This is a genomic window from Bacillus sp. FSL R5-0447 (genome assembly GCF_038606125.1).
GTDB lineage: Bacteria > Bacillota > Bacilli > Bacillales > Bacillaceae > Bacillus > Bacillus velezensis.
Window position 1 is genome coordinate 3,320,937 of sequence record NZ_CP152012.1, and the last position, 115,343, is coordinate 3,436,279.

At 47.5% G+C, this 115,343-nt stretch carries 115 protein-coding genes (2 of these 115 cut by a window edge); 36 read left to right on the plus strand and 79 right to left on the minus strand.

Annotation, left to right across the window (positions count from 1 at the left end; translation table 11 throughout):
* Positions 1 to 325, minus strand: the 5' portion of a protein-coding gene (locus NYE68_RS16800) for an Lrp/AsnC family transcriptional regulator (protein WP_003152098.1). 176 nt of this gene lie to the left of the window's left edge; 325 of the gene's 501 nt are visible here — the first part of the coding sequence; its start codon is at positions 323 to 325; its stop codon lies off the left edge, out of view.
* Positions 326 to 477: 152 nt separating this feature from the next.
* On the opposite strand from NYE68_RS16800, the gene NYE68_RS16805 reads away from it, so the two are divergent.
* Positions 478 to 1,299 carry an alpha/beta hydrolase gene (locus NYE68_RS16805; RefSeq protein WP_324636439.1) on the plus strand — a complete coding sequence of 274 codons (822 nt, stop codon included), beginning with the start codon at positions 478 to 480 and terminating at the stop codon, positions 1,297 to 1,299.
* A 24-nt stretch (positions 1,300 to 1,323) separates the two neighbouring features.
* Here NYE68_RS16805 and NYE68_RS16810 read toward each other — a convergent pair whose 3' ends face one another.
* Entirely contained in the window at positions 1,324 to 1,584 is a 261-nt protein-coding gene (locus tag NYE68_RS16810; protein WP_015418093.1) for a DUF1871 family protein, read from the minus strand.
* A gap of 86 nt (positions 1,585 to 1,670) precedes the next feature.
* Here NYE68_RS16810 and NYE68_RS16815 point away from each other — a divergent pair, with 86 nt between their 5' ends.
* The 3 genes from NYE68_RS16815 (at position 1,671) to NYE68_RS16825 (ending at position 4,674) form a co-directional block, all read left to right on the plus strand.
* Positions 1,671 to 2,834 carry a MalY/PatB family protein gene (locus NYE68_RS16815; RefSeq protein ID WP_324636438.1) on the plus strand — a complete coding sequence of 388 codons (1,164 nt, stop codon included), beginning with the start codon at positions 1,671 to 1,673 and terminating at the stop codon, positions 2,832 to 2,834.
* A 122-nt stretch (positions 2,835 to 2,956) separates the two neighbouring features.
* Positions 2,957 to 4,240, plus strand: coding sequence for a HAMP domain-containing sensor histidine kinase (locus NYE68_RS16820; protein ID WP_040238948.1), 1,284 nt, complete (start codon positions 2,957 to 2,959; stop codon positions 4,238 to 4,240).
* A gap of 47 nt (positions 4,241 to 4,287) precedes the next feature.
* Positions 4,288 to 4,674, plus strand: a complete 387-nt coding sequence (locus NYE68_RS16825; RefSeq protein ID WP_015418096.1) for a kinase-associated lipoprotein B — start codon at positions 4,288 to 4,290, stop codon at positions 4,672 to 4,674.
* 24 nt (positions 4,675 to 4,698) lie between these two features.
* On the opposite strand, the gene kapD is transcribed toward NYE68_RS16825, so the two are convergent.
* The gene (gene kapD, locus NYE68_RS16830) at positions 4,699 to 5,316 is read right to left on the minus strand and encodes a 3'-5' exonuclease KapD (RefSeq protein ID WP_003152084.1); all 618 of its coding nucleotides are present in this window, start codon (positions 5,314 to 5,316) and stop codon (positions 4,699 to 4,701) included.
* 151 nt (positions 5,317 to 5,467) lie between these two features.
* Here kapD and NYE68_RS16835 point away from each other — a divergent pair, with 151 nt between their 5' ends.
* The 3 genes from NYE68_RS16835 to NYE68_RS16845 all read left to right on the plus strand — a co-directional run bounded on the left by NYE68_RS16835 (position 5,468) and on the right by NYE68_RS16845 (position 9,111).
* On the plus strand, positions 5,468 to 6,712 hold the full coding sequence (locus NYE68_RS16835; RefSeq protein ID WP_015418098.1) for a multidrug efflux MFS transporter: 1,245 nt from the start codon (positions 5,468 to 5,470) through the stop codon (positions 6,710 to 6,712).
* 89 nt (positions 6,713 to 6,801) lie between these two features.
* The gene (locus NYE68_RS16840; RefSeq protein ID WP_012118304.1) at positions 6,802 to 8,676 is read left to right on the plus strand and encodes a transglycosylase domain-containing protein; all 1,875 of its coding nucleotides are present in this window, start codon (positions 6,802 to 6,804) and stop codon (positions 8,674 to 8,676) included.
* Between the two features lie 21 nt (positions 8,677 to 8,697).
* Positions 8,698 to 9,111 (plus strand): thiol-disulfide oxidoreductase DCC family protein, encoded by a 414-nt coding sequence (locus NYE68_RS16845; RefSeq protein WP_014305710.1) that lies wholly within the window; start codon positions 8,698 to 8,700, stop codon positions 9,109 to 9,111.
* A gap of 14 nt (positions 9,112 to 9,125) precedes the next feature.
* Here the strand turns inward: NYE68_RS16845 and NYE68_RS16850 are convergent, their stop codons facing one another.
* Positions 9,126 to 9,683 (minus strand): YufK family protein, encoded by a 558-nt coding sequence (locus tag NYE68_RS16850; protein ID WP_007408662.1) that lies wholly within the window; start codon positions 9,681 to 9,683, stop codon positions 9,126 to 9,128.
* A gap of 174 nt (positions 9,684 to 9,857) precedes the next feature.
* On the opposite strand from NYE68_RS16850, the gene malK reads away from it, so the two are divergent.
* From malK to nupQ, 6 genes are all read left to right on the plus strand, one after another.
* On the plus strand, positions 9,858 to 11,459 hold the full coding sequence (gene malK / locus NYE68_RS16855) for a malate sensor histidine kinase MalK (RefSeq protein WP_033574918.1): 1,602 nt from the start codon (positions 9,858 to 9,860) through the stop codon (positions 11,457 to 11,459).
* Positions 11,452 to 12,159, plus strand: coding sequence for a response regulator (locus NYE68_RS16860; RefSeq protein ID WP_003152077.1), 708 nt, complete (start codon positions 11,452 to 11,454; stop codon positions 12,157 to 12,159). The genes malK and NYE68_RS16860 overlap by 8 nt, the downstream gene beginning before the upstream one ends.
* Before the next feature lie 401 nt (positions 12,160 to 12,560).
* A complete protein-coding gene (locus NYE68_RS16865) occupies positions 12,561 to 13,634 on the plus strand; it encodes a BMP family protein (protein ID WP_007408665.1) in 1,074 nt (357 codons plus the stop codon).
* Positions 13,635 to 13,775: 141 nt separating this feature from the next.
* A complete protein-coding gene (locus NYE68_RS16870; protein WP_060675425.1) occupies positions 13,776 to 15,308 on the plus strand; it encodes an ABC transporter ATP-binding protein in 1,533 nt (510 codons plus the stop codon).
* Positions 15,301 to 16,347: an ABC transporter permease gene (locus NYE68_RS16875; protein WP_012118308.1), complete on the plus strand. Its 1,047-nt coding sequence runs from the start codon at positions 15,301 to 15,303 to the stop codon at positions 16,345 to 16,347. Before NYE68_RS16870 ends, NYE68_RS16875 begins: the two co-directional genes overlap by 8 nt.
* Positions 16,348 to 17,307, plus strand: a complete 960-nt coding sequence (nupQ, locus tag NYE68_RS16880) for a guanosine ABC transporter permease NupQ (protein ID WP_003152071.1) — start codon at positions 16,348 to 16,350, stop codon at positions 17,305 to 17,307.
* A gap of 44 nt (positions 17,308 to 17,351) precedes the next feature.
* Here nupQ and NYE68_RS16885 read toward each other — a convergent pair whose 3' ends face one another.
* Positions 17,352 to 17,570 (minus strand): hypothetical protein, encoded by a 219-nt coding sequence (locus NYE68_RS16885; RefSeq protein WP_160182979.1) that lies wholly within the window; start codon positions 17,568 to 17,570, stop codon positions 17,352 to 17,354.
* Between the two features lie 242 nt (positions 17,571 to 17,812).
* Here NYE68_RS16885 and NYE68_RS16890 point away from each other — a divergent pair, with 242 nt between their 5' ends.
* Genes NYE68_RS16890 through mnhG form a run of 7 tightly spaced genes read left to right on the plus strand, consistent with a single transcriptional unit; the run spans position 17,813 to position 23,582 of the window.
* The gene (locus NYE68_RS16890) at positions 17,813 to 20,215 is read left to right on the plus strand and encodes a Na+/H+ antiporter subunit A (protein WP_063094330.1); all 2,403 of its coding nucleotides are present in this window, start codon (positions 17,813 to 17,815) and stop codon (positions 20,213 to 20,215) included.
* The gene (locus NYE68_RS16895; RefSeq protein ID WP_007613424.1) at positions 20,212 to 20,643 is read left to right on the plus strand and encodes a Na(+)/H(+) antiporter subunit B; all 432 of its coding nucleotides are present in this window, start codon (positions 20,212 to 20,214) and stop codon (positions 20,641 to 20,643) included. The genes NYE68_RS16890 and NYE68_RS16895 overlap by 4 nt, the downstream gene beginning before the upstream one ends.
* Positions 20,643 to 20,984, plus strand: coding sequence for a Na(+)/H(+) antiporter subunit C (locus NYE68_RS16900; protein ID WP_003152063.1), 342 nt, complete (start codon positions 20,643 to 20,645; stop codon positions 20,982 to 20,984). The genes NYE68_RS16895 and NYE68_RS16900 overlap by 1 nt, the downstream gene beginning before the upstream one ends.
* Complete coding sequence (locus NYE68_RS16905; protein WP_072176756.1) at positions 20,977 to 22,458, plus strand: Na+/H+ antiporter subunit D; 1,482 nt, start codon at positions 20,977 to 20,979, stop codon at positions 22,456 to 22,458. Before NYE68_RS16900 ends, NYE68_RS16905 begins: the two co-directional genes overlap by 8 nt.
* A gap of 5 nt (positions 22,459 to 22,463) precedes the next feature.
* Complete coding sequence (locus NYE68_RS16910) at positions 22,464 to 22,940, plus strand: Na+/H+ antiporter subunit E (protein ID WP_017419419.1); 477 nt, start codon at positions 22,464 to 22,466, stop codon at positions 22,938 to 22,940.
* On the plus strand, positions 22,940 to 23,224 hold the full coding sequence (locus NYE68_RS16915) for a Na(+)/H(+) antiporter subunit F1 (RefSeq protein WP_012118311.1): 285 nt from the start codon (positions 22,940 to 22,942) through the stop codon (positions 23,222 to 23,224). Before NYE68_RS16910 ends, NYE68_RS16915 begins: the two co-directional genes overlap by 1 nt.
* Complete coding sequence (mnhG, locus tag NYE68_RS16920) at positions 23,208 to 23,582, plus strand: monovalent cation/H(+) antiporter subunit G (RefSeq protein WP_003152056.1); 375 nt, start codon at positions 23,208 to 23,210, stop codon at positions 23,580 to 23,582. The genes NYE68_RS16915 and mnhG overlap by 17 nt, the downstream gene beginning before the upstream one ends.
* 39 nt (positions 23,583 to 23,621) lie before the next feature.
* On the opposite strand, the gene NYE68_RS16925 is transcribed toward mnhG, so the two are convergent.
* From NYE68_RS16925 to degQ, 6 genes are all read right to left on the minus strand, one after another.
* Positions 23,622 to 24,005 carry a hotdog fold thioesterase gene (locus NYE68_RS16925; protein ID WP_014418761.1) on the minus strand — a complete coding sequence of 128 codons (384 nt, stop codon included), beginning with the start codon at positions 24,003 to 24,005 and terminating at the stop codon, positions 23,622 to 23,624.
* A 21-nt stretch (positions 24,006 to 24,026) separates the two neighbouring features.
* On the minus strand, positions 24,027 to 24,671 hold the full coding sequence (locus tag NYE68_RS16930; RefSeq protein ID WP_003152052.1) for a response regulator transcription factor: 645 nt from the start codon (positions 24,669 to 24,671) through the stop codon (positions 24,027 to 24,029).
* Positions 24,672 to 24,751: 80 nt separating this feature from the next.
* Positions 24,752 to 27,058: a sensor histidine kinase gene (locus NYE68_RS16935; RefSeq protein WP_324636435.1), complete on the minus strand. Its 2,307-nt coding sequence runs from the start codon at positions 27,056 to 27,058 to the stop codon at positions 24,752 to 24,754.
* An 18-nt stretch (positions 27,059 to 27,076) separates the two neighbouring features.
* On the minus strand, positions 27,077 to 27,253 hold the full coding sequence (comX, locus tag NYE68_RS16940) for a competence pheromone ComX (protein WP_015240484.1): 177 nt from the start codon (positions 27,251 to 27,253) through the stop codon (positions 27,077 to 27,079).
* Between the two features lie 14 nt (positions 27,254 to 27,267).
* On the minus strand, positions 27,268 to 28,143 hold the full coding sequence (locus NYE68_RS16945) for a polyprenyl synthetase family protein (RefSeq protein WP_122504180.1): 876 nt from the start codon (positions 28,141 to 28,143) through the stop codon (positions 27,268 to 27,270).
* Positions 28,144 to 28,294: 151 nt separating this feature from the next.
* On the minus strand, positions 28,295 to 28,435 hold the full coding sequence (gene degQ, locus NYE68_RS16950) for a degradation enzyme regulation protein DegQ (protein WP_003152043.1): 141 nt from the start codon (positions 28,433 to 28,435) through the stop codon (positions 28,295 to 28,297).
* 462 nt (positions 28,436 to 28,897) lie between these two features.
* Between degQ and NYE68_RS16955 the strand changes: the two genes are divergently transcribed.
* On the plus strand, positions 28,898 to 29,239 hold the full coding sequence (locus NYE68_RS16955; protein ID WP_007408677.1) for a hypothetical protein: 342 nt from the start codon (positions 28,898 to 28,900) through the stop codon (positions 29,237 to 29,239).
* Between the two features lie 6 nt (positions 29,240 to 29,245).
* Here NYE68_RS16955 and NYE68_RS16960 read toward each other — a convergent pair whose 3' ends face one another.
* From NYE68_RS16960 to NYE68_RS17035, 16 genes are all read right to left on the minus strand, one after another.
* Entirely contained in the window at positions 29,246 to 30,469 is a 1,224-nt protein-coding gene (locus NYE68_RS16960; protein ID WP_007408678.1) for an EAL and HDOD domain-containing protein, read from the minus strand.
* A gap of 129 nt (positions 30,470 to 30,598) precedes the next feature.
* Complete coding sequence (locus NYE68_RS16965) at positions 30,599 to 32,065, minus strand: nicotinate phosphoribosyltransferase (RefSeq protein ID WP_015418109.1); 1,467 nt, start codon at positions 32,063 to 32,065, stop codon at positions 30,599 to 30,601.
* A 17-nt stretch (positions 32,066 to 32,082) separates the two neighbouring features.
* A complete protein-coding gene (locus tag NYE68_RS16970; protein WP_324636434.1) occupies positions 32,083 to 32,634 on the minus strand; it encodes an isochorismatase family cysteine hydrolase in 552 nt (183 codons plus the stop codon).
* Between the two features lie 96 nt (positions 32,635 to 32,730).
* Positions 32,731 to 33,129, minus strand: coding sequence for a DUF1694 domain-containing protein (locus NYE68_RS16975; protein ID WP_003152031.1), 399 nt, complete (start codon positions 33,127 to 33,129; stop codon positions 32,731 to 32,733).
* A 65-nt stretch (positions 33,130 to 33,194) separates the two neighbouring features.
* Positions 33,195 to 33,443 carry a YueH family protein gene (locus NYE68_RS16980; protein ID WP_003152028.1) on the minus strand — a complete coding sequence of 83 codons (249 nt, stop codon included), beginning with the start codon at positions 33,441 to 33,443 and terminating at the stop codon, positions 33,195 to 33,197.
* A 72-nt stretch (positions 33,444 to 33,515) separates the two neighbouring features.
* Positions 33,516 to 33,737, minus strand: coding sequence for a spore germination protein (locus NYE68_RS16985; protein ID WP_007408682.1), 222 nt, complete (start codon positions 33,735 to 33,737; stop codon positions 33,516 to 33,518).
* A gap of 61 nt (positions 33,738 to 33,798) precedes the next feature.
* Complete coding sequence (locus NYE68_RS16990; RefSeq protein WP_015418110.1) at positions 33,799 to 34,905, minus strand: AI-2E family transporter; 1,107 nt, start codon at positions 34,903 to 34,905, stop codon at positions 33,799 to 33,801.
* A 136-nt stretch (positions 34,906 to 35,041) separates the two neighbouring features.
* The gene (locus NYE68_RS16995; RefSeq protein WP_003152023.1) at positions 35,042 to 35,278 is read right to left on the minus strand and encodes a DUF2642 domain-containing protein; all 237 of its coding nucleotides are present in this window, start codon (positions 35,276 to 35,278) and stop codon (positions 35,042 to 35,044) included.
* A gap of 137 nt (positions 35,279 to 35,415) precedes the next feature.
* Entirely contained in the window at positions 35,416 to 35,946 is a 531-nt protein-coding gene (locus tag NYE68_RS17000; RefSeq protein ID WP_007613450.1) for an HD domain-containing protein, read from the minus strand.
* A 164-nt stretch (positions 35,947 to 36,110) separates the two neighbouring features.
* Positions 36,111 to 36,842 carry a (S)-benzoin forming benzil reductase gene (locus tag NYE68_RS17005; protein WP_015418111.1) on the minus strand — a complete coding sequence of 244 codons (732 nt, stop codon included), beginning with the start codon at positions 36,840 to 36,842 and terminating at the stop codon, positions 36,111 to 36,113.
* A gap of 60 nt (positions 36,843 to 36,902) precedes the next feature.
* Positions 36,903 to 37,376 carry a type VII secretion protein EssA gene (gene essA / locus NYE68_RS17010; protein WP_015418112.1) on the minus strand — a complete coding sequence of 158 codons (474 nt, stop codon included), beginning with the start codon at positions 37,374 to 37,376 and terminating at the stop codon, positions 36,903 to 36,905.
* A gap of 7 nt (positions 37,377 to 37,383) precedes the next feature.
* Entirely contained in the window at positions 37,384 to 40,509 is a 3,126-nt protein-coding gene (gene esaA / locus NYE68_RS17015; protein WP_324636433.1) for a type VII secretion protein EsaA, read from the minus strand.
* Entirely contained in the window at positions 40,506 to 44,981 is a 4,476-nt protein-coding gene (gene essC, locus NYE68_RS17020; RefSeq protein WP_324636432.1) for a type VII secretion protein EssC, read from the minus strand. The genes esaA and essC overlap by 4 nt, the downstream gene beginning before the upstream one ends.
* 54 nt (positions 44,982 to 45,035) lie before the next feature.
* Positions 45,036 to 46,322, minus strand: a complete 1,287-nt coding sequence (gene essB, locus NYE68_RS17025) for a type VII secretion protein EssB (protein WP_061861493.1) — start codon at positions 46,320 to 46,322, stop codon at positions 45,036 to 45,038.
* A gap of 14 nt (positions 46,323 to 46,336) precedes the next feature.
* Positions 46,337 to 46,576 (minus strand): EsaB/YukD family protein, encoded by a 240-nt coding sequence (locus NYE68_RS17030; RefSeq protein ID WP_007408690.1) that lies wholly within the window; start codon positions 46,574 to 46,576, stop codon positions 46,337 to 46,339.
* A gap of 75 nt (positions 46,577 to 46,651) precedes the next feature.
* A complete protein-coding gene (locus tag NYE68_RS17035; RefSeq protein WP_015418116.1) occupies positions 46,652 to 46,945 on the minus strand; it encodes a WXG100 family type VII secretion target in 294 nt (97 codons plus the stop codon).
* A 315-nt stretch (positions 46,946 to 47,260) separates the two neighbouring features.
* Here NYE68_RS17035 and NYE68_RS17040 point away from each other — a divergent pair, with 315 nt between their 5' ends.
* From NYE68_RS17040 to NYE68_RS17050, 3 genes are all read left to right on the plus strand, one after another.
* A complete protein-coding gene (locus tag NYE68_RS17040; protein WP_064107450.1) occupies positions 47,261 to 48,490 on the plus strand; it encodes a PucR family transcriptional regulator in 1,230 nt (409 codons plus the stop codon).
* A gap of 103 nt (positions 48,491 to 48,593) precedes the next feature.
* Entirely contained in the window at positions 48,594 to 49,724 is a 1,131-nt protein-coding gene (gene ald / locus NYE68_RS17045) for an alanine dehydrogenase (protein ID WP_003152011.1), read from the plus strand.
* Between the two features lie 117 nt (positions 49,725 to 49,841).
* A complete protein-coding gene (locus NYE68_RS17050; RefSeq protein WP_007613467.1) occupies positions 49,842 to 50,519 on the plus strand; it encodes a YukJ family protein in 678 nt (225 codons plus the stop codon).
* A gap of 44 nt (positions 50,520 to 50,563) precedes the next feature.
* Here NYE68_RS17050 and NYE68_RS17055 read toward each other — a convergent pair whose 3' ends face one another.
* From NYE68_RS17055 to NYE68_RS17090, 8 genes are all read right to left on the minus strand, one after another.
* The gene (locus NYE68_RS17055) at positions 50,564 to 50,779 is read right to left on the minus strand and encodes an MbtH family protein (RefSeq protein ID WP_007408694.1); all 216 of its coding nucleotides are present in this window, start codon (positions 50,777 to 50,779) and stop codon (positions 50,564 to 50,566) included.
* 18 nt (positions 50,780 to 50,797) lie between these two features.
* The gene (locus tag NYE68_RS17060; protein ID WP_324636430.1) at positions 50,798 to 57,925 is read right to left on the minus strand and encodes a non-ribosomal peptide synthetase; all 7,128 of its coding nucleotides are present in this window, start codon (positions 57,923 to 57,925) and stop codon (positions 50,798 to 50,800) included.
* 14 nt (positions 57,926 to 57,939) lie between these two features.
* A complete protein-coding gene (locus NYE68_RS17065) occupies positions 57,940 to 58,866 on the minus strand; it encodes an isochorismatase (protein WP_225046369.1) in 927 nt (308 codons plus the stop codon).
* A gap of 17 nt (positions 58,867 to 58,883) precedes the next feature.
* On the minus strand, positions 58,884 to 60,509 hold the full coding sequence (locus tag NYE68_RS17070; RefSeq protein ID WP_012118329.1) for a (2,3-dihydroxybenzoyl)adenylate synthase: 1,626 nt from the start codon (positions 60,507 to 60,509) through the stop codon (positions 58,884 to 58,886).
* Between the two features lie 18 nt (positions 60,510 to 60,527).
* Entirely contained in the window at positions 60,528 to 61,724 is a 1,197-nt protein-coding gene (gene dhbC / locus NYE68_RS17075) for an isochorismate synthase DhbC (protein WP_225046368.1), read from the minus strand.
* Between the two features lie 23 nt (positions 61,725 to 61,747).
* The gene (locus NYE68_RS17080; protein WP_324636429.1) at positions 61,748 to 62,533 is read right to left on the minus strand and encodes a 2,3-dihydro-2,3-dihydroxybenzoate dehydrogenase; all 786 of its coding nucleotides are present in this window, start codon (positions 62,531 to 62,533) and stop codon (positions 61,748 to 61,750) included.
* 135 nt (positions 62,534 to 62,668) lie between these two features.
* A complete protein-coding gene (locus NYE68_RS17085) occupies positions 62,669 to 63,538 on the minus strand; it encodes an alpha/beta hydrolase (RefSeq protein WP_225046366.1) in 870 nt (289 codons plus the stop codon).
* A gap of 175 nt (positions 63,539 to 63,713) precedes the next feature.
* Positions 63,714 to 64,310: a sulfite oxidase-like oxidoreductase gene (locus NYE68_RS17090; RefSeq protein ID WP_064107443.1), complete on the minus strand. Its 597-nt coding sequence runs from the start codon at positions 64,308 to 64,310 to the stop codon at positions 63,714 to 63,716.
* A gap of 99 nt (positions 64,311 to 64,409) precedes the next feature.
* On the opposite strand from NYE68_RS17090, the gene NYE68_RS17095 reads away from it, so the two are divergent.
* The gene (locus NYE68_RS17095; RefSeq protein WP_007408702.1) at positions 64,410 to 65,003 is read left to right on the plus strand and encodes a biotin transporter BioY; all 594 of its coding nucleotides are present in this window, start codon (positions 64,410 to 64,412) and stop codon (positions 65,001 to 65,003) included.
* A gap of 46 nt (positions 65,004 to 65,049) precedes the next feature.
* Here NYE68_RS17095 and NYE68_RS17100 read toward each other — a convergent pair whose 3' ends face one another.
* Both NYE68_RS17100 and NYE68_RS17105 read right to left on the minus strand, forming a co-directional pair.
* A complete protein-coding gene (locus NYE68_RS17100; protein WP_012118334.1) occupies positions 65,050 to 66,378 on the minus strand; it encodes a Na+/H+ antiporter NhaC family protein in 1,329 nt (442 codons plus the stop codon).
* A gap of 132 nt (positions 66,379 to 66,510) precedes the next feature.
* Positions 66,511 to 68,001: a leucyl aminopeptidase gene (locus tag NYE68_RS17105; protein ID WP_007408704.1), complete on the minus strand. Its 1,491-nt coding sequence runs from the start codon at positions 67,999 to 68,001 to the stop codon at positions 66,511 to 66,513.
* A gap of 147 nt (positions 68,002 to 68,148) precedes the next feature.
* On the opposite strand from NYE68_RS17105, the gene NYE68_RS17110 reads away from it, so the two are divergent.
* On the plus strand, positions 68,149 to 68,625 hold the full coding sequence (locus tag NYE68_RS17110) for a divergent PAP2 family protein (RefSeq protein WP_021495380.1): 477 nt from the start codon (positions 68,149 to 68,151) through the stop codon (positions 68,623 to 68,625).
* Positions 68,626 to 68,654: 29 nt separating this feature from the next.
* Here NYE68_RS17110 and NYE68_RS17115 read toward each other — a convergent pair whose 3' ends face one another.
* The 4 genes from NYE68_RS17115 to NYE68_RS17130 all read right to left on the minus strand — a co-directional run bounded on the left by NYE68_RS17115 (position 68,655) and on the right by NYE68_RS17130 (position 71,305).
* Positions 68,655 to 69,296: a 3D domain-containing protein gene (locus tag NYE68_RS17115; RefSeq protein WP_324636428.1), complete on the minus strand. Its 642-nt coding sequence runs from the start codon at positions 69,294 to 69,296 to the stop codon at positions 68,655 to 68,657.
* A gap of 100 nt (positions 69,297 to 69,396) precedes the next feature.
* Positions 69,397 to 69,717, minus strand: coding sequence for a YuiB family protein (locus NYE68_RS17120; protein ID WP_003151989.1), 321 nt, complete (start codon positions 69,715 to 69,717; stop codon positions 69,397 to 69,399).
* A gap of 68 nt (positions 69,718 to 69,785) precedes the next feature.
* A complete protein-coding gene (locus tag NYE68_RS17125) occupies positions 69,786 to 69,911 on the minus strand; it encodes a YuiA family protein (RefSeq protein WP_007408708.1) in 126 nt (41 codons plus the stop codon).
* Between the two features lie 173 nt (positions 69,912 to 70,084).
* Positions 70,085 to 71,305, minus strand: coding sequence for an NAD(P)/FAD-dependent oxidoreductase (locus NYE68_RS17130; protein WP_033574903.1), 1,221 nt, complete (start codon positions 71,303 to 71,305; stop codon positions 70,085 to 70,087).
* A gap of 311 nt (positions 71,306 to 71,616) precedes the next feature.
* Here NYE68_RS17130 and yumC point away from each other — a divergent pair, with 311 nt between their 5' ends.
* Positions 71,617 to 72,612: a ferredoxin--NADP reductase 2 gene (gene yumC / locus NYE68_RS17135; RefSeq protein WP_003151984.1), complete on the plus strand. Its 996-nt coding sequence runs from the start codon at positions 71,617 to 71,619 to the stop codon at positions 72,610 to 72,612.
* A 40-nt stretch (positions 72,613 to 72,652) separates the two neighbouring features.
* Here yumC and NYE68_RS17140 read toward each other — a convergent pair whose 3' ends face one another.
* Complete coding sequence (locus tag NYE68_RS17140) at positions 72,653 to 72,796, minus strand: hypothetical protein (RefSeq protein ID WP_003151982.1); 144 nt, start codon at positions 72,794 to 72,796, stop codon at positions 72,653 to 72,655.
* 216 nt (positions 72,797 to 73,012) lie between these two features.
* Here NYE68_RS17140 and guaC point away from each other — a divergent pair, with 216 nt between their 5' ends.
* Positions 73,013 to 73,993 (plus strand): GMP reductase, encoded by a 981-nt coding sequence (gene guaC / locus NYE68_RS17145; protein WP_064115949.1) that lies wholly within the window; start codon positions 73,013 to 73,015, stop codon positions 73,991 to 73,993.
* Positions 73,994 to 74,053: 60 nt separating this feature from the next.
* Here the strand turns inward: guaC and NYE68_RS17150 are convergent, their stop codons facing one another.
* The 7 genes from NYE68_RS17150 to NYE68_RS17180 form a co-directional block, all read right to left on the minus strand.
* Positions 74,054 to 74,275: a DUF5970 family protein gene (locus NYE68_RS17150; protein WP_003151978.1), complete on the minus strand. Its 222-nt coding sequence runs from the start codon at positions 74,273 to 74,275 to the stop codon at positions 74,054 to 74,056.
* 16 nt (positions 74,276 to 74,291) lie between these two features.
* Entirely contained in the window at positions 74,292 to 74,819 is a 528-nt protein-coding gene (locus tag NYE68_RS17155; protein ID WP_015418130.1) for a stage II sporulation protein M, read from the minus strand.
* Positions 74,816 to 75,520: an ABC transporter ATP-binding protein gene (locus tag NYE68_RS17160; protein ID WP_015418131.1), complete on the minus strand. Its 705-nt coding sequence runs from the start codon at positions 75,518 to 75,520 to the stop codon at positions 74,816 to 74,818. The genes NYE68_RS17155 and NYE68_RS17160 overlap by 4 nt, the downstream gene beginning before the upstream one ends.
* Positions 75,513 to 77,168, minus strand: a complete 1,656-nt coding sequence (locus tag NYE68_RS17165) for a hypothetical protein (protein WP_324636427.1) — start codon at positions 77,166 to 77,168, stop codon at positions 75,513 to 75,515. The genes NYE68_RS17160 and NYE68_RS17165 overlap by 8 nt, the downstream gene beginning before the upstream one ends.
* 82 nt (positions 77,169 to 77,250) lie before the next feature.
* A complete protein-coding gene (locus tag NYE68_RS17170) occupies positions 77,251 to 77,586 on the minus strand; it encodes an uberolysin/carnocyclin family circular bacteriocin (protein ID WP_003151973.1) in 336 nt (111 codons plus the stop codon).
* 67 nt (positions 77,587 to 77,653) lie between these two features.
* Entirely contained in the window at positions 77,654 to 78,226 is a 573-nt protein-coding gene (locus NYE68_RS17175; protein ID WP_007613520.1) for a hypothetical protein, read from the minus strand.
* Positions 78,227 to 78,489: 263 nt separating this feature from the next.
* Positions 78,490 to 79,017, minus strand: coding sequence for a GNAT family protein (locus NYE68_RS17180; protein WP_324636426.1), 528 nt, complete (start codon positions 79,015 to 79,017; stop codon positions 78,490 to 78,492).
* Positions 79,018 to 79,391: 374 nt separating this feature from the next.
* Between NYE68_RS17180 and NYE68_RS17185 the strand changes: the two genes are divergently transcribed.
* A complete protein-coding gene (locus tag NYE68_RS17185) occupies positions 79,392 to 80,153 on the plus strand; it encodes an SDR family NAD(P)-dependent oxidoreductase (protein ID WP_015418134.1) in 762 nt (253 codons plus the stop codon).
* Between the two features lie 142 nt (positions 80,154 to 80,295).
* On the opposite strand, the gene NYE68_RS17190 is transcribed toward NYE68_RS17185, so the two are convergent.
* From NYE68_RS17190 to NYE68_RS17205, 4 genes are all read right to left on the minus strand, one after another.
* Positions 80,296 to 80,658 carry an iron-sulfur cluster assembly accessory protein gene (locus NYE68_RS17190; protein ID WP_003151967.1) on the minus strand — a complete coding sequence of 121 codons (363 nt, stop codon included), beginning with the start codon at positions 80,656 to 80,658 and terminating at the stop codon, positions 80,296 to 80,298.
* A gap of 78 nt (positions 80,659 to 80,736) precedes the next feature.
* The gene (gene dapF / locus NYE68_RS17195) at positions 80,737 to 81,591 is read right to left on the minus strand and encodes a diaminopimelate epimerase (protein WP_324636424.1); all 855 of its coding nucleotides are present in this window, start codon (positions 81,589 to 81,591) and stop codon (positions 80,737 to 80,739) included.
* 123 nt (positions 81,592 to 81,714) lie between these two features.
* A complete protein-coding gene (locus tag NYE68_RS17200) occupies positions 81,715 to 82,932 on the minus strand; it encodes a NupC/NupG family nucleoside CNT transporter (protein ID WP_053574118.1) in 1,218 nt (405 codons plus the stop codon).
* A 133-nt stretch (positions 82,933 to 83,065) separates the two neighbouring features.
* Positions 83,066 to 83,302, minus strand: coding sequence for a YuzB family protein (locus tag NYE68_RS17205; RefSeq protein ID WP_007408721.1), 237 nt, complete (start codon positions 83,300 to 83,302; stop codon positions 83,066 to 83,068).
* 266 nt (positions 83,303 to 83,568) lie between these two features.
* Between NYE68_RS17205 and NYE68_RS17210 the strand changes: the two genes are divergently transcribed.
* Positions 83,569 to 84,636, plus strand: coding sequence for an NAD(P)/FAD-dependent oxidoreductase (locus NYE68_RS17210; RefSeq protein WP_324636423.1), 1,068 nt, complete (start codon positions 83,569 to 83,571; stop codon positions 84,634 to 84,636).
* A gap of 37 nt (positions 84,637 to 84,673) precedes the next feature.
* Here NYE68_RS17210 and NYE68_RS17215 read toward each other — a convergent pair whose 3' ends face one another.
* A complete protein-coding gene (locus NYE68_RS17215; protein ID WP_015240509.1) occupies positions 84,674 to 85,000 on the minus strand; it encodes a YuzD family protein in 327 nt (108 codons plus the stop codon).
* Between the two features lie 79 nt (positions 85,001 to 85,079).
* On the opposite strand from NYE68_RS17215, the gene NYE68_RS17220 reads away from it, so the two are divergent.
* Positions 85,080 to 85,415, plus strand: coding sequence for a NifU family protein (locus tag NYE68_RS17220; protein WP_169510385.1), 336 nt, complete (start codon positions 85,080 to 85,082; stop codon positions 85,413 to 85,415).
* Positions 85,416 to 85,455: 40 nt separating this feature from the next.
* Here the strand turns inward: NYE68_RS17220 and NYE68_RS17225 are convergent, their stop codons facing one another.
* The 5 genes from NYE68_RS17225 to yutH form a co-directional block, all read right to left on the minus strand.
* Positions 85,456 to 87,432, minus strand: coding sequence for a S9 family peptidase (locus NYE68_RS17225; protein WP_324636422.1), 1,977 nt, complete (start codon positions 87,430 to 87,432; stop codon positions 85,456 to 85,458).
* Between the two features lie 102 nt (positions 87,433 to 87,534).
* Positions 87,535 to 88,464, minus strand: a complete 930-nt coding sequence (gene thrB / locus NYE68_RS17230; protein ID WP_324636420.1) for a homoserine kinase — start codon at positions 88,462 to 88,464, stop codon at positions 87,535 to 87,537.
* On the minus strand, positions 88,461 to 89,519 hold the full coding sequence (gene thrC, locus NYE68_RS17235) for a threonine synthase (protein ID WP_227051428.1): 1,059 nt from the start codon (positions 89,517 to 89,519) through the stop codon (positions 88,461 to 88,463). The genes thrB and thrC overlap by 4 nt, the downstream gene beginning before the upstream one ends.
* On the minus strand, positions 89,519 to 90,820 hold the full coding sequence (locus tag NYE68_RS17240) for a homoserine dehydrogenase (RefSeq protein WP_003151938.1): 1,302 nt from the start codon (positions 90,818 to 90,820) through the stop codon (positions 89,519 to 89,521). The genes thrC and NYE68_RS17240 overlap by 1 nt, the downstream gene beginning before the upstream one ends.
* A 201-nt stretch (positions 90,821 to 91,021) precedes the next feature.
* Positions 91,022 to 92,038: a spore coat putative kinase YutH gene (gene yutH, locus NYE68_RS17245; protein ID WP_007613555.1), complete on the minus strand. Its 1,017-nt coding sequence runs from the start codon at positions 92,036 to 92,038 to the stop codon at positions 91,022 to 91,024.
* 154 nt (positions 92,039 to 92,192) lie between these two features.
* Here yutH and NYE68_RS17250 point away from each other — a divergent pair, with 154 nt between their 5' ends.
* Positions 92,193 to 92,693, plus strand: a complete 501-nt coding sequence (locus NYE68_RS17250; protein ID WP_003151934.1) for a phosphatidylglycerophosphatase A — start codon at positions 92,193 to 92,195, stop codon at positions 92,691 to 92,693.
* Positions 92,694 to 92,720: 27 nt separating this feature from the next.
* Here NYE68_RS17250 and NYE68_RS17255 read toward each other — a convergent pair whose 3' ends face one another.
* The 4 genes from NYE68_RS17255 to lipA form a co-directional block, all read right to left on the minus strand.
* On the minus strand, positions 92,721 to 93,491 hold the full coding sequence (locus NYE68_RS17255; RefSeq protein ID WP_007408728.1) for a TIGR01457 family HAD-type hydrolase: 771 nt from the start codon (positions 93,489 to 93,491) through the stop codon (positions 92,721 to 92,723).
* 33 nt (positions 93,492 to 93,524) lie between these two features.
* Positions 93,525 to 93,959 (minus strand): DUF86 domain-containing protein, encoded by a 435-nt coding sequence (locus NYE68_RS17260; RefSeq protein WP_015418141.1) that lies wholly within the window; start codon positions 93,957 to 93,959, stop codon positions 93,525 to 93,527.
* Between the two features lie 25 nt (positions 93,960 to 93,984).
* Positions 93,985 to 94,260 (minus strand): YutD family protein, encoded by a 276-nt coding sequence (locus tag NYE68_RS17265; RefSeq protein WP_003151928.1) that lies wholly within the window; start codon positions 94,258 to 94,260, stop codon positions 93,985 to 93,987.
* Positions 94,261 to 94,477: 217 nt separating this feature from the next.
* Positions 94,478 to 95,374, minus strand: coding sequence for a lipoyl synthase (gene lipA / locus NYE68_RS17270; protein WP_003151923.1), 897 nt, complete (start codon positions 95,372 to 95,374; stop codon positions 94,478 to 94,480).
* Between the two features lie 202 nt (positions 95,375 to 95,576).
* Between lipA and lytH the strand changes: the two genes are divergently transcribed.
* Entirely contained in the window at positions 95,577 to 96,554 is a 978-nt protein-coding gene (gene lytH / locus NYE68_RS17275) for an L-Ala--D-Glu endopeptidase (protein ID WP_015418142.1), read from the plus strand.
* 37 nt (positions 96,555 to 96,591) lie between these two features.
* Here the strand turns inward: lytH and yunB are convergent, their stop codons facing one another.
* From yunB to NYE68_RS17305, 6 genes are all read right to left on the minus strand, one after another.
* Positions 96,592 to 97,350, minus strand: coding sequence for a sporulation protein YunB (yunB, locus tag NYE68_RS17280; RefSeq protein WP_015418143.1), 759 nt, complete (start codon positions 97,348 to 97,350; stop codon positions 96,592 to 96,594).
* Between the two features lie 125 nt (positions 97,351 to 97,475).
* Positions 97,476 to 98,870 carry a bifunctional UDP-sugar hydrolase/5'-nucleotidase gene (locus tag NYE68_RS17285; protein WP_324636419.1) on the minus strand — a complete coding sequence of 465 codons (1,395 nt, stop codon included), beginning with the start codon at positions 98,868 to 98,870 and terminating at the stop codon, positions 97,476 to 97,478.
* A 17-nt stretch (positions 98,871 to 98,887) separates the two neighbouring features.
* Positions 98,888 to 99,709 carry a sulfite exporter TauE/SafE family protein gene (locus NYE68_RS17290; RefSeq protein WP_007613562.1) on the minus strand — a complete coding sequence of 274 codons (822 nt, stop codon included), beginning with the start codon at positions 99,707 to 99,709 and terminating at the stop codon, positions 98,888 to 98,890.
* Positions 99,710 to 99,728: 19 nt separating this feature from the next.
* Positions 99,729 to 100,580, minus strand: a complete 852-nt coding sequence (locus NYE68_RS17295; protein WP_014305754.1) for a DUF72 domain-containing protein — start codon at positions 100,578 to 100,580, stop codon at positions 99,729 to 99,731.
* 26 nt (positions 100,581 to 100,606) lie between these two features.
* A complete protein-coding gene (locus NYE68_RS17300) occupies positions 100,607 to 100,960 on the minus strand; it encodes a hypothetical protein (protein WP_031378393.1) in 354 nt (117 codons plus the stop codon).
* Positions 100,961 to 101,032: 72 nt separating this feature from the next.
* Positions 101,033 to 102,397 carry an allantoinase gene (locus NYE68_RS17305; RefSeq protein WP_324636418.1) on the minus strand — a complete coding sequence of 455 codons (1,365 nt, stop codon included), beginning with the start codon at positions 102,395 to 102,397 and terminating at the stop codon, positions 101,033 to 101,035.
* A gap of 179 nt (positions 102,398 to 102,576) precedes the next feature.
* Between NYE68_RS17305 and NYE68_RS17310 the strand changes: the two genes are divergently transcribed.
* The gene (locus tag NYE68_RS17310; RefSeq protein WP_342493982.1) at positions 102,577 to 104,172 is read left to right on the plus strand and encodes a PucR family transcriptional regulator; all 1,596 of its coding nucleotides are present in this window, start codon (positions 102,577 to 102,579) and stop codon (positions 104,170 to 104,172) included.
* A 337-nt stretch (positions 104,173 to 104,509) separates the two neighbouring features.
* On the opposite strand, the gene NYE68_RS17315 is transcribed toward NYE68_RS17310, so the two are convergent.
* The 7 genes from NYE68_RS17315 to allC form a co-directional block, all read right to left on the minus strand.
* A complete protein-coding gene (locus tag NYE68_RS17315; RefSeq protein WP_257008605.1) occupies positions 104,510 to 104,638 on the minus strand; it encodes a hypothetical protein in 129 nt (42 codons plus the stop codon).
* Positions 104,628 to 105,758, minus strand: coding sequence for a Rap family tetratricopeptide repeat protein (locus NYE68_RS17320; RefSeq protein ID WP_025853938.1), 1,131 nt, complete (start codon positions 105,756 to 105,758; stop codon positions 104,628 to 104,630). The genes NYE68_RS17315 and NYE68_RS17320 overlap by 11 nt, the downstream gene beginning before the upstream one ends.
* Before the next feature lie 128 nt (positions 105,759 to 105,886).
* Positions 105,887 to 106,066: a hypothetical protein gene (locus tag NYE68_RS17325; RefSeq protein WP_007410112.1), complete on the minus strand. Its 180-nt coding sequence runs from the start codon at positions 106,064 to 106,066 to the stop codon at positions 105,887 to 105,889.
* Positions 106,067 to 106,191: 125 nt separating this feature from the next.
* Complete coding sequence (locus NYE68_RS17330; RefSeq protein ID WP_015418150.1) at positions 106,192 to 107,325, minus strand: hypothetical protein; 1,134 nt, start codon at positions 107,323 to 107,325, stop codon at positions 106,192 to 106,194.
* 56 nt (positions 107,326 to 107,381) lie between these two features.
* Positions 107,382 to 108,578 (minus strand): tetracycline resistance MFS efflux pump, encoded by a 1,197-nt coding sequence (locus NYE68_RS17335; protein ID WP_015418151.1) that lies wholly within the window; start codon positions 108,576 to 108,578, stop codon positions 107,382 to 107,384.
* Between the two features lie 121 nt (positions 108,579 to 108,699).
* The gene (locus tag NYE68_RS17340) at positions 108,700 to 109,953 is read right to left on the minus strand and encodes an alanine--glyoxylate aminotransferase family protein (RefSeq protein ID WP_324636417.1); all 1,254 of its coding nucleotides are present in this window, start codon (positions 109,951 to 109,953) and stop codon (positions 108,700 to 108,702) included.
* 18 nt (positions 109,954 to 109,971) lie between these two features.
* Complete coding sequence (gene allC, locus NYE68_RS17345; protein ID WP_061890803.1) at positions 109,972 to 111,213, minus strand: allantoate deiminase; 1,242 nt, start codon at positions 111,211 to 111,213, stop codon at positions 109,972 to 109,974.
* Between the two features lie 199 nt (positions 111,214 to 111,412).
* Here allC and NYE68_RS17350 point away from each other — a divergent pair, with 199 nt between their 5' ends.
* Positions 111,413 to 112,282 carry an endonuclease gene (locus NYE68_RS17350; RefSeq protein ID WP_032876691.1) on the plus strand — a complete coding sequence of 290 codons (870 nt, stop codon included), beginning with the start codon at positions 111,413 to 111,415 and terminating at the stop codon, positions 112,280 to 112,282.
* Positions 112,283 to 112,331: 49 nt separating this feature from the next.
* Here the strand turns inward: NYE68_RS17350 and ugpC are convergent, their stop codons facing one another.
* Positions 112,332 to 113,438, minus strand: a complete 1,107-nt coding sequence (gene ugpC / locus NYE68_RS17355; protein WP_039253968.1) for a sn-glycerol-3-phosphate ABC transporter ATP-binding protein UgpC — start codon at positions 113,436 to 113,438, stop codon at positions 112,332 to 112,334.
* A gap of 155 nt (positions 113,439 to 113,593) precedes the next feature.
* On the opposite strand from ugpC, the gene NYE68_RS17360 reads away from it, so the two are divergent.
* Positions 113,594 to 114,322 (plus strand): GntR family transcriptional regulator, encoded by a 729-nt coding sequence (locus tag NYE68_RS17360; RefSeq protein WP_012118372.1) that lies wholly within the window; start codon positions 113,594 to 113,596, stop codon positions 114,320 to 114,322.
* A 24-nt stretch (positions 114,323 to 114,346) separates the two neighbouring features.
* Here the strand turns inward: NYE68_RS17360 and NYE68_RS17365 are convergent, their stop codons facing one another.
* Together NYE68_RS17365 and NYE68_RS17370 are read right to left on the minus strand one after the other, a co-directional pair.
* On the minus strand, positions 114,347 to 115,201 hold the full coding sequence (locus NYE68_RS17365) for a PfkB family carbohydrate kinase (protein ID WP_039253965.1): 855 nt from the start codon (positions 115,199 to 115,201) through the stop codon (positions 114,347 to 114,349).
* Between the two features lie 13 nt (positions 115,202 to 115,214).
* Positions 115,215 to 115,343: the final stretch of a carbohydrate ABC transporter permease gene (locus tag NYE68_RS17370; RefSeq protein ID WP_033574891.1), read on the minus strand. Its footprint extends 756 nt past the window's final position; 129 of the gene's 885 nt are visible here — the last part of the coding sequence; its start codon lies beyond the right edge, outside the window — the gene reads right to left on this strand; the stop codon is at positions 115,215 to 115,217.

Genomic DNA, 115,343 nt, shown 5'->3' on the forward strand with positions numbered 1-115,343 from the left:
ATAAGTCATACACCCCTGACATCAGGTACACTGATTCAACTTCCTGGAATCTGTATATCCGCTCAGCGACTTCATCAAAGCCGACATTTCGTTTCGGAGTGACTTTTACGTCAATCATCGCCGTGACGCCTTCCAAACCGTCGACTTTGCGCCAGTCGATCATCGCCGCATAATCAATGATGACTTTTTCTTTTTCAAGCTTTTCAATGATGCTTTTGACTTCTTCGGCGGGAATGTTTGCCATTTTCGCAATCGTTTCCGCATCAACGCGGCTGTTTTCGTCTAAAATTTCTAATATTTCTGTTTCTTTTTCGGTCAGCTTCATACGTTTCACACCTTTGCATTATCAAAAATCTTCATGACATTATATCACGATTTTCGACAAATGCTAAGAAAAACCCGAAAGAAACCAGAGCTAAAATCTGACAATCAAAAAAGCCTTTACATTACAACAAAGAAAGGACGGCGAAGGCTCTCATGGAAGCTGTTTCACCGATTAAACGGGCCGCGATAGACGGAGTTGAGCTGTATTACGAGCATTATGAAAATCCCGGCAGACAGACACTCGTCTGTGTACACGGTTTTTTATCTTCGGCATTCAGCTTCAGAAAACTGATCCCGCTGCTCAGAAACCATTATGATATTATCGCCGTTGACCTGCCTCCTTTCGGGCAATCGGAAAAGTCACGGACATTCGTATATACTTACGCAAACCTCGCCAAGCTTCTGGTCGGACTTCTCGAAAAGCTCGGTATCAGCCGGGCCGCACTCATCGGCCATTCGATGGGCGGCCAGATTTCCTTATCCGCGTCTCTTCTCAGACCCGAGCTTTTTTCTAAAATCGTCCTGCTGTGCAGCTCGGGGTATTTAAAGCGCTCGCACCCGTCGATTATATTCGGGACGCATCTCCCTTGTTTTGACCTGTATCTTAAGTATTGGCTTTCAAAAGACGGCGTGCTGAACAACCTGTTAAATGTCGTTCACGACCGGACGCTTATCGATCAGGAAATGATTGACGGTTACGAAAAACCATTTACAGACCGCCAGATTTTCAAAGCGATGACAAGGTTTATCAGACACAGGGAGGGTGATTTAGAGCCCGAGGATTTGAAGAAAGTGCAAAACCCCGCTCTTTTAATCTGGGGAGAAGAAGACCGTGTCGTTCCGGTCTCAGTCGGAAAACGGCTTCATGACGACCTGCCGGATTCCATTCTGTATTCACTCAAGGATACGGGGCACCTCGTACCCGAAGAGCGCCCGGAGTTTGTTTCGGAGCGGATTTTTGAATTTATTCAATAAAAAAACCGGCGGAACCGCCGGTTTTTAAGGGGTGCAGGAGCTGCTTTCTTTTATGAACAGAAGCTGCTCGGCGGCCTTTTGGCAGCCTTCGATCGGAAGCTTTCGCTCAAATGAAGCTTCAAAGATATCCTGAATGGCTGCTGCCAGCTTGTCGGCACGGTCTTCACTGTAGACGGCCTGAACGATATCGACGGCTTCTGTCTCATAAAAATCTTCTCCATATTTAAACGGGTCCCACTTGGCAATGATTTTCATCATTTCCATGACCGCTTGGCTTTCTTCCATTTTCATCACCGCTTATAATAAAGTTTGCAATTCTATTTTATCATAGATACGCTGTGCAAAATAATGATACTACAGGAGTGACATACATGAACTTTGATCTTCGAGAAAACCGTCTTGGTACACAATCGGTGAAATGGGACAAGGCGGAAGCGTTATTCGGCGTATCGGATGCGCTTCCGATGTGGGTTGCCGATATGGATTTCCGCGCTCCCGAAGCGGTCACTGACGCCTTAAAAGCCCGCCTTGACCACGGCATATTCGGTTATACGTCTCCTGACGAAAACACAAGAGAAGCCGTCGCTTCATGGCTTGAGACGCGGCACGGCTACCGGCCCGATCCCGCAAGCATCGCGTTCAGTCCCGGTGTTGTCACGGCAATCAGCATGGCCGTACAAGCCTTTACCGAACCGGGCGATCCGGTGTTGATTCAATCACCGGTGTATACGCCTTTTTATCAGATGATCAAGGAAAACAAACGGCAGGTTTTACATAACCCGTTACGGGAAGAAAACGGCGTCTACTGTATGGATTTTGAGGATCTTGAGAAAAAGCTGACCGATTCTGAGGTCAAGCTGATGATTCTTTGTAATCCCCACAATCCGTCCGGCAGAGCGTGGAGCCGGGATGAGCTTATGAAGCTCGGATCGCTGTGCGCCGCCCATAACGTTACCGTCGTTTCTGACGAGATACATTCCGACTTGATGCTGTACGGAAAGCCGCATACGCCTTTCGCTTCTCTGTCTGAGGAGTTTGCGCGGATTTCCGTTACTTGTGTCGCGCCGAGCAAGACGTTTAATATTGCCGGCATTCAGGCATCCGCCATTATCATTCCCGATCGGTATAAGCGGGCGAAATTCTCCGCCGCATTGCATCAGAACGGAATTTCCAGCCTCAACACATTTGCGGTTGCAGCAATCGAAGCGGCCTATACAAAGGGAGGCCCTTGGCTTGACGCGCTGATTCCTTACATTGAAGGGAATATGAAATTGGCTGAGGACTTTTTAAGAAAAGAATTGCCGAAAGTCCGCATGATGAAGCCTGACGCTTCCTATTTGATCTGGATGGATTTCAGCGAATACGGATTTTCGGATGCCGAGCTCAAAGAAAGAATGCTCAAAAAAGGGAAAATCATATTAGAGCCGGGAACAAAATACGGACCGGGCGGCGAAGGATTTATGAGACTTAATGTCGGCTGTTCAGCCGCCGCCGTAAAAGAAGGGCTTGAGAGAATGAAAGCAGCGTTCGCTTAGCAGCGGAAAGAACGCCTTTATCAGATGAGATAAGGGCGTTCGCTTTAGAGAAATATATACTTTTTTTTCCGGTAAAGATGTTATAATAGATTCATATTTACATAGGAAAGGATTTCGCATAAATGGAGATTGTAAAGGATTACCTGCTTCACTTCTCTTTTATTTTATTCCCTATTTTTCTTTATCAAGTCTTCTGGCTCAGCAAGCCCGATTTGCTTGTGCCGAGAGCGAACCGCCTGCTGGTCGCCGTATTTGCAGCGTCATCTTCCTTATTATGTACGGCTTTTCCCATCCAGGAGCTTCATTCCGTCCGTTACGGTTTGCAGCTGATTCCCATTATCGTCTGCCTGCTTTATTCCGGTACCGCCGCAGGACTTGCCGCAGGGGCGGCATCCGTTTTTTTTCAGCTCATATGGTTTGAACCTTCCGCTCTTTTTTTCTTATCCTTAATTCCTTTTTTAATCATCATCCCTATCCAGCTCCAAACGAAATGGCCTTTTTTTTCAAAGCGGAAGAAACTGCTTTTCGCTCTTCTCATCGGCTGCACTGAAACCGCCTTATTAACCGCATCTGTCTTCATCTATTCCGCGACCAATATTTTCAATTTTCAAAATCTATCTTCCGTTTATTATGAGGCGGCAGTATCTGTTTTTTTTCAAGTCAGCGCCCTTTTGCTGTGCATTTATTTGATTGAGATCATTGATGAGAATGCGTCCATGCGGGCAAGGCTGATTCACTCAGAAAAAATGGCCGTCGTCAGCGAGCTTGCGGCAAGCGTCGCCCATGAAGTCCGCAATCCGCTTACGGTCGTCAGAGGTTTTGTGCAGCTGCTGTTCAGCGGCGAGCAGCTTCAGGACAAATCCCACTCCGGATATCAGAAACTTGTGCTGTCCGAACTCGACCGGGCTCAGACGATCATTACGAATTATCTCGATATGGCGAAGCAGGATGACTATGAAAAAGAAAAGTTTGATATTTCTCTGCTCGTAAAGGAAACAGGTTCCTTAATGGAGTCTTATGCCAATTTTAAATCGGTGACCGTGACTGTTCAAAGCGAGCCTGATTTATATGTGTTCGGCGATGTAAAAAAACTGAAACAGGCCTTCATTAATCTGATTAAAAACAGTATTGAAGCCGTGCCCTCTGAAAACGGCCGAATCGAGGTCTCTGTCCAAAAACAGGAAGAGATGATTCTCATTCAGATTACGGATAACGGAATCGGCATGTCCGATGAAGAACTGCAGAAACTCGGCAAGCCGTATTATACGCTGAAAACGAACGGCACCGGGCTCGGGCTTACCGTGACATTCTCGATTATTCAGCATCATGAAGGCTCCGTCTGTTTCACCAGCGGCGAGCACTCGGGCACAACGGCCTCAGTCAGGCTTCCGGCAGCTGTTCACTAGCCAACCGCGTTGATCTTTTATAGAATAACTAGAGAGAGGTGAACGCTATGAATACGTTTGACATCGGCACAATCGTAAAAGGGTTTTATAAAACAGGAGCATACATAGGGGAAGTGACAGACGTCAGGCCCAATCACTATTTAGTGAAAATTAAAGCCGTTCTGACGCATCCCGCTCAAGGAGATCTTCATCATCCGAAGCAGGCGGATGTTCCGTTTTTTCATGAAAGAAGAGCGCTTGCATTCGGGGAACAGACAAACATACCGCATCAGATGGTCAAACCGTTTGATGGCGAGGTGCCTGATTATACGGCTTCCTTACAAGCGGCGTCTGCCCGGCTGAAAGATCAGCTTACAGCGGACGGCTCAGAATGGGCGGAACGTTCGCTTGCCAACTTGGCCGCGTTAGAGCGTGACTATTTTAAAAGAACTTGACCCAGTCGGCATGATTGGGTTTTTTTATGTGGCCCGGCGAAACAGTTCAGTCAGATCGACGCGATCACCGATCGTCGGAGGTTTCGGTTTTTCAAGATATTGTTTATCCCGCTCGACAAGCTTGAATAATTTGTATGTCGTCCGCGCATCATCCAGCGCTTTATGATGCGTGCCCGTCCCTTTATCGCCATACTCTTCTGCCGCTTTCCAAAGGCCGGTCAATGTTCTGTCGCCGAAGAAGTTTTTGTATTCAAGGGACAGATCCCGAAGTTCTCCTTTGAACGGAAAAGGGATGTGGTTAAACATGCAATTTTGCTTTAACACTTTCATATCCATATTGCCCCAGGTGACGATCGTGCAGTTTTTATCAGGATCAAGCTCATTTAATTTGCGGATGAATTCATTAAACGTGATTCCGCCGTCCACGTCTTTTTGGGTGATGTTCAGAAAGGTTTTGCATCGTTTCGTCAGCTTCGGAAATTTTTTCGGTTTGATATAACTCGAAAACGTTTCAGTCACTTCATCATTCACTGTCTTGACAATCCCCGCTTCAATAATCTCGGGAAAGAAATTTTGCGGGCTGTATTTTCCGTCAGGCATTGTAAATTCAAAATCAATAATGAGCAGACTGCGCTGATCCACTTTTTTTACACCTGCCTTTCCTCCGTTCAAAAATGATATTTTATGATAGTATATCAGTTTCCCCTCTGAAACTTTCTTCATTTTCTAAAAATAATGAATTTTCCTATATCCGCATCGAAAATACAAATACCGGATTCATTCCTATATACTAATGATTAGATACACGAAAAGTAAAGAAGGTGATGTTATTTCTGTCCGTAAGAAGAACTTCGTCGTCATTTGGATTACAAATTTCTTTATTTCCGCCAGCATGACCATGATTGTTCCGTTTCTTTCGTTATATATCGAAACGATCAGCCCCCATTCGGGCGGGTATGTGCAGAGATGGAGCGGGTATGTGTTCGGCGTCACGTTTTTAATGGCGTTTGTGATTTCCCCGTTTTGGGGCAGATTCGGCGATAAGCGCGGCTACAAAAATATTCTCTTGATTACAGGAACCGGCATTGCCGTCAGCATTTTATTGATGGGGTTTGTGACATCCGTTTATCAGCTGTTTGTCCTGCGGCTGCTTATGGGTCTAGTAACAGGCTTTGTTCCGACGTCGCTTGCCATGATTTCGGCGCAGACGCCGAAAGAGACTGCCGGGAAGACGCTCGGCACGCTGCAGATGGGTCAGGTGTCAGGCACTTTATTCGGACCGATGCTGGGCGGGATGCTCGCTGACAGCTTCGGGTTTACGTACACGTTTTTTATTACGTCTTTTGTTATTTTCGCATCCGTGCTTCTCGTTTTATTTCAGGTCAATGAGCAGCCGCTCGGCGAGAAACAAAACAAGCGGAAAACCTATTCCAGAAAACAGGTGCTCTCTTATATTTTTCACCAGCCCGCGCTTTGGGCGATGATGGTGCTTACTATGATCGTGCAGACCGGCAATTTCAGCATCCAGCCGCTGCTCGCTTTATATGTCAATGAGCTGCACGGACCTGTTAATTTAGCCTTTTTCTCCGGAATGGCGTTTTCAGCGACCGGACTCGGAAGCTTACTGCTTGCCCGGAAATGGGGGGACTTCGGCGACCGCTTCGGCCACAGCCGGATCTTAATCGTGCTTTTGATTGCCTCAGCGGTGTTTTTCATTCCGCAGGCGCTCGCCTCCTCCCTCTCCATTCTGTTAGTCTTCAGATTTCTGTTCGGCATGGTCATGGGCGGCACGCTCCCCTGCATTACGGCCGCAATCCGCGTCAGGGCGCCGGGCAGCATCCAGGGAGAGGTGCTCGGCTATAACGTCAGCTTTCGTTTTCTCGGAAATGTGCTCGGCCCTCTGCTCGGAGGTGCGGTCTCAAGCGGTTTTTCCATTTCGGCTGCTTTCTACGTCACCGCCTTTCTCTTTTTAATAGGCGCGGGGCTCTTATGGATGGCGGGACATCTGCAAAAGGATACAGCGTCAAATGCGGGCTGACCGGCAGCGATCACGATTTCTTCTAAATTTAACCTTCTCGTATTCTTAAAAGAATGATACGATATGGCTAGAAATCAGGAGAAAAGAGAGTGACCATGGTACGTAAAATAATCGGATGGATTTTGCTGCTCGGCATTATCCCGTTGTGTGCATTTACAGTTATTGCTTCCGGCAAAGAGGTAAAACAAATCAAGCCTTTTGATCAGGTGCTCGATAAACATATTGATTTAAAAGCGATCAACCTGGTTCAAAACAGTTACATGTATGACAGGGACGGAAGCCTTGTTTCTGAGATTGTCAGCGATCATGAGAACCGCGTGATCGTGCCCTTTAATAAAATACCGAATGAGGTAAAACAACTGTTTTTAACCTCTGAAGACCGTCATTTTTATGAGCATAAAGGGTTTGACTTTATGGGGATGGTCAGGGCGGCCGCCTCCAATTTCAAAGATCATAAAATTGATCAGGGCGCCAGCACCATCACCCAGCAGCTGGCAAGGAATGTGTATTTAAGCCATGAACGCACCTTCAGCCGAAAACTGACGGAGCTGGCCTATTCCTATCAGCTTGAGAAAAAATACAGCAAAGATGAGATTTTAGAAGGCTACTTAAATACGATTTATTTTAATAACGGCGTATACGGTGTCGGTTCGGCGGCACAATTTTATTTCAGCAAGCCGCTGAAATCTCTCACTTTGGGAGAAATGGCCTTTATCTGCGCCATCCCTAATAACCCTACATTATATGATCCTCTCAAGCATTTTGATTATACGAAAAAGCGACAAGTCAGATTGCTTAACGGATTAAAAAAAGCAGGCGTTATATCCGGGAAACAGCTGAAAAAAGCCGAAAAGGAAAAGATCAAGCTTGATATAAACGAAAAAACAAATAAATATCCTGACTATGTTTCCTATGTAAATGATGAATTCACACAGCTTGTTTCATCATCCGAAGGCTATGACAAACGTCTTGAAAAAGCTTCCGGAAAGGCGAAACAAAAAATACAGAGTGAGCTTTCAGACAGAGTCAGCACATTGTTAAAAGACGGCGTGAAGATTTATACGGCGCTGAATCCGTATATGCAAAACCAGGTCGTCGCCCAAGTGAATCAAAATCTGCCGTATGCAGGTGTCCAAGGCGGAGCGGCCGTGATTAATCATCAGACACATCAGATTATCGCGCTTTCAGGCGGGAAAGATTATCATAAATATGATTTCAACCGCGCCTATCAGGCATACAGACAGCCCGGTTCATCCATTAAGCCGCTGCTTGATTACGGACCTTACATTGAAAAGACCGGCGCAACGCCACACAGCAAGATTGACGCAAGCAAATTCTGCAGTGCGGATTACTGCCCGCAAAACTACAATAACCGCACGTACGGTACGGTCACGCTGGAAACGGCGTTTAAATACTCGTACAACACACCGGCCATCAGAATCATGGACCGCGTCGGCGTCAATAAGGCGTTCAGCTACCTTGAACCGTTTCATTTCGCGAAGCTGGTCAGCGCGGATTACCGTCTGCCTGCGGCGCTTGGCGGTTTTACAAACGGCATGACTCCGCTTGAAATGACCAATGCGTACACCACGTTCGGCAACAACGGCGTTTATACGCCGAGTCACGCGATTACAAAAGTGACTGATTTAAAAGGAAAAACGATATTAAAATGGAAAGATGAGCCGACGCAGGTATTCAGCGTGCGGACCAACATGCAGATCAAAGAAATGATGAAAGCCGTCGTCAAAAGCGGAACAGGAAAAAAAGCGAACTTTAAAGCTCCGTACGTCGGCGGAAAATCAGGAACGTCAAATGACTATCACGATATGTGGTTTGTCGGCCTGACGGACGCTTATACGATGGGGGTATGGGTCGGCAAGGATACACCGTCAAGCGTCGAATACCTTCATGACGCAAGCCCTCAGCTTTCGATCTGGAAAAACACGCTGCAGGCAGCTTATTAAAGATAACGGAGGGGATCCGCTTTGAAACCAGCTCAGCTTCCGGACCGCGTACTTTTGTTTGACGGCGTCTGCAACTTATGCAGCGGCGCCGTTCAATTCATCATTAAACGCGATCCGGCCGGCAAAATCTCATTTGCTTCATTGCAATCAGATACCGCCCGGGAGCTTTTGGCATCAGAAGGACTTCCGACAGAACAATTTGACAGCATGATTTTTATCGAAAACGGGCGGATATACAAAAAATCCGCAGCCGTGTTAAAGGTTTCCCGTCATCTCCGCGGAGCCTGGCGGCTGTCAGCGGTTTTTTTCGCAGTGCCCCGCCCCCTCAGGGACAGAGCCTACTCTTTCATCGCCCGGCGCCGTTACAAATGGTTCGGAAAAAGGGAAGCATGCATGCTCCCCTCCCCTGAGATCAAAAACAGATTTCTGTCTTAACAAAAATGGCTAGCTTACACAGGTAAGCTAGCCATTATGCTATTATAAAGCTTGATAAAGATGTACAAAATACCGATAACAAAAGTAAACCAAAACAGAATCTCAAGCAATATAAAACCGATCAGCGAAACGATCGAGAGTGTCGAATAGATTCTGTACACCATGAAAATCAAATAAACGAGCGTAACAACGGCAAATAACGCCGCAATCCAAAAACCATTCTGCACGAGCGCAAAGGAAAGAATTCCTCCGCCTACATAAATTAAAGAGCCTAATCTGATTTTTTTCAGATTGTCCCCTTCAGGGTCATTTGTGAAAAACAAAAGAGACAGCTCTGTCACTGTGTTTGCAATCAGCTTCAAAGCCGAAAATAGCATAAAATACACAAGGGCGAACGCTGCAAAAAGCGCCAGTCTGATCCCTTTCTCAGAGAAATAATCCAGCATCCCCTGATACATGCCGAGCGTCTGAAGTATCTTCATGACATAAAGCGAGGTAGAAATGGATAATGACGAACTAAAAAGCAGAATCGCAACGAGCGGAAAATAACCCGTCCAATAAGTATTTTTCATATAAAAAGTCCCTTTCTGTAATCTACCTCACTTATTATGGAGGACTTAAAACACATTGACAAGATAAAAAATACCATTTTTCCTCACTTTTACGAAATAAGGGCCTGATCTTCACAAACCGGCTTTTTCGGAGTAAAGTAGAACGCGGGAATGATAAACGTAAGGAAGGCTGTTATGAAAAAAACATTAAAATTGCAAACCCGATTAACGATATTCGTCTGTATTGTCGTCCTTATCGCACTTTGTATCACCTTTTTCACGATCAGCGTCCAAACAGCAGACCGCGTGAAAGAAGAAGAACGGACGACCGCGCTGCGCACCGCAAAGCTGGTCGCGGAAACACCGAGTGTCGCGCAGGCATTGCAAACAAAAAAAGGGCTGAAAGAGCTCCGGGATTATACATTAGACGTCCAGCATACGACAGGAACCGAATTTGTCGTGGTGATGGATATGAACAGCATCCGCCTCACCCACCCCGACGCAAATAAAATCGGGAAGAAATTCACCGGCGGAGATGAACAGCCGGCGATGCACGGGCATATCAAAACGAGCACATCAGCGGGAACTCTCGGAAAATCCATGAGAGCCTTCGTACCGATCTATGGAAAAGATAAAAAACAAGTGGGCGTCGTTTCGGTCGGAATTTCGCTTAACAAAATACAGGATGTCGTCAGCCACAGTTTGAGACCGCTTTATTTCATCATCTGCGTAAGTATTTTTGTCGGCGTCATCGGAGCCGTCATTGTCGCCCGCACCGTCAAAAACATTATGTACGGTCTTGAGCCTTATGAAATCGCCACCCTCCTCGAAGAGCGGAGCGCCATGCTCGAATCAACGAAGGAAGGCATCCTGGCGGTTGACGCGCGGGGAAAAATCAAGCTCGCCAATGCGGAAGCGAAACGGCTTTTTATTAAAATGGGTATTCCGACTAATCCGGTCGATCAAGATGTGAACGATATTCTCCCGAAAAGCCGGCTGAAACAAGTGATTGAAACGAAAAAACCGCTTCAGGACAGGGATATCCGCATTAACGGGCTTGAGCTGGTCTTTAATGAGGTTCCGATTCATCTGAAAGGACAAACCGTCGGAGCGATCGCCACGTTCAGGGACAAAACGGAGGTCAAACATTTAGCAGAACAGCTGTCCGGTGTTAAAATGTATGCAAACGCATTAAGAGCCCAGTCTCATGAATTCATGAATAAGCTTCATGTCATTTTAGGGCTTGTCCAGTTAAAAGAATACGATGATCTCGGCACTTATATTAAAGACATTGCCATTCAGCAGAAGACGGAAACAAGCGAGATTATAAGTGATGTCAAAAGTCCGGTTCTCGCAGGGTTTCTTCTAGGAAAACAAAGCTACATACGCGAACAGGGCGCTGATCTGGACATTCAGCTCGGCAGCCTGATCCCGAATGCGGCAGATCCGGCCGTCATCCATGAGCTCATTACGATTATCGGAAACCTGTTAAACAACGCGCTCGACGCGGTGGCGCAGATGCCGAAAAAAAACATTACGTGCTCAATGCGGTTTCAGGATCGCCAGCTTGATATAGAGATTACGGACACAGGAGCCGGAATGTCTGCGGCAGACCAAGCCCGTATTTTTGAACAAGGTTATTCCACGAAAGGGACAAACCGGGGGTTCGGCCTCTATTTCACCCAGCAGGCAACAGAAAATTTAAAAGGCCATATGATTGTGACAAGTGAAAAGAATGAAGGAACGACTTTCAGTCTTCGCATTCCGTATGAACCGAAGGAGGAAAATGATGATTAATGTACTCATAGTTGAAGACGACCCCATGGTGGGTGAATTAAATAAACGCTATCTCAGCCAGATTGAAGGATTTCAGCTGAAAGGGATCGCATCATCCTTTCAAAGCGCGCTGCACGTGCTGAGCGAGCATCATATCGATCTCATCCTTCTTGACATTTACATGCCGGGAAAAAACGGGCTTGAGCTATTAACGGAAATCCGCAAGCAGAATGAATCGGTTGATGTCATCGTCATTTCGGCCGCAAGCGAGCTGGACGTCATCAAAAAAACGCTTCGGTACGGCGCCGTCGATTATTTAATCAAACCATTTGAATTTGACCGCTTTCAAACCGCTCTTTCCGACTACAGACGCAAGCAGAAAGTTTATCAATCACACAGAAGCATGACACAGAAAGAATTGGATGCCGAGCTTTTTCAAAAGAAAGAAGCGGCGGAAAAGGTTCACCTTCCGAAGGGATTGACAAAAAGCACGCTTAAACTCATCTGGGCGAGCATTGAGTCTTTCGGTGACGGCTCTTTTACCACGGAAGATCTCGCCAAGCATACTGAAATCTCGCAAGTCTCCATCCGGAAATACCTTAAATTTCTGGAAGACATACAAGTGCTGAATGTAGAGATGGCGTACGGCACGATCGGCAGACCCGTCTTCCAATATCATATCAACACCGGTAATGTCAGCAGCATCAAACAATATTTATAATGTCAAAAAGCGCCGTTCCGCTGTGAACGGTGCTTTTTTACTGTCATATCCCGTGACAAAAGGCTTGAGATTCTTTTTTTGTATGCTATATAAGGATAATGACCCGGATGATCCTCCTCTGTTTTATCCAGATGAGGAAGCCGATTCTTAAAATTGATATTTTTTAAAAAATAAGCAAATTTCTATTTATTTATGGCGGGTAAAATGATAAATTATGATTGGTTAGCAGCTCTTTTCAGATAAGTCATAAGTCCCGAACACGGAAGAGACAGCCGCTCAAGGCGGGAAAAAGAGAGACGTCTCATCATTATTATCAGAAAGTTTTTTCGATTCTGCATCCGGTACGGGGACTCAAGTCTGAATTGAACGGCACAGCCATATTTTACAGGGGGGTTATATCTTTGAAAAAACGCAAAATCGGAATGGCGATGGCGCTCATCGCGGCGGCCGGAACCATATTAAGCGCATGCGGTTCAAGTGACAAAGCAAACGGCTCCGGCAGTAAAAACTTTACCGTCGGCATGGTAACGGACATCGGCGGTGTCGATGACAAATCATTTAACCAGTCCGCCTGGGAAGGTATTCAGGCATTCGGAAAAGACAACGGGCTTACAAAAGGCAAAAGCGGTTTTGACTATCTTCAATCAAAATCAGATGCAGATTATACAACGAACTTAAATAAATTAGCGCGGGAACACTTTGACCTGATTTACGGCGTCGGGTATCTGATGCAGGATTCCATCAGCGAAATCGCCGATCAGCGCAAAGACACAAATTTTGCGATCATTGACGCCGTTGTCAAAAAAGACAACGTGGCGAGCCTTACATTTAAAGAGCAGGAAGGTTCATTCCTCGTGGGAGCGGCCGCTGCGCTATCGAGCAAAACGGGAAAAGTCGGATTCGTGGGCGGAATGGAGTCTGAATTGATCAAAAAATTCGAAATCGGCTTCCGCGCGGGTGTACAAGCCGCAAATCCGAAAGCGACCGTCGAAGTGAAATATGCGGGCGGATTTGACAAAGCCGATGTCGGCAAGGCGACGGCTGAAAGCATGTACAAATCAGGCGTTGACGTCATTTATCACGCGGCCGGCGCAACGGGAACGGGCGTCTTCACAGAAGCGAAAAATCTGAAAAAAGAAGATCCGAAGCGGAACGTATGGGTTATCGGAGTTGATAAAGACCAGTACGCGGAAGGTCAAGTCAAAGGCACAAAAGACAATGTCACTCTCACATCAATGGTCAAAAAAGTGGATACAGCCGTAGAGGACTTAACGAAAAAAGCAAGTGACGGCAAATTCCCGGGCGGCAAAACATTAACATACGGTTTGGCGCAAGATGCAGTCGGCATTTCGGATCACAAGGAGAACCTTTCTGACGATGTCATTAAAGCAACAGACGATTGGAAGAAGAAAATCGCGGACGGACTCGAGATCCCTTCAACTGAAAAAGAATTGAAATCCTTCAAGGCTGAGTAAGAACCAGGGGATAAGGAGACTTCCGTGCTTATCCCCTCTCTTTTATGAAAAGAGCGGTGAAGGAAAAGCTGCATCTCTTGCAGCTTTTCTTTTGCCAAGCTCTTTCTCATCAAAGTATCTCTGAAAAGGAGCGTCAAATCGGTGGATTATATCATTGAAATGCTTAATATACGCAAGGAGTTTCCCGGAATCGTCGCCAATGATGACGTCACGCTTCAAGTGAAAAAAGGCGAAATACACGCCCTTCTCGGTGAAAACGGCGCCGGAAAATCGACACTCATGAACGTTTTATTCGGCCTGTATCAGCCGGAAAAAGGCGAGATCCGGGTGCGGGGCGAACGCGTTCACATCAACAGCCCGAACAAAGCCAACGATCTCGGCATCGGGATGGTGCACCAGCATTTTATGCTTGTGGATACCTTTACCGTCTCAGAAAATATCATTCTCGGAAAAGAGCCGAAAACATTCGGCCGGATTGACAGACAGCGCGCCGCCCGGGACGTGCGCGATATTTCCGACCGTTACGGCCTGCACATTGATCCTGAAGCCAAAGTTGCCGATATTTCCGTCGGTATGCAGCAGCGGGCGGAAATATTAAAGACCCTCTACCGGGGCGCCGACATTCTCATTTTTGACGAGCCGACCGCGGTGCTGACTCCGCACGAAATTCAAGAACTGATTCAGATTATGAAAAATCTTGTCAATGAAGGAAAATCAATCATCCTCATCACCCACAAATTAAAAGAGATTATGGAAGTCTGCGATCGTGTCACCATCATCCGGAAAGGAAAAGGCATTACAACACTCGATGTCGCACATACGGATCAAGATGAACTGGCAAGCCTTATGGTCGGACGCGAAGTGTCATTCAAGACGGATAAACAAGCGGCCTATCCGAAACAAGAAGTGCTTTCACTTTCTGATGTAACGGTTAAGGACGCGCGCGGCGTTGAGGCGGTCAAACAGCTCTCCCTCTCAGTCAGAGCCGGTGAAATCGTCGGCATTGCGGGCGTTGACGGAAACGGTCAGTCTGAATTAATTGAAGCCATTACAGGTCTCAGAAAAACAAATGCCGGCACGATCACGTTAAACGGCAAACAGCTGCAAAACATGCCGCCCAGGAAAGTCACTGAAGCCGGCATCGGGCATATTCCGCAGGACAGGCATAAACACGGGCTCGTCCTTGATTTTCCGATCGGAGAAAATATCGTGCTGCAAAGTTATTACCAAAAGCCCTACTCTTCTTTCGGCATATTAAATAAACACACGATTTATGACAAAGCGCGAAGCCTGATTGAAGAATACGATGTCAGAACACCTGATGAATATACGCCTGCGCGCGCTCTCTCCGGGGGGAATCAGCAAAAGGCCATTATCGGCCGGGAAGTGGACAGAAATCCGGATCTTTTAATTGCGGCCCAGCCGACGCGGGGACTCGATGTCGGCGCGATTGAATTCGTTCATAAAAAGATCATTGAGCAGCGTGACGCCGGTAAAGCGGTGCTTCTGTTATCTTTTGAACTTGATGAAATAATGAATCTCAGCGATCGCATCGCCGTCATCTTTGAAGGCAGCATCATCGCAAACGTCAATCCGCTTGAAACAAACGAGCAGGAGCTCGGGCTTTTAATGGCGGGTAGTAAGCAAATGGAGGCGGGGAAAACACATGATTAATCGACTTTCTCATCTGGCTGTGCCGCTGATTGCGATCATCCTTGGGTTAGCTGCGGGTGCGGTCATCATGCTCGCCAGCGGCTACAATGTCGTAAGCGGGTATTCGGCTCTTTGGAGCGGCATTTTCGGTGAAGTGTATTACATCGGGGAATCGATCCGGCAGATTACGCCATATATTTTGTCCGGATTGGCCGTGGCATTCGCATTTCGGACCGGCCTGTTTAATATCGGGGTTGAAGGACAGCTCCTTGTCGGCTGGACCGCCGCGGTGTGGGTCGGCGCTTCCTTTGACGCCCCCGCTTACATCCACCTGCCGCTTTCGTTATTGGCGGCTGCGGCTGCGGGCGGCATTTGGGGCCTGATTCCCGGATTTTTAAAAGCCCGTTTTTTTGTCCACGAAGTGATTGTCACGATCATGATGAATTATATCGCTCTTCATTTAACCAATTATCTCATTTCCGATGTCATGACGGACCACCGGGACAAAACAGACAAAATTCATGAAAGCGCGTCGCTCCGCTCGCCGTTTTTAGAGCAGCTGACAGATTACTCCCGCCTTCACTGGGGCATTTTGATCGCTCTGTTTGCGGCAGTCCTCATGTGGTTTATCATTCATAAAACAAAAAGCGGATTTGAATTCCGGGCTGTCGGCTTTAACCAGCACGCCGCACAATACGCCGGAATGAGCGTCAGAAAAAATATGATGTACGCCATGATGATTTCCGGCGCCTTCGCGGGGCTTGCCGGCGCGATGGAAGGACTCGGAACCTTTCAATACGCGGCGGTTAAGGGCGCCTTTACCGGCGTCGGCTTCGACGGCATTGCGGTTGCGCTTCTCGGCGGCAGCACGGCAATCGGCGTTGTTCTGGCGGCATGTCTTCTCGGCGGCCTTAAAGTCGGGGCATTAAATATGCCGATTGAATCCGGGGTGCCTTCTGAAGTCGTTGACATCGTCATCGCCATTATTATTTTGTTTGTGGCATCAAGCTACGCCATCCGTCTCATCCTTGATAAATTGAAGAAAAAGGGGGCGAAGTAAGTGGACTTCCTGCAGATTTTATCCATTATTGTCCCGGCAACACTCGTATATGCGGCTCCGCTTATTTTAACTGCTCTCGGCGGCGTGTTTTCTGAAAGATCGGGAGTTGTCAACATCGGTCTTGAAGGACTGATGATTATCGGCGCCTTTACAAGCGTCATGTTCAACTTATTTTTCGGACGCGAGCTTGGCGCCGCCGCTCCGTGGCTCGCCTTGGCTGCGGCTATGATTGCCGGCGGACTGTTTTCACTGATTCACGCGGCCGCCGCGGTTTCTTTCCGCGCCGATCAGACGGTAACCGGTGTGGCGATCAATATGCTCGCGTTAGGAGCGACACTGTTTATCGTCAAGCTGATCTACGGAAAGGCGCAGACTGATAAAATCCCGGAGCCCTTTTACAAAACGAACATTCCCGGGTTAAGCGATATTCCGGTTTTAGGAAAGATTTTCTTTTCCGACGTATATTATACGTCGATTTTAGCCATCGTACTGGCCTTTGTTTCCTGGTTTATTTTATTCAAAACGCCGTTCGGCCTCCGCATCCGTTCTGTCGGGGAACATCCGATGGCGGCCGATACGATGGGAATCAACGTGTTCGGCATGCGCTATATCGGCGTCATGATCAGCGGGCTGTTCGGCGGGCTCGGCGGCGGTGTATATGCTTCCACGATCGCGCTTGATTTCACGCACTCCACCATTTCCGGGCAAGGCTTTATCGCTCTCGCCGCGCTGGTTTTCGGCAAATGGCATCCGATCGGCGCGCTCGGGGCGGCGCTGTTCTTCGGATTTGCGCAGAGTTTGAGCATTATCGGCTCGCTTTTGCCCCTGTTCAAAGACATTCCGAATGTATACATGCTGATGGCTCCTTACATTCTGACCATTCTCGCGCTTGCCGGCTTCATCGGCCGCGCGGATGCGCCTAAAGCCAACGGCATCCCTTATATTAAAGGAAAACGCTGATTGCCACACAAAAAGAGTTCCGCACCCCGGTGCCGGAACTCTTTTCATCTATATACGATTCTGATATACTCACGCGGCTGAAACGGTGTTTGCATTGATTCAGCCGCACTCAGCTTGTCTTCTGCGTATTCCGCACCGAGAAAAAAACGCTCCCAATTATCCGCCTCCGTCTGCTGCCGCGTTTTGCAGAAATCGTCCGCTATGAATGTTCCTGCAATAATAGTACAAAATATTCCAATACAGGCCGCCGCCTTTCTCTTCATCTGACCAGCTCCTTTTTTAAAAGCTTGAACTGAAAGATAAATGTATATACAAAGATCAGGATATTTGATAAATTTATTTTAGGTTCAAAAGACCACAAAACACAGAGAGGAATACATTATGCCGTAGCAGGGTAAAAAAAAGTGCGATATAATTTGGACTGGGTCCTATGACCGTGAATTGATTGATTCACTCTTACATAAAGCAGTTGCTTGATGAAAAAACAAGCAAAGGAGGTCTTCTGTTGCAGCTGTTACATTTCGCGATTTTGGCGCCTTTTTTATTTGCATTTATCGTTCCCTTTCTTTATAAACGGGTAAAACAAGTCCATACAGGCTGGTTTGTGCTGATAGTGCCCGTTGTGCTGTTTGTTTACTTTATCAGCAAGCTCCCTGTCACAATGGCTGGGGAAACCGTCCGGTATGCGGCCGAATGGATTCCGTCCCTCGGTATTAACTATACCGTTTATATTGACGGACTCGGGCTGTTATTCGCTTTATTGATTACGGGTATCGGCTCTTTAGTGACGCTTTACAGTATTTTTTACTTATCGAAGGACAAAGAAAAGCTCGGCCCCTTTTATGTGTACCTGCTGATGTTTATGGGCGCGATGCTGGGCGTTGTGCTCGTCGATAACGTCATCGTGCTTTATATGTTCTGGGAGCTGACAAGCCTGTCATCCTTCTTATTAATCGGGTATTGGCATAAGCGGAAGAAATCACGCTACGGGGCGGAAAAGTCACTGCTGATTACCGTCGGCGGCGGGCTGTGCATGCTTGGCGGCTTTATCCTGCTGTATCTGATGACGGATTCTTTCAGTATCAGGGAAATGGTCAACCAGGTGCATATTATCGCAGGCCATCCGTTCTTTATTCCGGCGATGGTTCTCCTGTTATTGGGAGCCTTTACGAAATCAGCGCAGTTTCCGTTTTATATCTGGCTGCCTGATGCCATGGAGGCGCCGACTCCTGTCAGCGCCTATCTGCACTCGGCTACAATGGTGAAAGCGGGCATTTATCTGATTGCCAGATTCAGTCCGGTTTTTGCATTTTCACCCGTCTGGTTTTGGACGGTTGCCTCAGTCGGTCTGATCACGATGGTATGGGCTTCCTTCAATGCGATGAAACAAACCGATTTAAAAGCGATTCTGGCATTTTCCACAGTCAGTCAGCTCGGTATGATTGTATCGATGCTCGGCGCAGGAGCCGCCGCGCTTCATTACCAGCATTCAGAGTATTTTACGGCGGCTGTCACCGCGGCTGTGTTTCACTTAATTAACCATGCTACTTTTAAAGGAAGTTTATTTATGGCGGTCGGCATTATCGACCATGAAACGGGAACACGGGACATCCGCAGGCTCGGCGGACTGATGGCGCTTATGCCGGTAACGTTCACCGTTTCACTGATCGGAACGTTTTCCATGGCGGGCCTCCCTCCGTTTAACGGCTTTTTAAGTAAAGAAATGTTCTTTACAAGTATGCTGCGGATTGCTCATGCAGATATTTTCAGCCTGGATACGTGGGGCGTGCTGTTCCCCGTTCTCGCATGGATCGGGAGCGTCTTCACTTTCATCTACAGCATGAAGCTGTTTTTCAGAACGTTCAGCGGCGCGCGCAAACCTGATCAGCTTGAAAAGACGCCGCATGAAGCACCGCTCGGCATGCTGATTTCGCCGGTCATTCTTGCCGCTTGCGCCGTCAGTCTGTTTTTTGCACCGAACGTTTTGTCTTACAGCCTGATTGAACCGGCGATGAACTCCATTTATCCGGCTCTGTTAACCGGCGGAGATACATTCCATGTCCATATTTCCCAGTGGCATGGGGTGACGGCTGAGGTAATGATGACCCTCGGCATCATCATTGTCGGCACGATCGGTTACGTAACGCTGTCTAAATGGGAGCGTTTGTACGGTCTGTTTCCGAAAAAACTGACGCTGAACAAGCTTTACGATGCGGTGACGGGCAGTATGGAAAAAAGATCTTACCAGCTGACGTCATCTTATATGACCGGATTTTTGCGGGATTATCTGCTGTATATCTTTGCGGCGTTTATCATTCTCATCGGGGCGGCGTTCGTCACAAAAGGCGGCTTTTCCATGACAGCGAAAGGCATGGCTGAAATCGGCCTGTATGAAATCGTGCTGTCCCTCGTTATGGTGAGCGCAACGATTGCGACTGTGTTCGCCAAATCGCGGCTGACGGCCATTATCTCACTCGGTGTTGTCGGGTACACACTCGCTCTGTTTTTCGTGATTTTCAGAGCGCCCGATCTGGCGCTCACGCAGCTCGTCATTGAGACGATATCCGTCGCCTTGTTTCTTCTTTGTTTTTACCATCTGCCGAAAATGCGGCGTAAAAAGAAGACAAGAACATTCCGGATGACGAATTTTATCATTTCTCTCGGTGTCGGCGTCATCGTGACAATGCTCGGAATCGCGTCTTCCAGCGAAAAAACAAAAGACAGCATCTCCTCCTTTTTCACCGCTTACAGCCATAAGCTCGGGGGAGGAAACAATATCGTCAACGTCATCCTCGTTGATTTCAGGGGATTTGATACGATGTTTGAAATCACGGTGCTGTCGATTGCCGCACTCGGGATTTACGGCATGATCAGAACAAAAGTAAAAGAGGAGGGAGAAGAGCGTTGAGACAGCAAAAAACAAACGACATCATCCTTCAGACGGCAACGAAGCTTGTATCTTTTATCATTCTGCTTTTCTCTTTCTATTTATTTTTATCGGGGCATAACGCTCCCGGCGGAGGATTTGTCGGCGGACTGATTACGTCTTCGGCCATCGTGCTGTTGCTTTTGGCCTTTGATTTAAAAACCGTCAAATCGATTTTGCCCGTCAATTTTATTTATGTGGCGGGCGCGGGTCTGCTTATCGCGATTGCAACGGGTGCAGGTTCGTTCTTATTCGGAGCACCCTTTCTCACCCATACATTCGGCCATTTTCATCTCCCGGTGCTTGGGAATACGGAGCTTGCGACGGCCACTTTGTTTGATTTAGGTGTGTATCTCGTTGTTGTCGGCGTGACGATGACCATTATTCAAACGATTGGAGAGGAAGAATAATGGAAATCTTAATGTCTGTCATTGCCGGTATTTTGTTTATGGCGGCAACCTACCTGCTGCTTTCTAAAAGTCTGCTGCGCGTGATTATCGGCACCGCGCTTTTAAGCCACGGCGTCCATTTGCTGCTCCTGACCATGGGCGGACTGAAAAAAGGCGCTCCTCCCATACTGGGCGGAAAAAGCACGTCGTTTGTCGATCCGCTGCCGCAGGCACTCATACTGACGGCGATCGTTATTTCGTTCGGCGTCACGTCCTTCCTGCTTGTGATGGCGTTTCGCGCCTATCAGGAACTGAAAACGGACGATATGGATCGAATGAGGGGAAATGATCAACATGAATAACTTTGTGATATTGCCTATTCTGGTGCCGCTGCTTGCCGCAGTGCTGCTGATTTTTATGAACAGGCGCGTGATGCTGATGCGGATATTCAGCACTGCCGCTTCCTGTGTCTCCATCGTCATCAGCGCCGCTCTCGTTCAGACTGTTTTCACACACGGGATTCAGACGCTGACACTCGGCGGATGGAAAGCGCCGTACGGCATTGTGCTCGCCGCGGATCAGCTCGCCGCACTGCTTGTTTTGACAACCGCCATAATCGGGCTGCTCGTCACCCTGTACTCCTTCCGCTCCATCGGAGAAAAAAGGGAGCGCGCTTTCTATTATTCAGGGGTGCAGTTTCTTCTGGCCGGCGTAAGCGGAGCGTTTTTGACGGGTGACCTGTTCAACATGTACGTCTTTTTTGAGCTTCTGCTTATCGCGTCCTACATGCTGATCGTGCTTGGCGGAACGAAAATTCAATTAAGAGAATCATTGAAGTATATCGTGTTTAACATTGTGTCATCCGCGTTTTTTGTCATCGGCGTCGGTTACTTATACGCGGTGACGGGCACGCTGAATATGGCTGATCTAAGCGTAAAAATAAGCGAATCGGGCCAGACCGGGCTGATCACCGTCATCGGCGTCCTTCTTCTCGTCGTTTTCGGTTTAAAGGGCGGGATATTCCCGCTGTATTTCTGGATGCCGGGCTCTTATTACGCCCCGCCGGCTGCAATTTCGGCTTTATTCGGGTCTCTTTTGACGAAAGTCGGTCTGTATGCCATTTTAAGAGTATTCACCCTGATCTTTATTCACGATACGGGCTTTACCCACCAATTGATGATGTGGCTTGCGATGCTGACGGTGTTATTCGGCGTAATCGGATCTATCGCCTTTTCGGATGTCATGAAAATCGCCATCTACAATATTATTACAGCCGTCGGCGTGATTTTGTTCGGCATTGCCATGAACACGCCGGCCTCCATTCAAGGAGCGGTTTATTACTTGATTCACGATATGCTGATTAAAGGAGCGCTGTTTATGCTTGCCGGCACGCTTATCGCATTGACAGGCACTGCCAGCCTGCATAAAATGGGCGGACTGATCACCCGTTATCCCGTTTTAGGATGGATGTTCTTTATTTCAGCCATATCTTTGGCCGGCATCCCGCCGTTCAGCGGATTTGTGGGCAAGCTGAAGATCGCGGAAGGCGGGTTCGATAAGGGGGAAACATTGTTTTCCGTATTGATTCTCTTATCAAGCCTGCTTGTGCTCTATTCCGTGCTAAAGGTTTTTACGACGGCTTTTTGGGGGGAAGAAAAAGAAATCCCCGGCGCAGGCGGACGGTCCGCAAAAGGACTTCTTTATCCGGCAGCCGCTTTTCTCCTTTTGTCGCTTCTGTTCGGGCTCGGAACCGAATGGGTTTCACCGTATGTTAATCAGACGGCTGAGAATCTGCTGAATCCGGAAAAATACATTGAAGCTGTTTTGAAGGAGTAGATGGCATGGCTTTTCAACTATTATTAAATGTTCTTCTCGCTGTTTGCTGGATGTTTCTCACAAACAGCCTCAGCGCGGCGGGTTTTTTGACCGGATTTATCGCGGGCTTGGCGGCGCTGTTTTTTTTCCGGCGCTTCTTCTCGCGGCCGTTTTACATTTGGAAAATATGGTCGGTCATCAAACTGATGCTGATCTTTATAAAAGAATTATATTTGGCCAATGTCAGCGTGCTGAAAACCGTTATATCGCCGAAACTGAACATCCGCCCGGGCATTTTCGCGTTTAAGACGGAATTGACGGAGGATTGGGAGATCACGCTGCTCTCGCTGTTAATCACTTTAACACCGGGTACGCTCGTGATGGATATCTCCGATGACCGGTCGATTCTCTATATACACGCCATGGACATTGAAGATGCGGAGAAAGCGATCCATGACATCCGCGTCTCTTTTGAGAAAGCCATTCAGGAGGTGAGCCGCTGATGTTTACGTTTATTCTGCAATTATCACTCGGCATTATGGCAGTTTCGACTCTTCTGTACGTCATTCGCGTCATAAAAGGGCCTACGATACCGGACCGGGTCGTCGCGCTTGATGGGATCGGCATTAATCTGATTGCCATGACCGCGCTTGTATCCATTCTCTTAAACACATCGGCCTTTTTGGACATCATTCTGCTGCTCGGCATTTTATCGTTTATCGGCACGATTGCCTTTGCTAAGTTTTTGGAGAAAGGAGAGATTATCGAAAATGATCGAAATCGTTAAATGGGCCGTCGCCGTTTGTATTCTGATGGGATCGCTGATCTGCCTGGTCGCGTCTTTCGGCACACTCAGGCTTCCTGATGTGTATACGCGCGCCCACGCCTCTTCAAAAGGCTCGACACTCGGCGTTAATTTGGTATTGCTCGGGGTGTTAGGCTACTTGTGGATGCTGACCGGAGAAATTTCTGTAAAAATACTGCTCGGCATCATTTTTATCCTGCTGACGGCGCCGGTCGGAGCGCACCTCATATGCAGGGCCGCGTACAATTCGGGAGCGGCGCTTGATAAAAGAAGCGTTCAGGATGATTACAAAGGGATCAGAAACTTTGTGATCAAACGAAAAGAAGATTCATATTTGTAAAAACAAACAGCCGGACGATTCAGGGTTCCGGCTGTTTGTTTATTTTGTTATAACAGCCAGTGTGCAGCGGGAAACACAGATCAGCCTTTCCCGTTCATCGAAAATGTTAATCTCGTACACAATGGTTGCCCTGCCTGTGTGAACGGGTTTCGCAATCGCTGTGACCGTCCCGCCCTCTTTCACGGATTTCAAATGATTGGCATTAATCTCAAGCCCGACACACGCCTGTTTCGACCTGTCGATAAAATGCTGGGCCCCGACACTTGCAACAGTCTCCGCCAGCGCTGCTGACGCGCCACCATGCAGATATCCGAAAGGCTGCACCGTCCTCTTATCCACCGGCATCACCGCCACGCATCTCTCCGGCGTATTTTCAGTGATTTCAATACCGAGTGCGCCGAGCAATGTATTGTTCAGATTCATAGGTCATTCTCCCTTCAAGATTTATAGTACGTTATCTGACTTGGCGATCAGCACCGCTTCAGTGCGGGAGCCGACATTCAGCTTGTTAAAAATGGATGTCAGGCTGTATTCAATTGACCGCTTGCTTAAGTGAAGCGCATCTGCGATTTCCTGATTGGTCAAACCTTTTTCGACCTCTTGGAGAATATGGCGCTCTCTCGGGGTTAACCGATCCTGCTCACTTTGAGGGGAAGAAGACGTTTTTGTTTTTTGCTGGGTCATCAGCTGTTTGAAATAGGAGAAATCAACTAAAATCTGTCCGTTGAGCACGTGATATATGTATTGCATGATTTTCTCTTTAGATTCGGTTTTGCTGATGGCGCCATGCAGGCCCGCACGGATGGATTCTTCAAAATAATCTTCAACCTCATAGCCTGTGTAGACAATGATTTTACAGAGAGGATTCTCTTTTAAGATTTTCTTGGAAAGCTCTATGCCGCTGATGTCATCACCCAGATTTAAATCCATTAATATGAGATCGTAAGCTGAAAAATCATGCCGGAGAACGAATTGTTCACTGGCATCAGGACTGAGGCAATCGACAGAAAGATTCGTGTCCGTTTCCAGAATCGTCTTGGTGCCCTCCATGACAGCCGGATGATCATCAATCACTAGTATCTTTTTCATGGTTTCCTCCCTTTTACTCACTCATTTCCATTTTATTAAAAAGACTTGGCTTCTGCCAAGTCGATTTGGTGATAAATTGGTTACAATTCCATTTCAATATCTACTTTAAAACCGTTTCCTTCACTTGTGTCGATTTTCATCCGTCCGTCAAGCGCCCGGACACGCTCCTTAATACCCGAAAGACCCATGCTCATCGACTGCCCGCCGCCTTCTTCCTGATTGCATCCGACACCGTCGTCTTCATAATGCAGAATCACTTTATTTTGAATGCTGATCAGCATAATCAGCACCTCATTCGCCTTTGAATGCTTCATGGCGTTCGAAAGAAATTCCTGAATGATGCGGTACAAATTCAGCTGCGTATCCAAATCCAGCGCCGCCGTAAACCGGCCCGTATTCAGACGGATATGAAACGGCGCACGCTCCTGCTGCTGCGCGGCAAGCTTGGATACCGCCTTGACCAGACCCAAATCATACAGCAGCTGAGGACGCAGCTCATGGCACGTCTCCCGGGTCATCAAAATGACATCCGACATCTGCTCATTCATCTGATGAAGCTTGTCCTGCACCTCTAACTGGCAAGGCTCCTCTTTCTTAAAATCGGCCAGAAACAGCTCACACTGGCGCTTCAAAGAAATCAAGTCCTGCAGCACTGAATCATGCAGATCACGGGCCAAATCCGACCGCTGCTTTTCCTCGATCGTAAACATCAGCTTTTTGAGCCAGACCGGGTTTGAGCCTTGTTGCTTTAGATCTTGTAAATGGTTCATGAGTTCTTCGATCTGCAATATGTTTTCCATCGAAACACTTGTATAAAAAGACAATGTCTTTAACCAAGATATCTCATCTCTTGTCAGTCTTGGAGTATTAATGCTCGACAAACAAAGCAGAACGTATGAGTTTGCCCCTCTTTCTCCAATCTTCATCAGAAAACCTTGATTTACTTCAATAATCTTGCCAATCTCTGATGTGACTTTAACAAATTCTTTTTTATACGGCTGCCAGTTCGGTTCACTGTTCTGTTTATCAAAATACAGAATGTCTCCGTCAGAATTGATTTCAAATATATAAGCTTTACTAACAGGCAAGACGTCCAAAATAGTCTTTTTCAAATTCATAAACACTTGATTTAAAGCTGATACGCTTTTAAGAAGCTGTGTATATTTATAAATGCTGTCTTGATAATTATATTTTTCTGAAAAACGTTTCAGGCGGAATTTGTAGTCTAATAACTCCTTAATATAAAATACCGCTAAAAAAATCAAAAATACATATACAGTGATTTGAATAATGTTAAAGTTATTCCCCTTGCTGTCGAATAATATATTCAGCCAAACAACTCCAATAGTCGGAACAATGGAAAGGAAACCATAGTACCTGATTCTGCCTAACAAAAAATCTATATCATAGATTTTATTGACCACGAATTGGTAGACTAACGCTAACGGAATAATAATTATAAACGGTGACGTCACTATAGCAGAATAAATATACCGTCCGAACAATACCTCAGGTATAATATAAAAAACTGTAAAAGGGAAAAAAGCTATGGTGTTAGATATAAGTAACACTTTCAACAAATAAAAGTGATCCTTTTTTCTATAGACTAGTCCATAAAAAATAATAACCGTGTAAACAACCATCATTTCCAAAAAAAATGTTCCTAAATTAATATTCGTAACAAGTTGAAAAGCAAAATGGTTTTGGAATATCTCAATTATTATATTAATAACCGGCAAAATATATAAAGCAGACACAACATAACCAGATGAAAACTTTATTTTTAATTCTTTAAAATATTGATAAAGAAAGTGATAGTATAGTACAGGTACATTCAAAAACGTAAAAAGGTTAATATATCTGTTTATTTCATACCCTCTAGTTACTCCACCTGCGCTTAAATAAGCAATAGATGTAAATAATAAAAAGATAATTAAAATATAGGCTGAATAAGTATCTTTTACTCTGTTAACTTTATAAATGTAAAAAATACACAACAAGCTTAAAGCAAACAATATGCACGGGATAATATAAATAAAAAAGCTATAAGAGCTGTTCAAGGAAATAAATTCCGTATTATGTAGGTCTATTTTATGGTTATCCCTTATAATTTTCATATGTTCAGCTTTCGCTAGATATTGACCTTTTATATTCTCTTCTGTCGGTATTTTTCCGCTTATTTCAATTATCCTGTCTCCCTCTTTTAAGCCCATATATTTACCATACGTAGACTTGGAGAGTTTTACAACCTGTAATTCATGGTTATTGTTTTCAACCACATAGGTTCCTACCAAAATTCCGTTTTGAGTAAAATATATAATATGAGCAACGTAAAAGAGACTGACGAATAACAATACAATCGAAAAATTTCTAATGAATTTTTTCAATAAATCTCACTCTCTCAATCATTGTTCCCAAAAAATTCCCCTACATCTTTTTGATTGACTTAAATCTCTTTCAAAAATCTCAACAATGGCAGGTAACAGTTTATCCGGAACTCCTATTAAACTAGCTTCCCCACACGCTAACTTTGTAAGTACAAGTGGATTTTCCATAAGATAATGTACGATATCTTGCTTCACTGTAATTTCCTCCGTTAAAGTTCTAACATTATATTTAAATCTTTTATACTTGTCATAATTTCTTCCTCGTACATTTTAATTAACATTGAAATATACTGGCTAACTCCTGCATCAAATAGCAGGTCTTCAAAGCTTTTTTTATTATCAATGAGGAATGAATGATAACTTGCTTCTGCATTCATTAAATCCAAGATTTTTTCTGAAGCAGCATTAAATCTTCGCTTTAGATACAACAGAATTAATGTTTTTCTTCCCTTTTTGATATCACTACGATTTTTATTAAAAAGACCATAATAATCATTTTCAATCTGTTTAACAATTCCAATTTTATAAGAATAATTCTCAATTTCTTCGTGAAACTCCCCATTTGCAAGCATTGTTCCTAATACAGCTGACATTGCAGTAAGCGAGCCTGATTTTTGCTTAATCATTTGAAGACATTCATCTTCAGTTTCAGGAAAATTTCTCAGATCATTATGCTGACCTTGCATTGCATTTAAGGCATATTTCATAGCAAACCGGGGAAAATCGGAGTTCGTTTTAAGCTCACAAATCACTTGAAGACTTATTGAATAAAGAGAAGTGGCTGCATTTAATGAGATAGATTGATCTACCTTCATCCATTCCTTATCCAAGTTATCTTCATCCTCTATATCGTCAAAAATATCAAAAGCTAAAATTAACAATTCAATTCCTGAAGCTAATAACGTAATATCCGAATAATGTTTGCCATCGAAAGCCATATAATGCTTAAATGCAAGAACGCCAAAAGCAAAATTATTTTTTTCATTTATAAAAGTCTGAAGAGTGTCTTTTAAATGTGGATTGTTTATTTTCTCCCTAACAATTTCCTTCATCTTCTCTTTAATCGTTTCGGCATCTAAACACATTTGCTCAATAATTGTCTTCACCCTCCCATTCTATTTTACTAAATGCAGGTGATGAAAGACAGCAGGTTTTTCGTTTTTTAACAATCGTATAATACTTTATCCACGAAATGGATAAAAAATGCACAAAAAAAAGACTTGTTTCCAAGTCTTTTTAAGAAATTTTCATTGCATATGAGAATTTATCGAGCTGATCAATGCTTTTGTTAATGTTTCGTAATGAGTCGGTTGTTTCTCTGATATCATTTTCAAGTCGGAATAATAATTGCTTTACTTCTTCTAATTTGTTTTCCACCGTTTCCACACTCCTTTTTTTGAAAGATCAATGAATTGTGTATGGTGAACGAGTCCTAGGTATTTGATCTGTTACTAATAGTGTAAACGTTTTTGCGGGATTTTTCACCGAAAAGTATGTGTAAAAGTATCTGCGTGACACCGCAAACCGTGGTAATTCTATAGTCCCGAATGGAGCATTTAGCGAACAGGACTATATAACTACCAGAAAGGCAGACGTTTAGGATGAAGCAGACCAATCTGGCGGTTCTGCTGTTTTTTTAACGGTTTTCCGACAAACCGGAAAGGACTATAGTCCCTGCCGTCGCAATTTCAAAACAGAATGGGCGAACAGCGTCGCATAACCACCGACAAACACCGAAAAGACCGCAACCCCCGCATTGTGGTCTTTTTGCATGTCATAACTCGTTATCATGCCGCCTATACTCTATAACGAATGTTTTCTCAGGAAGGAGGCCGCCGTATGCATTATGTGTATCCATGCTGTCCTGTTTTCGCCGCGCCATACCGGCATCCTGCGCCCAGTGCCCCGGTTCACGCAGATATTTTGACAGCGTCCGCAAAAGAGGCTGCGGGCATGCTGGAGGATGCGCGCCTGCTCCTTGCGCGGCTGTCGGCGTCAAAAGAGCTTGCGCGCCGTATTCTCACCGCAGCGCAATCATCTGACACCGCAGCGGTCAAGCGGCTCATTAAGCAGACCGGCATCAAAAATGACTTTGACGTGACGTATAATCCCGACGGCATCCGTGTCAGTCTGATCAGAGAGCAAAGCCGGTTTACCATCGCCCTCAGGTGGTCGGCTTAAAGCGGCTCAATCCACGATCAGCTGCCGGCACCATTCGATCGCCTGTAAGTAACATTCATACGCTTCTTCTTTGTTCAGTTCTTTTCCCCACTCGTCACAGTCCCAGTTGTTGCATTCAATGGCTTTGACGAACGCGAGCATCTTATAATAATCGTTTTCATAACCGAGCAGCGCCTGTCCGACTTCATCGATTAAAGGCAGTTCTTTGATGATATCCTCCAGCTCCCGGTGGAGAAGCGTATCGATGAGCGAAAACATGCCGATCAGCATGTAAGAAGAGGGCTGGGGCCTTCCGGTTCTTTTCGCCAGCAGTTCGCACAGTTTGGCCCTGATTAAGGAAATCTTAATGATTTCTTTTTGGCTTGAATGGCTTTTCGCCGTTAAATCTCTGAATGAAAGAATGTAAATCAAGCGCTTAATCTCATTCAGCCCAAGCATCATGATGGCCTGCTGGATGCTGTCTATCTTTTTTTTCAGCCTTGTTTGCGATCCGTTTAAAAAACGCAGAATCTGATACGATAAGCTGACGTCCCGCTCTATGTATTCCGTCACGCGCTGTATATTGGGCTGGTCATTGTTTAATTCGCTTAAAAGCTGGTAGTAAGAATGAAAATGAAACGTCAGATCATTTCCGCTGATGACACGCGGTTCACTGAAAAAATATCCTTGAAACAGGTGAAAGCCGTCTATGGCCGCCTGTTTATAATCTTTTCTCGTCTCCACTTTCTCCGCTAAATAAATCAGACTTTTACAGCTGTACGTCTGAATGATTTTTTTGCGCTCCAGACGCGAGGATTGCAAAAAGTCGATTTTTAAAATATCAATATATTTCATCAGCTGTTCCACTAACTCTTCATTTTCCGGATTGATGGCGTAAAAATCATCAAGTGCTAATGTATATCCTAATTTCTTCAGCTGTCTGCATCTTGAGATGAGTGCCGGAGTGATCGGTATGTCCTCAAGAATTTCGATAATAAGCTGGTCAGGATCAAAGGAGGTAGGGAGATCTGAAAACATCAGGCTTTCTGTAAAATTCACAAAGCAGCGTTTCCCCTCAGTCAGCTTTTCGATTCCGATGTTGATAAAGCTGTTAATAATGAGATCCGTCGTAGCTTTATCTCCATCAGCGGCCGAATAACGGTTCTCTTCGCTCTCCCGGTAAAGAAGTTCATAAGCAACAACCTGTTCGTTTCTGTTGAAGATAGGCTGTCTCGCAACAAACACCTTCATTCATTTACCCCCTTAGATGCGGCCTTCGAACATAAGTATATCAAATAACTTGACGAAATTTGTCTAAATGTGAAAAATATTATCACAACAAAAAGGCCTTTCCAGAGAAAGGAAAGGCCGCTTTGTCTTCTATTCAAGTTCCCGTTTCAGCTTGCTTTTGATTTCATGAATCCGCTGCATCTTGTTGCTCCAGCAGTCTTCGCTTAAATCGACCGGATATTCTTCCGGCTTGCTGATCCGTTTGTATTCCTCCCACAGAAGTTTGAGGTTATCCTGCACGTATTGCTGGATGTCGGTAATTTCGGGATTATCATAGCATAAAACGCCGTTTTCAAAGATCGGCTCATGCAGGTCTTTCGCATAGAAATCAGTGACGAATTTGCTGACGAACGTGTGGACGGGATGGAACATTTTTAAGCGTTTCTGATCATTTACCCGCTCGTCATAAAGCGCGATATAATCACCTTCCGAGTGGTGATTCAGCTTGTTGATAATCCGGTATACTCTCTTTCTTCCCGGCGTTGTCACTTTTTCAGGGTTTGACGAAATTTTAATGGTGTCGGTCAGTTTGCCGTCCTCTTCAATGGCGACAAGCTTGTAAACCGCGCCGAGAGCCGGCTGATCGTATGCGGTAATCAGCTTCGTGCCGATGCCCCACGTATCGATTTTCGCTCCTTGCGATTTCAGATTTAATATCGTGTGCTCATCAAGATCGCTTGAAGCAATGACCTTTGCGTCTGTGAAACCCGCTTCATCAAGCATTTCACGCGCTTTTTTTGACAGGTACGCCAAGTCCCCGCTGTCCAGGCGGATGCCGATGAAGTTGATCCGGTCGCCGAATTCCTTTGCGACTTTAATCGCATTCGGCATGCCTGAACGGATCGTATCGTACGTATCTACGAGAAACACGCAGTCTTTGTGGGTCTCCGCATATTTCTTAAATGCCGTATATTCATCGCGGTACGCTTGTACGAGCGCATGAGCGTGCGTGCCGGATACGGGTATATTAAAACGCTTTCCGGCTCTTACATTACTCGTCGCGCTGAAGCCGCCGATCAAAGCCGCTCTCGCTCCCCACATGGCCGCATCCATTTCATGGGCGCGCCGCGTTCCGAATTCGAGGGCGTCTTCGTCACCGACAACGCCTTTAATGCGGGCCGCTTTCGTGGCGATTAATGTTTGGTAATTCACAATGTTAAGCAGAGCCGTCTCAATCAGCTGGGCTTCGATCAGGGGCGCTTCGACCCGCATAATCGGTTCGTTGTTAAAAACGAGCTCGCCTTCTTTCATGCTGTAAAGAGATCCGGTAAAAGAAAGATCCCGTAAATACTCAATGAAATCATCAGCATAGTGCAATTCCGTTTTTAAATAATTCAGATCGCTGTCGGTAAATTTGAAGTTCTCCAAGTATTCGATTGCTTTTTCTAAGCCCGCAAATACCGCATAGCCGTTTTCAAAGGGAAGCTTTCTGAAAAAAAGCTCAAAAATCGCTTTTTTCTCATGAATGCCGTCTCTCCAGTACGTTTCGGCCATATTAATTTGATAAAGATCTGTATGTAAAGACAAACTGTCGTCTTTAAAACCATGCTCCACCAAAATTGTTTTCCCCTTCCTTACTCTGCCACTTGCGCTCCGATGCTGTTCTTAAAATGGGACAGGGCCCATTCATGCCCTTCCGGATTAAAGCTGGCCACAGCGTTTTGATGAATGACAATCTGAAAGCCCTTGTTGTAGGCGTCAACCGCCGTGTGAAGAACGCAGATGTCCGTGCACAGGCCCGCAAGATGCAGCTCAGTGATCTGCCGTTCCCGCAGTTTCAGCTCTAAATCCGTTCCCGCAAAAGCAGAATATCTCGTTTTTTCCATATAATTTACGTTTTTTGCGTGTTTATGTTTCTCATAAAGAGGCGATAGCCTTCCGTACAGCTCTTTGCCCTCCGTGCCGTTGATATTATGCGGAGGAAACAGGCGTGTCTCGGGATGAAAGTCATCGTCTGCATCATGCGAATCAACCGCAAAGACAACGTAATCACCGTTTTCTATAAATGCTTGCATCAAACTGACAATCGTATCTTCAATCTGTCTCGCGGGTTCTCCGCAGGTTAATGCCCCGTTCTCTGCTGCAAAATCATTCGTATAATCAATGCATATAAATGCTTTTTTCATAGCCGGCCTCCCCGCCATTCATATGAAAACCATTATATCCTATCTCCACTTGTAAGTGAATTGGCATTGTAAAATGACAAACGGTGTTTTGCCCTTTTAAGATTTCAGGAGTGAGCGCTGAAAAATGTCATCCTGTACGTAAATGCCGTCAAGGTTCACGGCATAATCGGCGGCAAAAACCAGGCCGAGCGGCGTTTCGAATTGAAGATCCGATATGACGGAGCTTCGGACACCGGCAAGTGCGGCAAGCTTCATATATGGTGAATAAGCATGATACGGGAGCCTTCCGTTTATATAGAGCACCGCGTCTTTTCGGCTTTTCAGCGCCTGTTTCACTTCTTCATACGGCTGCTTTTGCAGCACCTGCCCCTTCGTCAGGGCAATGATGACTCTTTCACGCAGCGAGCCTAAAAATAAATGGCGTTCATCCGGTTTCGTCTGCAGAGGGCCGTACATCCCCTGCTGTAAATAAAGATCAACCGTTTTGTCGCTCATCGGCCTGTCCCTCCTCAGCTTGTTTTACAATTATCTCCCCGGACGGGACGCGGTAAACCGCTTCGTTACATTTCAGCCACCCAATGGGAGATCTTGCCGGCGAGCTCTCCGGCGGGTTCTTCTTCAATCAGCTTGCTGAATGATTGTAAAAGCCGCTGCGCCAGCGCCTTTTTCTCTTCCTCATAGGAAATGATCGTGCTCCACTCAAGTTCCGGAACGGCTACAAGGGTATGCTGTTCTTTTTTATTTTCATGCAGATATACATCACCGATCATTCCGGACTGCACGGTAATATTCGCTTTTCTGATTTTCATAAAAAATTCCCCTTTAATAAAGACTGATTCTATTATACTACAAAAAAGCGACAGCCTCCTAAAAGGAGGCTGTCACGCGTTAAACCAATCAGGTTCGTCAAACACATCGATGTCTTCAAAGCGCGTTTTGCTGAATTTATTAGTGACTTTGACAAAATCTCCGGAATGAAACGCCCCTGCCCCCGCGCCTGAGTGGTCAACGGCTTTGGGAGAAATGGCAAACACGTCACCGAAGCTCGCCGCAGCGTCTCCGGCTAAACTCATAATATAAATCGGTCCCACAATTGCAGGCATACCCACACCTCCGCTTTTCTTTACAGCATTTTATGCGCTGCATCGGGAGTTGTGCCCGTTTTTATTTCGGCTTGCGGCTGTCTTCGAGCTTTGACCGCTGACGAAGTTTGATAAGCCGGACGATATTTAAGACAAAAGCTTTTAAAACCGCGTAAACCGGCACGGCCAGAATCATTGCGAGAATGCCGCCGAAACTGCCCGCTCCGATAAGCAGAAGAATAATGGTGAGCGGGTGGGTATTGAGCCGTTTCCCAATCACAAGCGGAGAAAGCAGGTTCCCGTCAAGCTGCTGGACGACAACGACAACAATAACGGCAAACAGCGCCTTAGCCGGCGAATCCATAAACGCGATAATCACCGCGGGCGCCGCCCCGAGAAACGGCCCCAGGTACGGAATGATATTGGTGACGGCGATCACCATCCCGAGAATTAACGCATACTGCAGGCCGATGATCCAATATCCGATAAAGCATGCCGTTCCGACAAAGAGACAAATCAGCAGCTGGCCTTGGAAATAGGCGGCCAATGTGACATATAAGTCATTAAATATTTTCCGACCTTCCGCCCGGTAGGAAGTAGGCAGGATTTTAACCGCCAAGAGCGGAAACCGCCGGCCGTCCTTCAGCATATAAAACAAAATGAACGGAACGGTGATCACGACAAGCGTGATATTCGTAACGACGCCGAACACGGCCGACAGGCTTGCCGTAATATTTTGCGGGAGGCTTTGTAAAAATCCCGTCAGAGACTGCTGGATTTTTTCTATCGACACATAATCCTGCGTCATCATCCACGTAAACCATTTGGAATGGGATAATTGCGCCGTCAAGACTTGAATCTGATGAATGTAATCAGGGAAATTGTTAATCAGCCCCGTGACCTGGGAAGCCACAATCGGTCCGATGGCGGTGAACATAAAGGCAATCAGGCCGATGAAAACGAGATAAATGAGCAGGATCGCCAATGTCCGGGGGATTTTTTTCTCAAGCAGGCGTACGATCGGATTAAAAATGAAAAACAAAATGCCCGAGATCAAAATCGGAAAAAACAGCGTGGTGATAAAACCGAAAAACGGCTGAAAAATAAACGAAACTTTCGTTGATACGTAAATAATGAGCAAAACGAGCAAAATTTGCAGCGTCCAAAAATGGACCTTTGATTTCAACAAGCGGTTTCCTCCTATTGTCATGTGAACTTGTACTGTGATTGTACCAAAAAAAGCCGCCGTGCATCTATGTATCTCAAAAAAGAAGACGCACCGGGATTCTATAGGGCCGCCTCCGGTTTGCGCCTTATTCGGGCTGTTACACGCGTTCGGTATAATCAGGCATGACGGAAACCACATGGCGGTTTCTGATATAAAATACACGGTCATGCGTTTCTTCAATGGCGATGTGATCCGGAGTGGCATCAATCAGCCGTCCTCTGACAATGCGTCTGACGGTTTGAATGATAAACCTTGAGCCGATAAGTTTATGGATGGTCTGATAAACGTAAGGGTCCACTAACGAGACGATTTGCGGGCTTCCTTGATGGGCCATTTTCGCTGATCCCCTTTACTATGTTTTCCTTCAGCATATGCAGCGGACAAAGGCTTTGACACAGTACGTCTATCGGAGCGGAAAAGGTGTTAGTGAGCATGCGGAGTTATGTAAGCGGAAAAGGCCGCATGAGTGGCCTAGACTGAGCTTCTTATGGGATATTGGGCTTGGTCAATTAACTGATCAAGCTTTTGGATTTGTTTGAGCGCGGCCGTGTGATCCATTTGGCGGTAATGGTGATGCCCGCCGGGTTCTTCATCGAGTTCATCTGCTTGTTTCACGATTTGCTGGAGCGTATTCTTGTCCAGTTCGCCTTCAGGCAGATAGGAATCGGTGTGAAGCAGAATCGCCAGCGCAATGTCCTTCGCCGCTTTTGGTTCTTCACCGAGCCGGATGAGCAGCTTATGCGCCCGTTCCGCGCCTTTAATGGCATGGATATCGTTTCTTCTGTACTTTTCATAATCCCATTTGCCGTCTGTGTACCATTCATAATGGCCGACGTCATGCAGTAAAGCCGCTTTCGCCGCAAGATCCGGGCTGACACCTGCTTTTACGGCAAGACGGTATGCATGAAACGCGCAGGCGATCGCATGGGCGACACCGGAACGCTGTAAATACTTTTGTGCGATTGGATGGGTGAAGACATCCATTAACGTTACATTTCTCATGGAAACCCCTCCTTATTTATATTTTTAGAATCCTAACATAAATCGAGAAGAAACTCAATTCATCTGATACATTTCTTATACCCCTTATACGTTGTTTCATTCATCATATGCCGCCGGACCCCGAAGTGATTGTACAAACAAAAAAGAGCAGCGTAAAAGCTGCTCTACAAAAATTCTTTGATATCGTATATCCGTCCGTTTTCCGGCTCACCCGCGATCAGTGAGTGAATGACGCCGGCGATGTATTCCGGGCTTCTGAGGTTTTTCGTTTCTTTCAGATTGCGGAACCGTTCGATGTCATGGAAATCTTCTTTTGACGAAGAACGGATGACAGCCTGCATGTCTGTATCCATCACTCCCGGCGAGAATGAGATCATGCGGACCGGCAGCTCTTCATCTTCCTGTTCAAACCCGAATGTTCTCGTAAACATATCAAGCCCCGCTTTTGAGCTGCAATACGCGCTCCAGCCTTTATAAGGATTTTTCGCCGCGCCCGATGTGATGTTGACAATTGTTTTGCTGCCGCTGAACGCTTCGAAACGCTTTGTGAACATTTGGCTGAGCAAAACGGGCGCCGTCAGATTAAGGGTGTAGTGGCGGTTCAATTCTTCGGCGGAAGCCTCTTTCGCCCGCTTGATCGGTTCCACCATGCCGGCATTATTGATCAGTGTGACAGCGGAATACCGCTTCTTCTCAGCTTGATCAAGAATCGCCTTCATCTGCCGCTCTGTATCTGCCAGATCGGTTAAATCAACACTGTATTCTGTCAGCCCCTCGCGCTTTTCCCCGCTTATCGTTCTTGAAAGCGCGGCGACTTCGGCTCCTTCTTGCAGCGCTTGTTCCGTCAGCGCCCGGCCCAAGCCTTTTGACGCGCCTGTTATAAGAAAAAACTGCATGAAACTCCTCCTTTTTTTCTTATTTTACGGGCTGTCTTCCCGCAAACACAAGCGATCCGTTTACCGCTTTGCCTTTTCCTGCGCCGTGACTTTCGGGATCAAATAGATCATCGCCGCAATCCCGAGGAGGATCAAGACGGCATAAATGACAGGCAGCAGATAAGAAGTCTTTTTCTCCTCCGTTTCCATATCTGCCGAGGTATGCCGCACCGCAGGCTCGGCAAATGTGATACCCAGTTTTTTCGATTGCGCTTTGATCGTATTCGGCTCCGTGTCTGACGATGTAAACAATTTTGATATCAGTTTGTCATCCGGGTTTTCGGCCGGCTGATCAAAGGTAATATCCTTCTGTTCTTTCGGAAGCGCCGTTTTTTCCTCGGAGTAGGCATCGTCGTGCAGGTAATCCGTACGAATTTCAATGTCTTTCTTTTCATATTCATTCGGCTTGACATCAGTATTTTCCTCATTCGCGGCTGCGGCTTGGGGAAGGAAAAGGAAAAAGGAGAGAGCAAACAGCAGCAATCCTTTTTCCATGAACGTGTTACGCCTCATAAGACTGATCACTTTCCTCCGTTTTTTCCGCAAACAGCCGAATGACGAGCGGAAGCGCCGCCGCAATCAGCGTAATGATCGCAAGAACCGTTACCCCCATCGCAAACAGATGGCCCGTTCCGTATTGAATATCGATATAGACTTTCGAAACCGGACTGTCAAAGGTGAAGTTCGGCATAATCAGGTCGATCAAAGGCGCCACATAAAAGAGAATGAGCGCGGATGATGCAATCCATCCGGTGATTGAGCCAAAGACAAAGGCTGCCCGGATAAAAGCTGAACCCGCCGCAAGCAAGAGAATCGTAAAGACTGACCATTTAATCGTCTGATCGTCCGGAAGCGAGTAGATATTCAGACCGAACAGACTGATCATCAATCCGACCATAATGTTTAAAATCCCAAAGAGCGCGCCTTTGACAAGAAGCGGCGCCTGCTGATAATACGAGCTGAAATAGCCGAGCAGAAGACTGCTGATCAGGACGATCACCAAAATGACGACCGGCGGAACATTCTGAACCCGGTCTTCCGGCACCTCTCCGCTGATTTTAAGCGGGTTGGCGAGATAATCGTAAACGTAGCCGTTTTCCTGTCCGTCAACGAGCGCGTTCCCTAAAATGCCGTACACGTCATTTCTGATCAATTTCGTGGAATCGACGTTTTTGCCCCAGTTGCTGTTCAGGGTGTCCGCTTTATGCTGGACGTCATTTACGCTTTGCTGCATATTGTCGGTATAGCTGATGATGCCGGACTGGCGTTCTGACAGATGGCCCATCGTGTCAGACATTTGCAGGACTTCGCGGCCGACGGTATCCTGAGCGCCGAGCGCCATCGTTCCGGTTAATCCGTCTCCGCTGAACGCGGCCGCTTCCTGCACGGCGCCTTCAGCCAGCTGATCGGATGCTTTCGCCGCGCTGTCTGAAATGCTGGCGAGCTCATCGAGCACTCCGGCTTGTTCATCTCTGATATACGAGCTGTAGTTATCCGAGAATTCGGTCATGCCTTTAATGAAATTGCTGATGTCTTCATCTGTCTGCATCTTGTTGTTTTTCAGATTTTCCCAGCTTGCCGTTTCCACCGGTTTGATGGCAAGAACGGTTTGAACTTCGCCTTGCTGGGCTTTCAGCACCCTGTTTTTCACATCAGGCAGCGAGCCCGCGTCAAGAGAGTGATAAAGTGTCGCCTCATACAGGGATAAATCATTATAGTAACTCATTAAATCGGATATTTCTTTTGTATTGATGTCAGCGGCAAATATCTGTTCAAGAGCAGATTTGCGGCCGCTATCCAATGACGGGTAGTTCAAAATGTTCTGTTCTGTTCTTACAATCAATCTGTAAACGGTATTGAAGTCTTGTTTTCTCGTTTCTTCTAATTCTTCCAGATTTCTCTTTAATTTTTCTGCACGTTTTTCAACTTTGGCAATCTGGTCTTTAAGGCCTTGGATTTCTTCATCAAGAGCATCGAGACGTTTTTTCAGTTCTTCATTATGAGTCTGCTGTTTCTCTTCCAGCTCTTTTTCAATTTGCTGAATGCGCTCTGCGGCTTGGTTCAGCCTTTCTTTCGCCTCAGATATGTCCGTGCCGCCGTCCCCTTCAGAATCGTTCGGATCGTCCGCCGGCTCATCAGCAGGCGGAGTGACGTTTTTAGCGGCTGTCGCGGTCTGGACGGTTTTTGGCTCCTGATCGCCTGTGTTATCGGAAGCAGGCTGCTCTTCTTTTGTGCCGTCTTCCGTTTTTCCGTCTTCTCCGGGATTCGTTCCGTTATCCGGATCGGTATCGCCGGAGTTTTCACCGTCATCGCCTTGGCCCGGGTTTTCCGGTTCCGGTTTTTCTTTTTCCGGTTCTTTTAATCCGTCAGAAATGTCATTGATTTCAGCGGAGATGCGTTTTAATTCGTCACGCTGATCGTCAAGGTCCATTTTCAGATCGCCGGGTTTTTCTTCTTCCGGTTTTTCTTCTTCTTTCGGTTCATCCGAGCTGTCATCCCCCGGGTCCTTTTCCGGAACGGTTAAAGCCTGCCGATCCCTTTTCATAAGGGTTTGGATACTGTTCAGTGTTTCAAATCTTGCTTGAGCTTTATATTGAGTCAAAAAATTGTTCAGTAAATTGGATTGAATATCTGCCATCCCGTGTTCCTGCTCAGGAACCTGCGCTTCTCTCACCTGTTGGGCGGCAAGAAGAGCCGATCCCGTCTGGTCAAGCTGTGTCTGCGCCCGGTTTATGCCTGAAGACAGTCCGCTCATCATCGTGCTGAACTGGTTGGCGGCCTGCTGTGCTTTAATGGCATTCAGTCCGGTTGTGATTTGCTTTTGGTTTTGTTCCTGCGCGGCCATCAGCAGTTTTTTCTGATTTTCTTGATATTGTTTATAGCGCTCGACCGTGTCGGCAAAGTCTTTAAGCGTGGTTTTGGCTTCATCTGCCGAAGTCAATTTTTCTTTTGCCGCGCCCTGCGCTTCATTCATTGATTTTTTCAGTTCGTCAATCAGGTCTTTTTGCCGTTTGATTTCACCTGCCAAGTCATTGGAGCTCGGCTTGTAAAAGTTGTACATGACGTTTTGAAACTCTGATTCTTTATTGACGATCTTGTCAAAATCGCCTCGGACATTGTTCACTTTTTGCGAGACGAAATTCCAATATAATGCCGACATTTTTTTATTCATTGATTTTTGGGCGTCTTCTAGCTCACGCTGCACCTTTTCTTTGTTGACGGCGTTCAGGTTGCTTTGAATATTGAATGTCAGCGTGGCTTTTTGCGGACGCTCCTTGTCATAGCTTAAGATATCTTTTGAAAAATCGGATGGAATGTAAACGACGGCGTCATACTTCTTAGCCGCCAGACCGTTTTCAGCCGCGCTCCTGTTGACAACCGTCCATGAATAATCCGGACGGCCGCCGAGAGCGGCCGCTACTTCTTTGCCGAAATGGACGGATTCCTCTTCCTCATTTTCATCTGTTTGTAAGCCCATGTCTTCATTCACGACTGCGATTTGGCGGGTGGCGTTGATTTTTTGTTTTCCCGGGTCATCGCCGATAAACCGGAAAAACAGCACCGGCAGCAGCAGAATGATGACGACCGCGGCTATTAATTTGATCAGGCTTTTTCGTTGTTCAGTCATCTGACGGCCTCCCTTTCCGCTGAACATAAAGGTATTTGGATTTTTTGCTCCTTCCCGTTTTCAACCAAATAGCCGAAGCCCGGCTGAATGTCCGGTTCCTGCCTTTGGTAAGGCAGCGGAATGACATTTTGTTCGGATTTTTTCACAAGCAGCATCGCGTGGCGGATCTGTTTCATTTCCGTCGTTAAGGAATCATAGCCTTTTGAGAATTCGCTGTGATTGCCCGCCGGGATAAAACTGAAGCCCACATGCGCGTAAGATTTCATAAACATCGCCAGCTTGTCCTGAATGGCGGTGTCGATCGTCTGCTGGAATCTTGTAATGCCGTCGGCCATTAACACGACCGGAGAGAAACTGAGTTTGTGGACATCGCCATTTTTGACGGCCTGCGCATACTGAGCTTCGCGCTCCGTGAAAATAGCTTCTGCCGTTTCGATCCACTGCCGGACGTCTTCTTTTGTGTCCAGATAGCTGACTTTTGTTTCCTGCGCATACTGCGACAGTCCGCGGTCAATCGAGTCAAACAGCCCGACCTGTTCCGTACCTTCACGCAGCAGGTGATTCAGCATCACTTTCAGGATGTTTGTTTTTCCACGCTGTGTCTGGCCTAAGATAAGGCAATGCTTATTTTTGCCCAGATCAAAGTACACAGGGCTGACCTTTTCCTCATGAAGCCCGACAGGAATGCGGAACGGTTCTTGATGCGGGCCGAGACGGAGTGAAAATTCGCCGGCCGTCAGCCTATCCGGAAGCATCGGAATCGGGTCTGGGCCGGCTGTTCCGGCGTGGCGCTCAGCTAATGCTTTGACATCGGCTTTCAGCGCCTGGAACATCTCGAGGTCATTTTCCGCTTCAGCCGGAAGAAACATTTGCGCGAAATACAGTTCTTCTTTTTGGATCATGACGCGGCCCGGGATCGGTTCGAGACTGAACGGCGGACGCCCGTAAATGGAGTATCCTTCTGACTGATCCATTAAATAATGGACGACTTTCGTTTTTATGTTGTTTAACAGCGATTGGCGGACGGCGTTTACCCTCGTTGCGGTCAGCAGGAAGTAAATGCCTAAGCTTTGCCCGTCGCGTGAAATCTGGATAAATTCCGTTTCTAATTCATGCATTTCATCTTTGACGATGTCGAAATTGTCAATTGTGATAAATATAAACGGCAGCTCTTCTTCACTGAGCGAATTGTACATTTTGATATGGCTGACTTCTTTTTCTCTGAACAGCCGTTTCCGCCGCTCGATTTCTTCCTTGATGCGGATCATGAATTTTTCGATCTTTCTCATTTGATCCATTAAGAAATAGTCTGCGGTGTGCGGAAGCTTTGCCAATGGCAGAAGCGTGCCGTTTCCGAAATCAAAGATGTACATATGAAGCTCTTCCGGCGTGTATCCTTCCGCGAAGTTCATCAGGAAGGTGATGGCAGCCACTGACTTGCCGTAGCCGGATGAGCCAAAAATGCCGATGTTGCCGTCATCCATCATCGTATAAGCGAGAGGCGCCTGTCTTTGCTGATCAGGCTCATCCACGCAGGCGATGAAGAAGCGGTCTTTTTCCTGCGCGGGGTAAAGCGTGCGCGGGATACGTTCGGCAAGCGGCGGAAGCCACGGGCTCGGCAGCTTTTCAATGCCCATTTCATTTTGAATCCGCTCGATTTCTTCGACTACGGCTTCTATTTCTGCCGGGGCGTCTTTTTTCGCCGCATCATCCGCATCCACCTCAGACAGCGGAATTAAGCCGGTGTCGGTAACGATGGCAATGTCATCCTCGGTGCCGTATACATCTTCCATGTAAGGGGCGCCGCTCCAGGCAGACTGGAACTGCTCATACACTTCGTTATTTCCGACTTGCAAGTAGCCGCGTCCGGTGACCGTAATATTCGCCGCATCACTGTTTTTCAGGATTTCTTTACTGTCACTTGCATCCTGCACTTTCAGCGCGACCTTAAAGCGTGAGTTGCTCCATATTTGGTCGTCAATGATGCCGCCCGGCTTTTGCGTGGCGAGAATTAAATGCACACCAAGGCTCCGTCCGATGCGGGCCGCGCTGACAAGCTCCCTGATAAAGTCAGGCTCTTCGCTTTTCAGCTCGGCGAATTCATCTGAAATCAAAAACAGGTGCGGCATCGGAATCTCCGTTTCTCCCTGTTTATACAGCTTTGTATAGTCATTGATGTGATTGACGCGATATTGATCAAACAGACGCTGCCGTTTTTTCAGCTCGCTCTTAATGGATGCAAGCGCCCTGATACTGAAGTTTCTGCTTCCTTCAATATTCGTGATGGTTCCGAGAAGGTGCGGCATCTTGCGGAACGGCTGGGCCATTCCTCCGCCCTTATAGTCAATCAGCAAAAACGCCGCTTCATGCGGGTGAAAATGAACGGCCAATGACAGGATGTACGTTTGCAGAAATTCACTTTTCCCGGAGCCGGTCGTTCCCGCCAGCAATCCGTGCGGCCCGTGCGCTTTTTCATGCAGGTTTAAATAGACGATGTCGTCTTTTCCTTTATAGCCGATCGGAACAGCCAGCGATTTTGCGGACTCACTTGTCTCCCACTTCTGTCTGATGCCGATTTCTTTTACTTCCTTCGCATGAAACAGCTCCAGAAATGAGACCGTTTCAGGAATGGAATTCGTCATTCCGACCTGATGGTGCAATGTCCGAAGCGTCCGGGAAAACCGCTCGTTGTTTGTCCGTTCGTGCCTGTCCAGCTTAAACGGAATCTGCACCGCTTTTTTCTGCTGAATAAGAATGTCTCCCTCATCTTCATTAATGTAGCGGACGAGGGTGTGAATGTTTTCCGCCAGGCTTTCCTTCGTTTCCGCGGCGATGATTGCCGAGATGCCGAGATGCTCATGCCGGCCTTCGATGTATTCTAAAATGACGTGCTCTGCGATCAGCTGCTGATTTGTGATGACAAAGACAAAATGCGGCTGGAAGATCTTCTTTTCTTTATCTTCTTCCAAATCCCGCTCCCGCAGCAGCTCGTAAATGGACGATAACAATTGATCGCGGGTCTGTTCATTGTAAATAAATCCTTTCGCGTACATATGAGGCAGCTGAAATTGCGGCAGCCACTTCATCCATTCCCATTCCTTATATTCGTCCTCATGAAAGATAAAGACAAATCGCAGGTCATGGTAGCTGTTGAAGAACGCGAGCTGGCCGATCAGCTGATGAATTTCATTTTTGACGATCTGGGGTTTCCCGACAAGCCCCATCGGCCCTTCTTGTAAATCAACGGTCACAGGCGCATGGCGGATATCTTTATACACACGCTGCATGTGCTGCGACTGCTCCATCAAGTCATCCACATCACGATTCGCCAGGTCTCCGCCGCTCATTGAAATCTCGTAGCTTGCCGGGACCGTGCCCGTTCCGAGCCGAAGCATCAGAAAATCCCTGCTATCCAGCGATTTCTCCCAAATGCGGCCGCTGATTTCAGAAGTTAAATATTTCATTTTTTCAAACGGGGGAAAATGATGCGTCAGCACTTGCAGCTGTTTTTCCGACAGCGTCTGAAGCTCTTTCCGTTTGTTTTCTAAATACTGCTTGTACACACGCTCCCGCTTCTCCTCCCGTTTTTTCCGCTGGTTTTTTTCACGGAAATACTGCACGGTGGAGGTAATGAGAGTCATCATAAACATCGCCAAAGAGACAAGGATGAATATGCCCCTCGGCTGTATAATGGCGACAACCCCCATTACAATCAGCATGACCAAAGGAGGCAGAATGACGAGCCACAGCCCCCGGTTATTCTGTTCGCTTTCCTGCGAGGGAAAGCTGAATGAAACGCGGTCTTCTGGAAGATCGTAGACCATACGCGGCGTTCTTCGATATTGCGGGTATTTCTTTTTCATTTCGGTGCTTGGTTTTACCGTTTTGGTTAAACCGGTTTGAAGCTTTTCGTGATGAACGATTTCTAAAAGGTCGTCCTCCGTCAGCCTCACACGCAGAAAATTCCACAGCAGCTCATCTCCCGTGCGGAGCCTTTCGGGAGCTTCTGCAAGTTTTCCGTTCACATAAACGTCCTGGCCATCAGGGACGACAGACCAGCATCCTCCCGACTTTCGCAGATAAAAAGCCCCTGTTTGAGCGGAGGACGGCTCTTTGTATATATCCGCTTCCTCTGTTTCTGATGAGAAAACGATCTCATCCTTCCCGCCGATAAAATAAACGGAGGATTCTTCTTTGTCAGGGGTGAGCAGAAGCCGCATCGTCTCTTCTTCAATCCGGCAGGGCATTTCATTTCCTATTGTCAATTCGCCGGCACAGTTATTTCCCAGGAAAACATCATAACGATCTGTTTCTTTTCGATAAAGGGTTGCGGCGTTTTGCCGTAACGGAAGTGTGCCGACCGTGATTGTATCTTTCATATCCGGACCGATCGTAATCGGCTGAGACGGCGGGAGTTCAGACAGCTGAATCTTTTGTACGTGCTCTCGGTAAAAGACCCATAACAGACTCATATGGCGAACCTCCTGACAGCCTGATCGTTACCTGCGGCCATTTGATGTGTGCTGTTATTTTTTTTCATCTTTTTTCTCATCTTTCTTGTCGTTCTCTTTGTTATCTTTCGCTTTGTCCTGTTTGCTTTCATCCTGTCCGGCGGAAGCTTCGGCGGTGTCACCGTTTTCCTCCGCTTCTTTATGCTGCTCCTCCGCCTCTTTTTTCGCCTTCGCAAGCTCGCTTTCCACGGCGTCCAGTTCTTTCTGCTTTTCGTCGTCTTTCATACTGTCATCCGCTAATAATTGCTGTTTATATTTTGTAAGTCCGAGCCAGATGTACGGGTTGTACTCAAGATTGCGGCCGATTTTGATGGCTTCTTCATTTTCCCCTCTGCCGATATCAATCCAATAAAGGAAATGCTTCGGGTCTGATTGCAGCGTGACCAGATTCCCGATGTTTTTCCGCTGCTCTTCCCTCAGATTTTCAACTGCCACATAAGAGGAAGCAAGCTCGTACTGCACAGATTCCGGGAGGCTTTCCGCATCGTATTTGGCGAGTGTGTCAATGACTTTGCTGTACTGCTGATTTAAAAAATAGCGGTTGCTTTCCGTAATTGCCTCTTGCTTTGGCTGGGCGAAAAACAGAACGTATAAGGAGTAAAGAAGTGCCGGCACAAGGAGGACGGCAAGCGCCAGACCGGCGTATCTTTGGATTTTCCATTTCTTTTTCGGCAGTTTTATGTATGTCTTGTCCCTTTCTTCGAGGGAATCAATTGCGGTTTGAATGGTTTCTTCCAGTTCTTCAATCGTCTCCGCCTCTAGCACGCTTTTCACCTCAGGAGAGAAGTGAAGCGTCTCCTTGTACTTCAAATATTCATCGAAGGTGTACGCCCCGTCAGCTGCAAGCGCCGCACAGGCTTTGAGCTCTTTTAACACCCTTTCTCTATCTTCCTCATAAGGCGGAAGGCTCTCCTTTACGCCGTAATGAAGAAAGTAAGGCGTCAGCGCTTTATCAAACACGATATTTTCAGGGGCGGCAATCAGATTGAGACGTTTCAGCTTATGCTGTTTCACGGCTTGGACGAGACGGTAGGCAAATTGCCACCTGCTTTTTTTATCTTTTCCTTTTATATAGCGGAAAGCCTGATAAGAAGAAGGAGGTTTGATTGTGATGGTTACTTCGTCTTCTGAAACTGAGACCTCTTTTTGAAAAAAAGGATCAGCATCTTTAATCACGTTTGCTTCCAGCCCGTCGAGAAGCTTGATTTTTTCCCGCTGGAAGGTGAACGTGAAGCCTGATTCGGTTTCTTCCCGGACGGCATCTAATTCTGTTTCTAAATAAGATCTGTTATGACCTGTCATTCCACCATGTCCTTTCATAAAATTTCAAGGCGGTCTCCGTTCGTAATGCCGCAGTCAGATAGCTTTTGTTCTCCGGAAAAAACCGCTTCTTTATTGACCACTCTGATCCAATAGCCTTCACGCGGCGGAACGGATACATGCTGAGCCTGCCGGGCAATATCAATGACTTTTTTCACAGAATGGTAATCTGACAATCTGAGATCGAAGACGCTGCCGTTATAATGTGTTAAATCTATTGTAATATCGATATACATATTCATATCACCCTTACATAGAAAGAGCGCCGTCTTCTTGATTGAATCAGGCGCTCCGTTTCTTCATTCATCTTATTATCCGCGAATTTGGTTAGCGATATCTTGGTCAGTAGACTCAAGCGTATTTGCCGTTTGATCGAGCTGATGATTCACATCTTGAAGCAATTCAGACATTTTAATAAATGAAGGTTTCAGCTGCTCATATTGATCTGCAAATGCTTCACTTGAAGCACCTTCCCACATGCTTTTCAAATCAGAAATCATGCGGTTCAGGCGGTCAACCTGATTCATGACTTCCTGACTTTCAACGCCATATTGCTTAGCCATCGCTCTTAGCTCTTCGGGTGTGACACGAATTAATCCAGACATATTCCTTATACCCTCCTGTGTCATCAGCCTAAATATGGGCTAATTCACTTATTTTTTGAACGTCATTATTATAAAAACAACCATTCGGCACAGTCAAACAAATCTGTTTTAATTTTACAAAATGAGTCTTATGATATATTGGATTTTTCGTCACATTTACACATTTTGTAAATGTAGTAGTATGATTTTCTTATTATTTTCGTTTTCATCGAATGATCTTATTGTCCTAGTCTATTTCCCTGCAAAGATGCCTTTCAGTCTGAAAAGCAAGATGGTAAGATCAAGATATGAAGCTATGAAAAAGTAGGGATACAGATGACCAATCCAAAGGATCCATTTAAGTACAGTTTCGACAGGCTTGAAGATGTTGCCGACCATATCAGTGAAGTTCTTCAATGCCCCATTACAATAGAAGACGTTAATCATAAACTGCTTGCATACAGCACGCACAGCGATTGTACAGATCCGGCCCGGACGTCGACGATTATCGGGCGGAGGGTGCCGGAAAAAGTCATCAACAAACTCTGGAAAGACGGAACCATTCCGGCCCTTTTAAAAACGGACCAGCCGATCAAAGTGAAAGAAATCGACGAGGTGGGCCTGAGCAACCGCGTGGCGATTTCCATCTGGAAAAACAATCAGGTTCTCGGATTTATTTGGGCGCTTGAAATCAAAAAAAAGCTTAATGATGAGGATCTGAAGACACTTCAGCTGGCAGCCAAAGCGGTGCGGAACAAGCTTTTGCATCTGCAGATCCGCAAAACGAAAATCGAAGAGCGGGGCCAGGAGTTTTTTTGGAAAATGCTGACCGGCCATATTTATCAGGAAGCCGAAATGGCCGAAGGGTTTCATAAGCTCGGGATGGCGCTGCCGTCCGTGTTCAGCGTCATGATCATCCGTTTACATGATGAGCTGACTGAAAAGACGGAACAGCAGCTGCAATATTTGCAGGAAACGACACAGCAGATTCATGTCATGCTGGCGACTGTTGATTCAAATGAATTAATCTTATTAGCCGCGCCGAAAACCGATCAGCCTTTTAAAGATGTAAAGCACTTCGCCCTTCATATTCAAAAACAGCTGAAGGAACGATATAAAATTGAGGATGCGTCGATTGCGGTCGGCGGTATTTACGAATCGATTTCTTATGTTTACCGCTCCTATCAGGAAGCGCTTTCCGTATTAAAAGCGAAAGAGCGGTTTGTGAGAGAAACCAAACACCTTTTCAGCTTTTCGGAACTCGGCATTTATCAGTACCTGGATGTGTTGGATGAAAAACGCAAGCACAGCGGCTATATGAACTATTCCCTCTCAAAGCTTGAGCAGTATGACAGGGAGCACCAAGCCGATATGGTAAAAACGCTCGAACATTTTATTGATGCCGACAGCAACGTCAACACCGCCGCTAAAGCGCTTAACATCCATGTCAATACATTGAATTACAGGCTGAAAAGAATCAGCCAGATCGCAGAAATCGACTTAAAAAATGTGAATGAAAAGTTTACGATTTACCTTGATATCAAACTTCGCAGCATGGGTTCGTGAAATTTCACAAATCCGTGTTTTTTTATTTTCTGTTTCAAACAAAGAATTTTCGCAAAAATCACGCTACACTTAAAACATCACACAAACATTGGGGGAAACAGACATGATTATCGGGGTTCCAAAGGAAATCAAAAACAATGAAAATCGAGTGGCTTTAACACCTGGAGGCGTTTCACAGCTTATCGGAAACGGCCATCGGGTTCTTGTGGAATCCGGAGCGGGACTCGGAAGCGGCTTTACAAATGAAGATTACGTATCAGCAGGGGCGGAAATTCTGGAGGACAGAAAGCAAGTATGGGATGCGGAAATGGTCATGAAGGTAAAAGAACCGCTGGCTGAAGAGTATGCGTATTTCCGTCAAGGTCTGGTCTTATTCACTTACCTTCATTTAGCTGCAGAGCCGGAATTAGCTAAAGCGCTTACAGAAAAAGGCGTGACAGCTATCGCGTACGAAACGGTAACGGACGGACGTTCCCTTCCGCTGCTTACGCCGATGTCCGAAGTGGCCGGCAGAATGGCCGCGCAGATCGGGGCTCAGTTTCTTGAAAAACCAAAGGGCGGAAAAGGAATTTTATTAGCCGGCGTACCGGGTGTATCCCGCGGAAAAGTCACGATCATCGGAGGGGGCGGCGTCGGAACAAATGCCGCGAAAATGGCTGTCGGACTCGGTGCCGATGTGACAATGATCGATTTGAACGCAGACCGACTGCGTCAGCTTGATGATATTTTCGGGCATCAGATTAAAACATTGATGTCAAACCCTGTAAATATTGCGGATTCCGTCGCGGAAGCGGATCTTCTGATCTGCGCCGTGCTCATCCCGGGAGCCAAAGCGCCGACTCTCGTTACGGAAGAAATGGTTAAACAAATGAAACCGGGTTCCGTCATTGTTGATGTTGCCATCGATCAGGGCGGCATTGTGGAAACCGTTGATCATATTACAACCCACGATAATCCGACTTACGAAAAACACGGTGTCGTTCACTACGCTGTCGCCAATATGCCGGGCGCCGTACCGCGTACGTCTACGCTCGCATTAACGAATGTAACCGTTCCTTACGCGCTTCAAATCGCCAATAAAGGCGCGGCACAAGCCATTGCAGACAGCCCTGCGCTTAAAGCGGGCTTAAATACGGCTAACGGACATGTCACGTATGAAGCGGTAGCCAAAGACTTAGGCTATGACTACGTGCCTGCTGAAAAAGCAATGCAAGGTTCGGCTGCAAAAGCTTAATAGATATGAAGAGGACAGCCTGATCAGCGGGCTGTCCTTTTTTCTTTCTCATAAAAGGAAAAACGGCCCCCTGTCTCGAATATCAATTCATATCCCGGAAGAAAAAGGAGGATTCATATGGCTGTTCAGCACTATGGTGTATTAAAAGGCACTGTGTCAGATATGAAAAGGGAAACAGATGATGATTCTCCGCATTTTCAAGTCGAGGTGCTAGGCGAGCCTGATACGCGCTATCGCTGTGCGATCAATGTCATGTCAAGTTCAAAAGAATCAGAGGTTCTGTATGCGGCACGCGATCATTTTGACGCAAGCGCGATCACCCTGCTGCCCAACATTCCGTATGGATATACCCCAATTGATGAAACCAGCCGTGAGCTGGCGCTGGATTATGTCCGCGGCGGATTGTTTGATCCCCGGAACATGGTGCCCCTCCCGCATGAAGTCACCGGTCCGGATAATGACTTAAATGACTTTATTGAGACGTACATGCAAAAAGCGAAATCAGAAAAAGCCACCGTCTATATTTACGGCTCTAAATTCGGGCCGGAGCCGGGCGCTGATAAGATTTTCGGGTTCAAGCCGACAAACGGCATGCATAATATTCATATGAATCAGGGAAACCCAATTGATACACGCTGGAAGAAGGATAACGGAACGTGGCACGACGGCGGTATTTTAATCCAGTTTGCAGACCAGTGGGCCGCGGTCTTTTTGGCTTTTCTGTCTCAGTCATGGTGCACGAATGAAGAAGGCCACCCTTATACATTTTGTGATCATACACAGCTTAACGGCTGATGTCCGCATAAAAAGCCTGCCGAAATAACGGCAGGCTTTTCTTATTACATTTTAGCGGCTTCGGCCTGTTTCAGGCTTTCCGGCCTCATATCACGCCAGTTTGTTTCAATATATTCGAGACAAACGGGGCGGGTTTCATTCGTGAGGCGGGTTTCCCAGCCGTCCGGCACATCCAGATAGGCCGGCCACAGTGAGTACTGGCCTTCAGCATTGACGAGCACATGGTATGAGCCGTCTTCCCGTTCAAATGGATTTGTCATATCATCTCTTTCCTTTCTTTACCGGACTGTACGCCGTCCGTTTAATTTCTCTGCCAGAATCGCGCCGATGTCGGCAAGCGGGCCCGGCTGGCACATATCTTTATGGCGGCAGTCTAAGTCATACCGCTCGATTTCCCCCGTAATATACGGTTTCCAAGTATCCGGCTCAATCGGGTCAAACCACTCCGGAATAATTGTGGATCTGAAGAACAGCACATCTCCGTGGAACGGCTTCGGCTTGTATGTTCCTAACAGCCCGACAGAATTAATGTACGTGTCTTTCAGATTCATCATCACTGACTCGTCCAGGCTGGCTAATGCGCTTCCCTCACGGCGGAGAATGGTCAGCGCGGTGTCAAAATCAAGCGGCTGATCCCCGAGGCTGTCCGGGTCGTACCCTCCTAGGGCGAGCAGCGCGATGACGGCTTCCTCGTCATCAGGCGCATTTTTTATCGGCAGAAAATGATTCGGATACGCGTCAAGCATCACCAAAAGCGAAACCTCTTCACCCCGGCTCTGTAATTGTGTCGCCATGGCCTGAATGACATTCCCTCCGAGAGACCAGCCGAGCAGACGGTACGGCCCTTTCGGCTGCACGGTACGGATTTTTTCAATATAATCCGCCGCCATGTCATCTAGGCTTTGCGGAAGCGATTCTTTTTTTCCGATGCCTCTCGCCTGTAAGCCGTATATCGGATAATCAGCCTCTAAAGAAGACATCAGCCCGGCATAACACCAGCTGAGACCGCCGGCCGGATGGACACAGAACAACGGTGTTTCTTCTCCTGCCGTTCTGAGCGGAAGAAGAACATCAAGCGCGCTTGCGCCCGTTCCTGACTCAAGTCTTTCAGCAAGGCTTGCCACCGTAGGAGCTTCAAATAATGTTCCGATACTCAGCTCGGCTCCCATCGCTTCCCGAATACGGCTCATTAAATGAACCGCAAGCAAAGAATGGCCGCCTAAATCAAAGAATCTGTCATCAATACCGACACGCGGCAGGTGAAGCACCTCTGCGAACAGCTCACACAGCATTTCTTCCTGCGGCGTTCTCGGCCCCCGGCCGGTGACCTCCGTTTGGAAGTCAGGCGCAGGGAGCGCTTTTCGGTCAAGCTTTCCATTCGGTGTCAGCGGCAGTTCATTCATTTGGACAAAAGCTGACGGAACCATGTAATCCGGCAGGCTTTCTTCGGCAAACCGGCGCATGTTTCCCGTGTCCAAGGTGCTGCCGGCAGATCGGACAAGGTAGGCGGCCAGCCGTTTATCTCCCGGCCGGTCTTCACGGACGACTACGGCGGCATCCTCAACATCCGGATGTTTGACGAGAACCGCTTCGATTTCTCCCAATTCAATCCGGAATCCGCGGATTTTAATCTGGTGGTCCGCCCTGCCCATATAATCAAGAGAACCGTCCGTCCGCACACGGGCTAAATCCCCCGTCCGGTACATTCTCGTTCCCGGCGGGCCGTACGGATCAGCCACAAAGCGTTCGGCGGTCAGGCTTTGCCGCCCTAAGTAACCGCGTGCCACGCCTCCTCCGGCCACATACATTTCGCCCGTGATGCCCGGGGGCACAGGCTCCAGCCGGTCATCAAGCACATATACGTTCAGATCAGGAATGCCGCAGCCGATGAGGCTGTTTGCTCTCAGCTCGGCAATGTTTTTGTCTAATTCAAGGTAACTGACGTGCACCGTCGTTTCCGTAATGCCGTACATATTCACAAGTACCGGCTGATTGTCCGCGTGGCGGCTGTACCAATCCTCAAGCCGGCTCAGCTCAAGCGCCTCGCCGCCGAAGATGATATATCTGAGTGCGACCTGACGCCCCAGCTCTTTGTGTTCTTTTTCCGCATGCATCAGCTGGTAAAACGCTGACGGCGTTTGGTTAAGCACGGTTACCCGCTCTTTCACGAGGAGATGTAAAAACGCTTCCGGTGATCTGCTGATGTCATGCGGCACGACGACGAGACGTCCGCCGTGAAGCAGCGGCCCCCACATTTCCCAGACAGAGAAATCGAAAGCGTAGGAGTGAAACATCGTCCATACATCATCAGAATGAAAGTGATACCAATGCCGCGTCGACTCAAACAGCCGGATAACATTGCTGTGCGGAATGATGACACCTTTCGGCACACCTGTTGATCCCGACGTGTAAATGACGTAGGCCGGGTGAAGCGGTGACAGCGGCCGAATCCGGTCAGCGTCCGCAGGGTTCGTGACGGCATATCGCTCAAGTGTTTCTTTATTCTGCGGGTCATCCAAGATGAAGGCCGGCATGCCGCTTTCGCCAGAGAGCTTACTTGCGCCTTCACGGTTGGTGAGCATAAATACAGGCTTGGCATCATGTAACATAAAAGCAATGCGGTCCGCGGGATAATCAGGATCAAGCGGCAGATACGCTGCCCCCGTCTTCAGGACGGCTAACAGCCCGACAATCATATCTAAAGAACGCGGCAGCGCCAGTGCGACAAACTGCTCCGGGCCGACGCCGCGGGCAATCATCATGTGCGCGAGCTGATTGGCTCTTTCATTCAGCTCTTTATAAGTGAGTCCGCTCTCTTCAAAAACTGCCGCCGTTTCATCCGATTTTGCGGCGGCCTGTATTTCAAACAGTTCAGGCAGTGTCTGCCGAGGCTGAATATGCTGTTTTGCCCGTTTAACCGGCAAAAGCTTCCGGCGCTCTTCATCAGAAAGAATGGTTAAGCTTCCGATCGGTTTTTCCGGATGTGATGCGGCATCTTCGAGCAGAAGAAGCAGGCGTCCGGCAAGTGCTTCAGCCGTTTCTTTTCTAAATAAGTCCGTACTGAACTCCAGCAGGCCTTCAATACCGGCAGGCGTGCCGTCGTCATGGCGCTGTTCAGCCAATTCCAGCGTCAAATCAAATTTGGACGATCCGACACTGCTGATTTGCAGGCTTGTTTCCATATCAGGAAGACTGAGTACAGGGTCAGGCGTATTTTGGAATGCGAGCATCACTTGGAACAGCGGATGTCTTGACCGGGAACGAACCGGATTCAATTCTTCCACGAGACGTTCAAACGGCACGTCCTGATGTTCATATGCTGCGAGATTCATTTCCCTGACCCTTTCAAGAAGCTCACAAAAGCTCGGATCGCCAGAGGTATCGGTTCTCAGTACGAGTGTATTAATGAACATACCCACAAGGTCTCCCAATGCGTCATCACTGCGGCCGGCTATCGGACTGCCGATCGGAATATCGGTCCCTGCACCGAGCCGGGTCAGTAACGCGGAAAGCCCTGATTGAAGCACCATAAACAGGCTTACGCGCTGATTTCTGGCAAGTGAGAGAAGACGGGCATGAAGCTCTTGGCCGATGTTGACCGGAATGACGCCGCCCCTGTAGCTTGATTCAGCGGGACGCGGAAAGTCAGACGGCAGCTCCAGCTGATCCGGTACATTTTCAAGCGTTTTCTTCCAGAAATCCAGCTGGCGCGCAATTAAGCTCTCAGAATCAGACGCGCTGCCTAAAAGCTGCTGCTGCCAAAGCGCATAATCCGCATATTGAACCGCCAGCGGCGCCCATTCTGCTTTTTCACCTGTTTGCCGGGCGATATAGGCTACGGATAAGTCACGCATGAGCGGATTCAAGGACCAGCCGTCACCTGCAATGTGATGCAGGAGAATCATCAGCGTATACTCGCCGTCACCAAGATCAAACAGCTCGGCTCGGACGGCCGGCTCTTTAGCGAGATCAAACCGATATCGTGCCGCAGCGGCAAGCATGTCTTGGAGCTCGTTTTTGTCTGCACGTGTCACTGTAAACACAGGGCGGGCTTCTTCAGCAGATAAAATGAGCTGATGAGATGATCCCTTATTTTCCGGAAAAACGGTGCGCAGGCTTTCATGACGGCTGACAACATCGTAAAAGGCGTGTTTCAGCGCTGATTGGTCAAGCTTGCCTGACATGCGGACAATCACCGGAATGTTGTAAGTCGGGCTTGGCCCTTCAAGACAGTAGAGAAACCATAGACGCAGCTGCGCAAATGACAGCGGGATATGCTCCGGCCGGTCAAACGGCTTGAGCTTAGGCCGCGCACTCTTTGCAGTATCAAGCTGTGCGGCGAGCCCGGCAACGGTCGGCGTATCAAACAGACGGCCGATGCCAAGCTCTGCGCCCATCGTCTCCCGGACCCGGCTCATCAGGCGTCCGGCTAAGAGCGAATGTCCGCCCAATTCAAAGAACCCGTCATCAATCCCGACCCGTGCAAGACCGAGAACCTCGGCAAACAGATCGCATAATATTTCTTCCTGCGGCGTCCGCGGCCCTCTGTCAGACAGGACAGCGGAAAAATCAGGTGCAGGCAGAGCGCTGCGATCGAGCTTCTTATTCGGTGTCAGCGGCAATTCTTCCAGCTGTACAAACGCGCCCGGCACCATATAATCCGGCAGGCTTTCGCCCATATATTCACGAAGTCCGCCGATATCAAGGGGCTGATCCGCGACAGCATAAGCCACCAGCCGCTTATCTCCGGGCTGGTCTTCACGGACAATGACGGCGGCCTGCGAAATACCCGGATATTTCGACAGCACTGACTCAATTTCTCCTAATTCTATCCGGAACCCGCGGATTTTAATTTGGTGATCGGCTCTGCTGATATAATCAAGCGAGCCGTCCTCACGCCAGCGCACGAGATCTCCCGTCCGATACATCCTCGCGCCCGCGGGTCCGTACGGATCGGCAATGAATCTTTCCGCTGTTAAATCAGGACGGTTATAATAACCTCTGGCAAGCCCCTCCCCCGCTATATAAAGCTCGCCCGCGATTCCCGGCGGGACGGGCTGCAATGCGGCGTCCAGCACATATACCCGCGTGTTCCAAATCGGCTTTCCGATCGGAGGCGCCCCTGTATGGCCTTTTGCAAGCGGCTGTGCGGCCGACCAGATTGTTGTTTCAGTCGGCCCGTACAGATTCGTCACCGTACAGCCTGATTCAAGCAGAGCATGCATAAGCGCGTTCGGAAGCGCCTCACCTCCGACAAGCACCTGCAGCGCCCGGAGAGAATCCGGTTCATTGGTGACTAATGAATGCCACAATGTCGGCGTTGCCTGCATGATTGAAATACCGTATGAGTGAATCATGCGCGCATGCGCCCGCGGTTCCTGAATCGTCTCTTTACGTGCGATGACGCACCCCGCCCCGCTGATGAGCGGAAGGAAGAGCTCAAGTCCGGAAATATCAAACGCCGCAGTCGTAACGGCAAGCAGGCGGTCTTGTTCGTCGAGCGTAAACATTTCCCGCATGGATAAGAGGAAATTGCTTACGCTTTTTAATGTGACGACTACGCCTTTCGGTTTGCCCGTTGAGCCCGATGTATAAATGATATAAGCGGGGTGCAAAGGCGAACATTCCGCCTGAGCGGGAAAGTCAGCATTTTGAGCGGCAACGGTTTTTACCGTATCCGGGTCATCGAGAATGATCCTTTTTGCATCACTGTCTTCCGGCATGCGGCCGGATAATTCCATCGTTGTAATCAGGCATGCAGGCTGTGCATCTTTGAGCATGTATGTGATCCGCTCAGAAGGAAAATCAGGATCAAGCGGCAGGTATGCGGCTCCCGTTTTCAAAACGGCCAGCATGCTCACGGCCAACTCCTGTGACCGCGGAAGCAGCAAAGCGGCAAATTGTTCCGGTCCGAGCCCCTTTTCCTTTAGCATGCCGGCAAGCTGGTTCGCGCGCTTGTTCAATTCGGCATAGCTGAGCTCTTCGTTTTCGGTGATGATTGCCGGCCGGTCCGGTGTTTTTACGGCCTGTTCGTAAAACAGCTCCGGCAGACTTTTCTGCTTCTCGGCCTTGCGCGTGTCATTCCAGCTTTCCAGTACGCGGAGACGTTCACTTTCAAGCAGAAGGTTGAGTGTGCCGATTTTTTGTGTCTGGTCTTTCACAGCTGATTCCAACAGAAGCAGGAATCGTTTTTGATGGTTTTCAATATCTTCGGCGCTGTATACTTCCGGATTCGCATCAAAGTCCACACGCATTCCGCTTCCGTCCGCTCTGTCGTAAACGTTAATTGACAAATCATCAACGGGCCCTGCTGATAAGTTATGAACGGTCCCCCGCGCTCCGGCGAAATCAAGCGCGTAGTCAAACGGCATCACATTGACTTGCGGGCCGAACAGCCTGCGATTTTCTCCGAGCAATTTAAGGTCGCGGCGCATGTCTTCATGGCGGTATTTCTGATGGCGCCGGATGTTTCGGATTTCTTTTGCCACTTGGCTGACGGCCTCATGAAAATTCATATCCGGGCGGAGAGAAAGCCGTAAAGGCAGAAGATTCATGACCATACTCGGAATATTCAGTGAAATTGAGCCGATCCGCCCCATCATCGGTAAACCGAGCACGATATCCCCTGCGTTTGTCATCCGGTGGACATATACCGCCGCTGCGGCCGTGACGGCTTCATGCCAGTTCGGAATCGCTTTTACATGCTGTAAAGCCGTTTCAGAAAGATAAGCCGTGCTTCTCCGAAAACGTGTTGACGTTCGCGGCGCTCTTTCTGCCAAACTGACGACATCAGGTTCATCCGCAAATTTCTCCATCCAAAATTCCCGATCTTTCAGGAATTGATCAGACGCGCGGTACTCTTGTTCTTCTTTTACCAGCTCCTCCAAAGAACCGAAGGAGCGCCCGTTATCCGGACGTCCTTCCCGTATTGCGGTGTACATTTGCGCCGTACGCCGTGCCAGCAGTGAAAAACCGTAGCCGTCTATCGCAATGTGGTGAATGCGCTGATACCAGAAAAAGCGTTCCGGTCCCGCCTGAAATAAAATGTCGCGGAACAAAGGCCCGGCCGCCATATCAACGGGCTCAGCCAAATCTGTCTGCATGAGTCTGAGTGCGGCCTGCTTCGGATCAACTTCTGAACTCACATCTATGACATCGATCGCAGCTTCAAATGGAGGATTGATGATCTGCTTCGGCCCGTCTGCCCCCTCCTCGAAGCGGGCGTGTAATGACGCGGCTTCCGTCAGCACGCGTTCGAGAGCGGTTTTAAATATGTTCACATCGATCGCGCCGTTTATCTCAACGTACTCGCCTGTATTGTAAATCGGATTATCAGGATCAAGCTGCTGCGCAAACCAGATACCGGCCTGTGCGCCTGTCAGAGGCAGCTGTTGTGTATCATGCATTCTATTCTCTCCCTTTATAAATAATCTGCGTTCGGCAAGACTTTTTGAGATCGGGAAGAGAGAAGTCTCCACCACTCTTCCAGCGTCGGGTTCTCCGCCAGTTCCACAAACGTCACTTCAGCTCCGTCACGGCGCCATTGTTCGACAAGGCTCATGATTCTGACGGAGTCAAGACCTCTGTCCAGCAGGTCTTCATGATCCGGAATATCAGACGGTGATTCTTGAAGAATCGCCGCAATTTGTTCACGCACCCGGTCTTTTGTCAATACGGCGGAAGTCTTCTCTTCTCCTTCAGAAACCGGCGCGCCGCCCAGCAGCTCCAGCACTTCGTTTGTCAAAGCCGTGTAAGCGCAGCGCTGAGACGCATATTCGATGGCCATCTTATGTTTTTCTGAAGAAAAATCAGCAACGGCGTCTCCGATAAAGAAGCTTTGGATATCATCCATAAATGCTTCACAGGCTGTGACGAGACAGCCGATGTGTGCATAAATTCCCGTAATCATGAGCTGGTCTCTGCCGCTTTCACGCATGATCTCAAGGAGATTCGTCCGTTTAAACGCGCTGTATCTCCACTTTGTGAGGACAATGTCCTGATCATCCGGGGCAAGCTCCGGAATGACCTTTTCTTCATAAGGCCCGCTTTTTAGCCCCGGCCCCCAAAAATCCGTCAGCAGCGCACGGTCCGCCGGGTCTTGGCTGCCCGGCTGCGCGGTATACACCACCGGAATGCCGAGTGCTTTGCATTGCTCTTTTATTTTTTTGATATTCTGAGACGCCTCTGTGATCGGAGCTTCACCTTTCGCAAAAGCATCGACGAAATAATTCTGCATGTCATGGATCAGAAGCACCGCGCGTTTCGGATTCAGCGTCCACGATACTTTATTTTCAGGCATATCTGACGCTGTCGGCAGCGCATATGCGGGAATAGACGGTATAGCCAATGTAAACACTTCCTTTTTTAAGATTGTTTGATTTCAGCCGGCTTTACTTTTTGGGCGATCGTTTCGCGAAGATCCTTTTTACTGACCTTGCCGACGCCGGTTTTCGGGAAAGAAGCGATAAATTCAATCCGGTCGGGGATTTTATATGCCGCCAGTCCGCGCTCACGCAAAAATGCTTTCAGCTCTCCCGGTTTCGGCGCTTCTCCTTTCGGGATGACGAACACACAGGAACGCTCCCCGAGAAAATCATCCGGCATTGAAACCATGGCGGCATCATGAACGGCAGGATGCGCAAGAAGGTGATTTTCCACCTCCTCAGCGGCTATTTTTTCACCGCCCCGGTTGATTTGATCTTTCGCACGTCCTTCGACGATGATATAGCCGTCCGCCGTCAGTTTGACGATATCGCCGGTCTGATAAAATCCGTCGGCTGTGAATGATCTTTCATTATGTTCAGGCGCTTTATAATATCCGCGAATCGTGTAAGGGCCGCGTGTAAACAAATGTCCCGCTTCACCGGGAGCGACATCCCGCCCGTCATCGTCTAAAACCCTTACCTCATCAAAAGGAGACATCGGTCTGCCTTGCGTATTGACAATGATCTCTTCAGGATCATCCAGTCTCGTATAATTCACCAATCCTTCCGCCATTCCGAAAACCTGCTGAAGGGTGCATCCGAAAGCGCTCTTCACGCGGCGGGCCGCCTCAGCGCTGAATTTGGCGCCTCCCACCTGCAGCACTTGAAGGCTTGATAAATCATCACTTCGCGAACCGGATGCGTCCATCCACACCATCGCAAGCGGCGGGACGAGCGCTGTAATCGTGACACGTTCTTTTTCAATTAACGGGAAGCAGTCATCCGGACTCGGCGTCGGTGACAGAACGACCCGGCCCCCGGCATATAAAGTTCCCAGCACACCTGGCGAGCTGAGCGGATAATTATGCGCTGTCGGCAGAGCGGCCAAATAAACGCTGTGTTGATCCAAGCCGCATATTTCCGCACTGATGCGCAAACTGTATATGTAATCGTCGTGTGTTCGCGGAATCAGCTTGGACAGCCCCGTACTGCCTCCTGAAAGCTGTAAAAAGGCGACTTCCGCCGGGCTTATATCTTCCAGTTGAACAGGCTCTCTATGCAGGCTGCTCAGTTCTTGAAACTCTTCAGCTTCGCCGGCCACAATGACATGCGCCAAATCCGGAAGTTTGTCTTTCACCTGTCTGGCAAGCGCCCTGTAATCAAAACCTGAATGCATATCAGGAATGATGTATGCTTTCGCCTCTGCAAACTCGCAGAAATACGTAATCTCACTGCTTCTATGAGAAGGCAGCGCGAAAACGGGCAGCGCTCCGAGCCGGAACAGCGCGAAAATCACTTCAAAAAACTCAGCGATATTCGGCAGCTGAACGACAACGCGGTCTTCCTTTTGAATTCCGAGCTTATGCAGCCCCGCCGCTAAACGATCTGCCCTTTCATCTAATTCTTTGTAGGTCCAATGTACATCTTTACACGTCACGGCAGTTTGATTTCCGTATAAAGCCGCACGCTCTTTCAGCATTCCTCCGAACGTCTCACCCTTCCAGCAGCCGTCTTTTCGGTATTTGTCAGCCCATTCTTCCGGCCATGGCGTAAATCCAGTCAGCACGATCCGTTCCCTCCTTTTTTACAACTCATCTTGGTAAAGCCCCATCGCCCGGAGCATGGTGCGGAATTTGGCCGAGGTCTCGTCCAGTTCATCCTGCGGCTTTGATCCGGCGACAATCCCGGCACCCGCAAAGAGCCGGAGAGACCTTGTTTCCGCTTCGGCGCAGCGGAGTGCGATAATCCATTCTCCGTCACCCTCAGCATCACACCAGCCCGCCATTCCCGTGTAGAAATTGCGGTCAAACGGCTCAATATCCTGAATCGCTTCTCTCGCCACATCTGTCGGTGTTCCGCATACCGCGGGCGTCGGATGCAGGGCGATGGCCAGCTCAAGTGATGTCGTTGACGGATCACGCAGCTCTCCCTTTACCTCGGTGGACAGGTGCCACATCGCCTCAGTTTTAATGAGTGACGGTTTTTCCGGCACATCAAGCACACGGCAGAACGGTTTAAGGGCGGCGGCCACGGCGGCCACGACTACGGCATGTTCATGCAGATCTTTTGCTGATTGCAGCAGTTCTTCCGCTCTTCTCTGATCCTCGGCGGGATCGGTGCTGCGAGGTCTGGAACCTGCCAGCGGATTGGACAGAATCGATGTTCCGTTTTTGGACAGCAGCAGTTCAGGACTTGCGCCGAAAAGCGTTTTTCTTGTTTCTGACGTTCCCGTCACATCCGCAGCGAATGTATAGCCGCGCGGGTTGTGCTGCGCCAAATGCTTGACGGCCTGTGGAATGTCGATATCCTTTTCAGCGGTCAGATGAAGCGTCCTTGACAGCACGATTTTGCTGAGCGGACCGTCCGTAATGTTGAATACGCCTTGTTCCACACCGCTCATAAAGCCCTCAGGCTCCGGAACGGGACGGATGTCATATGTATTGGATTGCGGCTTTTCTGCGGAAGATTCCGCAAACGAAAGCGGGCCTGCCGTATGGACATTCTTCGGTACAAAAAGCCGGGAAGCTTTTCTGCCGTCAAAAGGAATGGCGCCGGCCGCAATCGGATGTTTGATGCCGGCTTGCTTTGCCTCAAGAAGCGTCTGTCTCACGCGTTCAGGCAGTGAATCCAGCTGATTTTCCGCGTCTGTATCAGGCACTTCCGCAAACATTCCTTCCGCAAGCATCGTACTTTTCGGGGAAGCTAAAAAGAACGCCCCGGGCTTGTAAGCATCCAGCACCTCTTTTGCAGACACTTCCGCCAATAAATGTTGATTTGTCATGTTTGTCCCTCCTTCTCGTTACATCAAACGCCTAAAGTAGCGCCGCCATCAACGCATAAATCATGCATCGTAATATGGTTTGCCTGTTCAGAAGCCAGAAACAAAACGGCATTTGCAATATCAGAAGGCTTCGCCAGCTTTTGAAGCGGAATTCCCGTTTTATATGTATCAAGCGAACCTCTGATGACGTCCCGGGCTCCGTTCTCGTCCTGCCACAGCGCCCGCTGCATGTCGGTTTCCGTTGAACCCGGAGATACGATGTTGCAGCGGATATGATGGGCCGCAAGCTCTAGTCCGAGGCATTTCGTAAACATGACGGCAGCCGCTTTTGACGCCGCATAAGCCGCCATGGAAGCACGCGGAACGCCGGCTGCATTCGAACCGACCGTAACGATGGCGCCTTTTTGACGCTCAATCATGTACCGGCTTACTGCCCGCGACACATGAAATACGCCGGTCGTATTAACTGAAAATGTTTGACCCCAATCTTCATCACTGAGGGATTGCACCGGACCCGGCCGCAGCACGCCCGCAACGTTCGCCAATATTTCAATAGGCCCCATGTCGCGTTCAACGGCAGCGATGATATCATTGACAGCCGCACTGTCAGATACATCTGCGGCAAACCCCTGCGCCTGCACGCCTTTTTGCCGAAGTCTGTCAGTAAGCCCGAGAAGCAGGTCTTCATTTGTATCTATAGCTGCCACATTTACGCCTTGTTCAGCAAGGGCAAGCGCTGTTGCTTCTCCGATGCCTTGAGCGGCGCCGGTGACAACGGCCGTTTTCCCTTTCATTCCCAATGCGTCCATATTATCATTCCCTTTCTATATTGATAATGATTATCATTATCAATTATGATTCAAGACAATCATATCCAAATCAAAACACGCAGTCAATTAGAAAATTAGGATCAGCCGCATTTAGTTCGAAGGGCCTGTTTTTTCTCATGCGGGAGAATACGGGGTATGCGGTCCTCCCGGATTCAGGCAGAAACGCAGGGCCCTGCTGATTAAAACGGGCAGGACAGAAATATGGCCCTCTCCTTCAAACTCGCTGTATTCAGCACGGACTCCATCATCTTCAAATCCGTATAATAAAGAGTACAGCGCCTCTGCGTGCTGCGGGATTCTGCTTTTATGTGTTTTTTCAATTTCTCCCGCAGCCAGCAATACGCTGACTTGAAGATTTTCCGCAGAGAGCCGGTCTGACAAACGTTCCGCTTTTTCCTGAATAAAACGCTTGTTCCAGTGAATTGACGGACTCCCGGCAACATAGGTCTGGAACATGTCCGGCCTCGTCAAAAGCACTTGCAGCACAAAAAGACCGCCCAGCGAATGGCCGAAAATCGTCTGCCTGCCTCTGTCGATCGGATAATCCCGCTCCATCGCGGGCTTTACTTCTTCTTCTATAAAACTCAGAAACGCTTCCGCCCCTCCCTGTTCGGGCCATGCCGCGCCCCGCGGATGCACCGGCAGTTCTGATTCAGAAAGCGGCATCGTAAAATCACTGTGACGTTCGGCGGAAAACGGCTGATCTGTCGGGTAGCCGATTCCGACAATCACCGCCGGAACAACGCCTGTTTTTTCAGGCCGCCGGCTTTGCACCCGCAAAGCTTCGGCCATTGTGCCGAATACGGAATTCGCATCGAGCAGGTATATGACGGGGAAGCCGGATGCAGGCGGTTCTTCCTGAGGAAAAAAGACAAAGATACGATACGTACGGCCTCCTTTTGAGCGCATTTCTCTTACTTCTGTGCCCGGAACCGCGTATCGGCCGGCCGGCGCGAAACCCCGCTTTATTTGTTTTCCGTCCATTATGTGTTCATCCCCTTTGCGGCAATTGCTTTATCTATGCTTATTGATAATGATTTTCAATATCAAAAGGCACCTCAAATAATAGGTTTTTTGCCAAACAAAGTCAATGGATTTTTGATATAAAAAAAGTACCTTATTTCAATAAGGTACCTAAGAACTATATAGTGATAGGGGTTTAATCCCATGTAAAGCGCTCATTCTTCCATGGATCTCCCCTCATATGGTAACCGTTTTTCTCCCAAAAGCCGGGGTGGTTTTCCTTTGTGAACTGAATGCCGCGCAGCCATTTTGCACTTTTCCAAAAATAAAGATGGGGGAAAACGCCTCTGAGCGGATAGCCGTGCTCTGGCGTTAACGGCTCGCCGTTATGCGCATATGCCAGCAGGGATGTTTCCCGCGTAAAATCAGAAAGCGGCAGGTTGGCCGTCCAGCCCTCTTCAGCGTGCAGAATGACGAATCCCGCTTCTTTGTGCACGCCCGCTTTTTCAGCGATGTCTTTGGCGCGTATTCCCTTCCAGATATTATCAAGACGGGACCAGCCCGTGACGCAATGAATATCATTTTTCACTTCGGCTTCAGGAAAGGCTTTGATATCTTCAAAGCTTAACAGCATAGGACGGTCAACAAGCCCGTACACTTGCAGATTCCATTTTGACATATCTTCATAATAAGGAACATTTCCGGTGTGAAGCACGGGAAACTTCGTTGTGACATTTTGGTTTGGCGGAATCCGTTCCGACTGTTTTGTTTGTTTCGTTTTCCCGAAAAACATATGGCTCCCTCCATTTAGTAAACCTGTATTAAATCTTTGTTGACAATCAATCACCCTTCGATTACGCTAATCTGGTACAAGTGTAAGGGGGAAAAACAAATGAAACAACGCAACCTTCGCGCGGGCGATATGGCGCTTATCGGCATGTTTGCCGCACTGATGGCCGTCGGCGCCAACATTACATCAATGGCTCCTTTTTTGCAAGTTGCGGGAATTCCGTTATCGCTGCAGCCTTTCTTTTGTCTGTTAGCCGCGATGCTTCTTGGCGCCAGACGGGCAGCCATTGCAATGACGGTATACGCATTGGCCGGACTCGCGGGGGCGCCTGTTTTCGCTCAATTCTCAGCAGGCTTTGCGCCGTTTATCGGAAAGAGCGGCGGATTTATTCTCGCTTATATCCCGGCGGCATTTGCAGCCGGATGGCTGCTGGAAAAAACAAAAAAACCCGGCCGCCTGCATTATGCATGGGCCTCTTTGATCGGTACCGCCGTCATTTATATCATTGGCACGACCTATACGTATATTGCGCTGAAATTATGGCTTCATGCTCCGATCAGCTACGGAATGGCCTGGTTTTACATGATATGGTTTTTCATAAAAGATATCGTTTTAGCACTGTTATTGGCATCAATCGCGCCTGCCGTTTACAGGTCTATTCATAAAGCGACGGGGTTCAGCAGAAATCCGGCGTAAGATGTTCTCAGCATACAAAAAGGCTCCCCTTTCCGGGAGCCTTTTTTTACAGGACAAGCGCGGCAATCCAGCCGAATATCACAAGCGGAATGTTATAGAAAAGAAATGTCGGTACGCACGTATCCCAAATGTGGTGGTGCTGTCCGTCGGCGCTTAGGCCTGACGTCGGCCCGAGCGTACTGTCACTTGCAGGAGAACCCGCATCGCCGACCGCGGCGGCCGCTCCGATTACGGCAATCGTCGCCATCGGGCTGAATCCGAGCTGAGCGCACAGCGGGACAAATATGGTCGTAATGACGGGTACGGTTGCAAATGATGATCCGATTCCCATCGTGATTAATAAACCGACCACCAGCATCAGGAGCGCGCCTAATGATTGGCTGTGGCCGATAAGGCCTGTTGATGCTTTGACCAAGGAAGCCACATCGCCCGTTTTATTCAGTACATTTGAAAAACCGGCCGCAACAAGCATGACAAACCCGATAAAAGCCATCAGAATCATGCCGTCCGTGATCAGCTTATCCGCTTCATTGCGCTTCATGACTCCGCTGATAAACAGCGTAAACAAGCCGGCAAGCGCGCCCATAATCATACCTTCCACTCCGAGCACTTGTGACAGATAGAGCTGAACGGCAAGCGACACGGCAATGGAGATCAAGGCGATGGCAATGCTTTTTTTCGTATAAGGAGAAGACGATAGTCCGGCAATCTCCTTCGTCTCATATTTCTTCGGTTTCCGGAAGACGATGACGGCTAAAATTAAACCGACCGCCATCCCGGCCGTCGGAATGATTAAAGCATACGGGATATCACTGAGCGGCACCTTTAAACCGGCTGACGCCATATTATCTCTCAGCATCCCCTGGAAAATCTGTCCGAATCCGACAGGCAGAACGATATAAGGCGCAGTCAGTCCGAATGTCATCACACACGCGATCAGTCTGCGGTCTATTTCAAGTTCGTTAAATATTTTTAAAAGCGGCGGAATCAATACAGGAATAAACGCAATGTGAACGGGCACCACGTTTTGCGAGAAACAGGATATGATTAAAATAATCAGTACGATTAACACTTTTGACAGTGCTTTTTTCCGCGAATCTTCCTTTTTTCCGATTAGTTTGACAGACGCTTCCACCATTGCATCGGGAAGCCCCGTCTTTGTCAGCGCCGCGGCAAATGCTCCGAGCAGCGCGTAGCTGACCGCGACGGTGGCATTTCCGCCGAGACCGTCCGTAAAAGCCTTCACCGTCTCTCCGAGGCCTAAGCCGCCGGTCAGCCCGCCGGCAAGCGCGCCGATCATTAAAGCTATAATAATATTGACACGCAGCAGGCTTAAGACGAGCATAAGCAATACTGCGACAACAACAGCATTCATTGATGAGTCCCTCCAAAAATCCTTTAGTTTGCTAATGTAGTAGATAATTAAAGTTACCATATATTCTGCGCTTTAGTCAACTAAAGATTTTGGAAATCAAAAAACCCGCTGCATCAAGGCAGCGGGATGCTGTTACCTTTCGGGCGTAAACCGCTCAGTCAAAACAGCCAACGTCCTTGCCATGACGCCTGTTGCGCCGGCAGGGCCGAAGCATGTCGCTTTATTCGCCGTTGCGGTTCCCGCAATATCGAGATGAACCCACGGCGTGTTTTCCGCGAATTCACCAATGAATGCCCCCGCCATAATCGCGTGGCCTTCTCTTCCCGGAGAATTGTTCAAATCAGCCATCTGACTGTTTCTCACCCGTTTTTTATCCTTTTCTGTAATCGGAAGCTGCCAGATCGGCTCGCCGGATTCTTTCGCCGATTCCGCCACCTGTTCATAAAACGCGGCGTGATTGGTCATGGCGCCCGTCATTTCGTTCCCTAAAGCAACAATGACACCGCCCGTTAACGTTGCGACGTCTACAAGGACAGAGGCTCCGTGCTGCTTGGCGTATGTGATGCCGTCGGCAAGCACGAGACGCCCTTCCGCATCGGTGTTCAGGATCTCAATGGTTTTTCCGCTGAGCGAAACGATGACATCATCCGGCTTCATCGCATCGGACGAAATCATGTTGTCCGTAGACGGTATGACGGCGAGCACGTTTTGTTCAGGCCGCAGTTCGCCGATAATCTCCATTGCCCCTAATACCGAGGCGGCCCCTCCCATATCGCTTTTCATGCCGACGATGCCGGTTTTCGGCTTAATTGAATATCCGCCCGTATCAAAGGTAATTCCTTTACCGACCAGGCCGATGACGTCTTCCCACTGATCTTTGCCCTGATACTTCAGAACGATCATTTTCGGCGGTTCGGATGAGCCCTTGTTAACGGCAAGCAGCCCGCCCATGCCGAGCTCTTCCATTTCATCTTTTTCTAAAATTTCACACTCGAAATCGTATTTTGCCGCCAGCTCAGCGGCATATGACGCCAAATCAGTGGCCGTCAGCATATTACCCGGCATATTCACAAGCGTGCGGGCTGAATTCGTCCCTTGGCCGTATGCCGCTCCGACGTTCAGGCCGGCCTGCACTTCCCTCAGGTCTTCTTCGGTCACGGCGCAGACTGATTTCAGTTCCTGATCCGGCTCATTTGATTTATGTTTATAATCCTGCACTTCGTAAACTGCAAGCAGACAGCTTTCTGAAAGCGCATGAGCGGCATCGGCGGCAGGCACTTCCCCGGAGACGAATGTATCGAGCAAAACGGATACTTCCTGCTTTTTATCTTGATGAACCTGCTGAAATACTCGTGCAAAGCATTCTTTCGTATCTTCAAACGAATAATCCGCTTCTCTTCCCAGGCCGATAAAATAAATACGTTTCATACCGGTCGCAGCCGGAGGGTATACTTTTGATACACGATTGCGTTTGGCGGACACATCACCATCCTTTAACAGCTGGGTCAGATGACCGTCCAATTTATCATCCAATTCCTTCGTAAATCCGTTCAGCGTGCTTTTTTGAAAAAGACCGATGACCAGTGTTTCGGGATGCCGCAGTTGATCAGATGCATAAAACATGAGTACACACTCCTTATGTGGGTATTTGTTATGTAAAGTGGTATAATGAAAAAACATTTTTCATTGATTTTATTTTACCAAACTAAGGGCGTTTTCTGCAGTTTTTCGATACGATCGGAATCAGCAGATACAGAAAGGATGTTGCATATGGATGTACTTATGAATTTTCCTTTACTGGCGAGTTTTGCCGCCATTATTTTTGCCCAAGTTGTAAAAGTGCCTATTCAATTTATCGTATCCAAAAAACTTGACTGGTCTCTTGTGACGAGCACCGGCGGCATGCCGAGCTCCCATTCCGCCGCCGTCACCGCGCTGTCAACCGGAGTCGCTTTGGAACAGGGACTGGACTCGCCCCTGTTTGCAGTCGCCGCGATTTTCGCCGTCATTACGATGTTCGACGCTACAGGTGTCAGGCGGCATGCGGGTGAACAGGCGACGGTCATTAATAAACTGGTCATCGACTTTAATCGGTTTGTCAGCGAAGCGAAGGACTTTCAGAAAGCGGAAGAGAAGGAAAAACAGAAGAAACTGAAAGAACTGCTCGGCCATCAGCCGATTGAAGTGTTCTTCGGCGGCGTCACCGGTATTGTGCTGACATTGATTTTAGATTATTTCTTTATGTAAAAAACGCTTCAGCGGATGCTGAAGCGTTTTTATTCTTTTACCGTTTTGTATTGATTTCTGAACACTTGCATCGACTTGGTTTCGTTCAGCTTTACAAGTTCGTCCTCGGTCACTGTGCCGTTCCCTTTTTTAATCATGTAGACATCAAGTGTTTTTTTGCCCCAATTGTTATAGACGTCCTTGACGGTGTCAAAGTAGAGGTCAAGGCGGCTTCCTTTAATTTTTGAGCCGGTATCGGCGACAACCCCGTATCCGTAATTCGGTATAAACAGAATCGTCCCGATCGGGAAAACAGACGGATCGGCCGCAACAGTTGAATATAAATCGCGTTTGACCTTCACGCCTGAATATGTAATTCCGTACTGCGGATGCCCGGGAGATTTTCCGGTAGATTCCGCTCCGGCGGTATAACCGGTGGCCGTCACCTTTTGTGACGGATAGCGGTCCCAGTCAAAAGCTTCTTCCAGCGGTTTTATCCTGCCTGATGCCTTCTTTTCCGGCTGATTCTGTAAGGATTGAAACGGAGTGCCGATGTTTTTCAAAACGGCGCCGCGATGTTCCGTCATCCAATTTGTCAGATCCTTTGCTTCAACACCGGTTATGGAAAAGTATGTCGCATGGCATGCGCCCAAAAAGAGCACGAACATGAATACGCGTCTGATTATCGTCAATCTGAAATCACTCTCCTCCGAGTCATTGTTCCCAACTCGGTGAGGTGCTATACAAAAAGCGCCGCGGCACAAAAAAAGCTTTCTCGAATAAGAAAGCGGCTTAAAACATTTGATATCCTCTTTTTCTGAGCGCCTTTATGGCAATGCCTGACATGATGGCTCCCGCCAGTCCGCCCGCCAAAATCACGACATCCGCAACCGCTAATGACATGATGCGCTGAAACAGGCTTTGAAAGGATTCCCCCGGCGCCTGCACGTAACTGATCATCTTTTTATTGCTGATAATGAAAAGGCATACAATCGGATAGACAACAGCCATAATCCACGACATTCTAAGCAGCATGTTCAACAGAAAGCCTATGCCGAAAAACAGTACAAAAAATAGTACAATTGAGATCAGGACAACCGGCAAACTAATCACAAACATCCACCCCCTACAGCACTTTCAGTGTACCTCGGGGGCGGTAAAAAAGTCAACGTCTGGAAAAATCAGCGTCTCTCTTTGCCGCTTCCCTGGCAGGAGGGACATGTTTCGGAGCCGCCAAGAAGCAATTGAAAATACCCTTTACCTGAGCAGAACGGACACGCCGCCGTGCTTTTTGCTGTCGTTTTCATGCGGATCACCCTTTTTCTTAATTTTCTGATAATATATCATATTTACTTGTCAAGCACCAAGTCAGAATATGTAACAAAATAACTCATGTAAGCGAAAACATTCATTTTTTTCTTTTACATTCTTTTGATAGCGCTCTTTTTTAAAAGAAGAGAAAACCCGCGGCCGCGGGTTTTCAGAAGAATTTAAACTTCCCTTTTTTCAGCGTCAGGCCCAGCCCGCCGATCATAAAGAGCGATCGGTTGTCAATGACCTTTTTCATAAAGGACGCCGGCGTGCCTTTGAGCTTCCTGCCGTATACGACTCCGACGGCGTTATGCTCACCGAGGGAGGCGACGGTTCCTTTAATGTCAGGCTTGAACTCTTCAAGCTGGCCTCCTTTAATCAAACCGCCCAGATTTTTGGCGACCGTTTCTCCTTGCTGCATCGCGATCTGAGCAGTCGGCGGGTACGGCCGTTCCGTCTCTTCATTGATAAAGAGCGAGCTGTCGCCGAGAATAAAAACATCATCATGACCCGGCGCCCGAAGATCAGGGTTGACCTTGACACGGCCGCGCATATTTTCAAAACCCGCTTCCTCCACGATCGGATGTCCGCGCACGCCCGCGGCCCAGACAACGGTCTGCGATTTGATTTCTTCCGGCTCTTCATCTTTCTTGCCGACTGTGACACCGTCTGCGCGGCATTCTTGAACCGCGGTGCCGATTTTAAATTCAACGCCTTTGCTCTCAAGGTATTGAACGGCGTATTCGACAAGCTCCGGATCAAATCCCGGCAAAACCGTCGGGGCGGCCTCGACACAGACGATCCGGACGAGACTTTCATCTATATCATAATATCTGCATAACTCCGGCTTGCGGTTCGCAAGTTCACCGAGAAATTCAATTCCCGTAAAGCCCGCTCCGCCGACAACGATGGTTAAGCGGTCAGGGCGTTTTTCGGCCTCCGTATTGTATGTCGCAAATTGGAGCTCAATATGGTCTTTCAGCTGGCGCGACGTATTAATATTCGCGATCGGAAAAGCGAATTCTTTTAAGCCTTTAATCCCGAATGTTTCAGGGACGGCGCCAAGCCCGATGACAAGATAATCATAAGGGATGTCCCCTTGTGAAAGCGTCACCTTTTTATTTTGCACATCTATCGCTTTTACGGTATCCTGCACAAATTTGACCCGTGATTCATTGATTACATCTTTTATTTGATATCTGCAGCGGTCATGATGCAGCGTTCCTGCGCTCGCTTCATGCATCCATGTCGTTTCATAATGATAATTGTGTTTATTGACCAAAGTAATGTCAGCGTCATTTGCCCCGATATGCTTCGGAAGCCTTGTTACTGTCATTAATCCACCATAACCTGCACCTAAAACCACGATTTTGGGTTTATTCAATGCCATCACATCCACCTTCTTTTTTTTGCTGTTAGACGCATAATCAAATCAACATTTGTATTAGCTTCAGCTTATTGGCGGGATTTTATGAAATGAAATATAAAATTTTTTAGAAAACCGCACATGTCTGCATATCACCATACTATCCGGAAGAATCAGAAAACATTCAGGAAAAAACAGATTGGAATTTGTCCCCATATTAGCGGCGGCCGCAACTTTTTTCAAGAATGAAGCGGCCGGGCGGTTTTCGGCACTCGTCATCCTTTTAAATTGTATGTTATAATTAATAACAATTTTCAATTAGGAGGCAATTTGGTATGCAAGAGGATTCAAAGGTTTATGATATTACGGTCATCGGCGGCGGCCCGGTCGGCCTGTTTACCGCTTTTTACGGGGGAATGAGACAGGCGAGCGTCAAAATCATCGAGAGCCTGCCTCAGCTTGGCGGCCAGCTCAGCGCGCTGTACCCTGAAAAATATATTTATGACGTAGCCGGATTCCCGAAAATCCGTGCCCAAGAGCTTGTGAACAACTTAAAAGAGCAAATGGCGAAGTTTGATCAGACCATCTGCTTAGAGCAGGCCGTTGAATCTGTTGAAAAACAGGCGGACGGTGTGTTTAAGCTTGTCACGAATTCAGAAACGCATTATTCAAAAACGGTTATTATCACCGCGGGAAACGGCGCATTTAAGCCGAGAAAGCTTGAACTGGAATCAGCGGAACAATATGAGGGCAAAAACCTGCACTACTTCATTGACGACCTCAATCAATTCGCAGGCAGACGCGTTGCCGTTCTGGGCGGCGGCGATTCCGCGGTTGACTGGGCGCTCATGCTTGAGCCGATCGCGAAAGAAGTCAGCATCATCCACCGCCGTGATAAATTCCGCGCGCATGAGCACAGTGTCGAAAACCTGCATAATTCTAAAGTCAACGTGTTGACACCGTTTGTTCCCGCTGAACTTGTCGGTGAAGACCGGATCGAACAGCTCGTTCTCGAAGAAGTGAAAGGCGACCGTAAAGAAATCATCGAAATTGATGACCTGATCGTAAACTACGGCTTTGTTTCTTCTCTCGGCCCGATTAAAAACTGGGGACTTGACATCGAGAAAAATTCCATCGTCGTTAAAAGCACGATGGAAACGAATATTGAAGGCTTCTTTGCCGCCGGAGATATCTGCACATATGAAGGCAAAGTCAAGCTGATCGCCAGCGGTTTCGGCGAAGCTCCGACAGCCGTGAACAACGCGAAGGCTTACATGGACCCGAAAGCGCGCGTCCAGCCTCTGCATTCTACAAGCATGTTTGAAAAATAATACAAAAAAGAGTCTGTGTCATACCGGCACAGACTCTTTTTTATTTAAACATCCAAATATAATTCATGACGGTTCCGACAACGAGCGCAATGACAAGCGCCGACACGACCCAAATCGTGCCTAAAATAATCCGGTCCTGAATTTTCTGGGCTTTCGGGCTGTGCCCGGGCTGTTTTTGTTCCACACCGGCCCCTCCCTTCTTTGCAAATCTATCTATCGTAACAAATGTCTTACAACACCCAATACTACTATGATAACCAAACTGCAAATGGATGACAAGCTGACCGCATATGAGGCGGCATGAAATCATTTGACATTCCTGACAAAACAAAGTACATTATAAAAAGACGAACATTTTAATTTAATTTAATTCTATTATTCGCTTTTAGGGGTGTTATATATGGAAAATGTATTTGATTACGAAGATATTCAGCTGATTCCTGCAAAATGTATTGTGGACAGCCGATCTGAATGTGATACATCAGTTACATTGGGCGGACACACATTTAAACTTCCGGTCGTGCCGGCCAACATGCAGACGATTATAGATGAAAACATCGCGGCCTGGCTCGCGGAAAACGGGTATTTTTATATCATGCACCGCTTCGATCCGGAAAAACGCCTGGCTTTTGTCCGGGATATGAAAGCGCGCAGACTGATTTCTTCCATCAGTGTCGGCGTAAAGGAAAATGATTATGAATTCATCCGGGAGCTGAAAGCACAGGAGCTTGTGCCGGATTATATTACCATTGATATCGCGCACGGCCATTCCAATGCCGTGATCAGCATGATCCAATTTATTAAAGAACATGTCCCGGAAAGCTTTGTCATCGCAGGGAATGTCGGGACGCCTGAAGCCGTAAGGGAGCTGGAACGCGCGGGCGCAGACGCGACAAAAGTGGGAATCGGCCCCGGGAAAGTCTGCATCACCAAAATTAAAACCGGCTTCGGAACCGGCGGATGGCAATTAGCCGCGCTTCGCTGGTGCGCAAAAGCGGCGAGCAAACCGATCATTGCTGACGGCGGCATCCGCACGCACGGCGATATCGCGAAGTCCATCCGTTTCGGCGCGTCTATGGTCATGATCGGATCATTATTCGCCGGCCACGAAGAATCACCGGGACAAACGATCGAAATCGACGGAAAGCTGTACAAAGAATATTTCGGCTCCGCTTCCGAATTTCAAAAAGGCGAAAAGAAAAACGTCGAAGGCAAAAAAATGCATGTCGAGCATAAAGGGTCTTTACAGGACACGCTGGTTGAAATGGAGCAGGATCTGCAATCTTCCATCTCTTACGCCGGCGGCAATACACTCGAAGCCATCCGCAATGTCGACTACGTGATCGTAAAAAACTCTATTTTCAACGGCGACAGATTTTAACACGCAGCAGGGCCGCTCAAAGATAAAAAAATGACATTCAATATGAATGTCATTTTTTTATTAAATACCGAAATAAAGAGCCGCACTGGCCAACAGATTAATCACAAAAATAAACAAAAAGATGTAACGAATGAATTTATTTTGCACCGGTGCAAATATAAAGAGATATAGTCCTGCCACCCCAAAAGTAAGAACAGGAAACAGCCACTCAAAGGATAAAGAAATGATATAACCGATAATCATAACAATCGGCACACCGATTAATGATAATTTACTTCTCATATGATTTCTGCCCCTTTTACTTAAAAATTGGTGTGATGTAAGCTTCAATAATGGCAGCGGCGATCAGCAGACAAATAATTATGAGCACCAATATTCCAATATGCCTGAACATTGAAGCCATTATCTTTTTTTCCTTAGAAAAACACAGCCTGATGACCAATTCAACGCCCTTAAAACCAATGGCGCCACTTAATAATAACGCGGGAACTTCAAATATACCATGAGGAATTAGCAGTAAAAAAATCTGATAAAAAGGAACCCCGCTATGCAGATTTTCTATAATAGAGCCGCTTAAAATAAACCCGTTGGTGAATAAATAAAAGATTGAGGTCAACCCAAAGGTAAAAAAACCCGCGGCTAAAAACAGACAAGCGATTGCATTGTTTTTCAGCAGTTCAACCGCGCCTGATGAGCCGTTGTAAGACGCGGTTGAAACAAAGTGATCGGAAAAAAACGCAGCGATCACACCGCCTGAAAAAAACAGCAATGATGCGGTTAACGGAATGGCGGACGTCCTGATTGCCGGCAACATGCGGTTCATCATGTATAGATACTCTCAGCCAATTTTTCAATCTCTTCTAATGAATGCTCGGATGACTGATACTCCGCCGCAAAAACGCCTTCATGTATAATACCGATCGTATCGCACAGCGAATGTGCCAGCTCCAGCAAGTGAGTCGATAACAGGACCGTATGTCCCTGTTTGACGTATTCCTTTAATAACGTCCGTATCGTTTTACCGCTGATTAAATCAATGCCCGTCAGCGGTTCGTCAAGAATTAATATCTTTGGCTGATGAATGAGGGCGGCCGCAATTGATAATTTTTGTTTCATCCCATGTGAATATGTTTTAATCAGCTGATTTCCGTCTTGAGCAAGCTTCAGCGTCTCTAACATATTCTTTATATACTCATTTGTCCGCTGAGACGGCACTTCAAACATCTCCGCTGTAAAACGCAGGTATTCGACTCCCGTTAAGTAATCATATAAAAAGGCATGGTCGGGCACAAAACCGATATCAGCCGATATTTGCCCCCCCTCTTCTGAATCCAGTTCCTTACCGTCAATCATGACGCTGCCTGAAGTCGGTTTAAGCAGGCCCGAAATGATTTTCAAAGTCGTTGTTTTCCCGACTCCATTAGTCCCCAGCAAAGCATAGATTGAACCTTTTTTCACCTCAAACGAAATATCTTTCAACACCTGTTTTTCACTATAGTTTTTTTGTATATTCACTAATTTAATCATTGTTCGCAAACCTTTCCGCCATATTGATTCTGCGAAGAAACAGAAACATGACTCCATAGTTTAATAGTGTGAACAGGACAAAAATACCTGATGCAGAATGAATAAGCATCATTTCAAGTTCCGGCTTTTTATAGATAAAATACGACGTGATCGCAGCGATTTGAAGCGACACAATGAAAATGAAAGATCCGTATAAGTTGTTATACGTCTTTGCTTTCCCCGCTTCTCCAATTTCGTACATATGCTCCCAGTTTTTCTTAGGATACAGGGCGGTGCTTGAAATCTGGACAAGACTGTATAAAAAACCCGAACATAAAAACACAATAAACAAGTAAATCGTCAGCGCAGCGGAATACGGAAAAAACACCGTAATCAAAATGGTGATGATGAACGAATAGATAAGAGCGGCGAGATTATAAATACATACTTTCGGAAACACCAGCTGCCACGCATGTTTGATATTCCGGTGAAACAGATGCTGATTTTTGATTTCCCCGTCAACTGATAATACTGTTTTGAGCGCATCTCCGACGAGCTGATACGAAAAGTTCGCAATGATAACCGCCGCAGACACGATGGCAGCTGCCGAATACCCGATAAAGTGATGCGACAGAAGCGGAATACAAAAACCTAAAAACAGCATGAACAAATACAGCATACTGCCGAAGTTCCTGATAAAAAACCCGTCAATCCTCGATAAAAACAGCAGATCCTTTTGAAAAACGGCATGAAATATTTTGTTATTTCTATATAATTTCAGCTTTGGCGCAAAATCTGCATTTGTCAAAAACATATAAGGAATAAGGTCCATTTTCTTCAGCGTGGCCGACCATAGTTTAAACATCCCCGCCGTTAAAAGGACGGCGGCCGCAAACACCGCAGCGAAAACGAGCACGGAATGTGAGCGGAATGCTAACCATACATACGGCGTATTCATGAGGATGTTCCGGAAAGCCGGTGACTCCGTAAAGCTTGAAATATCCTTTGCGGTATACTCCCCAAACACGAGAAGATAAACGGCATACCCGACTGCAAGCGGAACCAGCAGGCTGACGCTGAATAAAATGCCTTTCATGATTTTCAAGTAAAACAATTTGCTCCACATATTTGTAAGAAGATAAACAACATAAGAAAACAGCATAGATAAAAATAAATTGAGAAGAAAATAAACGAAGCCCAAGAAAAATACGATGACCGCCGCAGACCCGGTCATGCCTGCGCTTGATAAAAACAAAAAGACCGGAAAAACAAAAAGATACCATACGAAAATGGTTTTTTTGATCGCCTGGCCGGCAAAAACAGAAAACAGCTGTAAAAAACGAACCTTTTTTAATTGATGAATGACCTTGCGCGTATCCAGCAGAAAGGCATTGTGATGTTCTTTAAAGAAGCCGGCAGCCCAAAAAAGCTGCTCAAGTGAAACGGCGATTAAAACAAATTGCCCCCATGCGCTGAGGGGCAGCTGAATCAGTTTTGTCCCGAATACAACACCGCATCCCAGGAAAACGAGATATAAACATAACAGAGAAATAATAATGGCAGACAGCAGTTTGCTGTTGAGTTGAGGAATGCCCCAATCTTCCTTTCTTTTTCGAAACGATGACAGGGTATTATATTTGATAAGAGCCGCAATTTGTTTGACTATCATACTTTCAATCCTTACATATGTATTTGGGAGAGAGGCTCTTTTTGCAGCTTGTACAAAAAGAGCAATTATTTATTGATCGATTTTACCAAGCAGCTGCGTATTTTTTGCCGTATTTCTTAATCATTGTTTTTGCTGTTGCAACGATTGCATAAGAAATCGCGCCTGCGCCTGTAACGATACCGATAAGAGAAATGATAGAAGCAATTGTTGATGCCGCATCAATAATATCAATTGCTTTTTTAGCTGCTGCTGTAGAGATGCCGAGAGTAGAAGCTAATTCAGCATTGGCTGAGAATGCATGAGCCGCCGCCACGTTTAATTCAGTTCCCGTTAATAATAGTGCATAAACCAATGTTGCTGCAGCAAGAGCCGCGCCAAACAAAATGAAAGACTTTTTATTAGATTTTACTAAGTTCATCATAACATCTCCCTACTCTGTTTTTTTAATTTATAATAAAATTCAGCTTAATTGACTCTCTCCCGAGCTAAATTTTATCCGCCATAAAATAGTTTAAGAAAATAGTAAAGAGTTTTAGTAAAACAAAACATCCAGTCAAAATGATTCTCTTGCCTTTACTGAGATCGGTCAGTTTTCCCGCAGCAGCATAAAGAGCCGCGATTGATATGAGCAGAAATGGATCCAGCAGCTGCAGACTCAAGCTGGTGCCGCCGGCAGAATATATAAGCGAGGAATCAGCCGTTAAGTAGTTAACAACTGAAAGAATCAACATTTTAAATGCTGAGATTAAAGAAGTCAGCGTATATAGAAGCAAATATATTTTTTTCGGTTTTTTTGTACCGAGAATAAAAGCGGCAACGAATAACAGAAATCCGCCTATCAGAATTTCCACAAAAGTTGTGAAGATCATAAACCCTTGCAGAAACATGACAATCGTACGAACACTTTTCTCCCCGATATCGTAGGTACTTTCTCCGACGGAAGAATAATACGACTGCAGAACTTTATCTGAAATACTGAATTGGAAGAGTAATGAACAGATCAAAATGATGAAAAAAGAACTTAAAAATATTTTTTTATTGCTCAATTGACCTATCATATTATCATCCTTTTCTTACAAAATAAATTAACTATTCTATACTTTTACAATTTAGTTTAATCCTATCAAAAAATCAATATCCTTTCGAAAAATATGACTTTAGGACGTGTTGACAAAGAGCACATCTTTCAGAGTTTTTGGTGCTATGTACCCTTTATTTTTTTTTTTTTTGAATTTGCAAATAGTATGATTTACACAATTGATTTGAAGTTTTAGGAAGAACCTGTCGAAAGAGACGCAGGGTATAAAAAAGGAGGATATCGTCATGTATCCTCCGGATGTATGATCGCCAGCACCTGATGATCTTCCCATTTTCCATTTATTTTTACATTTTTTCTCGCAATGCCTTCTTTATGAAAGCCAGCTTTTTCGAGCACCCGGATTGACGCCTTATTGTGCGGCATGACTCCGGCTTCTATCCGATGCAGTTCGAGCTCATTGAATGCATAATCGACTGCCAGCTTAACAGCCTTCGTCGCATAGCCTTTTCCGTTATGTTCACCATCTAAAAAGTAACCGATGAAAGCGCTTTGGAGGGAACCCCGAACCACCTGAAAAAAACTGATCGTGCCAATCAGGGTCTGATCCTGAAGAAAAATGCCGAAGCTGTATTCAGTATCATTTTTCGCATTCTTCAGTGATTGTTCAATTCGTTTTTTCCGGCCTTCCAGCGTATAAAAATCCCCTTGTCTCGACATGGCAAACCGTTCAAAAAACATGCGGTTTTCCCTCTGCAAAACCAGTTCCTGCTCTGCATCATTCAAGCTGAGCGGCCTGATACCTTCCTGCATATGCATCGCCGTCCTTTTGTTTTGATCAGAAACGTTTTTTTAATTGCCTCTCACCCATGTGATACGGTACGCTTTATCGCATCAAGAAAATTCCAAGACTTTACGTTCCCCTTTCCTGTCGTGACCTATGTCTGATGTGAGTAACCGAAACGGAAGCACAAGGTTCTTTTGTTGACTTAAACCGTGCTTTAAGCCGTATCATCATATTGTGACAAGGAAAGAATAGTTTTGGCGGGTTTCCCGATATCTAAAAATCAATTTTACAGAATCACTGCTGTCTTATTTCATGCCTATTTGCGGGATGAATATATTGATTGGATCAAAGCTGAAATGTGACAAAGAAATGTAAAAACAATCGGAAAAGAGGAGTTAATATGAAACTGACGGGAAATACAATACTGATTACAGGCGGAAATGCCGGAATAGGATTGGCTTTCGCAGAACGGTTTTTAAAAGCGGGAAATAAAGTCATCGTGACCGGACGGCGTGAGCACGCTCTTCAAAAAGCAAAGGAAACATTCCCGGATCTTATTACATATGTCAGTGATTTGAGCATTCCATCTGAACGTATATCACTGTTTGATTGGGTGAAAGAAAATTATCCGGAAGTGAATGTGTTAGTAAACAACGCGGGGATTCAACAACGTTTTCATGTGCTGAAAGCGGATGCGAAGGACAATTGGGACTATTTCAATAAAGAAATCACAACGAACATTGAAGCTCCCTTCCACCTGTCTATGCTGTTCGCTCCGTTTTTTGCCGGAAAAGAAGATGCGGCTGTCATTAACGTCTCTTCGGGATTGGCTTTTACACCGCTTGCCATTGCACCGATCTATTCAGCAACGAAAGCGGCGCTTCATTCATTTACAATGAGTCTGAGACATCAGCTTTCTGATTCATCTGTAGAAGTGATTGAAGTTGCGCCTCCCGCGGTGAATACAGATTTAGGCGGAGCAGGGCTGCATACTCAAGGAGAACCGCTGGATGAATTCGCTGATGGGATTTTTAAAGGACTGAAAGAGGGCAAACAAGAAATCGGATATGGTTCTTCAGAAGAACGGCTGCGCATGTCACGGGATAAAGCCGATGAACATACGGCAAATATGTACCATGCGATGAAACATACAATCGAATAACCTCTTTGAAAAAGGAAAACCCGCTTCTGTTGAGCGGGTTTTGCTTTTATTAAACAGATAAACGCCTTCCTTAACAATGGTGCAAGCGCCACCGGAAAGAAAGACGTCATATTTTTTCATCCTAAGAATGGCGGGTTGACCCTTAGCACTCTTCCGGCGTACCGGCGTTTTTGGCCGTGCGGAAAGATGAACCGCAGCCGCAGGAAGCTATGGCATTCGGGTTGTCAATGGTGAAACCGCCGCCCATCATGGACTGTTTGAAGTCAATGATCGTGCCGGTCATAATATCAAGGCTTTCGCTGTCGACCAAAACGGTGATTCCGTGCTGTTCAAACATGCTGTCTTTTTCGCCTTTTTCGTGCTCAAATCCCATTCCGTAAGACAGGCCGCTGCAGCCGCCGCCTTTTACGCCCACACGGAGAAACGCGTTTTCTTCTTCATGCTCTTTCATCATATCTTTTATATGCAAAGCCGCTGCTTCAGTGATGGTTACTGGAACACTCATAGGTAGACCTCCTTTTTTTAAAAACGGATGCTGATATCTATTATAAACCTTGAGGAGAGTATTTCTCAAACGAGCTGTTTACAAATAATAGACGCCGCTGCATACGGTTTCGGCGGGGCCCGTCATCAGCACGTGCCCGTTGTCCTGCCAATTAATTACAAGGTCGCCTCCCGCTAAATGAACGGTGATATCCCGGTTTCGTTCGGAAACACCGTTCAATACGGATGCGACAGCCGCCGCACAGGCGCCTGTTCCGCAAGCCTGTGTAATGCCGGAGCCGCGTTCCCATACGCGGAAATGAAGTTCATCGGCGCTGACGGTTTCCACAAATTCGACATTGACGCCTTCCGGAAATCTCGGGTCTTTTTCAATGACGGGACCGAGCGTTGTAAGAGGCGCTTGATTGATATCCGCAACCGGAAAAACAATATGGGGGTTTCCCATTGATACGGCTGTTCCGGAAAGCTCCGTTTCTCCAAAAACAAAGGTTTCATCGATCGTCCGTTCATCTTCATTGCCGAGCATCGGCAGCTCTTTTTTGGTGAGGCGCGGTTCGCCCATATCAACGGCGACTTCACGCACAATCCCGTTGTCCTCTGTAATGTCTGCTTTCACTAGACCTGAAAGCGTCTCAATGAAAAAGGACGTTTCTTCTATCAGCTTATGTTCGTATGCGTACTTTGCCACACAGCGAAGGCCGTTGCCGCAATTTTTCCCTTCTGAGCCGTCATTATTAAAAATCCGCATTTTGACGGGCGCTTTTTCTGACGGACAGATGAGGATCATTCCGTCAGAGCCGATGCCCGTGTGAATACTGGACACTTTAACGGCAATCTCAGCCAGCCGTTCTTCCGGCAGCTGTTCTTCAAATTGATTTACATATATATAACTGTTTCCAAGACCGTGCATCTTGGTAAAACGGAATGAATTCATATCGGCCTCCAACTTTTTTTCTTTTACTTAGTATAAAAGCTCTTCTGCTCGGACACAATACAAATATCCCCCGTTTTTCATACATAAAAGCTCCCTGCATATGCAGGGAGCTTTTATCGTTTACTACATAAACATGCCGGCAATCGCCGCGCTGAGAAGGTTTGCGAGTGTTCCCGCAATAACCGCTCTTAATCCGAGGCGCGCAATGTCCGAACGGCGGCTTGGGGCCAAACCGCCCAGTGTGCCAAGCATAATCGCAATCGAAGAGAAGTTGGCAAATCCGCACAGCGCAAAGCTGATAATCGTAGACGTTTTTTTAGAAAAGTCCGCAATATGCGGACCGAAGTTTGAATAAGCGACAAACTCATTCAGCACAAGTTTCTGTCCGATATAGCTTCCCGCTCCGAGCGCTTCATGCCAAGGAACGCCGATTACAAATGCGATCGGTGAAAACACGTAACCGAGAATGGATTCTAATGTAATATGTTTGAAACCGAACCAGCCGCCGATTCCGCCGAGAATTCCGTTCACTACGGCGATGAGCGCGACAAACGCAAGCAGCATGGCGCCGACATTTAGAGCAATCTGAAGGCCCGTGGACGCGCCTTTTGCCGCTGCATCAATCACATTAGCGGCGCCTTCGCCTTCTTCGTCCATATTAAAATCGCCTTTTATCGTCTGCGTTTTTTCCGTTTCAGGTATTAAAATTTTTCCGAACACGAGACCGGCGGGAGCCGCCATAAAGCTGGCCGCCAGCAAGTATTCGATCGGAATGCCTAACAGGGCGTAACCGAAAAGCGTCGAACCCGCTACAGCCGAAAGGCCGCTCGTCATAATCGTAAACAGCTCGGAACGGGTCAATCCCGCAATCAGCGGTTTAATGGCAAGCGGTGATTCAGACTGTCCGACAAAAATATTCGCAGCCGCCGCAAGCGATTCCGTTCTGCTTGTCCCAAGAAGTTTTGACAGTCCGCCTCCGATGACGCGAAAGATGAGCTGCATGATTTTCAAGTGATACAAAACGGCAATCAGCGCTGAGAAAAAGATAATGACCGGCAGAACGCTCAGCGCAAAAGCCGGGCTGCTGCCCACTTTTAACAGCGGGCCAAAAATAAAGCTGATGCCTTCGTTCGCATAATCAATGAGAAGCTGCACACGGCTTGAGAACCATAAAAATACGGCCCGTCCGGCGTCCCACTTTAATACGATGAATCCGAAGGCCATTTGTAAACATAAACCGACAATGACGGTTCGCAGGTTAATTTTGCTTTTCTTCTCTGATAACAAAAAAGCAATGGCTAATATAGCAACTGCCCCGAGCAGCCCCCAAACGATATTCAATGAATCCACCTCTAAAATTTTATTTAAAAAAAGTCTTTATTAAGATAACAATATTTATTTTTGCTGTCTACAAATTTTTTATTTTGCCAAAACCCGGGCGCAATAAAAAAGAGACCCCGTTCGGAGCCTCTGATTAAAACATCGGATTTTCTTCTATGAATGTATATATGTTGTCAACCAGTTCAGCAGGCGTGCCTCCCGTGACCACTTCGCCGTTGACCAGGGCGAACAGGGACTCCATGCATTTCCCGCAATAGCTTAAACAGCCGTATTCAAGCACGTCCAAGTTCGGATCCTTCTCTAAGATCTCAAGTGCTTCCTGGGAACCGCGCGCTAAATTGCTGACACAGAATTCAATCATCGGATTCATGCGGTTTCACCTCACATATGTACCTTATCCTAACGGAATTTCCTCTATTCGTCAAAGATCCGGTTTCACGTTCAATGTTATCGTAACATATTAATTCAGGTTAAAGGTTTTACTATTACGTGTTTTCTGGTCAATTTGTAGGTTATTTTAAAACTATTATTGTGGTTTTAGATCAAATTCGATATAATTCTAGATGTTATTTTACATAGTTCGTTATTTTGTAACAACATTGACTACCATATTTTTCGGGCAAAAGGGGAATCATTATGAAAAAATTGGTCTTGATCGGCGGGGGGTACGGAAACATGCGGGTGCTGCACCGCTTACTGCCGAACCAGCTTCCGTCAGATATATCCATCACGCTGATTGACAGAAACCCGTATCACTGCTTAAAAACAGAATATTATGCGCTCGCCGCCGGCACGATTTCTGATCATCATATCAGGGTGTCTTTTCCTGAGCATCCGAATCTGGATGTTCAATACGGTGAGGTGGCTTCCGTCGACACGAAAAACAAACAGGTTCTGTTTCATGACCGCGAACCGATTTCTTACGATGACGCGGTGATCGGACTGGGCTGCGAGGATAAGTATCATAACGTGCCCGGCGCGCCGGAACATACTTACAGCATTCAGACCATTGATCAGTCACGCGAAGCCTATCAAAAGCTGAACAACCTCGGCGCCAATGCATCTGTCGCTATCGTCGGAGCGGGATTAAGCGGCGTGGAGCTTGCCAGTGAATTAAGAGAGAGCCGTGACGATCTGAAGATTATGTTATTTGACCGGGGCGACCTGATTTTATCAAGCTTTCCGAAAAGACTCAGCAAGTATGTTCAGAAATGGTTTGAAGAACACGGCGTCACCATTATCAATAATGCGAATATTACAAAAGTGGAAGACGGGATCGTTTATAATCATGATGAAGGAATACCGGCCGATGCCATCGTGTGGACGGCGGGAATTCAGCCGAATAAAGCCGTCAGAGAACTGGACGCTGAAAAAGATCCGCAAGGCCGCATCGTTTTAACACCGCATCACAACCTTCCGGGCGATGAGCATGTTTATGTCGTCGGTGATTGCGCGAGCCTGCCGCATGCGCCGAGCGCCCAGCTGGCTGAAGCGCAAGCGGAACAAATTGTGCAGATCCTCCTGAAACGCTGGAACAATGAAGCGCTGCCGGAAACAATGCCGCAATTTAAGCTGAAAGGCGTTCTCGGTTCACTCGGAAAAAAAGCGGGCTTCGGTCTTGTCAACGACCGTCCGCTCATCGGGCGTGTGCCCCGTTTATTAAAATCAGGCCTTTTATGGATGTACAAGCATCATAACGGCTGATAAGAAAAAAGCCGCTGATTGCGATCAGCGGCCATTTTTAAGAGCCCGCAACATAGCCGCGCTTTTCCATTTCTTCATATATATCTTTTAAATGCGGATTCCCTTCCCCCACAATGACATCCTCCACCAGCACGAGCGGATAGAAAAATTCATCGTTTCTGATGCGCTCCGCAAGCTCTTCTGTCTCCTTTTGCTGAGGCGGTGCGTCAATATCAATATACCGCATGTGAAAAGGCTGTTCCGGATATTTCCGTTGCAGCGCCGCCTCCAGCCATTCAAACGTATCTTTGGCGCTCGGCATATTCACGCAGCTTGCGCAAAGCGTTTCAGCGCCGTAAACACTGAGCGTAACCGGCTTTGTCATGTATATCATCCCCTTTACACCAGTATACAAAGGACGGGGCAGCTTTTGTATAAAAAACGGTTTTTATGTTCAAGTTTAAATATGCTATAATGGGGAAAGCAGCTTTGCAAACCAAACATTAGATTTTTACCGTTACTGTGAATATAATGGTTTTATGTATATGAAAGGAGCGAATCTCATGACTGAGGTTGAAATGAAAGAGCAAGTACAGGAAGTATTGGATAAATTACGTCCGTTTCTGCTTCGTGACGGCGGTGACTGTGAGCTTGTTGATGTAGACGAAGGCATTGTAAAGCTTCGCCTCCTTGGCGCATGCGGCAGCTGCCCAAGTTCAACGATTACGCTGAAAGCCGGAATCGAACGCGCCCTTCTTGAAGAAGTACCGGGTGTCGTTGAAGTAGAACAAGTATTTTAATCATAAAACCAGGCTGCATGACAGCCTGGTTTTTTATTTTTTACAAATAGTCATCAAACCATGAACAAATATAACGGATGCGTTTCATCCGCTGTTCCGGATGACCGCTTCTCGACAGCTCATGCGTGGCTTTCGGAAACCGGATGAACGACGTCGTTTTGTTCAGTTTCTTCAATGCGGTAAAGAGCTGCTCCGCCTGCTCTATCGGACAGCGGTCATCTCGCTCACCATGCAGGATCAAAAGCGGCGTCGAAACGCGGGACGCATATTTTACAGGAGAACGATCCCAAAGCTTATCCGCTTCCTCAAACAAATCATGTCCGAGCTGCCAGTCAGTAAAAAAGAAACCGATATCGCTGACACCGTGGAAGCTGAACCAATTTGAAATGGAGCGCTGCGTGACGGCTGCTTTAAAACGGCCGGTCTGCCCGACAATCCAATTCGTCATAAACCCTCCGTAGCTTCCGCCCGTCACACCGAGACGGCCGCTGTCAATAAACGGATACGCCTGAACGGCTTCATCCACCGCCTGCATGACATCACGGTAATCTCCGCCTCCGTAATCACCCCTGACACGATTGACAAAATCCTGCCCGTAGCCATGGCTTCCTCTCGGGTTGACATACACGACAGCATATCCTTGTGCGGCCAGCACTTGGAATTCGTGAAAATACGTATGGCCGTACATCATGTGAGGCCCGCCGTGTATGTATAGAATGAGCGGATAAGTTTGATCCTCTTCAAAAACGGCGGGCTTTAAAAACCAGCCGTTTACCGTCAGCCCGTCCTTTGTTTCATATTGCAGCTTTTCCGGCACGGATATGATGCGCTCCTCAATAAACCGATCATTGTCGGATGTCAATTGCTTCTCTTCCCCATCTTCGAGTGAAATGCTGTAAAGCTCGGAAGGCTGTGCGGGTTTGGCAATGACAGCGATACAGCTTTTCTGATCAGGATGAAAAGCAAAACCGTTCACGTACTCTTCTTCTAATCGGATCGGATAGACGAGGCCGTCAATCGAGATATAATAAATACCGGTGCTTCCCTGCTCGCTCCCGAGAACGTAAAAACCCTGCCCGTCGTTTGTCCATACAGGCCGGGGCGTCACCCCTCCTATGATTGAATCCGCAATCAGCGCATCGCTCAAATGAACATCCAGCATGTCGGTCAGGCAGGAGAGCCGCTCAGTTTTCACTTCGTACAGCCACGCTTTCTCTAAAGTCGCATTGCGAAATTCATTTTCATGGCCCAGCATCGCGATATAAGACCCGTCCGGTGAAAACACGCAGGAACCGAAAGAACCGCGGTGCGGCGTAATCTGCTTCAGGCTTCCGTCCGCCAGATTCATCAGATAGACATCGCTCGGCTTTCCGGCGTCACCCGGCTCGCATAAATTGGCGGTAAACGCAAGCTGCCTGCCATCCGGTGAAAAGGCCGCGCCATAATGATCCGCTTCATGATCCGTCAGCTGCCGAATCTCACCCGTTTCAAGATGAATCAGCACAAGCTGGGCCCAGCTTCCGTTCAGCAGGCCTTTCCCGTCACGTTTATATGTTAATGACTGAATATCAACCGGCTCATACTCGTCATGCTTCTTTTTTTCTTTCTCATCGGCGCGCTCCGCTGATGTCAGACTGACGGACACAAGCACGGATCTGCCGTCGGGCGCCCATATCGGATCTGATACGCCCCAAGGAATATCGGCCGCCTGCTCCGCCTCTCCGCCGGCAGCGTCGATGATGTACAGCTGAGGGATGCCGTTCTCCCTGTCAGAAACAAAGGCGAGGCGCCGTCCGTCAGGTGACCACCGCGGACTTGTATTTCTGTTGTCCCCGAAAGTCCACGGGTTTGAGATGCCGGATTCTGTGTCATATACCATAATGGCTGAGGAATAGGAATCACGCTTATGATTGACTGTTGTCCGGACGTAAGCGGCTCTTCTGCCGTCAGGGGCATATTGCGGGTCTGTCACGGATACGAGTGACGCAATGTCCTCCTCGGTTATGAGTTTTTTCAATCGTATCTCCTCCTTTTCTTTTTTATTTCGCTTCCCTAAATAAAAATCCTTCTCCAGAAAAAGAAAGCGTCCTTCTCTGATGGGAAGAACGCTTTTTTATCATTATACACTTTTCACCTGCTCTAAAGGATTCCGTTCAATTACGCTTCCTTCTGGCGGGACGGTAAGCGATGCAATCTCACAGTGGGGGAAATGCTCAGAAAGCTGTTTTCTCAGCTCTTCTCCCTTTCCTTTTTCAATCAGGACAAGAATCGTCGGTCCCGCTCCGCTCAGCGCCGTCCCGTAGGCGCCTTTCATTTCGGCCGCATGTTCCACCTTTGAAAGCTCAGGAACAAGCATGGCGCGGTACGGCTGATGGAGGATGTCTTTTCTCATCATTTTCCCGGCGAGCGCCCAGTCATTTGACATGATCGCAGCAACGAGAAGGTTGCTGACGGCGCTTGCTTTAACGGCGTGCCGGTACGGCAGCTCTTTCGGGAGCACGTCTCTTGCGTCCCTGGTCAGAACTTCATAAAACGGAATCACTGCCACAACGTCGATATTCGCTTCGGCAACACGCACGATATGTGTTTCATCTTCTTCGTGAAGGCCGATCACAAGCCCTCCTGCAAGGGAAGCAGCGGCATTATCAGGGTGTCCCTCTTCAAGACTCGCTAAGTGCAGTTTGTCGCTTTCCGACAGCTGCAGGCCGCATAACTCATCCGCAAGCTCAATGGCGGCGACGATAGCGGCCGCGCTGCTTCCGAGACCCCGTGCAAGGGGGATGTCACTCCACACTTTGACATGGGCGGGCGGCAGCTCTTTCTGATAGCGGTCAGCCGTCCGTTTGGCGACTTGGTAGATGAGGTTGTCCGTTCCTTGAGGGATGCCCGCGACAGTTTCGGTTTCCGCCGAGAACTGCCATTCATCGTTTCGGAAAACCGAAAGCTTCAAATATCTGCTGAGAGCCATCCCGACGGAATCAAACCCAGGTCCTAAGTTGGCGGTGCTTCCCGGAACCGTAATGGAAAACAGCATCTCCGCCTCATTCATACACGCGCCGCTCCATTTAAGTATTCCAGAATACTGTCCTCATCTGTCGGCAGTGTAATCGGTTTTATGTCAGATACGTCTACAGCCGTGTTCGGATCTTTCAGGCCGTTTCCGGTCAAAACTGCGACAACCTTGCTGCCTTTTGGAATTTCACCGGATTTTACCTGTTTCAAAACGCCGGCGATGGATGCACAGGAGCCCGGTTCGGCAAACACGCCTTCTTCACGGGCAATCAGCTGATAAGCGTGAAGAATTTCTTCATCTGTGACTTCATCAATTTTTCCGGCTGATTCTTCCGCAGCGAGCACCGCTTTGTCCCAGCTGGCAGGATTCCCGATTCGGATTGCCGTCGCAACGGTCTCTGGATTTTTAATGACTTCGCCGCGGACGATAGCCGCAGAACCTTCCGCCTCAAAACCGCGCATCTTCGGAAGTCCGGTGCCGTTTTTCTCATGATATTCTTTGAACCCTTTCCAGTAGGCCGTGATATTCCCCGCATTACCTACCGGGATCGCCAGAATGTCCGGCGCTCCGCCAAGCTGTTCGCATACTTCAAAGGCCGCTGTTTTTTGCCCTTCAATCCGGTAAGGGTTTACTGAATTCACTAATGCAATCGGTGATTTTTCGCAAATCGACCGGACGATGGCCAGCGCGTCGTCAAAGTTTCCGTCAATCGCGATGATTTGCGCACCGTACATGACGGCCTGCGCAAGTTTTCCGAAGGCGATTTTTCCGTCCGGGATGATGACGATGCATTTCATGCCGGCTCTCGCCGCGTATGCCGCAGCTGCCGCGGATGTGTTCCCTGTAGAGGCGCACATGATGGTATCATTGCCTTCTTCTTTCGCTTTGGCGACCGCCATGACCATGCCGCGGTCTTTAAAGGATCCCGTCGGATTAACGCCCTCTGTTTTCACATGCAGTTCAATTCCGAGCTTTTCGGAAAGTTTCGGCAGGTGAATCAGCGGTGTGTTGCCTTCATGCAATGTCAGGGCCGGCGTCTGATCCGTCACCGGCAGAAATTCTTTATATTGATGGATGAGTCCTTTCCACATTAGCTCCAACCGTTCCCTTCTACGCGATATGTGCTTTTTACTTCTTGTACGACTTCGAGGTCATTTAAGTTTTGCAGAATGTCACTGAAATCTTCTTCCGATGTATGATGCGTGACGATGACGATTTCCGCGAGGTCGTCATGGCCTTTGATCGGCAGCTGCAGAATTTTTTCAAAGCTGACGCCGCGCTCTGAGAAGGCCGATGTGATTTTTGAAAAAGAGCCGACCTGGTCTTTGACGTGAATTCTTAAAAACTGCTGGGCATAGATATCAGACGGCTGCTTCAGATTTCTTTCAAACTGCGGGGCGACAAAGCTGTTTCCGTTTACGCCGAGACGCATGTTTTTCATGACCGCGACCAGATCGGAAACGACCGATGTCGCAGTCGGCATGCTTCCGGCTCCGGGGCCGTAAAACATCGTTTCGCCGACGGCTTCTCCGTACACGTAAACGGCATTAAACTCGTTATGCACCGCAGAGAGCGGATGATGATCCGGGAGCAGTGTCGGCTGAACGCTGACTTCGATTTTATTGTCATCACGCTGGGCGATGCCGATCAGCTTCATCGTATAGCCGAGCCGTTTGCTGAAGCTGATGTCTTCATCCGTTATCCGGGAAATTCCTTTTACTTTGACATCGTCCAGATCGACATTCATAGAGAAGCCGAGACGGGCTAAAATCGCCATCTTGCGTGCGGCATCGAGCCCTTCTACATCGGCGGTCGGGTCCGCTTCCGCGAATCCGAGATCCTGCGCTTCCTTCAGCACTTCTTCATACGGGCTTTTTTCTTTAATCATTTTCGTTAAGATGAAGTTCGTCGTTCCGTTGACGATTCCCATCATTTTTGTGATCCGGTCAGAAGAAAGGCCTTCTTCGAGCGTGCGTAAAATCGGGATTCCGCCGGCGACACTCGCTTCATAATACAAGTCACAGCCATTTTCCTTTGCGGCGGCTAAAAGCTCTGACCCGTATACGGCGATCAGATCTTTATTTGCGGTCACAACATGTTTTTTCGCTTTCAAGGCATCAAGAAGATATTGCTTCGTCTGTTCGACACCGCCGATGACTTCAATAATCACGTCGACCTCAGGGTCATCGATCACATCATAGACTTCTGTCGTCAGCACTTCTTTCGGCAGATCTGCGTCTCGTTTTTTATCAATATCTTTAACTAGCACTTTTTTGATCGTCACCGGACAGCCGACCTGGTGCATAAGCTTATCCTGATGATCTTGTATAATTTTGACGACTCCGCTTCCCACGGTTCCCAGTCCTAACAGTCCAATACGAATCGCTTCCAAAGAGAAACTCCACCTTTCTTCCTTTTGTCCACTAGAAAAGGACAATTGTTAACCCTTCACAGACATTTAAGTTACAAATATTATATAAGCCCGCATTTGTTTTGACAAGCGGCTGAATATTGTTTCTACGGCTATGAAAACGCTTAACACATTGATATGACAAGATTCCCTATTTTCTAAATATTTTTACGTCATATTTTCTTACGAACTGATTCCTTTTCCGAGCCACGCCACAGGCGGGACAAAAACCTGCGCCGACCTGACATTCATCATGTTGTGACATGTCTGTAAAAACTGTTCATAGCGAGTGCAGTCGGCAAGAATGTAGTCAAGCTGCTCTTCGTAAAACTGTTTTTCAGAATCATGAGAAATGTAATAGCTCTCCACCGTCTCGAAGAAATGGAGCGGAAACAGCAGGCGGCTGTAAAACAGGCGTTTGGAAAAGGAGGATAACGGCGTAACTTGCTCATATTCCTGCAGAAACAAAAATCCATCTTTGAGCAGGTCGTCACGATGATACAAATATGTGCTGCGCATATATTCCGCAATATCACGGGCGGCATGGTCGAATACCCAATCGCCCGGAATGCGGATCAATGATTCCTCCGACCAGGTATCCCGTTCCATCCGCTGATGGCAGATTGTCCCCGAGTCTTCTGCGCCGGGATTGTCATCCAGCTCCGTATCCACTAAATATTGAATGGCGTTTTCCGCTAAGCCTGAATAATAAGGAAATGCTTCGATCATTTTCTTTTCGAACGGTTCAAGCGGAGACATATGAATTTTCTGCATCCAGAATGATTCCAGCTGATCCACCCGTTTTCCCCATAAGTCCTTCCATTGGCCGATCCTGCCCGCTTCTTTCACTTCGTACGGAAAACCCCGCCCTTTTCTGTGAAATTCGGCAAGCTCCCCTCCGACGGAAAACGACCGATTTGAGACGGGAATCGGCGCTTTTAAGAGCGCATACGTTTTGCCTTCGTCCTCAAAGGTCAGTTCTCCTTCCTTCGTAAAGATAAACACTGAAACGTATGGGTCACTTTGTTCTTGTAAATACTGACTCATGTAGTAAAGCTCCGTCAGCTCTGATTGCGAAAACCCGGAAACGGGAATTATAAGAAAGAAGGAATTAGGCGTCTGGAAGCATTGGTATTTCTGATAAACGGAAAGCTGTCTGACGTGGATGCCGTACTTTTCTTTAATGATGCTTTTCATCATAATCACCTGCCTGAAAAATTAGAGCTATTCACATCGTAGTCATACGCCGGCGGAATTATGAATACATATTGTAATCCTTTGAATCAAGTGGAGAAACATCGTACACATCGGAAGAGTGTTGTATAAACTAGTAAAAAAAGATTGGGTGAAGCAAATGTCAGAAAAGGAACAACTGAATCAGGTGGAAGCTGTCGCCAGGGCGCGTTTAAAAGAACGGGGGGTTGAGACGGACGATATTGCCGAGCTGGTGTATTTCCTTCAAAAAAAATATCATCCTGATTTGACGATGGAAGTATGCAGGCTCAATGTGGACCGTGTCATCGCAAAACGCGAGGTGCAAAACGCCATTTTAACGGGAATAGAATTAGATGTGCTCGCCGAACAAAAAAAGCTGTCTGAACCGCTTCAGACCATTCTGGCGATTGATGAAAGCCTGTATGGGGTTGACGAGGTGCTCGCCTTCTCTATCGTGAATATATACGGCTCGATCGGCTTTACGAATTACGGCTACATTGACAAAGAAAAACCCGGTATTCTCGGGCGGTTAAATGATAAATCTACTGGCGAATGCCATACGTTTCTTGATGATATCGTCGGCGCAATCGCAGCAGCGGCTTCAAGCCGGCTTGCTCACAGCGCCAGAAATACAGAATAAGGACGGCCGTCATGGCCGTCCCTTTTTTTATAGATGTTCAATCCATTCGGTTAAAGAATCAATCGCATATGTCGGCTTCTGGCCGTAATCTGCCATATGCTCACGCTTTGTCACTCCGGTGTGAACCAGCAGCGTATCCATGCCCGCATTGATGCCGGCCATAATATCCGTTGCATAGTTATCGCCGACCATGAGTGTTTCGGAAATATCCGTTCCGAGCACACGCATCGCCTGTTCCATAATAATGGATTCAGGCTTGCCGATAAAGACAGGCTCAACGCCCGTTGACACCGTCAAAACGGATGTGAGCGAACCGTTCCCTGGTAAAAGTCCTCTTTCAGTCGGAATGGCGACGTCGCCGTTTGTTGAAATGAACCGGGCGCCGTTTCTGATCGCAAGGCATCCCGTTGCCAACTTTTCATATGTAATGCCGCGGTCGATTCCCACAACGACAAAGTCCGCGTTTTCTTCTCCGAAGCTCAGCCCGTTTTCTTCAATGGCCTGACGGATGCCTTCTTCGCCGATCACATACACCGACGCGTCTTTTTTCTCCTGGGCGATATGCTGCGCAGTCGCCATGCTCGTCGTGAAGACCTGCTCTTCAGATGCCGGAATGTCAAAGCTCATCAGCTTGTCCGCCACCTGCTTCGGCGTCCGGGAAGAATTGTTCGTCACGAATAAATACGGAATGCCGCGCGCTTTAAGCGTTCTCACGAATTCACACGCTTCTTCGATTTTTTCCGTCCCGTTGTACATTGTGCCGTCCAAATCTATCAAATATCCTTTATAATCCTTCATACTCAACACTCCTGTGGATTTTCTCACTCGTTGTTATTTAAATGCGGAAACAGGCCCTAATTCTGTTTCCAGGTAGGTTCTTACACGGGCCGGAAAGGCTTTCAGCACGTCCCTGTTTGACGTGATCAGCGTAAACAGCTCCTGATGGTCGGCGCGCTGATATTCCTGGACAAGCTGCTTTCTGGAAGAGATCAGCTGCTTCAGCTTATTTCCTTCATCCTCAGCTACCACCTTTTCATCCGTCAGAATATCCATGATGTCGTCATAACTGCCCGGATCGCGCATGATAAAGCCGTCAATCATATCATTTCCGACATCGAGTATGCATTCGATCATAAGATGGCTGATCCGCTCAAGCGCCCTTTTTTCGATCTCGCTCTCCCATGCAGGCGTGCTGTCAAACAGCGCAAGCTGGGTCTCAAAAAAACGGAGTGTTTGTTCGATATTATTTCTGTCAACAAAATACACGTGACAGCATCCCCTTCTGCATCAATTATTTTCTGATTCGTTTTAAAACAAAATACGCGCAGCCGAAATTGCAGTATTCGTAAATGTATTCGTCCAATGTGCTGATTTTCGTTTCAAAGGTTGCTTTTTGATTCTGGTCATCAAAGAAGCCTTTGAGCCGCAGCTGACTGTATCCCCAGTCTCCCACAATGTAATCATATTTATTTAATATGTCCGAATAGCGGGCTTTGAACGCTTCTTCATTGAAGCCGTTTTTAAAATCGTGTACGAGTTCAAACTCGGCATTTTGAATAAGAATCATGTCTTCACCTCTTTTATCACTCTTTACTATCATAATTCATTGACTTCTGTCCATCAATTGCAAAATGAGACGGTTCGGACGGACGGAGAATTTTTCCTCTTTATATCCAGTGTAGCGGTTCAGACGATCCTTATTCAAGAATGACTTTTTCCCTGCAAAAACGGCTCCATCACAAAAAACCCAAAACCTGCGGCGTTTTGGGTTTTTTCGGCTTATCTTATGCTTGGGCCTGGCGTTTTTTAGACGCTTCGTTCACTTGTTCATCCGCATGGTAGGAAGAACGGACAAGCGGGCCTGCTTCACAGTGGCTGAAGCCTTTTTGCATCGCGATTTCTTTCAGTTCGGCAAATTCGTCCGGATGATAATATTTTTGGACTTTTAAATGTTTTTTCGACGGCTGCAGGTATTGGCCGATCGCCATGATGTCGACATTGTTCGCAAGCAGGTCGTCCATCACTTCAATAATTTCTTCCTTCGTTTCGCCGAGACCGATCATAATGCTTGATTTCGTCGGGATGTCAGGCTGCATTTCTTTCGCACGGCGCAAGAATTCCAAAGAACGGTCATATGTTGCGCGGGCCCGGACTCTCGGTGTCAGGCGGCGGACGGTTTCAATGTTGTGGTTCAGAATATCAGGACGGGTATCCATTAATGTTTTCAGGTTGTCGTAATTTCCGCCCATATCGGATGGCAGCACTTCAATTGTCGTGAACGGACTTTTTCTGCGGATCGCCCGGACCGTTTCCGCAAAGACGCCTGCTCCGCCGTCTTTCTGATCATCACGCGCTACGGCCGTGATGACGGCGTGTTTTAAATTCATCAGCGCGACGGAATCAGCTACGCGTTCCGGTTCCTGCAGATCCAGCTCAGTCGGCAGTCCCGTTTTGACAGCGCAGAAGCGGCATGCTCTCGTACAGACGGAACCGAGAATCATGAACGTCGCCGTACGTCTGACAGCCCAGCATTCATGGATGTTCGGGCATTTTGCTTCTTCACATACGGTATGCAGATTATTTTCACGCATTAATTTTTTCAGACCCGTATAGTTTTCATTCGTGTTCAGCTTTATTTTGAGCCATTCCGGCTTTCTCAGATGCTCGTCTTTCTTTGCCATTTCCCCATCATCTCCATTATCCCTTTATTCATGTTCGTGTGCGAAAAATTTCTATTTCACGATGGATATAAAACTTGCGGATTTCTATTCAATAGTCACTTTAACATAGGAAAAATTTCTCGACAAGGGAAGAGAATTACTTACATTTTCTCGGATTGTTGCCGCAAACTATTTGTATTCAATCCTGAAAGGAGATCATGTTGTGAAAGTTCTGTTATCTGCTCTTCTCCTTTTTTCAGTTTTCTGTCCGGCTGCAAGCGGGAAAGAACAATCGGCTCCTGTTTACGGCGAACGAATGCAGTTGTACCGCAAAGCCGAAGCAGTCACGCAGATTCCTTGGTATGTGCTTGCGGCGGTTGATCAATATGAAGAAAATGTCCGCTCGAACCGAAAGGATCTGCCGGAAAAAGCGGGAATCATCAGCATTTATATTCCGGATCATTTGTGGAGCGGCCCTGAAAATCCAAATCCTAAGGACGATGCGCCTCTCAGCATTAAAGTATTTGACGGGATCGGCTTGGACGGCGACGGCGACGGAAAAGCCGAGGTAAGCAATGATGAGGATATCCTTTATACATTTGCTCAGTATTTAGCGGGATTCGGAACGGATCTTGACCATATCCGCATCGGCCTCTGGAATTATTACCGCCGTGATCAGACGGTCGGCATTATCACCGAATTCATGACACTGTTTAAAACGTTCGGCCGCCTTGATCTCGGAGAGCACGCCTTTCCGCTTCCCGTGAAGACGGATTACAGCTACCGCAGCACATGGGGCGCCGCACGGGGTTTCGGCGGGCGCCGGATTCACGAAGGAACGGATCTGTTCGCTCATTACGGGCTCCCCGTCAGATCGACCTGCTACGGTATTGTTGAAATGAAGGGCTGGAACCGTTTCGGCGGCTGGAGAATCGGCATCAGGGATATCAATAACACGTATCATTACTTCGCTCACCTGAACGGCTTTGCAAAAGGTGTGCATAAAGGCCAGATCGTCAAACCCGGAGAGGTGATCGGCTCTGTCGGCAGTTCCGGATACGGACCGCCGGGCACCGCGGGAAAATTTCCGCCGCATCTTCACTACGGGATGTATAAAGATAACGGCAGATCGGAATGGTCTTTTGATCCGTATCCCCATTTAAGGGCATGGGAACGAAAAGAAATCCGCAGGAAAAAGTAAACACACAGCCGCCAGGAAAGATTGCGGCTGTGTGTTTTTATTTATCTTTCTTCTGTTTTTCATTCGGCAGCTGGACGGAAGGCGTCACACCTGACCCGCCGCTTCCGTTATAAAACTGCGGCACCTCTCCTTGAATCGCTTTAATGGAGACCGGAATATTATTTGTCACGACTGATGTCTTACTGGCAAACGGAATAATGACCTTCACTTTTATTTCCACAAAAATACTGATATCGATCAGGGCATTGTTAATGCCGTACGGCTTTATTTTTGTTTTCACATCAGTTAACGCATCACCGATCAGGTTAAAGCGCACGGGGATTTTCGGCCCGAGATTTCCGAGAATGCTGTTTCCCGTGACCTGCCCTAAGGGAATATCGATCATAATTTCATCGGCCGTTTTCGCGTCTTTTTCCGTTTCATGCTGCTTATTGTTCGACTCCGCTTCCTTCAGATGAGCCTGAAGCTGCTTTGTCACTTTCGCCTTCATACTGTTGACCATTTGTGTATTAAAATCCATCGTTGTGACTTTTCCGTTTTCATCCGTTTTCATATCGACCATATCTTTCACATTGTCGCTGTGAGACATGTATTCTTCAATGGATTCCGTAATGACCTCTGTCGCCACCCGTTTGGTTTCCATTTCCCCTATGTTCATCAGCACCGGTTTGATTGAGGAGTTGATCATCCAAAGGCTGATGACCGTCGATATGATAAAAAAAGCAAACGACAGAAGAAGCACATATCGAAAAGGCAAAGGCCCTCTCTTGCGAAGAGCGCTCCGGTATCTAGGCAAGAAAAATCCCCCCTTACATATCACAATGTATGCTTGTAAGGGGGGACATAGTATTTTATTTTCACACTTAAAAAGTCCCGCTTACCTTCACTCGGATGTAATGGAACGGCCGGCGGATTCTGACATTACGGCTGCCGCGCGAGCTTCCAGGCGAGCAGATCCCTTAAAAACTCCGGCATAAAGTATTGCTTTTCTTTTGAATCGCGGATGTAAGGGAACAGCTTTCCGAGTGTAAACATGTCGAGAACGGCAACCGAGTATATCCGCTCCGGATCAATCTCTTCTCCGTTCACTTTCACATTGAGGAGATGTGTCACACCGTCTTCAAGAATGCCGGCCTCTGCCTCCGCTCCGGCATATACCATCCTGCCCATCACTTCCCCGCGGAAGCCGAGGCCTTTTATTCGCAGCTGCTCCATTTGTTCCGAGGCGGCCTGGCTGATTGTTTCCTGAAGTTCTCTGCCTGAAAGACGAACGGCCACCGGATTGATCGGATGAGGACAGATACGGTGCAGGTCAAGCTTTGTGACAGGCCCCTTCTGTAAAGGCCCCAAAATAACGCCTGAATTCACCATGCTGACTTCACAGCCGCACCAGCTTTTCAGCGCTTCGGCTAATAGAAGCGGGAGGGGCGATTCCTCAAACCATTTCACGCCGGCTTCTTCATTCAGATTGGCGACTCGTTCGGAGAGCAGGTTTTCCGCTTCCCGTTCTTTCTCTTTCAGAAAAGCCGCCGTATCTTCAGATTCCCCTTGCCAATCAGCCATTTTCTGTACAGACGCCTGTTTGCTGACAATGGTTCGTGATTCACTTTCTATCGTCAGCTCGACACAGCCGACATAGTTCCCGTATTTCTCCGCACATGCAAGCAATACGCCGTTTATGTCCTGTCCGTCCTCAAGAAGGTGGTGCGTATGTGATTCAAGAATGACATCGATGTCCGGAAATTTTTCCGCTGCGGCCCGGTCATCGATCAGGCCTAAATGAGAAAGCAGAATGATGATGTCCGCTTTGCCCTTGATATCGTCAAGTGATTCTTGAATGCTTTTTTCCGCATCCGTCACCGTCCAGCCTAGTTTTTGATAGACGGGATAATACGGCACCGTGACGCCCAGTATGCCGGCGGTCATCCCGTTTTTCAGCGTTTTGATCACGTAGGGCTCGGCCCATTCCGGCCGCTGTCCGTCCGCGTCAAACAGGTTGGACACAATGACGGGAAACGCGGCATGGGTATATAAATCCGCCAGCTCATCGTGAGGCAGCGTAATTCCTTCATTATTCCCGACGGCAGCCGCATCGATCTCAAGCCGATTTAATAAGTCGACATTCGCTTTGCCGAAGGTCGCTTCCGTTATCATTTGGAATCGGTCCATATGATCGCCGATGTCGAATACGAGTGTTTCCTCCCCGTCTTTTTCATGTTCATTTCTCTTCTGCTCAATATAATGTACGATTTTCGGCCAATTTTCGAAATGGCTGTGCAAATCATTCGTATGATATAAACGGAGCTTCTCTAACATACCATCTCTCCTACCTTTTAGCTGAATATCCCTTGATAAATCAATTCACAGCCGATCAAAATCAAGACGACCCGCATGAAAAGCACGATCGTTTTCGTCTGCACCCGCTTATTGACCCACGCGCCCATTTTGCCGCCGAACCACGCGCCCGGAACGAGGCACAGCGCATACAGCCAATTGACATGGCCCTCTGCGATATGTGACACGGAACCCGTCACGGAGGATAAGAAAATAATGAGCATTGACGTCGCCACAGCCACTTTCGGCGGGAACAAAAATAACAGCATCATGGCCGGAACCATCAGAGAGCCGCCGCCAATACCGAAAAGACCGCCCAATAAACCGACGAAAAAGGCAATCACGATACCGGTGAAAATACGGTACGAATATGTATAAAGCTCACCCGATTCATCCTCATATGTCCGGATCATGCCTTTATGCGCTTTATTGACCGGTTTTGCTTTCGCCTTCAGCATTAATGTAATGGAAATCAAAATCATAAAAAGTCCGAACCAGACGGAAAACGTATGCGCATTAAAAAGTTTAGACAAATACGCGCCGATGATGCTTCCCGGGCCGGAACCGATAAAAAAGATCAGTCCGCTTTTGTAGTCAACGGTTTTATATTTCATATAGGCCAAAGTTGATGACAAGCCCGTAAAAATAATCACCAAAAGGGACGTGCCGATGGCAGTCTGCGGTGTTACGTCATGGAAAAACGGAGTCATCGTGCTTAAATAGAGCATCGCCGGCACGATGATAATTCCTCCCCCAAGCCCGATCAGGCTGCCGACCGTTCCCGCGATAAATCCCAATATAATCAAAATAAGATAAGACATGTGTCTTGAAACCTCTTTTCTAGCTGAATAGGTCGAGCTGCTTCGGAGCAAGCCCGGTATATGAGATATTTAACATTTCAAGCATCTCAAGCCCGTTATCGGCGGCGTCTCCGCCTGAGTTATTGTTGAAGAGCACATACAGATTGCGCGACTGTTTTTTCAGCTCCTGAAGATTGTTTTTCCAATCTTTGAGCTCCTGTTTGTTATAGCGGTATAAATATCTGACCTCACGCCAGTTTTGTCCGCCGTCTGGTTTGATCCAGCCCTGCTTGTTCCGCCCGTGAAAACGGACAAGCGTTTTTTCTTCATCCGTTGCTTTCAGGACGGTCGGAATGCTGCCCTCGCCGATTTGCGGCTCGTCACATATGCTGTGAATCCAGCCTTCCTCCTTCATAAAGGAAAGCGTCTGTTCGTAAAATGGCGGAGAAAACCAAGACCGGTTGCGGAATTCAAGCGCGCACGGGATATCGCCCATCTGCTGCCTGCACCATCTTAAATATGCGACGTTTTCTTTCTTGCAGTCAAACCACGGCGGGAATTGGAACAGCACCATGGCAAGCTTTCCATGCTCTATATACGGCGATAATGACAGCTTAAACGCCTCAAACATTTCTTCCTTCGATTCAAAGGGAATATCGCCGCGCTGATGACCCGTCATTCCTTGATATGCCTTAATGACAAATTGAAAAGATTCCGGCGTCTCTTTGACCCATCTTTCGTTATTGCGGGCGGGCTGTATCGCGTAAAAGCTCGCGTCCAGCTCAACGATGGGAAAATGGGAGGAATACGCCTGCAGTTTTTGCGGGCCCGCTGTTTTAGGCGGATAGATGCTGTCATGATCCCCCCACCCCGTCAGTCCGATATAAATCACAATCCTTCACCTCTCACTCTAGTTTATCACAGGTGTTTTTCTCTTTCTTTTTCCATGTTTTTTCTGAATGCACTTTTCAGGAACCGGTACTGATGTTCATTGGTGTCCGAAAATGCCTCATCTCTGGAAGAAAGAATGTGCTGATAGACGATCGGCTCTGAAAACTGACCGCTCGTGAAATCATATATCTCCCCGTCTATTCGGTTATAAAAATGCCAGCTTGTGCCGGTTTTTGTTTTGAGAATGTCACCGCCATAAACATCTTGGATGACTAAAGCCGTTACGCCGCACTGGCCTTTGGCCGGGCAATCTTCCGTCCATTTTGTACTGGTCTTGCGCGACCAGGATGCCGTTAATATGTTCAAGATTTGATCATACAATGTGTTTTACTCCTTTTTATAAAAAGATACCACGAGACCCGCTTTCCAAACGACAAAAAAAACCGATTCTCATCAGAGAATCGGCTCTTTTATTTCAGAAGGCTTCAGGAATGTTCCGAAAGCCCCGCTCTGCTTACGGCCGCCATCCTGATACACACAGCGTCCCTTGCTGTAGGTCGCAGCAATTCGGTATGGAAAGGTGCGGCCTTCATACAGGCTTTGCTTATGTTTGGAAAACATCGTTTCTTTTGTGACGGTAAAAGGTTCCGGCCGGACGATGGCAAAATCAGCGTCAAATCCTTCTTCAAGCCGGCCTTTATTCGTTAACCCAAAGCGCTTGGCAGGTGCTTCGGCCGTCCATCGGGCCACATGTTCAAACGGAATCCCATGATCGATCGCTAATTGAATCATGCCGAGAAGCGTAAATTGGCCTCCGCTGATCCCGCCCCACGACAGGAACATATTATCCTCGCGTTTCAAAGACGGATGACAGGGAGAATGATCCGAAGACACCATATCAATCAGGCCCTCTGCCAAAACCCCGATTAATTCCTCTTTATCAGCCTCTGAGCGGAGCGGCGGAGCGCATTTGGCGGCCGCCCCTTTTTTGAGGAAGTCTTCAAAGCTGAATAATAAGTAGTGCGGACACGTTTCAACGGTGACATCCAATCCGTCTTTTTTCGCCTGCTGAATGGAGAGCACAGCCCGTTTCGTGCTGATATGTACAAAATGAAGCGCGCATCCCGTCGCTCTTGCATATTCAATCGCCCGCTGCACAGCCTCGCATTCGGCCTCTTCCGGACGTGAGGAAGCGTAAGCGCGGGCATCAATTTTCCCTTGGAGCGCGTACTCGGCTTCAAGGAATCGGGTGAGGGCGTCGCTTTCTGCGTGCAGGGCCAAAATTTTGCCGCACGCCGCGATTTCCTTCATTCCCTTTAAAAGAGTCCGTTCATCGGCTGATTGAAATTCATCCGTTCCCGACTTAGACAGAAACGCTTTAAACCCGATTGCCCCCGCTTCTGCCATCGGCCGGATATGTTCGGTATACCCGGGCATCAAACCGCCCCAAAGCGCAAAATCAACCGATGACTTCCGTTCGGCGATTTCCGCCTTTGCCAGCAGGTTTTCAACAGTTACCGTCGAAGGGATGCAGTTAAGCGGCATATCAAAATAAGCCGTACAGCCGCCGGCAGCCAGCATGTTTGAGCCGGTTTCAATGCCTTCCCATTCTTCGCGTCCGGGTTCATTGAAATGCACGTGACAATCGACTGCGCCCGGAAACACATACATGCCGTCCGCCTGCACCACTTGTTCCGCGTTTTCCTCAATGCCGGGCCCGATCAAGGCGATTTTCCCGTCCTTGACGGCGATATCAGCCCGCTCTGTTCCGCCTTTTCGCACAGCTTTCGCACCCTTTACAATTACGTCATAGGCCATTTTATCTTCCTCCCTGTAAGGATGACGATTTTCTGTCAGTTTTTATCACAACATGCGTCTATGATTGCCAGTTTACTGCTACTATGATCGTAATACATCAGCAAAACCGCTATAATTTTTGATGATTTTTATTCATATTAACCAATGGTTGTCTTTAGAACCTGAAAGGAGACTGACTGATGAACATTTATGACGTGATGAAGATTCCCGCTTATGAGCGGGCAACATTAATCGCAGGCAAATCCGGCGGCTGGAGGGAGGTGCAGCACGTCAACATGATGGATGCGCCGGACATCGCTGATTTTTTACATAAAAACGAATTGCTCGTCACCACGGCTTATCACTTGAAGGACCGCCCGCAGCTGTTGAAAGATTTGATCCGCCTCATGGCAAAACGGGGCTGCGCGGGACTGGGGATCAAAACGAAGCGTTATCTTAATGTCATTCCGAAAGATGCCGCGGAGCTTGCCGACCGGTATGAATTTCCGATTATTGAGCTGCCGGAAGACATCAGGCTCGGAGATATCGTCAACGCCACACTGAGCCATATTCTTGATATGCGTTCAAATGAGCTCCAGCAGGCCATTTACGCCCATAAAAAATTCACAAACCACATCATGAGCGGCAAGGGGCTGCAATCCCTGCTTAAGAAGCTCTCAGACATTCTCCGGCTTCCCGTGCTGCTTTTGGATCAGCATACAAAACTCTTATCATCGTCCCACCGCATACCCATTGACACGTCTTTATTGAAAAACATCTGTTATTCCCTTTCCGGGCCTTATTTCACCTGCTTTTCCATGCTGTCCGACAGAAAGGAGTATTCTGTCCTGCCGATTCTGAATGTTGAAAAAAACTGCGGTTATCTGGTGATTCCGGAGCTCGTGCAGACCGCTGATAAAGGCATGATTTTGACAATTGAACAGGCGGCCAACGTCATTTCCTTTGAACTGCTGAAAGAAAATGCCGTCAAACAATTCGGCAGACGGGCGCGCAATGAATTTTTCAGCAATTTCATCGACCGCTCGTTTACCGGCCATGAAGAAATCAAAAGCCGCGCCAAAGAATTCCGGCTCCGCTGGGATCAGAAATACATGTGCATTTGCGGAAAGCTTGACCGAAATGAGAAAACGATCAGCTTTACCGAAAATCAGCTCGTTTCCGATCATGTATTTGATCTGCTTGAAGGGGAGCTGTCATCCTTTCCGTTTCCCCCTCATCTCTTTATTAAAGGAAATGTCGGTATTCTTTTAATTGAAGCGACAGACAGCTGGAATGAAATGCACGCGTCTGTCATCAGCTTTTTGGAGCAGTTTCAAAAGCAGGTCCGGACGCAATTTAAACGGACTGTCTCCTTCGGCATCTCAAACATATGCCAAAAGCTGATCGACGTCCCTGACGCTTTTACTGAAGCTTCAGACGCCATTTCATCCGGGCATTTGTCCAGAAGCGCGGAGTTTATTCAAATCTATCATGCCAAAGACGTGCCGGAGCTGCTCCGCCTGCTTCCGGCGGAAGATGTGAAGAAATTTTACGAAGCCACCCTCCAAAGCCTGGCCGACCGGCAAAAGGAGGACCAGAGCCTGCTTCATACGCTGTCTGTTTATCTGGAGACCCACTGCCAGATTTCAGAAACGGCTAAGCGCCTGTACGTCCATCGAAATACGGTGATCTATCGTTTAGAAAAATGCGAGGAACTGCTCGGCAAAAGCTTAAAAGATCCGGAGACGACGATGCGCCTGCGGCTCGCGCTGAGAATGCAGCGGCTGATCGGTTAAGAAATCGTTAGAGACAGGGATGCGGGTGTTCTCCCGCATCCTATTTAAGGGGGATTGATTCAGCTTAATCCTCAAAAAATGCTGCCATCAACATCTGCTTCCGTTGATATTATCAGCCGTTAGTTATGATTTTCAGCAGACTCTAATCTAAACTAAAAAAGCCTTTCCCGAAGAAAAGGCGTAAGCTGATCAAGTCTGGAAACGATCTGAGGCAGTTTGAAAGGTATCATGTGTTTGTTTTTCCACTGTGTTCATACCCAATCCACATACTAAAGTCAATGACAGACCCAGGATGATGAAAATGCTCTTTTTAAAATTCATACTGGCACTCTCCTTCTTAGGTTTGATTACGATCAGACGAAACTTGATATGATCCATCAAATGAAACAGACGATGCCGTTAGACCGGCCCCTGACATTAAAACGACAGCCGATACAATGATAAATACGCCTTTTCTAAAATTCATACAGGCATTCTCCCCTCTGAATTTGTTTTTGCGTTTGAATCATTTTTTGATGATAAAAATAAGATTTGTCATATTGCTTTGACTCTGCATAAACAGCAGCCGTATCAAGAGCAATATCTTCTACATACGAATAGTTTTTATTTTTCTCAAGGTAATCAATTGTTTTTTTGATTCCCATTTGGTCTATTGCATTAATATATAAAGCCTCCAAATATTTTTGCAGAGATTCAAACAGCTTATCCCCTTGATATATCGCTGATGAAAGTCCCTTTTTGCTGATTTGAATCGCCTCGCTTGTTTTCCCTTGTTTAAATAGAAGCTTTGCGTATGTAAACAAGGAATGCGGAAGGTTACCCAATTTATACTTTTCGGATATCTCCGCTGCTTTTTTTAAGTAGATTTCAGCTTTACTGTATTCTTCCAGGTCTCCGTAATTCTTTCCTATGTTGTAATAAGCAGAACTGAGCAGCCTTTCATTATTGTTTACTTGTTTCGACAACTCTAAAGCTTTTTCTAAATGCGGCAAACTTTTTTCAAAGCGTTTAAAGTCAACATAATTTCCTGATATGACAAATAGACATTGAATTTTCCGGACTTTATACAACTCATACTGATCGTAAATATCGAGCGCTTGCTTTACGTGATGCATGGAGACGTGGCTTTGTTTCATACCGTAATATGCTTCAGCCAGTTTAAAATGAAACTCCGCTCTCTCAATTTCATCATGCACATGAACGAGTTGTTTTTCAGCCTCTCTATAAAAGCCGATCGCCTTTACATACTGCTTTTGATCAAATTCATACATGCCGCGGAAAAATAAAGAATAATAGCACAGCAGGCCGGAAATTCCTTTATTTGATGCTTCGATTTTTTCCAACAGCTCGTCAATTGTCGGTCTCACACGGGTAGTCACCGGTTCTAAATAATCCAGCATAAGCTGATGGCGGAATTTCATGAGGGTGTAGTAAATCAGTAGATACTCGTCTTCTTCCATCTCATTTATTTCTTGTTCCACTTCCGCTTTCAAAATCTCCGCATCCGGAACACTGAACTGACGTATCATTTTGTACCATTCATTAATCTTAACGCCAACCTCCGATGATGGTAAAACAGAACTCACAAGGCCACTCCTCCTTTTATTTCATATTCTAACATTTCCAAAATTATGTATGCCCGCAATAAAACCGCAAAATTTCATTCGGCTTGATCATAAATCTTAGTTTTAAGTCTACAACAAAAAAGCAGTCCCTATGCAGCCTGCTTTTTTTTGAGAAATTTATCTAAGATGAACATAAATAATGTGAATAACAGAGACATTATCAACATGTCTAGTATAGTTACATTAGAATTTTCTTTTACTAAGAAGAACCAGAGAAGCTGTAAAACGAAAGAAATCACAAAATACAATATGTACCTGATACTATTCATGTCAATCCATCCCTTCGCTTATCTTATTGCCCTTTACAGGGTAACCTGAACCATGCTGGAATCTCCCGGTAATGATGAGTATAATATATGCAGAATGTAACTGGAGCTGATCTAATCATCTCAACTTATTTTAAAATTTCAAAACGTGCAATTTCCCACTCTTTGTTTACTTTTAGCGGGATTGTTTTTAGCTTTTTGCCTGATTTCAAATCATAAGACGTGATGTCTCCAAGCTTCTTATCGCGCTGGATATCAAAGTTTTTAAGTAAAACATACATCTCTCTATCAGTGAATTGAACATCATTCATTAATTTGTTATCATCCCCAGCATAAAAATCAAAAGATTTTTTCTTAACCATTTTTTTATCAAACACCTGCAGCTTTCCATCAAAAGAAACAGCTAAGATGCTATCTTTTAATATTTTCAATTTTACAGGATGAAACCCTTTCTCCATCTCGACTTCTTTTTTTACCTTTAGCGTCTCTCTGTCTATTAATATGAGCTTAGAATTCTCTTTCTCATTCACGTTATCATTAACCGTCAGTATAAATGTATTTGCATTTAGAGCTTGGAATGCATCCTTTTCATCCATGAAGTATATCCCTTTATTCGGTATGGATGCCTTGTTCTCTTGCTTATTTGTCTCTGGGTTAATTGAAAGGATGGACATACTTTCTTCATCACTTGAAATGACATAAATTTTATTTTTAGCGACGATTGCTGATCCAAGTTCTCCGTCAAGCTTTATTTGTTTCTTGTTTTTTCGGCTGTTTCCCTTCCAATATACCAGTTCACTTTCCAGCCCTTTGTCTGTATATCCAACGTTAATGTCATGGATGATATAACCGTCAGAACTATTTATAAAGAAAGCACCTTCATCTTCAGTTGTTTTTGACAAACTCTTTTCATTGATTTTGTTTATTGTTCCGGTTTTATTGTCTATCATTAAGTGATTATTGCTTCTATTTGATGAGAAGAATGTATTATTTTTGTTATGTGAAGACATCGTGAAATTTATACCATCTTTCAATTCCAAGCTATCCATTTTAATACCATCTTCACTGTAAACCCCAATCTCACTTCCCCTATCTAAAGTGTTAGAAAAACCAACAATAAATTTTGCATTGTCAATATCCTTTAATACAGTCTTTTTATTGCTGCTTCTTTCCTCTTTTTCATTCCCAGTTTGGATGAGACCGCAAGAGGTTGTGACGATCAGTATACAAATGAAAATAAACAGGGTTTTAAGTCTACTCATTTTTTTCCTCCCTATGAGATAGCAAAAAGCCTCCGGATACCCGGAGGCTTTTGATTCTATCCTTGCTGCGTGAACGGCCGGGTCTGTGTCTTTTTGCCCCAGCCAAGCGCGGCCAGAAAACTGATGGCGAGAATGGCCGCCCCCAGCATATACGGAAATTCCATATTTACATCAAAGAGAAAACCGGCGGCTGACGGTCCGGCGATATTCGCTAAGCTGATGAATGAGGTGTTCATCCCGCCGGCAAACCCCTGCTGGTCACCGGCGAGCTTCGACAGCATCGTATTAACCGCCGGCCGGAGCAGCGATGTCAGCGTCAGGAAAAAGATTGCTGCGGCAAAAACGGCCCAATATGAACCCGCAAACCGGCACCACACAAGTCCTGCAGCAGCCCCGATCAACGTCACGTTAATCACGCGTTTTTCCCCGAACTTGCGGACGAGATAACTGACGCCGACCGCCTGCACAAACACGCCGATGAGACCCGCGGCCGTAATAATAAAGGCAATATCAGACGCTTTAAATCCGTGTTTATGGTCAACGTAAAGGCCGAAAACAGATTCAAAGTTCATAATTCCGAAGTTCAGCACAAAAACCAGAATCAGCATAAACGCGAACGGCGATTTGAGCGCGCGTGACATTTGCTTAAACAGATGCTCACGTTTTTCCGTTTTTGCCCGGGCTTCCAGCTGCTTTTCACGTCCCAGCGTTTCGGGCAGAAAGAAAAATGAAAGCACACTTGAAAAGCAGGCAAGACTTGCAGACACGATGAACGGCACAGACATGCCGTAATGAACCAAATAGCCTCCGACACCGGGCCCGATGACGACACCAAGCGTCATCGCCGCGCTGAACAGCCCCATTCCTTTCCCGCGTTCTTCTTCGGTCGTAATATCCGCAATGTAAGCGAACATTGACGGCATTAAAAACGCCGCGCCCATTCCGCCCAAAAGGCGGGATGCGAACAATTGCCAGAGGCTTCCGGCAAAGGCGAAGATCAATTGTGACACGGCAAAGGCGGCGATGCCGAAAATAATCAGTTTCCGCCGTCCGTATTTGTCGGTTATTTCCCCGGCAATAGGCGCAAATAAAAGCTGTGTAAGCCCCGCCGCCGCAACAAGCAGACCCATCGTGCTGCCCGTCGCTCCGAATTCGGTAATATAAGTGGGCATAATCGGAATAATCAATCCGATTCCAAGCATCGCAATAAACATATTCAGCATTAAAATTGACAATCGGCCTATGTACGCCATGATTTCTTACCTTCTCCCCAGACAAACAGATGATCATTCCATATTTGTCATTTTTTATACCACTCAGTATAACGGGCAAAAGGGAAAAAAGTCCAGATGATTTCAATCTCGTTTTCAAGTCTCATGACAGCACACCGGTTTCAGCCGGCAGATCATATATGTTTAGGGCCGCCTGCAGCGCTTCCCCGGCTTTAACGGCAACTCCGTGTCTGATCAGAACCGCTTCAAGTCCGGCCAGCACAAACAGCACATTTTCCTTCCTGCAGCTGTAGCCCATCGTTCCGATTCGCCAAATTTTCCCCTGCAGCGGACCGAACGAGCTGGCGATTTCAATTCCGAATTGAGACAAAAGCATCCTTCTGATTGATTCGCCGTCTGCTTCCGGCGGAATCTTCACACATGTGACGACAGGCAGCTTTGCCCCCGGATCGCCAAATAAATCAAGGCCCATCGCTGCAAGTCCCGCCGTAAGCGCTTTTTCATGACGCCGATGCCTGCGGAACCGTTCTTCAAGTCCTTCTTCCAGGACAAGGCGCACACCCTCCCGCAGCGCATAAAGCATTGCTGTCGCTTCTGTATGGTGATTCAGCCTTCTTTCACTCCAATAATCTTCGAGCTGACTCAGATCAAAATAGTTGCTCGTAACCGGTCGATGACCGGACAGCCTTTTGCCGTCGGCTGCCGTCGCAATGCCCCGTTCTACCTTTTTACGCGCGGCAATGACAGCTGCCGTCCGGTCATTATAAGTAATCGGCGCCATTCCGGAAGGGACCGACAGGCATTTTTGCGTTCCCCCGATGACTGCGTCAATCTTCCATTCATCCGTTTTTACGGCGCAGCCTCCGATCGTGGCCACGGCATCCACGATAAAGAGTGCGTCTTGGGCGCGGCACGCTTCCCCGATTTCTTTCAGCGGGTGAATCCGCCCCGTTGATGTTTCTCCGTGCACCATAGCGACGATTTTCGGGGAAATTTTTTTCATCTCGCTGATAATCTCTTCAGGCCGGAAGACCGTTCCCCATTCACACTCAATCGTATGAACGTCCGCTCCGTACCGCTCGGCGATTTCAGTCAGCAGGTATCCGAAGCGTCCGTATATCGGAACGAGCACGCTGTCGCCCGGTTCTATCACACTTGCGAGAACAGCCTCAATCCCCGCTCTTGATGTACCGTCAATCGGATAGGCCCAGCGGTTTTCCGTTTGAAACAATTCACGGAGCATTTGCATCGTTTCGTTCATGATGCCGGTAAATGCCGGGTCAAACTGGCCGATGATCGGAGCGCCCATCGCCCTCAGCACTCTCGGTTCAGCTTCTGTCGGTCCCGGTGTCATAATCGTTCTTTGCGGAATGCACAATTCTTTTCTGGTCGGCACGCCGATTCCCCCTTTACGTTAATAGGCAAGTTTATGTAATACATTCGCCAGCGTAAGGACGCCGGTTTCAAGCTGATGTACGGGTGTGAATTCAAGCGGCGAGTGGCTGATCCCGCCACGGCTCGGCACAAACAGCATGCAGGCCGGAAAGGTTCTGCCGAGCATCTGGGCGTCATGTCCCGCTCCGCTTACGATTTTCTCCGGGTCCGCCCCCTGTTCTTTTGCAGCCTCCGCTGCGGTACGCGTCAGTGTCTGATTCATTTGAACCGGCTCTATCCTCATATATTCATCAATAACGGGTCTGACTCCTTTGCTGCGGCTGATGTTTTCAACAATCGACACCAGTTTCTGATGGAAGGCTGCCAGCACGTCTTCCTCCGGGTGACGAATATCAACGGAAAACTGGATACGGCCCGGAATGACATTCGCCATATTCGGCTCAACCGTCATTTTCCCGCACGTCAGGCGGAGCTCTTCCGGCTGTCTTTCCGCTGAGAGCATGAGTTCATGGATGATGCTGCTTCCCGCCGCGAGCGGGTCTTTCCGCCATTTCATTGAAGTGGTGCCGGCATGGTTGCATTCACCGTCAAGCGTAACAGTATAGCGTCTCTGTCCGGCAATCCCGGTGACAATCCCGATATCCCTTCCCGATCGTTCAAGCGTTTGCCCCTGTTCAATATGAATTTCCAGAAAGGCTTTGATATCTGTGCGCAGCGGTGCTGGATAACGGCCTGCACCGAAGCCGTTCTGCCGCATGGCTTCTTTCAGAGAAATGCCGGACGCGTCTTTCGGCGTTTCCGCATCTGAAAGCGAGAAAGCACCGGTGATATTGCCGGAGCCCCAATAAGTGATGGGAAAACGGCTCCCTTCCTCTTCACAGAGCGACACAGCCTCCAGCGTTTTTTTCGGACGCCCGCACGTCTCATGCAAATACCGGATCGCCAGCATGCCCGCCAGCACGCCGAACGCACCGTCATATTTGCCGCCGTCAATAACGGTGTCAATATGCGACCCGGTCAGAATCACCTCATCAGGCGATTCTGTGCCGTTCAGCCGGCCGAACACGTTTCCGACATCGTCAAATGCCGTTTCCAGCCCGAACGCCTCCATTTTCTTTTTGACGGCAAGCTGGGCGTCCATCCATTCTTTCGTATATAAAAGCCTCGTCACTCCGCCGGAAGCGGAAGCGCCGAATTGAGACAGCCATTGTATGTCATCGGAAATCCCGATATTCGCCGCCGAAAGCTGCTGATGTTCCATACACGCCCTCCTTTTAAACTGAAAAACTGACAAGATGATCTTCATTATAGAAGGAGCGCATAACGAGTTCATTATCATATCCTCTAAATAATCAATGATTTTCCGGATACTTTGACCAATAAGCCGAAGGAACCATTTTTCAAAAAAGATAGAATATTAGATTTATTTTTTGGATAATAGAGGTAAAGGAGGGCAAGTCATGACAAAAAAACTTTGGTTTCTGCCGATTGTCTGCCTGTTTTTCATTTTTGGATGGGCCGCGCCGTCAGCCTCTGCGGGCGCGCCGGCTGACACGAATCTGTACAGCCGGATGGCGGTTTCAACTGCCGGCGGCACAACTCTTTTTCCGCAAACTGCCTCAGCTGTCATCACTCCGTCTGCGGATACGGACACATATTACAAAGAAGCTTCCGGAAAAAGCGGAACGGCCTTAAAGAGCGCCCTGCACCGCATCATCAGCGGACATACAAAGCTGTCTTACAGCCAAGTATGGAATGCATTGAAGGAAACTGACGAAGATCCGGCAAACCCGAACAATGTCATCTTGCTCTACACCCAGGAATCACGGGCCAAAAGTAAAAACGGCGGCAGCGTCGGGGACTGGAACCGCGAACACGTGTGGGCAAAGTCACACGGAAACTTCGGAACAGCTGCCGGCCCAGGGACGGACATTCATCATCTGCGCCCTGCAGACGTTCAGGTGAACAGTGCCAGAGGAAATATGGATTTTGATAACGGCGGCTCAGAATACCCGAAAGCGCCGGGCAATTATTACGACGGCGATTCCTGGGAGCCGCGCGATGAGGTTAAAGGAGACGTCGCCCGCATGCTGTTTTACATGGCGGTGCGTTATGAAGGAGAAGACGGGTATCCCGACCTTGAGCTGAATGATAAAACCGGAAACGGCTCAGCTCCTTACATGGGAAAACTGTCCGTTTTGCTCAAATGGAATCAACAAGACCCCGTCGACAGTAAGGAAAAACGGCGGAACGAAATCATTTACGAAGACTATCAGCATAACCGCAATCCGTTTATCGACCATCCGGAATGGGCGGACGAAATCTGGTAATCGTATCATAAGAAGTGATAAGGGAGCCCCGATCATCAGGCTCCCTTTTTCAATATACGGCGTTTTCAGTGTCGGCATCAAAAAAGACGGCCCGGTTCATATTGACCGCAAGCAGAATGGCATCGCCGGGTTTCACCTGTGAAGCGCCGTCAAGACGGATCGTCATGCGGTCATCTCCGCTCACCGCATGAACGTACATCTCCGCGCCTAAGTTTTCACATACTTCCGCCACAGCGCGGCACACCGCTTCAGGCGGGTGCTCTGATTGTCCGGCAAGCGTCAAATGCTCCGGACGCAGCCCCGCAATCATCTCCTTACCGCTGTATCCTTTCTGCACAAGAACAGCCGCTTTTTCTTTCGGAATGGGCAGACGAACGGACGAACCGGCAAAATACCATTGCCCGTGACTTTCTTCAATGACGCCTTTTATAAAATTCATACTCGGAGAACCGATAAAACCCGCCACAAACAGATTCGCCGGATAATGATAAATCTCATGGGGGCTTGCGGCCTGCTGAATATCTCCTTCATTCATCACGACAATCCGGTCGCCCATTGTCATCGCTTCCGTCTGATCATGCGTCACATAAACGATGGTCGCTTTCAAACGCTGATGGAGCTTGCTGATTTCGGCGCGCATCGTCACTCGCAATTTCGCGTCTAAGTTGGAAAGCGGCTCGTCCATCAGAAACACTTTCGGCTCCCGCACGATCGACCGGCCGAGCGCAACCCGCTGCCGTTGCCCGCCTGAGAGAGCCTTAGGTTTCCGCTTGAGCAGATGCCCGATTTCCAAAATATCGGCGGCCGTCCGGACTCGCTCTGCAATTTCTTTTTTCGGCAGCTTTTTGAGCTTCAAACCGAACGCCATATTGTCAAACACCGTCATGTGGGGATACAGCGCGTAATTCTGAAAAACCATTGCGATATCGCGATCCTTCGGGGGCAGATCGTTCACCGCGTCTCCGTCGATATAAAGCTTCCCCTCAGAAATGCTCTCCAGTCCGGCAATCATTCTGAGTGTCGTAGATTTGCCGCAGCCGGAGGGACCGACAAGCACCAGCATCTCCTCATCTTTTACATCTAAGTGAAAATCCTTCACTGCCGCCGATTGGGCGCCGTATGTTTTTTTGATATGGTCAAATGTTAATGATGCCATTCGAAACCTCCTCCAATACTGGAAACCGCCACATCTTTCTGTTATGTTAAAAATGCTCGGGGTTTCTGACAGATTCATAAATAAAAAGCAAATTTGTATTATAACGTCATAATACATATAATAGTACTACTACTTGACAAAGGAGGTCCGTCCCATTGTTAAATAACGGGAGCTCGAAACCTTTATATATTCAGCTGAAACAAATTATCGCGGACGATATCAAGAAGGGCGTTTATTCGCCGTCCGTGAAACTGCCGACCGAAAATGAGCTGTGCGAAACGTACAACGTCAGCCGCATAACGGTCAGGAAGGCCATCCTTGATCTTGTGGAAGAAGGCTGGCTCGTCCGGCAGCAGGGAAAGGGAACGTTCGTTAAAAGCCCTAAACTGAAGCGGGAGCTCATCGCGGTCAACGGCTACTCTGAATTTATGGAATCAACGGGGAAAAAACCGAAACACCAGATCCTTTCCCATGAAATCATTGAAGCGCCTAAATCCATCGCCCAAAAACTTCGCGTCGCTTCCGAAAGTCCCGTTCTTGAATTAAAACGCATTTTATTTCACGACGACCAGCCGCTCTCATTCGAAATCGCCCACTATCCGCTCAGTTTATTTCCCGACATCGGCAAGCATATTAAAGGCGGCGTGTCGATGCATGACATTTTGAAACAGCACTATCAGGTGGTGCCCACCCATAATACGAAGCTGTTAAATGTCGTATACGCCAAGCAGGAAGAAAGCCGCTATCTGGCTTGTGATATCGGGGATGCGCTTTTTGAAATTGACAAAACCGCTTTTATGTCAAAAGACCAGCCGATATACAGCTCGCTGTTTTTAATGCATACCGACCGCGTCACGTTTACCATTAACAGTCCCTATGCGTAACAAGTATAAAAAACGAGACAATGCTTATCGTATTCTCGTTTTTTCACTGCTTTTCCCGCCGCCCGGCCTGTAGGGATGCCCGTAACCGAACGCTCCGAACCCTCCGCATGTTTTGGCAGCCGTCCCGGCGCCCGCAGTAAGCGCTCGCCGAATATCCTGATGCTCGAAGAAATCGGTAAGAAACCCGGCGATAAAAGAATCACCCGCGCCCAATGTATCTATTATATCAGCTCTTACCACCGGCTGATGATAGACGCGTTCCCCATCCGATAACACCGCGCCATATTCTCCCCTTGTCAGACAGACGATTTTCGCTCCGAAACCGCGGGCTTTTTCGGCAAGCCGCATACATTCACTTTCACTCAAATCACTCCCGGAAAAAAACGCATACGTCACGTACGGACAGACCGCTTCTAAATAGGCTTCGTCACGTTTTACAGAGAAGTCAAAGGAAATCGGCACATGGCCGCTCAGCATCGGGAGGTCACGTTCTATCCTGCTGTATACGCTCGTATGCAGCAGATCATGTCCGGCGATAAATGAGATGTCATTCTCCTGAAAAGCGAGCGTCAGACGAGATTGCACGCCGCCTTTATTTGATCCGGCAAATATCCTGTCCCCTCTTTCATCAAGCGTGACGACCGCCATCCCGTTTTCTCCGTATGCCCGGCGGATCAGATCGGCATTCACCTTTTCCAGTTTCAGCACATTCAATACGTGATCCGCCGCTTCATCACTGCCGAGAATCCCGATATAAGAAGTTTCGTGGCCTAAGCGCCGGGCAAGCACGGCTACGTTTAACGCATTTCCGCCCGGGTAAAACGTCTCCTGATCCTGATAATAATCTACTACATTATCTCCGGCCGCTATCAGTTTCATCTTTTCATCCTCCTTATCCTTTTACGCTTCCCGCTGCAATGCCGCGGATAAAATATCTCTGCATCAATAAAAACAGCGCGATGATCGGAGCAGCAGAAATCGTCAGCCCGGCCAGCAGCACGCCCCAATCCGTCTGCAGCGC

Excerpts from the sequence above, each read along its gene's own strand:
- NYE68_RS17185 (WP_015418134.1), top strand. The coding sequence starts at position 79,392 with ATGAAACTGACGGGAAATACAATACTGATTACAGGCGGAAATGCCGGA.
- malK (WP_033574918.1), top strand. The coding sequence starts at position 9,858 with ATGAAAAAAACATTAAAATTGCAAACCCGATTAACGATATTCGTCTGT.
- NYE68_RS16970 (WP_324636434.1), bottom strand. The coding sequence starts at position 32,634 with ATGAAAAAAGCATTTATATGCATTGATTATACGAATGATTTTGCAGCA.
- NYE68_RS17095 (WP_007408702.1), top strand. The coding sequence starts at position 64,410 with ATGAAACAACGCAACCTTCGCGCGGGCGATATGGCGCTTATCGGCATG.
- NYE68_RS17110 (WP_021495380.1), top strand. The coding sequence starts at position 68,149 with ATGGATGTACTTATGAATTTTCCTTTACTGGCGAGTTTTGCCGCCATT.
- essC (WP_324636432.1), bottom strand. The coding sequence starts at position 44,981 with ATGAGTCTGTTATGGGTCTTTTACCGAGAGCACGTACAAAAGATTCAG.
- NYE68_RS17005 (WP_015418111.1), bottom strand. The coding sequence starts at position 36,842 with ATGCAGTTTTTTCTTATAACAGGCGCGTCAAAAGGCTTGGGCCGGGCG.
- NYE68_RS17035 (WP_015418116.1), bottom strand. The coding sequence starts at position 46,945 with ATGTCTGGATTAATTCGTGTCACACCCGAAGAGCTAAGAGCGATGGCT.
- NYE68_RS17105 (WP_007408704.1), bottom strand. The coding sequence starts at position 68,001 with ATGTTTTATGCATCTGATCAACTGCGGCATCCCGAAACACTGGTCATC.
- NYE68_RS17175 (WP_007613520.1), bottom strand. The coding sequence starts at position 78,226 with ATGATAGGTCAATTGAGCAATAAAAAAATATTTTTAAGTTCTTTTTTC.
- NYE68_RS17130 (WP_033574903.1), bottom strand. The coding sequence starts at position 71,305 with ATGGCATTGAATAAACCCAAAATCGTGGTTTTAGGTGCAGGTTATGGT.
- NYE68_RS16820 (WP_040238948.1), top strand. The coding sequence starts at position 2,957 with ATGGAGATTGTAAAGGATTACCTGCTTCACTTCTCTTTTATTTTATTC.
- thrB (WP_324636420.1), bottom strand. The coding sequence starts at position 88,464 with ATGAATGAGGCGGAGATGCTGTTTTCCATTACGGTTCCGGGAAGCACC.
- NYE68_RS17030 (WP_007408690.1), bottom strand. The coding sequence starts at position 46,576 with ATGTATATCGATATTACAATAGATTTAACACATTATAACGGCAGCGTC.
- NYE68_RS17125 (WP_007408708.1), bottom strand. The coding sequence starts at position 69,911 with ATGAAAACGACAGCAAAAAGCACGGCGGCGTGTCCGTTCTGCTCAGGT.
- NYE68_RS17305 (WP_324636418.1), bottom strand. The coding sequence starts at position 102,397 with ATGGCCTATGACGTAATTGTAAAGGGTGCGAAAGCTGTGCGAAAAGGC.
- NYE68_RS17250 (WP_003151934.1), top strand. The coding sequence starts at position 92,193 with ATGTCAGAAAAGGAACAACTGAATCAGGTGGAAGCTGTCGCCAGGGCG.
- NYE68_RS17090 (WP_064107443.1), bottom strand. The coding sequence starts at position 64,310 with ATGTTTTTCGGGAAAACGAAACAAACAAAACAGTCGGAACGGATTCCG.
- NYE68_RS17205 (WP_007408721.1), bottom strand. The coding sequence starts at position 83,302 with ATGAATCCGATGATTGAATTCTGTGTCAGCAATTTAGCGCGCGGTTCC.
- NYE68_RS17100 (WP_012118334.1), bottom strand. The coding sequence starts at position 66,378 with ATGAATGCTGTTGTTGTCGCAGTATTGCTTATGCTCGTCTTAAGCCTG.
- mnhG (WP_003152056.1), top strand. The coding sequence starts at position 23,208 with ATGATCGAAATCGTTAAATGGGCCGTCGCCGTTTGTATTCTGATGGGA.
- NYE68_RS17055 (WP_007408694.1), bottom strand. The coding sequence starts at position 50,779 with ATGACAAATCCATTTGAACGGGAAGACGGCTCATACCATGTGCTCGTC.
- NYE68_RS17215 (WP_015240509.1), bottom strand. The coding sequence starts at position 85,000 with ATGACAAAGCCGGTTACGCTCAGTGTTTACGGCGCTGAAACGCTTTGC.
- NYE68_RS17040 (WP_064107450.1), top strand. The coding sequence starts at position 47,261 with ATGACCAATCCAAAGGATCCATTTAAGTACAGTTTCGACAGGCTTGAA.
- NYE68_RS16885 (WP_160182979.1), bottom strand. The coding sequence starts at position 17,570 with ATGAAGAGAAAGGCGGCGGCCTGTATTGGAATATTTTGTACTATTATT.
- esaA (WP_324636433.1), bottom strand. The coding sequence starts at position 40,509 with ATGACTGAACAACGAAAAAGCCTGATCAAATTAATAGCCGCGGTCGTC.
- NYE68_RS16835 (WP_015418098.1), top strand. The coding sequence starts at position 5,468 with ATGATTAGATACACGAAAAGTAAAGAAGGTGATGTTATTTCTGTCCGT.
- NYE68_RS17160 (WP_015418131.1), bottom strand. The coding sequence starts at position 75,520 with ATGATTAAATTAGTGAATATACAAAAAAACTATAGTGAAAAACAGGTG.
- NYE68_RS17155 (WP_015418130.1), bottom strand. The coding sequence starts at position 74,819 with ATGATGAACCGCATGTTGCCGGCAATCAGGACGTCCGCCATTCCGTTA.
- NYE68_RS16925 (WP_014418761.1), bottom strand. The coding sequence starts at position 24,005 with ATGAATCTGAACAATACATTGCTCGGCGCACTCGGTATTGAAATCACT.
- NYE68_RS17085 (WP_225046366.1), bottom strand. The coding sequence starts at position 63,538 with ATGGACGGAAAACAAATAAAGCGGGGTTTCGCGCCGGCCGGCCGATAC.
- NYE68_RS17285 (WP_324636419.1), bottom strand. The coding sequence starts at position 98,870 with ATGTTAGAGAAGCTCCGTTTATATCATACGAATGATTTGCACAGCCAT.
- ald (WP_003152011.1), top strand. The coding sequence starts at position 48,594 with ATGATTATCGGGGTTCCAAAGGAAATCAAAAACAATGAAAATCGAGTG.
- NYE68_RS17050 (WP_007613467.1), top strand. The coding sequence starts at position 49,842 with ATGGCTGTTCAGCACTATGGTGTATTAAAAGGCACTGTGTCAGATATG.
- yutH (WP_007613555.1), bottom strand. The coding sequence starts at position 92,038 with ATGATGAAAAGCATCATTAAAGAAAAGTACGGCATCCACGTCAGACAG.
- NYE68_RS16910 (WP_017419419.1), top strand. The coding sequence starts at position 22,464 with ATGGCTTTTCAACTATTATTAAATGTTCTTCTCGCTGTTTGCTGGATG.
- NYE68_RS17180 (WP_324636426.1), bottom strand. The coding sequence starts at position 79,017 with ATGCAGGAAGGTATCAGGCCGCTCAGCTTGAATGATGCAGAGCAGGAA.
- thrC (WP_227051428.1), bottom strand. The coding sequence starts at position 89,519 with ATGTGGAAAGGACTCATCCATCAATATAAAGAATTTCTGCCGGTGACG.
- NYE68_RS16815 (WP_324636438.1), top strand. The coding sequence starts at position 1,671 with ATGAACTTTGATCTTCGAGAAAACCGTCTTGGTACACAATCGGTGAAA.
- NYE68_RS16995 (WP_003152023.1), bottom strand. The coding sequence starts at position 35,278 with ATGGCCCATCAAGGAAGCCCGCAAATCGTCTCGTTAGTGGACCCTTAC.
- NYE68_RS16930 (WP_003152052.1), bottom strand. The coding sequence starts at position 24,671 with ATGAAAAAGATACTAGTGATTGATGATCATCCGGCTGTCATGGAGGGC.
- NYE68_RS16905 (WP_072176756.1), top strand. The coding sequence starts at position 20,977 with ATGAATAACTTTGTGATATTGCCTATTCTGGTGCCGCTGCTTGCCGCA.
- NYE68_RS17290 (WP_007613562.1), bottom strand. The coding sequence starts at position 99,709 with ATGTCTTATCTTATTTTGATTATATTGGGATTTATCGCGGGAACGGTC.
- NYE68_RS17165 (WP_324636427.1), bottom strand. The coding sequence starts at position 77,168 with ATGATAGTCAAACAAATTGCGGCTCTTATCAAATATAATACCCTGTCA.
- dapF (WP_324636424.1), bottom strand. The coding sequence starts at position 81,591 with ATGAATTCATTCCGTTTTACCAAGATGCACGGTCTTGGAAACAGTTAT.
- yumC (WP_003151984.1), top strand. The coding sequence starts at position 71,617 with ATGCAAGAGGATTCAAAGGTTTATGATATTACGGTCATCGGCGGCGGC.
- NYE68_RS17325 (WP_007410112.1), bottom strand. The coding sequence starts at position 106,066 with ATGAATAGTATCAGGTACATATTGTATTTTGTGATTTCTTTCGTTTTA.
- lipA (WP_003151923.1), bottom strand. The coding sequence starts at position 95,374 with ATGGCAAAGAAAGACGAGCATCTGAGAAAGCCGGAATGGCTCAAAATA.
- NYE68_RS16875 (WP_012118308.1), top strand. The coding sequence starts at position 15,301 with ATGATTAATCGACTTTCTCATCTGGCTGTGCCGCTGATTGCGATCATC.
- NYE68_RS16825 (WP_015418096.1), top strand. The coding sequence starts at position 4,288 with ATGAATACGTTTGACATCGGCACAATCGTAAAAGGGTTTTATAAAACA.
- NYE68_RS17060 (WP_324636430.1), bottom strand. The coding sequence starts at position 57,925 with ATGCATGATACACAACAGCTGCCTCTGACAGGCGCACAGGCCGGTATC.
- NYE68_RS17255 (WP_007408728.1), bottom strand. The coding sequence starts at position 93,491 with ATGAAGGATTATAAAGGATATTTGATAGATTTGGACGGCACAATGTAC.
- NYE68_RS17210 (WP_324636423.1), top strand. The coding sequence starts at position 83,569 with ATGAAAAAATTGGTCTTGATCGGCGGGGGGTACGGAAACATGCGGGTG.
- NYE68_RS16955 (WP_007408677.1), top strand. The coding sequence starts at position 28,898 with ATGCATTATGTGTATCCATGCTGTCCTGTTTTCGCCGCGCCATACCGG.
- NYE68_RS16985 (WP_007408682.1), bottom strand. The coding sequence starts at position 33,737 with ATGCCTGCAATTGTGGGACCGATTTATATTATGAGTTTAGCCGGAGAC.
- guaC (WP_064115949.1), top strand. The coding sequence starts at position 73,013 with ATGGAAAATGTATTTGATTACGAAGATATTCAGCTGATTCCTGCAAAA.
- NYE68_RS16975 (WP_003152031.1), bottom strand. The coding sequence starts at position 33,129 with ATGAGCGACAAAACGGTTGATCTTTATTTACAGCAGGGGATGTACGGC.
- essA (WP_015418112.1), bottom strand. The coding sequence starts at position 37,376 with ATGGAAAAAGGATTGCTGCTGTTTGCTCTCTCCTTTTTCCTTTTCCTT.
- NYE68_RS16860 (WP_003152077.1), top strand. The coding sequence starts at position 11,452 with ATGATTAATGTACTCATAGTTGAAGACGACCCCATGGTGGGTGAATTA.
- NYE68_RS17080 (WP_324636429.1), bottom strand. The coding sequence starts at position 62,533 with ATGGACGCATTGGGAATGAAAGGGAAAACGGCCGTTGTCACCGGCGCC.
- dhbC (WP_225046368.1), bottom strand. The coding sequence starts at position 61,724 with ATGACAAATCAACATTTATTGGCGGAAGTGTCTGCAAAAGAGGTGCTG.
- NYE68_RS17265 (WP_003151928.1), bottom strand. The coding sequence starts at position 94,260 with ATGATTCTTATTCAAAATGCCGAGTTTGAACTCGTACACGATTTTAAA.
- NYE68_RS17335 (WP_015418151.1), bottom strand. The coding sequence starts at position 108,578 with ATGGCGTACATAGGCCGATTGTCAATTTTAATGCTGAATATGTTTATT.
- NYE68_RS17315 (WP_257008605.1), bottom strand. The coding sequence starts at position 104,638 with ATGAATTTTAGAAAAGGCGTATTTATCATTGTATCGGCTGTCGTTTTA.
- NYE68_RS17365 (WP_039253965.1), bottom strand. The coding sequence starts at position 115,201 with ATGAAACTGATAGCGGCCGGAGATAATGTAGTAGATTATTATCAGGAT.
- NYE68_RS16915 (WP_012118311.1), top strand. The coding sequence starts at position 22,940 with ATGTTTACGTTTATTCTGCAATTATCACTCGGCATTATGGCAGTTTCG.
- ugpC (WP_039253968.1), bottom strand. The coding sequence starts at position 113,438 with ATGGCATCATTAACATTTGACCATATCAAAAAAACATACGGCGCCCAA.
- NYE68_RS17000 (WP_007613450.1), bottom strand. The coding sequence starts at position 35,946 with ATGAGAAATGTAACGTTAATGGATGTCTTCACCCATCCAATCGCACAA.
- NYE68_RS17330 (WP_015418150.1), bottom strand. The coding sequence starts at position 107,325 with ATGAGTAGACTTAAAACCCTGTTTATTTTCATTTGTATACTGATCGTC.
- NYE68_RS17170 (WP_003151973.1), bottom strand. The coding sequence starts at position 77,586 with ATGAACTTAGTAAAATCTAATAAAAAGTCTTTCATTTTGTTTGGCGCG.
- NYE68_RS16945 (WP_122504180.1), bottom strand. The coding sequence starts at position 28,143 with ATGTGTTTAGATGCCGAAACGATTAAAGAGAAGATGAAGGAAATTGTT.
- essB (WP_061861493.1), bottom strand. The coding sequence starts at position 46,322 with ATGACAGGTCATAACAGATCTTATTTAGAAACAGAATTAGATGCCGTC.
- NYE68_RS16805 (WP_324636439.1), top strand. The coding sequence starts at position 478 with ATGGAAGCTGTTTCACCGATTAAACGGGCCGCGATAGACGGAGTTGAG.
- NYE68_RS16850 (WP_007408662.1), bottom strand. The coding sequence starts at position 9,683 with ATGAAAAATACTTATTGGACGGGTTATTTTCCGCTCGTTGCGATTCTG.
- NYE68_RS17190 (WP_003151967.1), bottom strand. The coding sequence starts at position 80,658 with ATGAGTGTTCCAGTAACCATCACTGAAGCAGCGGCTTTGCATATAAAA.
- NYE68_RS17150 (WP_003151978.1), bottom strand. The coding sequence starts at position 74,275 with ATGAGAAGTAAATTATCATTAATCGGTGTGCCGATTGTTATGATTATC.
- NYE68_RS16960 (WP_007408678.1), bottom strand. The coding sequence starts at position 30,469 with ATGAAGGTGTTTGTTGCGAGACAGCCTATCTTCAACAGAAACGAACAG.
- NYE68_RS16900 (WP_003152063.1), top strand. The coding sequence starts at position 20,643 with ATGGAAATCTTAATGTCTGTCATTGCCGGTATTTTGTTTATGGCGGCA.
- NYE68_RS16810 (WP_015418093.1), bottom strand. The coding sequence starts at position 1,584 with ATGGAAGAAAGCCAAGCGGTCATGGAAATGATGAAAATCATTGCCAAG.
- allC (WP_061890803.1), bottom strand. The coding sequence starts at position 111,213 with ATGGAACATCAGCAGCTTTCGGCGGCGAATATCGGGATTTCCGATGAC.
- NYE68_RS16980 (WP_003152028.1), bottom strand. The coding sequence starts at position 33,443 with ATGAAAATCAGAAAAGCGAATATTACCGTGCAGTCCGGAATGATCGGT.
- NYE68_RS17350 (WP_032876691.1), top strand. The coding sequence starts at position 111,413 with ATGACAAAAAAACTTTGGTTTCTGCCGATTGTCTGCCTGTTTTTCATT.
- NYE68_RS17310 (WP_342493982.1), top strand. The coding sequence starts at position 102,577 with ATGAACATTTATGACGTGATGAAGATTCCCGCTTATGAGCGGGCAACA.